This window comes from Priestia sp. 3CA3 (assembly GCF_056836725.1).
In genome coordinates, this window is the sequence record NZ_JBXENJ010000007.1 from 228,406 (window position 1) to 343,748 (window position 115,343).

102 protein-coding genes, 4 tRNA genes and 1 pseudogene (2 of these 107 only partly in view) are annotated in these 115,343 nt (G+C 38.5%); 33 read left to right on the top strand and 74 right to left on the bottom strand.

The features are described 5' to 3' along the window. The 18 genes from upp to AC1VNJ_RS19740 form a co-directional block, all read right to left on the bottom strand. Positions 1–85 carry the 5' end (the start) of a uracil phosphoribosyltransferase gene (upp, locus tag AC1VNJ_RS19655; RefSeq protein ID WP_013059810.1) on the bottom strand. It extends 545 nt beyond the left edge of the window, so the window shows 85 of its 630 coding nt (coding positions 1–85); its start codon is at positions 83–85; its stop codon lies off the left edge, out of view. A gap of 213 nt (positions 86–298) precedes the next feature. Next, positions 299–1,543: a serine hydroxymethyltransferase gene (locus AC1VNJ_RS19660; protein ID WP_013059811.1), complete on the bottom strand. Its 1,245-nt coding sequence runs from the start codon at positions 1,541–1,543 to the stop codon at positions 299–301. 117 nt (positions 1,544–1,660) lie between these two features. Beyond that, positions 1,661–2,212 (bottom strand): TIGR01440 family protein, encoded by a 552-nt coding sequence (locus AC1VNJ_RS19665; RefSeq protein WP_028411982.1) that lies wholly within the window; start codon positions 2,210–2,212, stop codon positions 1,661–1,663. 35 nt (positions 2,213–2,247) lie between these two features. Further along, entirely contained in the window at positions 2,248–2,709 is a 462-nt protein-coding gene (rpiB, locus tag AC1VNJ_RS19670) for a ribose 5-phosphate isomerase B (protein ID WP_028411981.1), read from the bottom strand. Between the two features lie 79 nt (positions 2,710–2,788). After that, a complete protein-coding gene (locus AC1VNJ_RS19675) occupies positions 2,789–3,217 on the bottom strand; it encodes a low molecular weight protein arginine phosphatase (RefSeq protein WP_482641196.1) in 429 nt (142 codons plus the stop codon). Between the two features lie 231 nt (positions 3,218–3,448). Continuing rightward, positions 3,449–4,009, bottom strand: a complete 561-nt coding sequence (locus AC1VNJ_RS19680) for a manganese efflux pump MntP (protein ID WP_028411979.1) — start codon at positions 4,007–4,009, stop codon at positions 3,449–3,451. Between the two features lie 67 nt (positions 4,010–4,076). Then, positions 4,077–5,117: an L-threonylcarbamoyladenylate synthase gene (locus tag AC1VNJ_RS19685; RefSeq protein ID WP_028411978.1), complete on the bottom strand. Its 1,041-nt coding sequence runs from the start codon at positions 5,115–5,117 to the stop codon at positions 4,077–4,079. 192 nt (positions 5,118–5,309) lie between these two features. Next, positions 5,310–5,756: a GNAT family N-acetyltransferase gene (locus tag AC1VNJ_RS19690; protein ID WP_047749577.1), complete on the bottom strand. Its 447-nt coding sequence runs from the start codon at positions 5,754–5,756 to the stop codon at positions 5,310–5,312. 85 nt (positions 5,757–5,841) lie between these two features. Further along, the gene (spoIIR, locus tag AC1VNJ_RS19695; protein WP_482641197.1) at positions 5,842–6,735 is read right to left on the bottom strand and encodes a stage II sporulation protein R; all 894 of its coding nucleotides are present in this window, start codon (positions 6,733–6,735) and stop codon (positions 5,842–5,844) included. A 121-nt stretch (positions 6,736–6,856) separates the two neighbouring features. Then, positions 6,857–7,708, bottom strand: coding sequence for a peptide chain release factor N(5)-glutamine methyltransferase (gene prmC / locus AC1VNJ_RS19700; protein ID WP_028411975.1), 852 nt, complete (start codon positions 7,706–7,708; stop codon positions 6,857–6,859). After that, entirely contained in the window at positions 7,708–8,775 is a 1,068-nt protein-coding gene (prfA, locus tag AC1VNJ_RS19705; protein WP_013059820.1) for a peptide chain release factor 1, read from the bottom strand. Before prfA ends, prmC begins: the two co-directional genes overlap by 1 nt. Positions 8,776–8,913: 138 nt before the next feature. Next, entirely contained in the window at positions 8,914–9,528 is a 615-nt protein-coding gene (locus tag AC1VNJ_RS19710) for a thymidine kinase (protein WP_153252841.1), read from the bottom strand. A 204-nt stretch (positions 9,529–9,732) separates the two neighbouring features. Continuing rightward, positions 9,733–9,933: a 50S ribosomal protein L31 gene (gene rpmE, locus AC1VNJ_RS19715; RefSeq protein WP_013085477.1), complete on the bottom strand. Its 201-nt coding sequence runs from the start codon at positions 9,931–9,933 to the stop codon at positions 9,733–9,735. Between the two features lie 154 nt (positions 9,934–10,087). Continuing rightward, positions 10,088–11,362 carry a transcription termination factor Rho gene (gene rho, locus AC1VNJ_RS19720; protein WP_014457752.1) on the bottom strand — a complete coding sequence of 425 codons (1,275 nt, stop codon included), beginning with the start codon at positions 11,360–11,362 and terminating at the stop codon, positions 10,088–10,090. Between the two features lie 525 nt (positions 11,363–11,887). Further along, the gene (locus AC1VNJ_RS19725; RefSeq protein ID WP_028411974.1) at positions 11,888–13,174 is read right to left on the bottom strand and encodes a UDP-N-acetylglucosamine 1-carboxyvinyltransferase; all 1,287 of its coding nucleotides are present in this window, start codon (positions 13,172–13,174) and stop codon (positions 11,888–11,890) included. Positions 13,175–13,381: 207 nt separating this feature from the next. Continuing rightward, a complete protein-coding gene (gene fsa, locus AC1VNJ_RS19730) occupies positions 13,382–14,026 on the bottom strand; it encodes a fructose-6-phosphate aldolase (RefSeq protein ID WP_013059825.1) in 645 nt (214 codons plus the stop codon). Positions 14,027–14,163: 137 nt separating this feature from the next. Next, a complete protein-coding gene (locus AC1VNJ_RS19735; protein WP_013059826.1) occupies positions 14,164–15,021 on the bottom strand; it encodes a class II fructose-bisphosphate aldolase in 858 nt (285 codons plus the stop codon). A 224-nt stretch (positions 15,022–15,245) separates the two neighbouring features. Continuing rightward, a complete protein-coding gene (locus AC1VNJ_RS19740) occupies positions 15,246–15,620 on the bottom strand; it encodes a response regulator (protein WP_087944205.1) in 375 nt (124 codons plus the stop codon). A gap of 237 nt (positions 15,621–15,857) precedes the next feature. On the opposite strand from AC1VNJ_RS19740, the gene AC1VNJ_RS19745 reads away from it, so the two are divergent. Beyond that, complete coding sequence (locus tag AC1VNJ_RS19745; RefSeq protein ID WP_033580394.1) at positions 15,858–16,388, top strand: DUF2529 family protein; 531 nt, start codon at positions 15,858–15,860, stop codon at positions 16,386–16,388. A gap of 38 nt (positions 16,389–16,426) precedes the next feature. On the opposite strand, the gene AC1VNJ_RS19750 is transcribed toward AC1VNJ_RS19745, so the two are convergent. The 9 genes from AC1VNJ_RS19750 to AC1VNJ_RS19790 all read right to left on the bottom strand — a co-directional run bounded on the left by AC1VNJ_RS19750 (position 16,427) and on the right by AC1VNJ_RS19790 (position 29,687). Then, complete coding sequence (locus AC1VNJ_RS19750) at positions 16,427–18,034, bottom strand: CTP synthase (protein WP_033580393.1); 1,608 nt, start codon at positions 18,032–18,034, stop codon at positions 16,427–16,429. A 320-nt stretch (positions 18,035–18,354) separates the two neighbouring features. After that, positions 18,355–18,891, bottom strand: coding sequence for a DNA-directed RNA polymerase subunit delta (gene rpoE, locus AC1VNJ_RS19755; protein WP_033580392.1), 537 nt, complete (start codon positions 18,889–18,891; stop codon positions 18,355–18,357). Positions 18,892–19,241: 350 nt separating this feature from the next. Then, positions 19,242–22,484 (bottom strand): fused isobutyryl-CoA mutase/GTPase IcmF, encoded by a 3,243-nt coding sequence (gene icmF, locus AC1VNJ_RS19760; protein WP_033580391.1) that lies wholly within the window; start codon positions 22,482–22,484, stop codon positions 19,242–19,244. Then, entirely contained in the window at positions 22,481–23,125 is a 645-nt protein-coding gene (locus AC1VNJ_RS19765) for a TetR/AcrR family transcriptional regulator (RefSeq protein WP_014457745.1), read from the bottom strand. Before AC1VNJ_RS19765 ends, icmF begins: the two co-directional genes overlap by 4 nt. Positions 23,126–23,152: 27 nt before the next feature. Continuing rightward, positions 23,153–24,286 (bottom strand): acyl-CoA dehydrogenase, encoded by a 1,134-nt coding sequence (locus tag AC1VNJ_RS19770; RefSeq protein WP_013059833.1) that lies wholly within the window; start codon positions 24,284–24,286, stop codon positions 23,153–23,155. A gap of 11 nt (positions 24,287–24,297) precedes the next feature. Then, positions 24,298–25,425 (bottom strand): acyl-CoA dehydrogenase, encoded by a 1,128-nt coding sequence (locus AC1VNJ_RS19775; RefSeq protein ID WP_482641198.1) that lies wholly within the window; start codon positions 25,423–25,425, stop codon positions 24,298–24,300. A 12-nt stretch (positions 25,426–25,437) separates the two neighbouring features. Further along, a complete protein-coding gene (locus tag AC1VNJ_RS19780; protein WP_028411969.1) occupies positions 25,438–26,292 on the bottom strand; it encodes a 3-hydroxybutyryl-CoA dehydrogenase in 855 nt (284 codons plus the stop codon). 15 nt (positions 26,293–26,307) lie between these two features. Beyond that, positions 26,308–27,471: an acetyl-CoA C-acetyltransferase gene (locus tag AC1VNJ_RS19785; protein WP_028411968.1), complete on the bottom strand. Its 1,164-nt coding sequence runs from the start codon at positions 27,469–27,471 to the stop codon at positions 26,308–26,310. 104 nt (positions 27,472–27,575) lie between these two features. Then, a complete protein-coding gene (locus AC1VNJ_RS19790) occupies positions 27,576–29,687 on the bottom strand; it encodes a (Fe-S)-binding protein (protein WP_482641199.1) in 2,112 nt (703 codons plus the stop codon). Positions 29,688–29,885: 198 nt separating this feature from the next. Between AC1VNJ_RS19790 and cls the strand changes: the two genes are divergently transcribed. Beyond that, positions 29,886–31,079: a cardiolipin synthase gene (gene cls, locus AC1VNJ_RS19795; protein WP_051137078.1), complete on the top strand. Its 1,194-nt coding sequence runs from the start codon at positions 29,886–29,888 to the stop codon at positions 31,077–31,079. 24 nt (positions 31,080–31,103) lie between these two features. Next, positions 31,104–32,057: a UV DNA damage repair endonuclease UvsE gene (gene uvsE / locus AC1VNJ_RS19800; protein WP_034263994.1), complete on the top strand. Its 954-nt coding sequence runs from the start codon at positions 31,104–31,106 to the stop codon at positions 32,055–32,057. A gap of 32 nt (positions 32,058–32,089) precedes the next feature. Here the strand turns inward: uvsE and argS are convergent, their stop codons facing one another. From argS to speE, 4 genes are all read right to left on the bottom strand, one after another. Beyond that, positions 32,090–33,760: an arginine--tRNA ligase gene (gene argS, locus AC1VNJ_RS19805; protein WP_328172642.1), complete on the bottom strand. Its 1,671-nt coding sequence runs from the start codon at positions 33,758–33,760 to the stop codon at positions 32,090–32,092. After that, positions 33,757–34,197 carry a YwiB family protein gene (locus tag AC1VNJ_RS19810; RefSeq protein WP_014457736.1) on the bottom strand — a complete coding sequence of 147 codons (441 nt, stop codon included), beginning with the start codon at positions 34,195–34,197 and terminating at the stop codon, positions 33,757–33,759. Before AC1VNJ_RS19810 ends, argS begins: the two co-directional genes overlap by 4 nt. A gap of 189 nt (positions 34,198–34,386) precedes the next feature. After that, the gene (speB, locus tag AC1VNJ_RS19815) at positions 34,387–35,265 is read right to left on the bottom strand and encodes an agmatinase (protein WP_028411962.1); all 879 of its coding nucleotides are present in this window, start codon (positions 35,263–35,265) and stop codon (positions 34,387–34,389) included. A gap of 75 nt (positions 35,266–35,340) precedes the next feature. Next, positions 35,341–36,168 (bottom strand): spermidine synthase, encoded by an 828-nt coding sequence (speE, locus tag AC1VNJ_RS19820; RefSeq protein WP_013059843.1) that lies wholly within the window; start codon positions 36,166–36,168, stop codon positions 35,341–35,343. Positions 36,169–36,434: 266 nt separating this feature from the next. Between speE and AC1VNJ_RS19825 the strand changes: the two genes are divergently transcribed. Then, complete coding sequence (locus tag AC1VNJ_RS19825) at positions 36,435–38,501, top strand: transglycosylase domain-containing protein (protein ID WP_028411961.1); 2,067 nt, start codon at positions 36,435–36,437, stop codon at positions 38,499–38,501. A gap of 38 nt (positions 38,502–38,539) precedes the next feature. On the opposite strand, the gene AC1VNJ_RS19830 is transcribed toward AC1VNJ_RS19825, so the two are convergent. After that, positions 38,540–39,052, bottom strand: coding sequence for a YwhD family protein (locus AC1VNJ_RS19830; RefSeq protein ID WP_013085495.1), 513 nt, complete (start codon positions 39,050–39,052; stop codon positions 38,540–38,542). 16 nt (positions 39,053–39,068) lie between these two features. Further along, on the bottom strand, positions 39,069–39,716 hold the full coding sequence (locus AC1VNJ_RS19835) for a site-2 protease family protein (protein ID WP_028411960.1): 648 nt from the start codon (positions 39,714–39,716) through the stop codon (positions 39,069–39,071). 273 nt (positions 39,717–39,989) lie between these two features. On the opposite strand from AC1VNJ_RS19835, the gene AC1VNJ_RS19840 reads away from it, so the two are divergent. After that, positions 39,990–40,175: a 2-hydroxymuconate tautomerase gene (locus tag AC1VNJ_RS19840; RefSeq protein ID WP_328172967.1), complete on the top strand. Its 186-nt coding sequence runs from the start codon at positions 39,990–39,992 to the stop codon at positions 40,173–40,175. A gap of 45 nt (positions 40,176–40,220) precedes the next feature. Here the strand turns inward: AC1VNJ_RS19840 and AC1VNJ_RS19845 are convergent, their stop codons facing one another. The 3 genes from AC1VNJ_RS19845 to AC1VNJ_RS19855 form a co-directional block, all read right to left on the bottom strand. After that, positions 40,221–40,730 carry a YwgA family protein gene (locus AC1VNJ_RS19845; protein WP_033580386.1) on the bottom strand — a complete coding sequence of 170 codons (510 nt, stop codon included), beginning with the start codon at positions 40,728–40,730 and terminating at the stop codon, positions 40,221–40,223. A 23-nt stretch (positions 40,731–40,753) separates the two neighbouring features. Continuing rightward, entirely contained in the window at positions 40,754–42,061 is a 1,308-nt protein-coding gene (locus tag AC1VNJ_RS19850; RefSeq protein WP_482641200.1) for an HD domain-containing protein, read from the bottom strand. Between the two features lie 193 nt (positions 42,062–42,254). After that, a complete protein-coding gene (locus AC1VNJ_RS19855; protein WP_013059850.1) occupies positions 42,255–42,479 on the bottom strand; it encodes a YuzB family protein in 225 nt (74 codons plus the stop codon). Positions 42,480–42,680: 201 nt separating this feature from the next. Here AC1VNJ_RS19855 and AC1VNJ_RS19860 point away from each other — a divergent pair, with 201 nt between their 5' ends. Both AC1VNJ_RS19860 and lipL read left to right on the top strand, forming a co-directional pair. Further along, positions 42,681–43,355, top strand: a complete 675-nt coding sequence (locus AC1VNJ_RS19860) for an RsfA family transcriptional regulator (protein WP_033580385.1) — start codon at positions 42,681–42,683, stop codon at positions 43,353–43,355. A 128-nt stretch (positions 43,356–43,483) separates the two neighbouring features. After that, the gene (gene lipL, locus AC1VNJ_RS19865; RefSeq protein WP_028411958.1) at positions 43,484–44,335 is read left to right on the top strand and encodes an octanoyl-[GcvH]:protein N-octanoyltransferase; all 852 of its coding nucleotides are present in this window, start codon (positions 43,484–43,486) and stop codon (positions 44,333–44,335) included. Between the two features lie 31 nt (positions 44,336–44,366). Here lipL and pta read toward each other — a convergent pair whose 3' ends face one another. After that, positions 44,367–45,338, bottom strand: a complete 972-nt coding sequence (gene pta / locus AC1VNJ_RS19870; RefSeq protein WP_013059853.1) for a phosphate acetyltransferase — start codon at positions 45,336–45,338, stop codon at positions 44,367–44,369. Between the two features lie 276 nt (positions 45,339–45,614). Here pta and hemQ point away from each other — a divergent pair, with 276 nt between their 5' ends. The 3 genes from hemQ (at position 45,615) to gerQ (ending at position 47,446) form a co-directional block, all read left to right on the top strand. After that, on the top strand, positions 45,615–46,358 hold the full coding sequence (gene hemQ / locus AC1VNJ_RS19875) for a hydrogen peroxide-dependent heme synthase (RefSeq protein WP_013059854.1): 744 nt from the start codon (positions 45,615–45,617) through the stop codon (positions 46,356–46,358). 156 nt (positions 46,359–46,514) lie between these two features. Next, positions 46,515–46,937, top strand: coding sequence for a cell wall hydrolase (locus AC1VNJ_RS19880; RefSeq protein WP_016765947.1), 423 nt, complete (start codon positions 46,515–46,517; stop codon positions 46,935–46,937). A 26-nt stretch (positions 46,938–46,963) separates the two neighbouring features. Further along, on the top strand, positions 46,964–47,446 hold the full coding sequence (gene gerQ / locus AC1VNJ_RS19885) for a spore coat protein GerQ (protein ID WP_028411957.1): 483 nt from the start codon (positions 46,964–46,966) through the stop codon (positions 47,444–47,446). A gap of 24 nt (positions 47,447–47,470) precedes the next feature. Here gerQ and AC1VNJ_RS19890 read toward each other — a convergent pair whose 3' ends face one another. The 3 genes from AC1VNJ_RS19890 to AC1VNJ_RS19900 all read right to left on the bottom strand — a co-directional run bounded on the left by AC1VNJ_RS19890 (position 47,471) and on the right by AC1VNJ_RS19900 (position 48,953). Next, positions 47,471–47,842, bottom strand: coding sequence for a DUF423 domain-containing protein (locus AC1VNJ_RS19890; RefSeq protein WP_013059856.1), 372 nt, complete (start codon positions 47,840–47,842; stop codon positions 47,471–47,473). 15 nt (positions 47,843–47,857) lie between these two features. Beyond that, positions 47,858–48,163 carry a YwdI family protein gene (locus tag AC1VNJ_RS19895; protein WP_482641201.1) on the bottom strand — a complete coding sequence of 102 codons (306 nt, stop codon included), beginning with the start codon at positions 48,161–48,163 and terminating at the stop codon, positions 47,858–47,860. 115 nt (positions 48,164–48,278) lie between these two features. Then, on the bottom strand, positions 48,279–48,953 hold the full coding sequence (locus AC1VNJ_RS19900; RefSeq protein WP_028411955.1) for a uracil-DNA glycosylase: 675 nt from the start codon (positions 48,951–48,953) through the stop codon (positions 48,279–48,281). 177 nt (positions 48,954–49,130) lie between these two features. Here AC1VNJ_RS19900 and AC1VNJ_RS19905 point away from each other — a divergent pair, with 177 nt between their 5' ends. Beyond that, positions 49,131–49,577, top strand: coding sequence for a staygreen family protein (locus AC1VNJ_RS19905; protein ID WP_013085507.1), 447 nt, complete (start codon positions 49,131–49,133; stop codon positions 49,575–49,577). A gap of 305 nt (positions 49,578–49,882) precedes the next feature. After that, positions 49,883–51,385, top strand: a complete 1,503-nt coding sequence (zwf, locus tag AC1VNJ_RS19910; RefSeq protein ID WP_013085508.1) for a glucose-6-phosphate dehydrogenase — start codon at positions 49,883–49,885, stop codon at positions 51,383–51,385. A 42-nt stretch (positions 51,386–51,427) separates the two neighbouring features. Here zwf and gndA read toward each other — a convergent pair whose 3' ends face one another. Then, a complete protein-coding gene (gndA, locus tag AC1VNJ_RS19915; protein WP_013059861.1) occupies positions 51,428–52,840 on the bottom strand; it encodes an NADP-dependent phosphogluconate dehydrogenase in 1,413 nt (470 codons plus the stop codon). A gap of 396 nt (positions 52,841–53,236) precedes the next feature. Between gndA and AC1VNJ_RS19920 the strand changes: the two genes are divergently transcribed. Both AC1VNJ_RS19920 and ald read left to right on the top strand, forming a co-directional pair. Continuing rightward, positions 53,237–54,472: a PucR family transcriptional regulator gene (locus AC1VNJ_RS19920; RefSeq protein WP_028411954.1), complete on the top strand. Its 1,236-nt coding sequence runs from the start codon at positions 53,237–53,239 to the stop codon at positions 54,470–54,472. A 251-nt stretch (positions 54,473–54,723) separates the two neighbouring features. After that, positions 54,724–55,857 (top strand): alanine dehydrogenase, encoded by a 1,134-nt coding sequence (gene ald, locus AC1VNJ_RS19925; RefSeq protein ID WP_013059863.1) that lies wholly within the window; start codon positions 54,724–54,726, stop codon positions 55,855–55,857. 62 nt (positions 55,858–55,919) lie between these two features. On the opposite strand, the gene AC1VNJ_RS19930 is transcribed toward ald, so the two are convergent. After that, entirely contained in the window at positions 55,920–56,306 is a 387-nt protein-coding gene (locus AC1VNJ_RS19930; protein ID WP_224980621.1) for a hypothetical protein, read from the bottom strand. A 793-nt stretch (positions 56,307–57,099) separates the two neighbouring features. Here AC1VNJ_RS19930 and pdxK point away from each other — a divergent pair. Further along, complete coding sequence (pdxK, locus tag AC1VNJ_RS19935) at positions 57,100–57,924, top strand: pyridoxine/pyridoxal/pyridoxamine kinase (protein WP_033580382.1); 825 nt, start codon at positions 57,100–57,102, stop codon at positions 57,922–57,924. 33 nt (positions 57,925–57,957) lie between these two features. Here pdxK and AC1VNJ_RS19940 read toward each other — a convergent pair whose 3' ends face one another. Both AC1VNJ_RS19940 and pgmB read right to left on the bottom strand, forming a co-directional pair. Further along, positions 57,958–58,827: a Cof-type HAD-IIB family hydrolase gene (locus AC1VNJ_RS19940; RefSeq protein WP_328172965.1), complete on the bottom strand. Its 870-nt coding sequence runs from the start codon at positions 58,825–58,827 to the stop codon at positions 57,958–57,960. Positions 58,828–58,915: 88 nt separating this feature from the next. Continuing rightward, positions 58,916–59,623 carry a beta-phosphoglucomutase gene (gene pgmB, locus AC1VNJ_RS19945; protein ID WP_328172964.1) on the bottom strand — a complete coding sequence of 236 codons (708 nt, stop codon included), beginning with the start codon at positions 59,621–59,623 and terminating at the stop codon, positions 58,916–58,918. A 275-nt stretch (positions 59,624–59,898) separates the two neighbouring features. Between pgmB and AC1VNJ_RS19950 the strand changes: the two genes are divergently transcribed. The 9 genes from AC1VNJ_RS19950 to AC1VNJ_RS19990 all read left to right on the top strand — a co-directional run bounded on the left by AC1VNJ_RS19950 (position 59,899) and on the right by AC1VNJ_RS19990 (position 69,968). After that, positions 59,899–61,536: a PTS transporter subunit IIBC gene (locus tag AC1VNJ_RS19950; protein ID WP_482641202.1), complete on the top strand. Its 1,638-nt coding sequence runs from the start codon at positions 59,899–59,901 to the stop codon at positions 61,534–61,536. Between the two features lie 4 nt (positions 61,537–61,540). Beyond that, on the top strand, positions 61,541–62,326 hold the full coding sequence (locus tag AC1VNJ_RS19955) for an endonuclease/exonuclease/phosphatase family protein (protein WP_014457716.1): 786 nt from the start codon (positions 61,541–61,543) through the stop codon (positions 62,324–62,326). Between the two features lie 290 nt (positions 62,327–62,616). Then, positions 62,617–63,717 carry a glycosyltransferase family 4 protein gene (locus AC1VNJ_RS19960; RefSeq protein WP_482641203.1) on the top strand — a complete coding sequence of 367 codons (1,101 nt, stop codon included), beginning with the start codon at positions 62,617–62,619 and terminating at the stop codon, positions 63,715–63,717. Beyond that, complete coding sequence (locus tag AC1VNJ_RS19965; RefSeq protein ID WP_013059871.1) at positions 63,714–64,652, top strand: glycosyltransferase family 2 protein; 939 nt, start codon at positions 63,714–63,716, stop codon at positions 64,650–64,652. Before AC1VNJ_RS19960 ends, AC1VNJ_RS19965 begins: the two co-directional genes overlap by 4 nt. 2 nt (positions 64,653–64,654) lie before the next feature. Then, the gene (locus tag AC1VNJ_RS19970) at positions 64,655–66,373 is read left to right on the top strand and encodes a DUF6020 family protein (RefSeq protein ID WP_033580378.1); all 1,719 of its coding nucleotides are present in this window, start codon (positions 64,655–64,657) and stop codon (positions 66,371–66,373) included. Further along, positions 66,373–66,708 carry an EamA family transporter gene (locus AC1VNJ_RS19975; RefSeq protein WP_013059873.1) on the top strand — a complete coding sequence of 112 codons (336 nt, stop codon included), beginning with the start codon at positions 66,373–66,375 and terminating at the stop codon, positions 66,706–66,708. The genes AC1VNJ_RS19970 and AC1VNJ_RS19975 overlap by 1 nt, the downstream gene beginning before the upstream one ends. Next, positions 66,701–67,033, top strand: a complete 333-nt coding sequence (locus tag AC1VNJ_RS19980; RefSeq protein WP_014457712.1) for an EamA family transporter — start codon at positions 66,701–66,703, stop codon at positions 67,031–67,033. Before AC1VNJ_RS19975 ends, AC1VNJ_RS19980 begins: the two co-directional genes overlap by 8 nt. A 30-nt stretch (positions 67,034–67,063) precedes the next feature. Then, on the top strand, positions 67,064–68,566 hold the full coding sequence (gene murJ, locus AC1VNJ_RS19985; protein WP_028411946.1) for a murein biosynthesis integral membrane protein MurJ: 1,503 nt from the start codon (positions 67,064–67,066) through the stop codon (positions 68,564–68,566). 25 nt (positions 68,567–68,591) lie between these two features. Further along, on the top strand, positions 68,592–69,968 hold the full coding sequence (locus AC1VNJ_RS19990; RefSeq protein ID WP_482641204.1) for an O-antigen ligase family protein: 1,377 nt from the start codon (positions 68,592–68,594) through the stop codon (positions 69,966–69,968). A gap of 29 nt (positions 69,969–69,997) precedes the next feature. Here the strand turns inward: AC1VNJ_RS19990 and AC1VNJ_RS19995 are convergent, their stop codons facing one another. From AC1VNJ_RS19995 to AC1VNJ_RS20035, 9 genes are all read right to left on the bottom strand, one after another. Beyond that, entirely contained in the window at positions 69,998–71,797 is a 1,800-nt protein-coding gene (locus AC1VNJ_RS19995; RefSeq protein ID WP_028411944.1) for a cation:proton antiporter, read from the bottom strand. 225 nt (positions 71,798–72,022) lie between these two features. Further along, a complete protein-coding gene (gene cydC, locus AC1VNJ_RS20000; protein WP_482641205.1) occupies positions 72,023–73,768 on the bottom strand; it encodes a thiol reductant ABC exporter subunit CydC in 1,746 nt (581 codons plus the stop codon). Further along, on the bottom strand, positions 73,768–75,480 hold the full coding sequence (gene cydD / locus AC1VNJ_RS20005) for a thiol reductant ABC exporter subunit CydD (protein ID WP_482641206.1): 1,713 nt from the start codon (positions 75,478–75,480) through the stop codon (positions 73,768–73,770). The genes cydC and cydD overlap by 1 nt, the downstream gene beginning before the upstream one ends. Further along, on the bottom strand, positions 75,480–76,496 hold the full coding sequence (gene cydB / locus AC1VNJ_RS20010; protein ID WP_028411941.1) for a cytochrome d ubiquinol oxidase subunit II: 1,017 nt from the start codon (positions 76,494–76,496) through the stop codon (positions 75,480–75,482). The genes cydD and cydB overlap by 1 nt, the downstream gene beginning before the upstream one ends. Continuing rightward, the gene (locus AC1VNJ_RS20015; protein WP_028411940.1) at positions 76,483–77,889 is read right to left on the bottom strand and encodes a cytochrome ubiquinol oxidase subunit I; all 1,407 of its coding nucleotides are present in this window, start codon (positions 77,887–77,889) and stop codon (positions 76,483–76,485) included. Before AC1VNJ_RS20015 ends, cydB begins: the two co-directional genes overlap by 14 nt. A gap of 300 nt (positions 77,890–78,189) precedes the next feature. After that, the gene (locus tag AC1VNJ_RS20020) at positions 78,190–78,645 is read right to left on the bottom strand and encodes a threonine/serine exporter family protein (RefSeq protein ID WP_013059882.1); all 456 of its coding nucleotides are present in this window, start codon (positions 78,643–78,645) and stop codon (positions 78,190–78,192) included. Between the two features lie 14 nt (positions 78,646–78,659). Then, entirely contained in the window at positions 78,660–79,421 is a 762-nt protein-coding gene (locus AC1VNJ_RS20025) for a threonine/serine exporter family protein (RefSeq protein ID WP_013085528.1), read from the bottom strand. Between the two features lie 144 nt (positions 79,422–79,565). Further along, positions 79,566–80,576, bottom strand: coding sequence for a LacI family DNA-binding transcriptional regulator (locus tag AC1VNJ_RS20030; protein WP_182028521.1), 1,011 nt, complete (start codon positions 80,574–80,576; stop codon positions 79,566–79,568). A 95-nt stretch (positions 80,577–80,671) separates the two neighbouring features. Continuing rightward, on the bottom strand, positions 80,672–81,448 hold the full coding sequence (locus AC1VNJ_RS20035; protein ID WP_099000259.1) for an alpha/beta hydrolase: 777 nt from the start codon (positions 81,446–81,448) through the stop codon (positions 80,672–80,674). Between the two features lie 190 nt (positions 81,449–81,638). Here AC1VNJ_RS20035 and AC1VNJ_RS20040 point away from each other — a divergent pair, with 190 nt between their 5' ends. After that, a complete protein-coding gene (locus AC1VNJ_RS20040) occupies positions 81,639–83,024 on the top strand; it encodes a sugar porter family MFS transporter (RefSeq protein WP_482641207.1) in 1,386 nt (461 codons plus the stop codon). A 273-nt stretch (positions 83,025–83,297) separates the two neighbouring features. Here AC1VNJ_RS20040 and AC1VNJ_RS20045 read toward each other — a convergent pair whose 3' ends face one another. Together AC1VNJ_RS20045 and proB are read right to left on the bottom strand one after the other, a co-directional pair. Next, entirely contained in the window at positions 83,298–84,542 is a 1,245-nt protein-coding gene (locus AC1VNJ_RS20045) for a glutamate-5-semialdehyde dehydrogenase (RefSeq protein ID WP_155017560.1), read from the bottom strand. Continuing rightward, positions 84,539–85,363, bottom strand: coding sequence for a glutamate 5-kinase (gene proB, locus AC1VNJ_RS20050; RefSeq protein ID WP_013085533.1), 825 nt, complete (start codon positions 85,361–85,363; stop codon positions 84,539–84,541). Before proB ends, AC1VNJ_RS20045 begins: the two co-directional genes overlap by 4 nt. Positions 85,364–85,616: 253 nt before the next feature. On the opposite strand from proB, the gene cstA reads away from it, so the two are divergent. Together cstA and katA are read left to right on the top strand one after the other, a co-directional pair. After that, positions 85,617–87,425, top strand: coding sequence for a carbon starvation protein CstA (cstA, locus tag AC1VNJ_RS20055; RefSeq protein ID WP_154992168.1), 1,809 nt, complete (start codon positions 85,617–85,619; stop codon positions 87,423–87,425). A gap of 276 nt (positions 87,426–87,701) precedes the next feature. Continuing rightward, positions 87,702–89,162 carry a catalase KatA gene (gene katA / locus AC1VNJ_RS20060; RefSeq protein WP_154974078.1) on the top strand — a complete coding sequence of 487 codons (1,461 nt, stop codon included), beginning with the start codon at positions 87,702–87,704 and terminating at the stop codon, positions 89,160–89,162. Between the two features lie 323 nt (positions 89,163–89,485). Here the strand turns inward: katA and AC1VNJ_RS20065 are convergent. After that, positions 89,486–89,686: pseudogene (locus AC1VNJ_RS20065) on the bottom strand (ATP-binding protein); the annotation flags it as partial. A gap of 238 nt (positions 89,687–89,924) precedes the next feature. Between AC1VNJ_RS20065 and AC1VNJ_RS20070 the strand changes: the two are divergent. Continuing rightward, positions 89,925–91,376, top strand: a complete 1,452-nt coding sequence (locus tag AC1VNJ_RS20070) for an alpha-amylase (protein ID WP_482641208.1) — start codon at positions 89,925–89,927, stop codon at positions 91,374–91,376. Between the two features lie 29 nt (positions 91,377–91,405). Here AC1VNJ_RS20070 and AC1VNJ_RS20075 read toward each other — a convergent pair whose 3' ends face one another. The 3 genes from AC1VNJ_RS20075 to AC1VNJ_RS20085 form a co-directional block, all read right to left on the bottom strand. Further along, positions 91,406–92,839: an anion permease gene (locus AC1VNJ_RS20075; protein ID WP_028411930.1), complete on the bottom strand. Its 1,434-nt coding sequence runs from the start codon at positions 92,837–92,839 to the stop codon at positions 91,406–91,408. 281 nt (positions 92,840–93,120) lie between these two features. Continuing rightward, positions 93,121–94,320, bottom strand: coding sequence for a class I SAM-dependent rRNA methyltransferase (locus tag AC1VNJ_RS20080; RefSeq protein WP_034263810.1), 1,200 nt, complete (start codon positions 94,318–94,320; stop codon positions 93,121–93,123). A 193-nt stretch (positions 94,321–94,513) separates the two neighbouring features. Next, positions 94,514–95,551, bottom strand: coding sequence for a PepSY domain-containing protein (locus AC1VNJ_RS20085; protein WP_328173965.1), 1,038 nt, complete (start codon positions 95,549–95,551; stop codon positions 94,514–94,516). Positions 95,552–95,779: 228 nt separating this feature from the next. Here AC1VNJ_RS20085 and AC1VNJ_RS20090 point away from each other — a divergent pair, with 228 nt between their 5' ends. After that, a complete protein-coding gene (locus tag AC1VNJ_RS20090; RefSeq protein WP_028409748.1) occupies positions 95,780–96,463 on the top strand; it encodes a response regulator transcription factor in 684 nt (227 codons plus the stop codon). Further along, positions 96,460–97,908 carry a sensor histidine kinase gene (locus AC1VNJ_RS20095; RefSeq protein WP_328173964.1) on the top strand — a complete coding sequence of 483 codons (1,449 nt, stop codon included), beginning with the start codon at positions 96,460–96,462 and terminating at the stop codon, positions 97,906–97,908. The genes AC1VNJ_RS20090 and AC1VNJ_RS20095 overlap by 4 nt, the downstream gene beginning before the upstream one ends. Before the next feature lie 40 nt (positions 97,909–97,948). Here the strand turns inward: AC1VNJ_RS20095 and AC1VNJ_RS20100 are convergent, their stop codons facing one another. Continuing rightward, the gene (locus AC1VNJ_RS20100) at positions 97,949–98,791 is read right to left on the bottom strand and encodes a PepSY domain-containing protein (RefSeq protein ID WP_176344941.1); all 843 of its coding nucleotides are present in this window, start codon (positions 98,789–98,791) and stop codon (positions 97,949–97,951) included. Positions 98,792–99,172: 381 nt separating this feature from the next. Between AC1VNJ_RS20100 and AC1VNJ_RS20105 the strand changes: the two genes are divergently transcribed. Next, positions 99,173–101,071 (top strand): PhoX family protein, encoded by a 1,899-nt coding sequence (locus AC1VNJ_RS20105; RefSeq protein ID WP_033580363.1) that lies wholly within the window; start codon positions 99,173–99,175, stop codon positions 101,069–101,071. Between the two features lie 167 nt (positions 101,072–101,238). Next, positions 101,239–101,634, top strand: a complete 396-nt coding sequence (locus tag AC1VNJ_RS20110) for a (deoxy)nucleoside triphosphate pyrophosphohydrolase (protein WP_033580362.1) — start codon at positions 101,239–101,241, stop codon at positions 101,632–101,634. Positions 101,635–101,873: 239 nt separating this feature from the next. On the opposite strand, the gene AC1VNJ_RS20115 is transcribed toward AC1VNJ_RS20110, so the two are convergent. Further along, positions 101,874–104,678: a DEAD/DEAH box helicase gene (locus AC1VNJ_RS20115; protein ID WP_482641209.1), complete on the bottom strand. Its 2,805-nt coding sequence runs from the start codon at positions 104,676–104,678 to the stop codon at positions 101,874–101,876. A 298-nt stretch (positions 104,679–104,976) separates the two neighbouring features. Between AC1VNJ_RS20115 and AC1VNJ_RS20120 the strand changes: the two genes are divergently transcribed. Then, a complete protein-coding gene (locus tag AC1VNJ_RS20120; RefSeq protein WP_014457691.1) occupies positions 104,977–105,975 on the top strand; it encodes a tRNA dihydrouridine synthase in 999 nt (332 codons plus the stop codon). A 135-nt stretch (positions 105,976–106,110) separates the two neighbouring features. On the opposite strand, the gene rlmH is transcribed toward AC1VNJ_RS20120, so the two are convergent. The 13 genes from rlmH to AC1VNJ_RS20185 form a co-directional block, all read right to left on the bottom strand. After that, positions 106,111–106,590, bottom strand: coding sequence for a 23S rRNA (pseudouridine(1915)-N(3))-methyltransferase RlmH (rlmH, locus tag AC1VNJ_RS20125; RefSeq protein WP_028411923.1), 480 nt, complete (start codon positions 106,588–106,590; stop codon positions 106,111–106,113). Between the two features lie 83 nt (positions 106,591–106,673). Then, positions 106,674–106,832 carry a CxxH/CxxC protein gene (locus AC1VNJ_RS20130; RefSeq protein ID WP_013059901.1) on the bottom strand — a complete coding sequence of 53 codons (159 nt, stop codon included), beginning with the start codon at positions 106,830–106,832 and terminating at the stop codon, positions 106,674–106,676. Positions 106,833–106,905: 73 nt separating this feature from the next. Continuing rightward, entirely contained in the window at positions 106,906–108,138 is a 1,233-nt protein-coding gene (locus tag AC1VNJ_RS20135) for a S1C family serine protease (protein ID WP_033580481.1), read from the bottom strand. A 57-nt stretch (positions 108,139–108,195) separates the two neighbouring features. Further along, positions 108,196–108,990: an MBL fold metallo-hydrolase gene (locus AC1VNJ_RS20140; RefSeq protein WP_014457688.1), complete on the bottom strand. Its 795-nt coding sequence runs from the start codon at positions 108,988–108,990 to the stop codon at positions 108,196–108,198. Between the two features lie 18 nt (positions 108,991–109,008). Further along, positions 109,009–109,788 (bottom strand): two-component system regulatory protein YycI, encoded by a 780-nt coding sequence (locus tag AC1VNJ_RS20145; protein ID WP_034263964.1) that lies wholly within the window; start codon positions 109,786–109,788, stop codon positions 109,009–109,011. Then, entirely contained in the window at positions 109,775–111,142 is a 1,368-nt protein-coding gene (locus AC1VNJ_RS20150) for a YycH family regulatory protein (RefSeq protein WP_028411920.1), read from the bottom strand. Before AC1VNJ_RS20150 ends, AC1VNJ_RS20145 begins: the two co-directional genes overlap by 14 nt. Further along, complete coding sequence (gene walK, locus AC1VNJ_RS20155) at positions 111,133–113,040, bottom strand: cell wall metabolism sensor histidine kinase WalK (RefSeq protein WP_033580358.1); 1,908 nt, start codon at positions 113,038–113,040, stop codon at positions 111,133–111,135. The genes AC1VNJ_RS20150 and walK overlap by 10 nt, the downstream gene beginning before the upstream one ends. Positions 113,041–113,046: 6 nt before the next feature. Beyond that, positions 113,047–113,754 carry a response regulator YycF gene (gene yycF / locus AC1VNJ_RS20160; protein WP_013085552.1) on the bottom strand — a complete coding sequence of 236 codons (708 nt, stop codon included), beginning with the start codon at positions 113,752–113,754 and terminating at the stop codon, positions 113,047–113,049. A 262-nt stretch (positions 113,755–114,016) separates the two neighbouring features. Further along, positions 114,017–114,089, bottom strand: a tRNA-Phe gene (locus tag AC1VNJ_RS20165). A 4-nt stretch (positions 114,090–114,093) separates the two neighbouring features. Beyond that, positions 114,094–114,169: transfer RNA gene (locus tag AC1VNJ_RS20170), tRNA-Asp, on the bottom strand. Positions 114,170–114,204: 35 nt separating this feature from the next. After that, positions 114,205–114,276, bottom strand: a tRNA-Glu gene (locus AC1VNJ_RS20175). 15 nt (positions 114,277–114,291) lie between these two features. Then, a tRNA-Lys gene (locus AC1VNJ_RS20180) sits at positions 114,292–114,364 on the bottom strand. Positions 114,365–114,532: 168 nt separating this feature from the next. Then, positions 114,533–115,343, bottom strand: the 3' portion of a protein-coding gene (locus AC1VNJ_RS20185; protein WP_013085553.1) for an adenylosuccinate synthase. 476 nt of this gene lie beyond the right edge of the window; only the last 811 of its 1,287 coding nucleotides appear in the window; its start codon lies off the right edge, out of view; its stop codon occupies positions 114,533–114,535.

Below are 115,343 nucleotides of genomic sequence, written 5' to 3' on the forward strand. Positions count from 1 at the left end.
ACTCTTTCGTTCCCGTTTTTACATCGCGTATGTAAGTTAATTTGTGTTGAATAAGCGGGTGATCAAATACGTATACTTTGCCCATTGATATCTCTCCTTATATATAAAGATGTACACATTAAAATACCATTCAACGAATTGAATGGTACGTACTAGTAAAAACATATCTCTTGCTAATTAAATTTATACATTGCATTCATTTTACAGAAAAAAGTTTTTGAGTTCAAGCATTATTCAAAAAATGATTGGATTGCTACCACTTTCTCCATAAAAAAACAGGCACAAAGGCCTGTCTCTCTTAAAGTGATTTATACATTTCAAACTTGCTTGTTAAAGCTTCAACGCGTGTTTTAGCTTCAGCTAACTTTTCTTCATCTTCAATATTTTTAAGCGTTAATCCGATGATAGAAGCAATTTCATCCATCTCTTCTAAGCCAAATCCGCGAGTTGTAACCGCAGCTGTACCAATACGGATACCGCTTGTTACAAATGGGCTTTGCTCATCATAAGGAATTGTATTTTTGTTTGTTGTAATACCTACATCATCAAGCGCTTTTTCAGCTACTTTACCTGTCAAATTCATTGAGCTTACGTCGATTAACACAAGGTGATTGTCTGTTCCTTCAGATACAAGAGCAAATCCTTCTTTCTTTAATCCTTCTGCTAAACGATTAGCATTGTCGATGATATTTTGAGCATAGTGCTTAAACTCATCTTGTAATGCTTCACCAAATGCTACTGCTTTTGCAGCGATAACGTGCATCAATGGACCACCTTGAATACCAGGGAAGATCGACTTATCAATCTTTTTCGCAAATTCTTCTTTACATAAAATCATACCGCCGCGTGGTCCGCGTAGTGTTTTATGTGTTGTAGTTGTAACGAAATGAGCATGTGGCACAGGATTTTGATGAAGTCCTGCAGCTACTAGACCAGCAATATGAGCCATGTCTACCATTAAATAAGCGCCTACTTCATCAGCGATTTCACGGAAACGCTTGAAGTCGATTGCGCGTGGATATGCGCTTGCACCAGCCACAATTAATTTTGGTTTATGTGTACGAGCTTTTTCTAATACGTCATCGTAGTTAATGCGATGTGTTTCGCGATCTACACCATATTCGATGAAATTGTACTGAACACCACTAAAGTTAACAGGACTTCCGTGCGTTAAGTGACCGCCGTGCGATAAATTCATACCAAGTACTGTGTCTCCAGCCTCTAAAACAGTGAAGTATACAGCCATGTTTGCTTGTGCACCTGAGTGAGGTTGAACGTTCACGTGCTCTGCTCCGAAAATTTCTTTTGCACGATCACGAGCTAAGTCTTCTACTACATCCACGTGTTCACAACCACCGTAGTAACGTTTAGCTGGATAGCCTTCAGCATATTTATTTGTTAAAACTGAACCTTGTGCTTCCATTACCGCTGTTGTTACAAAGTTTTCTGAAGCAATTAGCTCAATCTTAGTACGTTGTCTTTGTAATTCATCCTTGATCGCATTATAAACTGCTGGATCTTGTTGCATTAGTTGTTTCTCCATCAAAATCCTCTCCTCGTTTCGTATTCGCAATGTTCGTTATTTGTTAATTCAACTACATTGTAACATGATTTATTTAGAATAAAAAAGAAAAAATGTGTATTATTTTAATATATTTAATTACGAAAGTTCGTAAAACGCTCTCATTCCACCGATTAGTTTTGGACGCGTCTTTGCTAAAGTAACATGAGCGTGTCCAACTGCGTTCAACGTACAACGAACGGGTACTGCGACATGCTTTAAATGCATACCAATGAATGTATCTCCAATATCAATCCCAGCATCAGCTTTAATAAACTCTACTAAAACAGGATCTTTAAGCTGGCCATAGGCCTGTGTAGCCATTGCTCCACCTGCTTTATGAATAGGAACAACACTAACGATTTCTAAGCGTTCTTTACGAGCTAATTCTCTTTCTACTACCAGTGCTCGATTAAGATGTTCACAGCATTGAAATGCTAAGTGGACACCCGTTTTTTTTCGAAAATCTGCTAGTGTATCAAAGATCATTTCTGCAACTTCCATTGCGCCTGCGGTTCCTATTTTTTCACCAATTACCTCGCTTGTACTGCATCCAATGACAAGTGTATGTTCTGAAGATAACTGCACTTGTGCTGAAAAATCAGATAAAACTGTTTCCAACTGCTCTTTCCATTTCGTAAGTTCAGACACGTTTTTCTTCCTTTCTTCCATTGAATACGTTCACATTATGCCGTTACTGTTGCATCACTTTGCTGCTCATACTGTTTAATTTTATTCACGCGATTTTCATGTCGCCCGCCTTCAAATTCTGTCGTTAACCAAATTTTCGCAATTTCACGTGCAAGTCCCGGCCCAATGACGCGTTCACCCATTGCTAAAATGTTGCTATCATTATGTTCTCTTGTGGCTTTTGCACTAAACGTATCATGCACTAGAGCGCAGCGAATTCCCTTTACTTTATTAGCTGCTATGCTCATACCGATGCCTGTTCCGCAAATAAGAATGCCTCGACTTACTTCTTGGCTCGCCACTTTTTGAGCAACGGGAAGTGCATAATCCGGATAATCGACAGATGCTGAGCATTCACACCCTAAATCCACATATTCAATATTTAATTCTTCCATTAAAGAGATAATTTCCTGTCGTAAATTTATACCGCCGTGGTCAGATGCAATAGCTACTTTCATCTTTGTTTCCTCCTCATACATACCTTCATCTTCTATTAATTTTTGTTCAGTTTAAGTCTGCAAAAATTTATGGGACCTTTTATAATTTGTCGACTATTTTGTTAATCATACGCTCTAACTCTTCTAAAGTCTGTTCGTACGTCTGTAATGATCCGCCAAACGGATCAGATACTTCACCTTGCTCGCCGGCAAATTCTTTTAGCGTAAATAATTTATCACTTACGTATGGAGCTTGGTTCAAAATTAGCATTTTATGCTGCTCCGTCATCGTAAAAATATAAGTAGCCCACATCAATTGTTCTTCCGTTAATGCTGCCGAAGCATGAGAACAAGCTATGCCTTTCTGTTGAAGGGCAACTTGTGCATGAACAGAAGCTTCACTTCCATTTGAAGCGAATACGCCTGCAGACTTCACGTTTATTCCATCTATTTCTTTAGCTTTCAGCAACGCTTCTGCCATAGGGCTGCGGCACGTGTTTCCTGTACATACAAATAAGATGTTTTTCAAGATACATCCTCCCTTGCTTTCACTATGTGCGACTATGTTGATATTCCACCCTATTGTATCTCTATTGCTTGCATAAATCCAGTTAGCTTTTTTGGGTGTTTTTTATCCATAATCTCTTTATTTATCTTGAAAAAAACACCTTCGCTTTCCTTTTTTTATTGCTGTAATCTAAAAGAAGCAAAAAAAGACCATAACCTGCATGGTCATGGTCCTTTACCTATTTATATATAGTTAAAAAGGTAATAGCAATTTGATGCCAAAAGCTAATAAAATGCTCCCGCCCAGTGCCTCACTATATGAACCAAGCCAGCCTTGTACTCTTCTGCCGAGCAACAGTCCTAACCAAGTTAATAGCATACTCACTACGCCAAAAACAATAATGGTCAAAAACGTTCTTGCCCCAAAAATACCTAAGCTAAGTCCAACAGAAAAACTATCTAGACTCACGCTGAGCGCAAAAAATAACAGTCCAAAGCCAACTGGTTTGATAAACGGCGTATCGTCATGCTTAAAGGAGGAATAAATCATCTGCGCCCCAAGAATCAGCAATAAAATTCCACCGCCATAGGTAGCAAACATTCCAAGTTTATCAGACAAAAGTCGTCCAATAAACATGCCCAGTAGCGGCATCCAAATATGAAATATACCGATAACAACACCAATGTAGAAAATTTGGCGAAAGCGTAAACGAATTAACCCCATTCCCAAACCAACTGAGAAAGCATCCATTCCTAAGGCAAACGCCATAATGACTAACGTGATCATTTCACTAATTAACTGAGATACATTCATCTTTACCCTCCTCGGACGTGCTCCTATTTCAAAATATGCACATTCGAAAAGGTTTAGAAGATGAATTTTATTGCTTAATCACGTGATGTCCTGCAGCTTTCATTAATCGATTCATAACGGCATGACCGACTCCTTCTTCAGAAAAACTTTCACTAACGATAATATCTACATCGCACTCATTAAATGAACGAAGAGACTCATATAAGTGGCTAGCAACCGTCTCTAAATTTGAGCGAGATCCACATGTAATGACGGCATCGGCTTTATACACATTTTCATGTTCAGATGTCGTTAATACCCCTACTCGCTTACCCTGATCTTGATAGTGATCAATAATAGATTGGAAAAAATCTGAACTGCCGTCAACAATGACAAGCGGTGCATCAGGTGCGTAATGCGTATATTTCATACCTGGAGATTTTGGCGCTTCTTTATCACTTATTAACGCTCGATCTACTTTTACGGGACCAATTACACTTTCTAACTCTTTCTGAGTAATGCCGCCTGGACGTAAAATAATAGGAATCTCTTCAGTACAATCAAGGACAGTCGACTCTACTCCTACCCCTGTCGCTCCTCCGTCTACAACTCCGCTAATACGCCCTTCTAAATCATTCATCACGTGGTGAGCTAAAGTGGGGCTTGGCTTGCCGGAGAGGTTTGCACTAGGAGCCGCGATAGGCAAAGCCACTTTTTTCAATAATGCAAGAGCTACCGGATGTGATGGCATTCTCACTGCAATGCTGTTTAAACCAGCCGTAACCTTATCTGAAACTTGATCTTTTTTAGGTAATATCACGGTAAGAGGACCTGGCCAAAAAGCATCAATCACTTTCTCTGCTTTTGAAGGAATTGACTCTACAAATGTATGCAGCTGCTCTTTATCTCCAATATGAACAATAAGAGGGTTATCACTAGGACGTCCTTTCGCTGCAAAAATTTTATCCACAGCTTTATCCGATGTTGCATCTCCTCCTAATCCATACACCGTCTCTGTAGGAAAAGCAACCACTTCGTGGTTGCGCAACAAATCTGCTGCTTCTTCTATCTGTGGATAAATATCTTTTTCGTTCATAAAATTATCCACAACCCATAACTTAGTTTCCATCTTCTTCAACTCCTTTTTCTTTCTATATCTAGGTTTTTTTTACTTTAAAAGTACAATATGTATCAAAAACAGTAAAATACATGCATTCATTATATCAGCAAACAAGCTTTATCCACAAAATGTGGATAAAGCTTAGATTTTTGTGAATAACATTGTGGATACCCCATTAAAATGATTTATCCACATTTCCTTTTAACTAGCTGCATAAAACATCACGTAGACATCCTTAGGATTTGGTAACTGTTTTAAATACGAATGTTCTTTTAACAAATCAGGTAGAGCACTATAAGATGTTTGCTGAAAATTCATCATTTGAAAAAAATGCAGAGAGGATGCCTTATTTGTTAGTAAATATAGTTGCTTCACACCATGCTTTTGAGCCAGCTGAACGATACTTTTAAATAGCAGCAGAATATCAGATTGCATCAAAGAAGGTGACACGACAAGGGAGCGAAGAATTCCGTCCATGCCTTCTTTTTCAAACCCAACTGTTGCTAGCAGCTCGCCTTCATCACTTTCCATGATGACAAATTGATGAATATGTTCTTCTACACCCGCTGTGCTAATACCCGCTTTTTGTAAAAACTTCTGAATTCGAATATAATCATTTTTACTGGCAATTTTTAATTGTTCTCTCATTTTAATCACCTCAACTTGTTTTCTAGTAACAAATCTATGAGATGGTTAAAAAAAGTAGAACTGAATTTTATTTTTAATGATTCTATTAATTAAATACGGACGATACCCATTCTACTACAAAAAACTTAACTTCTACAGAATCTTCTTTCGATTTAGCATCAGCTTTTTTCTTAGATGAAACAGACTTTTCAGTTTCCTTACTTTCCTTTTTCTCAGCCTTAGCGCTTGTTTCTTCTTTCGCTGTGTTGCTTGTATCCTTTGCAGCTGCTTCTTTAGAAGATGCCGTTGGTTGAGAAGGTTCCTCAGCTTTCTGCTTAATAGAATCCGATGTAATAGTTGCAGATTGAATTTCTGTCTTCACTGCGGGTTCTTTACTTTCAGCCGACGTATCATCTGTTTTGTCTGCAGATTTTAATTCAGAAGCTGCTGGTTTTTCTTTTTCTGCCTTTGGTTCTTCTTCAGATGGCTCTGGCGCTTTTACCGCTTCACCGTTTGAAAAATCTAAGAAGCATAAAGGAGGAAATAGTACACACCACCAGTTTGCTCCTTCTCCTTTACCAAGAGTAATAAGCACGGCTTCATACTCACCTGCTGGATATAAAAACTGACCGTACAACTTAGTAGGAAACTCTACTTTTCCGAATTTAACGTGAACAGATTCATTTACGCCTTCTTCTTTTAGCACTTCTTTCGCAATTGTCTCAAGCGCTGGCAAATTTTCTTTAATTGTTTTTCGAGCTACAGTTACAGATGTTAAATCTTTTACCCATTCTGTAATTTGTTCGTTCACACGGTCACGAATCAGACGTTTTACGTACTGATCTTTTTCACCGTCGCTGTTTGCTAAAATACGCAGTCGAATTGCCTCGTCTGGAATGACTGCAGGCTGATCTGCCTGCACTTGGTTATGTGTATATATAAGTTGAGCATTTGCTCCAATAATTAATAAAATAAAATAAATGATAGCATACTTCTTCATTTCGGCCACCGCCCTTTCATAGGAACAGTATGGCCGAAAGCAAGATATCTTAAACTAGTAATTTAGTAAAAAAATGCATGATTTTCAAAAACCAAAGGGAAAATCATTCCCTCTGATTTTTTTAGTTATCACGAAGTTGTGCAAAAACCATTCGATCTTTTCCATTAATATCATATACACATTCTACAAAAGCTGTCGGAAACGTTTTTTGCAGCATCTCAGCTACATCTTTTGTCTGTCCGGCCCCGACCTCAAATCCAATAATACTGTTTGACTTCGTCACATATGGCAACTCTTCCATAAAACGTCGATAAAAATCCAGACCATCTTTTCCACCAAAAAGAGCTCGATTTGGCTCATGATCTTTTACCACTGTGGACAATTCATCATCTGCTGGAATATAAGGCGGATTAGACACAATTACATCAAATTTCTGATTTGATGATAGGAATGGTTGTAATAAATCTCCCTGTATAAACGTGACAGCAGCGTCCAGATTTTGAGCATTCTCCTTGGCTACATTTAAAGATTCTATAGCTATATCTGTTGCTGTAACATTGACGCTGTCAAGCTCCAACGCTAAAGTGATAGCAATCGCCCCACTTCCCGTTCCAATATCGACAAGCTCAATAGACTGGTGTTGAAATTCTTTTTTCATTCGAGAAATCATTCCATATACGAGCTCTTCTGTTTCCGGTCTTGGAATTAATACATGTTCGTTTACAATAAATGAACGTCCGTAAAATTCTTCTGTCCCGATGAGATATTGTACAGGCATCCCTGCTTTATGAGCATGGACATCTTGTTCAAACCTTTTTAGCGTTTCTTCTTCTAGTTCTTCCTGCAGAGCACCTAGCAAATGAGTTCTCGTCATCTGTAAGTGATGGCGAAGCAAGAGTTCTCCCGCGTTTTCATCTCGCTTTGCCTCTTTCAAAAAAGAAGAAGCCCACTTAAGGGCTTCAAATACTTTCATTAGTTCGAATCTTCCATTCGGCGCGCTTGGTCTTCCATTACTAATGCATCGATAATTTCATCAAGCTTGCCTTCTAAGATTTGATCTAGCTTTTGAATCGTCAGACCAATACGGTGGTCCGTTACGCGATTTTGCGGGAAATTATACGTACGGATACGCTCAGAGCGATCTCCTGATCCAACTGCTTGTTTGCGCGTTGCATCGTACTCTGCTTGTGCTTCTCGCTGGAATTTGTCGTACACGCGAGCACGCAATACTTTCATTGCTTTTTCTTTATTTTTAATTTGAGACTTTTCATCTTGACATGATACCACTGTATTTGTTGGTAAATGTGTTAAACGAACTGCCGACATCGTCGTATTAACACTTTGGCCACCAGGTCCACTTGAAGCAAATGTATCTACACGGATGTCTTTTTCATGAATGTCCACTTCAACTTCTTCCGCTTCAGGAAGACATGCTACCGTTGCTGTAGATGTATGAATACGACCGCCTGATTCTGTTTCAGGAACTCGCTGAACACGGTGTGCACCGTTTTCAAATTTCATCTTTGAGTACGCACCTTTACCGTTAATCATAAAGATAATTTCTTTATAACCGCCTACTCCAGTAGTCGTTGCTTCCATTACTTCTGTTTTCCAGCCTTGTGATTCAGCAAAACGAGAATACATGCGGTACAAATTAGCTGCAAATAACGCTGCTTCATCTCCACCAGCCGCTCCACGAACCTCCATGATTACGTTTTTATCATCGTTTGGATCTTTTGGAATTAATAAAATACGTAGCTTTTCAACTAGCTCTTCTTGCTGCGTTTCTAACTCGGCAATTTCTTCTTTGACCATGTCGCGCATATCTGCATCAAGCTTATCTTCAAGCATCGTTTTCGCTTCTGATAACTGCTCTTTTACATCTTTGTATTCCTGATAAGCGGCTACCGTTTGTTGTATATCTGATTGTTCCTTCGAATATTCTCTCAACTTAGAGGGGTTGTTTACGATCTCAGGGTCACTCAGAAGTTCGTTTAACTTCTCATAGCGCGCCTCTACCGCTTCTAAACGATCAAACACGTCATTCACCTCATTCTTTATCCATAACATTGTAATTATAGTATAGCTTTAAAATAGAGTCAAAACCTTGTTAATACACGTATATGAACAAAAAAACAGAACTGCGCGTTCTGTTTTTATCATCATAAAATTCTTGCTTTATTTTTCGACCATTTCGCTTGAGTCCACAGACACAGCCTGTCCTTTGGACTTTTGCACAACGTGGCAATGACGACATCTTGGTTCGTACGATTCAGACGCACCGACTAAAATAATAGGGTCGTCATAAGAAGCAGGCTCACCGTTAATCAAACGCTGCGTACGGCTCGCAGGAGAGCCACATGAAGCGCATACGGCCTGTAGCTTTGTTACCGATTCTGCAATAGCCATTAACTGGGGCATTTGTCCAAAAGGTTCACCTTTGAAGTCTTGGTCTAACCCTGCTACAATCACACGAAAGCCTTGATCTGCTAAAGATTGAACAATTTCTAAAATATCTGTGTCAAAAAACTGTACTTCATCTATCGCTACTACGTCTGTCTCTTCATTTACTCGCTTTAAAATATCGCGCGATGCTGAGATTGAATAAGCCATAACAGATGTACCATTATGTGAAACGACAGCTTCTTCACTATATCGATTATCAATTGCAGGCTTGAACACTTGTGCTTTTTGTTTAGCAAACTGCGTACGGCGCACACGTCGAATCAACTCTTCTGATTTCCCTGAAAACATACTGCCACAAATTACTTCTATCCAACCGCTTTGTTTCATTACGTACACCACTGCGGGACTCTCCCTTCTTCTCGTTCCGTTTCTGAGCGAACCGCTACTAACTTAATCTACGTCTTCTATGTAGATCTTATTCCTATGATAAAGTACCCACTTTTTTATCAAGCAGACACTGTTTTTCTACTTTTTTAAGCAAAAAAACAGGCAAGAAGTTAAGCTACTTGCCTGTTTGTTTCGACAATGTGATTATTTAAGACCGTATTTTTTGTTGAAGCGATCAACACGGCCACCAGCTTCAGCGAATTTTTGACGACCAGTGTAGAATGGGTGACATTCAGAACAAGTCTCAACGCGGATCTCTTCTTTTACAGAACCACTTTCAAATTCGTTTCCGCAAGTACATTTAACCATAACTGTTTTATAGTTTGGATGAATTCCTGTTTTCATTCGTTTCATCTCCTTCCGCCCTGAATCATTCTGAAACAGAGTTTATTGATAAAGATAGTGATGAAATAATAACTATTTCACTGTGTACTTTATCAACACACATGATGAAATTATAACAAGGGTTGTATGCTTTTGCAACCACATGTTTTATAACTTATCGTTTATTTGCTAAAAGCGTTTTTTTCTCTTCCGTTAACATCGAAAAGAACTCTTCATTTGTCTTTGTTTGACGTAAACGTTTTAAGAATTTTTCTGCAAAATCAGGAGCATCTGCCATTGATTTGCGAATTGCCCATAAGTGGTCTAAATGCTCTTTTGGAATTAACAGCTCTTCTTTACGTGTGCCTGAACGACGAATGTCAATCGCAGGGAAGATACGTTTTTCAGCTAGTGAACGATCTAGATGCAGTTCCATGTTACCTGTACCTTTAAATTCTTCATAAATAACATCATCCATACGAGAGCCTGTATCAATTAAGGCTGTTGCTAGAATGGTTAAGCTGCCTCCATCTTCAATGTTACGCGCAGCTCCAAAGAAGCGTTTTGGACGATGAAAAGCAGCTGGATCAATACCCCCTGATAGTGTACGACCGCTCGGTGGAATAACTAAGTTATAAGCACGAGCAAGTCTTGTAATGCTATCCATCAAAATGACAACATCTTTTTTGTGTTCGACAAGTCTCATCGCACGTTCAAGGACAAGTTCCGCTACTTTAATGTGATTTTCTGGCACTTCGTCAAATGTAGAACTGACAACATCACCGTCAACCGAACGCTCAATGTCCGTTACTTCTTCAGGACGCTCATCAATAAGAAGAACAATCAATTCCGCATCAGGATGATTGGTTGTAATGCTATTGGCAATTTCTTTTAACAGCATCGTTTTACCTGCCTTTGGCGGCGCAACAATTAGTCCCCTTTGCCCAAATCCAATTGGTGAAATCAAGTCAATAATACGCGTAGAGAAACTTCTTGGCTGAGTTTCCAGCAGCATTTGCTCATTTGGATAAATCGGGGTTAGTGCTGGAAAATGTACGCGTTCTTTTGACGTTTCTGGGTCTTCTCCGTTTACTGCTTCTACATGCAGTAACCCGTAGTAGCGCTCATTTTCTTTCGGAGGACGAACTTTCCCCGATACCTTGTCTCCATTACGCAGATCGAAGCGACGAATTTGTGAAGCTGAGATATAAATATCTTCTGAACTCGGTGAATAGTTAATTGGTCGTAAGAAACCGAATCCTTCTGACTGAATAATTTCAAGAACGCCTTCCATAAATAAAAGCCCATCTTGTTCAGCTTGAGCCTTTAAAATAGCAAAGACAAGTTCTTTTTTCGTTAATTTACTATAGTACGAAACTTTATACTCACGAGCATGTTCATATAGCTCTTTTAATTTCATATTTTCTAAACTGGATAATGTTAAGTTCATTAGGACACCACGCTTTATAATGAATAATTTTTAACCGTTCCTCCCATATTAAATTCAAATATAAAATTGAGAGATGATATGGATGGAATAAATCTGTGAAAATGGAGAATATAACCTTTGAAGTATAATAAGTAGAATCAATTGATTAACCATACACTTTTAGAAGAATAATTCCGACATAAAACCATTTATATTATCTTGATAAATTTAACGTAGCAATTTATATTCTAACCTTTTTCTATCTTTTTAATCAATCTTTTTTTACTTTAGAAGATGAATAAAAAAAAGGAAATTTAATAGCTTAAGAGAAGCAAGGAAAACCTTTTCATAATTTCACATTAAAGGAAATAAACTGGACGTTAAAATAAGAAGTGAAATTTATCTTTTAGCTTCCCCTTTTTATCTATTTACCCTATTCATAAATATATAAGCTACACAGACATAGAAGAACGTTCCTACACCTGTGTAGCTTATTTAACGGCTCATTTCTAGAATTTGCTTTCCTCACTGTTGTGCAATTTGCCTCTATGAATTTTGAAATTGTTCAATTTCTTCTTGAGTCATCTCTTCACGCCAAATCATTGCCCCTAAATCCGATAGCTTGTCTACTAAATGGCTGTAACCTCGGTCAATGTGCTCTAAACCCGTTACTTCTGTAATCCCTTTGGCCATTAAGCCTGCGGTTACAAGGGCTGCTCCTGCTCGTAAGTCCGACGCTTTCACACGTGCACCTTGTAAGTGAATGGGACCATTAATAATAGCTGAACGTCCTTCTACCTTAACAGATGCATTCATTCGTCTCAGCTCGTCAATATGCTTAAACCTTGCACCGTAAATTGTATCTGTCACAACGCTTGTACCTGATGCTCTTGTTAGAAGCGTCGTGAATGGCTGCTGTAAATCAGTTGGAAAACCTGGATATACTAACGTTTTAATATCTACGGGCTTCAACAGCTGACGAGTCGCTACGAGAATCTGATCTGAGCTTGTTTCGATATGAATACCCATTTCCCGCATTTTAGCCGTTAATGACTCTAGGTGCTGAGGGATAACGTTGTCAACAACAACTTCTTTTCCCATACTCGCTCCCATAATCATATACGTGCCTGCTTCAATTCGGTCTGGAATGATGGAATGACGGCATCCTTTTAATTGATCTACGCCATCAATTCGAATAACGTCCGTCCCTGCACCTTTAATACGGGCACCCATACTTGTCAGTAACGTAGCTACATCGATAATTTCAGGCTCTTTAGCAGCATTCTCGATAACGGTACGCCCTTTTGCTCTCACAGCAGCTAGCATGATATTGATTGTTGCTCCTACGCTCACAACGTCTAAATAAATTCGAGCACCAATCAGTTCATCAGCTCGAATGTAAATAGCTCCTTGCTCATTTGTTACTTTCGCACCAAGAGCTTCAAAGCCTTTAATGTGCTGATCGATTGGTCTTGGACCAAGGTAACAGCCTCCTGGAAGACCAACTACCGCTTTTTTAAAGCGTCCCAACATCGCCCCCATTAAATAATAAGAAGCGCGTAATTTTTTTACTTTTCCGTTCGGTAAAGGCATTGCAACCATTCCGGATGGATCTACTGTTAATTCGTCGTTATCAATGGTTACTTTCCCACCAATTTCTTCAACTAAATCCCCTAATAACTGCACGTCTGAAATATCAGGCAGACCTTCAATTGTAACAGGTGACTCGGCTAAAATTGTTGCTGGAATAAGCGCAACGGCACTATTTTTAGCACCACTGACGCGGACGGATCCACTTAAGGTAAAGCCACCTTGTATTTTTAACTTTTCCATTTATAGCTCCCTTCTAGTGAAAGAAAGTTTCTCACCTAGTAATTGAGGAAAATTTTGGTACAAAGAATACCTAAAAGAATGGTTATTTTTCCTATTACCTACTAGTGTACACGAAAATGAAAAAATCATGTATAGTTTCGACAAGATAAAAGAAAAATATGGCATTCACCTGTCAGGATGGTAAAGGCCACACAAATTTATACATGTTTAGACATTTCGTTTTTCCCAATCTGCTAAAAATTGGTCAATTCCTGCATTTGTTAACGGATGTTTGAACAATTGCATTAAAACTTTGTAAGGAATTGTCGCAATATGTGCTCCATTTTTTGCAGCTTCTGTTACGTGCATCGGATGACGAATAGATGCTGCAATAATTTCGGATGGAATGTCATGAATTGCAAAAATATCTGCAATATCTGAGATTAAATCGAGGCCATTAAAACCAATATCGTCTAACCTTCCCAAGAAAGGCGATACGTAAGTAGCACCTGCTCTTGCTGCCATTAACGCTTGGTTAGCTGAGAAAATAAGCGTAACGTTTGTCTTAATACCTAAACTAGTAAATTCTTTTACTGCTTTTAAGCCATCTGGAGTCATCGGTACCTTGATTGTAATATTCGGCGCAATCGCAGCAAGCTCTTTTCCTTCGCGAATCATGCCTTCTGCATCAAGCGCAATCACTTCTGCACTTACAGATCCTTCAACGAACTCTGTAATTTCACGAAGACGATCTTCAAACGTGATGTTCTCTTTAGCTACTAAACTAGGATTTGTTGTAACCCCCGCTAACAAACCTAATGAATGCGCTTCCTTAATCTCGTCTAAATTAGCCGTATCAATAAAAAACTTCATGAATGCCATCCCCCTGTGTTATGTATTCAGAATGATAAGAAAATTATAGTAAAAATAAAACCGCCTTACAATAAAAATAAGACGGTTTTATTTTTCAGACTCAACTAACTGCAAACAGGCCATCCGAAGATTTCAAATTATGCTTTGTTAGAAGAACCGAATTCACGCATTTTACCTTGAACCGTTTCTTTGATTGCTTCGCGAGCAGGTCCTAAGTATTTACGTGGATCATATTGTTCAGGTTGCGCAGCTAATACTTCACGAACAGCTTTAGCTGAAGCAATTTGGTTTTCAGTGTTTACGTTGATTTTAGCAGTACCTAAAGAAACTGATTTTTGGATATCTTTTGTTGGAATACCAGTTCCACCGTGTAGAACTAATGGTAAGCCTGTACGATCTCCGATTTCTTTCATTTCAGCAAAACCTAGGTTTGGTTCACCTTTGTATGGTCCGTGAACTGATCCTAATGCTGGAGCTAAGCAATCGATACCTGTACGGTTAACAAGTTCTTCACACTCGTTAGCATCTGCATAGATAACACCCTCAGCAATAACGTCGTCTTCTTGTCCACCAACAGTTCCTAGTTCTGCTTCTACAGATACTCCGTGGAAGTGAGCTAGTTCAACTACTTTAGAAGTAATTGCAATGTTTTCTTCAAATGGGTGGTGAGAAGCATCGATCATTACAGAAGTGAATCCAGCATGGATTGCTTTTGCACATGATTCAAAGCTTGAACCGTGGTCTAAGTGAATTGCAACTGGTACTTGAACGTCGTAATCTTCGATTAGAGCTTCAACCATTGCTACAACAGTTTTGAAACCGCCCATGTAGCGTGCTGCACCTTCAGATACACCAAGAATAACTGGAGAGTTTTCTTCTTTTGCTGCTTGAAGAATAGCTTGAGTAAACTCTAAGTTATTTAAGTTAAATTGACCTACTGCATAGCCTTGTTCTTTTGCTGTAATAAGCATTTCTTTCATTGATACTAAAGGCATATTGAAATCCTCCTTAAAATCAACCTTAGATTAGATGCTAACCAAAAGGCACACTCAAATAGTATGCTCTTGAATTGAGTGTTTCATGTAGAAACAACGCGCATCTTTACATAATAGATTGTCGAATTATGAATACAGTAATTAGGATACCAACTAACAATGAAAACAGCAACATTTTTAGGCTGATATTCAAAATTTGTTAGGATGAAAACCCTACCAAAACCTTAATTCGACTTTACTGGTATATATTCCCTAACAACTTTGCGGATTTCATCAATATCAAAAGGTTTTGCAAAGTGAGTTAACGCTCCTAGATCTTTTGCTTCTTGAATCATATCCAATTCACCATAAGCGGTCATAATGATGACTTTAATCGTTTCATCGTGCTGCTTTAACCTTTTTAAAATTTCGATTCCATCCATTCCTGGAATTTTCATATCTAATAAGACAAGATCCGGTGCTTGCTCTTTTGTAATATCAATCGCCTGGAAGCCGTTCGCCGCTTGAAATGTCGTATAGCCTTCTTTTTGCAGCACTTCCGTTAATAAAATACGTATACCATACTGATCATCAACAATTAAAATTTTCTCTGCCAATATAATCCCACCTTTTATATTCCTCTTCTACAGACAAAACTAACATATGTATTTCGCCTTTAAAACAAAAATCCCTGCTAATTAGAGAAATTGTTACAAAACATAGCTTTTTTTGTCATCCATCTAACTTCATTGCACTTTACTTTCATTGTAGCTCATTTCAAGATAGAATACAGATAGCTTTTTTCGTTATAATGTGTAGATAGACGGCTTTAGCCGCTTAAATCGAAGGGAGATTCTATGCTTAAAATTTTCACAACTCAACTTTCAGGTTTTTTTAAACGAATTGAAGAACAAGAAGAATTCCAATTTGAAGATGCCGCGCGTATTTTAGCACAGGCCTCTGTCGGAGAAGGATTTATCTATATTTATGGTGTAGAAGAAATGCATGCCGTTACACTAGAAGCACTAAGCAGTGCAGAACCTTTAAGTCAGGCAAAACCTTTGCCTTTACATGAATTGGATCAGCTGACTAGCGTCGATCGCGTACTGCTTGTCTCTCGATTTTCAACAGATCACAAAGCTGTGGAAATAGCTGAACGTTTAAAGAAACGCGATATTCCATTTGTCAGCATTGCTGCTGTCCCTAAAGAAATAACCGAACCTTCTTTAACAGCACTCGCAGATGCTCATATTGATACAAAATTGTTAAAGCCCCTTATTCCTGGAGAAGACGGCTCAAGATTTGGTTTTCCAGCAATGATGGTCGCTTTATACGCGTACTACGGTTTAATTTTTACATTAAAAGAAATCGTAGAAGAATATGAATAAAAAACACGCTGTCTAAAGACAGCGTGTTTTTATTTCACTTATTTGTTTTGGCCTGACTCCATTGATGCGCGAATAAATTCTTTGAACAATGGTTGCGGTCTTGTTGGACGAGACGTGAATTCTGGGTGGAATTGTGAAGCCAAGAACCATGGGTGGTCTTTAAGCTCTACAATTTCAACTAAACGGCCATCCGGGCTTGTACCAGAGAAGATAAAGCCTTTCTCTTCCATTTGCTGGCGATATTCGTTGTTAAATTCATAGCGGTGACGATGACGCTCATACACCACTTCATCTTGATATGCTTCATATGCAAGCGTATCTTCAGACAATTTACAAGGATATAATCCTAAGCGTAATGTACCACCTAAGTCTTCTACGTCTTTTTGTTCCGGTAATAAGTCGATAATTGGATAATTTGTTTCAGGTGCAATTTCTGCTGAATGTGCGCCTTCTAATCCTAATACATTGCGTGCAAACTCAACTGATGCTAGCTGCATACCTAAACAAATACCTAAGAATGGAACTTTTTGCTCACGTGCATATTGTGTTGCCACAATTTTACCTTCGATTCCACGATCCCCAAATCCACCTGGAACTAAGATACCGTCTACATCACCAAGTAAATCTTGAACATTTTCTTTTGTTACAAATTCAGAATTTACCCACTTGATATTTACATCTGCATCGAATGCATATCCAGCATGTTTCATTGCTTCTACAACAGAAATATAAGCATCTTGAAGCTCTACATACTTACCAACTAATGCAATTTTTGTTGTGTTTGAAAGTCCTTTTACTTTCTCAACAAGTGCTTTCCACTCAGTCATTTCTGCCTCTTTGCAATCTAATTTCAAGTGATCGCATGTGATTTGATCTAAGTGCTGCTCTTGTAGAGATAGTGGAATTTCATATAATGTTTCAGCGTCTGCACACTCAATAACTGCTTTTGGATCAATGTCGCAGAATAAAGCTAGCTTATCTTTCATATCTTCAGAAATTGGCATTTCTGTACGAACAACAATCACGTTTGGCTGAATACCTAAGCTACGTAATTCTTTTACACTATGCTGTGTTGGTTTTGTTTTCATTTCACCAGCCGCTTTTAAATATGGCACAAGTGTACAGTGAATATACATAACGTTGTCACGGCCAATATCGCTTTTGATTTGACGAATAGCCTCTAGGAAAGGAAGTGATTCAATATCTCCTACCGTTCCGCCGATTTCAGTAATAACAACATCTGCGTTTGTTTCTTTGCCTGCACGGAAAACGCGTTCTTTAATTTCATTTGTGATGTGCGGAATAACCTGAACTGTTCCGCCTAAATAATCACCGCGACGCTCTTTTTTCAATACTGTTGAATATACTTTACCTGTTGTTACATTGCTGTAGCGATTTAAGTTGATATCGATAAAACGCTCATAGTGACCTAAGTCTAAGTCTGTTTCCGCGCCGTCATCTGTTACGAATACCTCACCGTGTTGGTATGGACTCATTGTTCCTGGGTCTACGTTAATGTATGGATCAAACTTTTGAATCGTTACGTTCAACCCACGGTTTTTTAATAAACGGCCTAAAGAAGCTGCTGTAATCCCTTTTCCTAGAGATGATACAACACCGCCTGTTACGAAAATATACTTTGTCATCTATACTTCCCCCTCTAAATAATTTGAACTGTACAATATTAAAAGTTTTCACATAAACAATCACAATTCATTCATTGTGCATGCGAAATTATAAGAAACCTTATGAATGTGAAACGTTCAAGAACCAAAAGAAAGTTTCTATCAAGGATTTATAAGAACATATCGGGGTGTAAAACATTGATAAATAAAATAAAAAAATTGCTCCCAATACCAAAACTGGATTGGGAGCAATAGTCTATTTTAAATAAAAACTTTTTAAATGCTTGTTTAAAGAGCCCAAAAAAGATTCTACCTACTTCGCTTGAAAAAGTCAAGAAGGATTATTTTTCTTTTTCGTCCTCATAATCGTCTTCTTCATCTTCCTCATCATCGTCTAGATCATCTTCTAAATCGTCAAAATCGTCTTCTGCAAGATCATCTTCATCTTCTTCTAGCTCGTCGATGTCTTCAAAATCTTCTTCTTCGTCTAGATCGTCAACATCTTCATAATCTAAATCTTCTTCTAGATCATCAAAGTCTTCAACTTCTTCAACAACAGCTTTTTTCGCTTTTTTCTTTTTAGGTTTTGCAACCGGAATAACTTCTTCTTCAGCCTGGTCAAAAGGATACCATCCACGAAGACCCCAATGGTTGTCCCCTACTGTTAAAAAGCGACCATCAATATTAATATCTGTATAAAACTGAGCTAATCTCGTTTTTAATTCTTGATCTGACATTTCCGCTGCTGCTTTAATTTCAGCAATAATTTCTTGGAATGACATTGCTTGACGATCTGTTTTTTCTTCTAGAAGCGCGTAAGCAATCTCAATCATCGACATTTCTTTTAAATCCGTTTTTGAGTACTGTGCTAAACTCAAATCTGGCACATCCTTTCTATGGCTATGTATATCGAAAATCTATTAAATCAATTCATCATATGTGTAAATGATGGAAACGAATAAATACATACCATTCATTATAAACAAATTCAATACATTTATGCTAGCCTCGTTTCTAAAATTCTCGAGAATTTCGCATAAAACAACGAAAAAAATAGACATTTTATTACTATAATACATTCTACTTGATACACCAACAGTATCCTTTGACCAAAAGGAATTCACCATCAGTTATTCTGAGTCCGTTAGGGTTAAGTCTATAAAAGCCGCGATGACCAAAAATAGTCACCGCGGCTTTTAATATATCACTATATACTAACGATACATTATTACATATTTCGACGATATTGCCCACCGCATTCATATAAAGCTCGCGTAATTTCTCCTAAGCTGGCTACTTTAACAGTCTCCATTAACTCTTTGAAAATGTTCTCTCCTTCTGTTGCAGCTTTCTTTAACCTTTTCAGCGCGTCTTCTCTTTTTTCTTCATGCTGCTGTTGAAACTTCTGAAGCTGATTAATTTGATGATTTTTTTCTTCTTTTGATGCGCGGGCTAACTGCATGTCATCAACTGAGGAACTTTCCTCTTCATTTGGATTAATATACGTATTTACTCCTATAATAGGTAAAGCTCCCGTATGTTTTTGCATCTCGTATTCCATCGATTCATCTTGAATCTTACCTCGCTGATACTGCATTTCCATCGCACCTAAAACGCCGCCTCGATCATTTAAGCGTTGAAATTCAGCCAATACCGCTTCTTCTACCAAGTCTGTTAGTTCATCAATAATAAAAGAGCCCTGTAATGGATTTTCATTCTTAGTGAGTCCATGCTCTTTTGTAATGATTAGTTGAATGGCCATCGCTCTACGTACAGATTCCTCTGTCGGTGTTGTAATTGCTTCATCATACGCATTGGTATGAAGAGAGTTGCAGTTGTCATGAAGAGCCATTAAGGCTTGCAGCGTCGTACGTATATCATTAAAATTAATTTCCTGTGCATGAAGCGATCGGCCGGATGTTTGAATATGATACTTAAGCTTTTGACTGCGTTCATTTGCGCCGTATTTATCACGCATCACAATTGCCCATATTCTTCTCGCCACACGTCCAATAACCGTGTATTCAGGGTCAAGTCCATTACTAAAGAAAAACGATAAATTAGGAGCAAAATCATCAATATGCATCCCTCGGCTTAAGTAATATTCCACGTACGTAAAACCGTTGGCTAATGTAAACGCGAGCTGAGAAATTGGATTCGCCCCTGCTTCAGCAATATGATAGCCTGAAATAGACACAGAATAATAGTTGCGCACTTTCTCGTCAATAAAGTACTGCTGAATATCTCCCATCATTTTTAACGCAAATTCTGTGGAAAAAATACACGTATTTTGGCCTTGATCTTCTTTTAAAATATCCGCTTGAACGGTTCCTCTCACTTGTTTCAACGTACCCGATTTTACTTCCTCGTATTCCTGTTCCGTTAAAGGACGCTTTAATTCTTCTTCTTTCTTTTCTACCTGCTGGCTGATAGCTGTATTCATAAACATAGCTAATAATATCGGAGCCGGCCCATTAATCGTCATCGAAACGGAAGTCGAAGGATGGCAAAGATCAAATCCCTTATACAAAAGTTTCATATCATCAAGCGTACAGACATTTACGCCGCTTTCGCCAATTTTCCCGAAGATATCCGGCCTTGGATCCGGATTTTCTCCATAAAGCGTTACAGAATCAAACGCTGTACTTAAACGCTTGGCCTCATCATCTTTTGACAAATAGTGAAAGCGGCGATTGGTTCGTTCTGGTGTTCCTTCACCTGCGAATTGACGCTTAGGATCTTCACCTTTTCGTTTGAACGGAAAAACACCTGCTGTGTATGGAAATGCACCTGGCACGTTTTCTTTATAAAGAAAACGAAGAACTTCCCCGTATTCATCAACCTTTGGAAGGGCCACGCGCGGAATACGCAGTCCTGATAGCGTATCAACTTGCAAAGACGTTTTAATTTCTTTATTTCTTACCTTTGTAATAAGTTCTTCTTGCCGATACTGACTTTTTAATTTAGGCCAGTTTTCCAGCTTTTCAATCGATTCGGCCGTTAGCTGTTTTTGATATTTCTCCTTTAGCTGAGTGAGCTCTTGCTTGGCTGTTTCTGTTTCCACTTCTTCGAGAGCACCCTCTAGCTGATAAAATTTACGCGCTGTTTGCGCTTGAACGTCCGTATTGCGGTGATAAGAGCGAACGCTGTTTACAATCTCCTGTAAATATTGCTGTTGATCATTAGGAATGATGGTATATTTCTTTTCACTTACGCGCTCTGATGATTTTTCTACGTGCCAAGACGTACGGCATGTTTGATGCAGATGATTTACAAGATCTTCAAATAAAATATTTGTTCCCCCGTCGTTGAACTGACTCGCGATTGTTCCGTAAACTGGCATCGTAGAGAGACTATTTTCAAACAGCTGATGATTGCGCTGATATTGACGCTGCACTTGTTTTTTTGCGTCTTCGGAACCTTTTTTTTCAAATTTATTGATGACAATAAAGTCTGCGTAATCAATCATTTCAATCTTTTCTAACTGCGACGGCGCGCCAAATTCGCTTGTCATGACATAAAGAGAGACGTTTGCAATATCTTTAACTTGAGCATCAGCTTGCCCGATGCCGCTTGTTTCGACAATGATAATGTCGAAGCCCGCTTTTTTCACGACGGCAATTCCATCTCGAATGGCCGCCGATAGCTCATGTCCAGATGAACGCGTGGCCAAACTTCTCATATACACACGAGGAGACGCTGCGATGTTCATGCGAATTCGATCCCCAAGAAGCGCTCCTCCGGTCTTTTGTTTAGTTGGATCAACGGATAAAACAGCTACATGAATATCTGGAATATGTTCAATAAACCTTCTTACTAATTCATCCGTAAGCGAACTTTTCCCCGCTCCTCCTGTTCCTGTGATTCCAATAACCGGTATTTTTTGATCCGTCTCGCTGTCGATTACACTTTCTCGTATTTCTTCAAGAGCGGCTGCATGCTCTTTTGTGTATTCATAGGCTTCATTTTCAGCACATGTAATAAGCTGGGCAATTAAACGGTCATTAGCCGGCGTTAAGGTTCGATCATTCGGCAGTGCAGGGGGATTTGTGTAATAACAATCATCGATCATGAATTGAATCATGCCTTCTAACCCCATTTTTCGTCCATCTTCCGGAGAAAAGATTTTAGAGATGCCGTAATCATGAAGCTCTTGAATCTCACTCGGAATAATTACCCCGCCGCCGCCTCCATAAATTTTAATATGAGAAGCCTGTTGTTCTTGGAGTAAATCGTACATATACTTAAAATATTCTACATGGCCGCCTTGGTAAGAAGAAATGGCGATCCCCTGAACATCCTCTTGTATGGAAGCGTTAACAATTTCTTCAACAGATCGGTTATGCCCCAGATGAATGACTTCTACCCCCTTGGCTTGAAGAATCCGTCTCATAATATTAATAGACGCATCGTGGCCGTCAAACAGGCTAGAAGCGGTTAAAAAACGAAGCGGTCTTTTGCTTGTATTCAAACTGTCTCCCCCTCACACAGTTGTTGAAATGAAAAATTTTTAAGTAAAAAATCCAACTGCATATTTGTATATTCTTCTAGTGAATAATGCTTTTGCAGCCACCATCTGCGAAATGCCCACATCTGACCTTGAACAAATAAATGATGAGCAAACAGCGAAATTTCTTTATCCGTAAGTGCAAATTGATTGTTTTCTACGCAGCCTTCGATAATAACCTTAAACATTTCAACCATATCCAGCTCTTTTTTTAATACATATGGAAGCGCATCTTTAGACAGCGATTTCGCTTCTTGGTACATGACTAATACTTCATCTTGAAGCTCATCTACAACTTTAAAATAGTGTTGAATCGCTTGTTGAAGCTCAGCGATTGTATAACGATCCACTACCATCTCTTCTAATCGCTCTCTCACTTCGTCGTAAATGTTGTCACATACAAGATATAAAACATCTTCTTTAGATTGAATATATTCGTAAAGTGTACCGATACTGAACCCAGCGGCTTTGGCAATTTCCCTTGTTGTTGTTCGGTGAAAACCTTTTTCCTTAAATAGCGTGACGGCCCCTTTAATCATTTGATTACGACGCTCTACAATCAGCTTTTCATCTTTAATGGATGTGAGAACTTCTCTCTTTTTCATTTTTTCACCTCTCCTACAACAAGTGTTTTATTTAGCAAGATACCTAGAAATGACGAGACGCTGAATTTCTTGTGTACCCTCATAAATTTGCGTGATTTTTGCATCTCTCATAAAACGTTCTACTGGATAATCTTTTGTATAACCGTACCCTCCAAATACTTGAACAGCTTCTGTCGTTACTTTCATTGCTGTATCCCCAGCATATAATTTTGACATGGCTGATTCTTTGCCGTATGGCAGCCCTTGAGACTCGAGCCAAGCAGCTTGATAGGTTAACAGTCTGGCAGCTTCTATACTCGTGGCCATGTCGGCTAACTTAAAAGCAATTCCTTGCTGAGAAATAATGGGCTTTCCAAATTGCTGACGTTCCTTTGCATAAGCCACCGCCGCATCTAACGCTCCTTGAGCAATTCCTACCGCCTGCGCTGCAATACCATTTCGGCCGCCATCTAGCGTCATCATGGCAACTTTAAATCCTTCTCCTTCATTTCCTAGCAAATTTTCTTTTGGAACACGGCAATCCTCGAAAATAATTTCTGTGGTAGGTGAAGAGCGAATGCCCAGTTTCTTTTCTTTTTTACCAACTGAAAATCCCGGCATATCTTTTTCAATAATAAAAGCGCTCGTGCGTTTTTCATTAGGATCGATGCGAGCAAATACGACGTAAATATCCGCTTCGCCGCCGTTTGTAATAAAGATTTTAGAACCATTTAAAATATAATCTTCTCCGTCCTTTACAGCGAGCGTTCTCATTCCTCCTGCGTCTGATCCAGCACTCGGTTCCGTTAACCCATAAGCACCTATTTTCTCACCCGTTGCCATAGGTTTCAGGTATTTTTGTTTTTGTTCTTCTGTTCCGAATGTATAGATTGGCCAGCCGGCAAGAGAAGTATGAGCCGACAACGTAACGCCTGTTGATGCACATACTCTAGATAGTTCTTCAACGGCAATGCAATAAGCTAGATAGTCACTGCCGATTCCTCCGTATTGCTCTGGCCATGGAATACCTGTTAATCCTAGATCAGCCATTTGTGTAAAGATTCCTCTGTCAAAACGCTCTTCTTCATCTCGTTGTGCAGCTGTCGGAGCCACTTCGTTTTTGGCAAAGTCTCGCACCATTTTTCGAATCATTTCGTGCTCTTCTGAAAGTTTAAAAAACATGATTATTCCCCCTATAGTTGACTGCTAATGACAATGCGCTGAATTTCGCTTGTACCTTCGTAGATTTCGCACACTTTGGCGTCACGAAAATACCTCTCTACTGGATAATCTTTCATATAACCATAGCCTCCCAAAACTTGAATCGCATCGATTGCTACATTCATAGCCGTCTGGGAAGCAAACAATTTCGCCATTGAGGCTTCTTTTTTGCAAGGAAGTTTTTGATCATATAAAAAAGCGGCTCTGTACATTAAAAGCTTCGCTGATTCAACAGCCGTTTCCATATCAGCCAGCTTAAAGGCAATTCCCTGCTGAGATAAAATCGGCTTTCCAAATTGATATCGTTCATTTGCATAGTTTTTGGCTGCTGTTAACGCACCTTCAGCAATTCCTACCGCCTGAGCAGCAATACCAATTCTTCCAGCATTTAAATTAGCCATAGCAATTCGAAATCCTTCACCTTCTTCTCCGAGACGATTTTCTACAGGCACCTGCATATTTTCAAAGTGCAGTTGAACCGTTCGAGAACCGTGAAGACCCATCTTATGTTCATCTTTTCCTACTGAAAATCCCTCCATCGTCTTTTCAACGATAAAGGCGCTCATCCCTCTCGACCCGCGTTCGGGATTCGTTTTAGCAAATACAATATATGTATCCGCTTCTCCCCCGTTTGTAATGAAAAGCTTTAACCCATTTAAAAGATAGTGGTCTCCTTTTCGTTCTGCTTTTGTTTTTAGGCTTGCGGCATCAGACCCTGCACTAGGTTCTGTTAGGCAAAAAGCACCTAAATATTCACCTGTCGCAAGTTTTTTTACATACTTTTGTTTTTGATCTTCCGTCCCAAATACGACAATAGGATTCGTACCTACAGAAGTATGAACAGACAAAATGACGCCGAGGGCTGGACTTACTTTTGATATTTCGTGGATGGCAATCATGTATGACACAAAGTCCAGTCCACCTCCTCCGTATGTTTGAGGAACGGGAATGCCCATCAGACCAAGATCAGCCATCTGCTTTAATAAACCTCGAGGAAATTCACCCTTTTCCATGTTTGGCACAGCCGCAGCGACTTCTTTTTCACTAAAATCAGCTACCATCTTTTTAATCATGTGTTGTTCAGACGTAAAAAAGATCATTTTGCCACTCCTTTATGTTTCGTACGTAAAAAATCCTTTTCCTGTTTTTCGACCAAGCCATCCTGCCTTTACATATTTCCTAAGCAATGGACAAGGACGATATTTGTCATCACCAAACCCTTTATGGAGCGTTTCCATAATAAACAAACATGTATCGAGGCCGATGAAATCTGCTAATGTCAAAGGTCCCATTGGATGGTTCATTCCTAGTTTCATCACTTGATCAATATCCTCTTCGTTTGCTACACCTTCATAGAGCGTAAACACAGCTTCGTTAATCATTGGCATTAAAATTCGATTTGAAACAAACCCTGGAAAATCATGAACTTCCACCGGGGTTTTATTTAATTTTTTTGTTGTTTCATAGACTGCTTGATACACTTCATCAGCAGTAGCCAGCCCTCTAATAATTTCAACGAGCTTCATCACGGGAACAGGATTCATAAAGTGCATGCCAATTACTTTTTCAGGTCGAGTGGTCACAGCTGCAATTTCAGTAATAGGAAGCGAAGACGTGTTGGTTGCTAAAATAGTATGACTCGGGGCTAACGAATCCAACTCCGCAAAAATGGCTTGCTTGACTTCCATCTTTTCCACAACCGCTTCGACGATTAAATCTGCTTTTTGTGCTGCTGTTATTTCATTTGCCAAGTGAAGGCGCTCCATAATCCCTTCATATTCCTTAGCTGAGAGAGAACCTTTTTCCACCTGTTTTTTCAGACGTTTATCAATACCTTCTATTCCTTTTTGTGTATTTTTTTGATCAACGTCATACAAAGAAACTTGATATCCGTTCGCAGCAAATACTTGCGCAATGCCTGCTCCCATCTGACCTGCTCCAATAACCATAACTGTTTCAATATTCAAGTTGATCTCCCCCTTTTACACTTCTACCATGATGGCATCACCTTGGCCGCCGCCGCTGCAAATAGACGCAATGCCTAGTCCGCCGCCTCGTCGTCTTAATTCATGAATGAGCGTTACAACAATACGGGCGCCGCTTGCTCCAATCGGATGTCCAAGTGCCACTGCCCCGCCGTTCACATTTACTCTTTCAGCCGGAAGCCCTGCAATCTCCATACTCATTAATGCTACTGCTGAAAAAGCTTCATTGATTTCAAACAGCGCAATATCATCTACTGTCTTCTTTGTTTTTTGCAGTAGCTTGTTAATAGCAAACCCAGGCGTTTTCGGAAATTCCCTTGGCTCCATCGCAAGAGAAGTATGGTTTATTATCGTAGCCAACGGCTCATAGCCATTTGCTTTCGCCACATCTTCATCCATTAGCATGAGCGCAGCTGCTCCGTCATTCACGCTAGGTGCATTTCCTGCTGTAATGGTTCCACTGTGGCCAAATACAGGCCGAAGAGACGAGAGTTTTTCTAACGACGTATCTTTTCTTGGTCCTTCATCTTTTTGAACCGTTATCGTTCCTTTTTTAGACGGAATATCAACTGAAATTCTTTCTGCATCCCATCTCCCTTTTTCTTCTGACTCTACCGCTAATTGATGACTGCGAAGCGCCCATTCATCCTGCTTTTCTCGGGAAATATTCATTTCAGAAGCTATTTGATTTCCATACGTACCCATTTGCACCCCTGTAAAGCTGCATGTCAAACCGTCATGAACCATCAAATCCGTCACCACGCTATCTCCCATCCGGAATCCCCATCTTGCTTTTGGAAGAAGATACGGCGCGTTACTCATCGATTCCATTCCACCTGCAATGATTGTTTTTGCTTCTCCTAATCGAATCAGCTGATCAGCAGTTGTAATACTGCGCATACCCGATGCACAAACTTTATTAATGGTTTCCGTCTCTACTTGCCACGGTAAACCTGCATAATGCATGGCTTGCCTAGAAGGTAGCTGTCCTTGGCCCCCTTGCAGCACGCACCCCATAATAACGGAATCAATTTCTGTACGTCCCTTTGATGCTGCTTGAATCGCTCTCCCCCCTAGTTCTGCCGCTTTTAGTCCGCTTACGCTGCCACCTAATTTTCCAAAAGGTGTTCGAACTGCACTCACAATAACTGTTTTCCCCACTATTGTTTCCTCCCCTTTTTCCTACTCTTTGTCCTTGCCGATTGAACGCTTGCTCAATTTCCTTTCTTTAAAAAGTAGAGATGAATACCATCTCTACTTTTCCTTTATGAAACCTGTTCTTGCACGTCACCATAAATTGACTTTTCAAGCAGTTCTGCTACGTCATACGTATGAACCTTTTCTTCTACTTCTTTTGCTTTTGTTCCGTCACTTAGCATCGTTAAGCAGTACGGACAACCTGAACTGATAATGCTTGGATTAACGGCTAAGGCTTGTTCCGTGCGCGTTACGTTAATTCGCTGGCCGGTCGTTTCTTCCGTCCACATTAACCCTCCTCCTGCTCCACAGCACATACCATTTTCACGGTTGCGATCCATTTCAATCAAACTAACACCTGGAATCGCTTTCAAAATTTCTCTTGGTGGACTGTATACTTCGTTATATCTTCCTAAATAACAGGAATCATGGAAGGTAATTTTTTCATTAACCGCATGTTTTGGTGTCAGCTTACCTTCTTTCACCAACATAGCTAATAATTCTGTGTGATGATACACTTCTCCTTCAAAACCGAAATCTGGATATTCATTTTTGAAGATATTGTAAGCATGTGGATCAATCGTAACAATTTTTTTGATTTCATTTTTTTCAAATTCAGCGATATTTTTAGAAGCTAACTCTTGGAATAAAAATTCATTGCCCAACCTGCGGGGCGTATCACCAGAATTTTTTTCTTTATTTCCTAAAATCGCAAATGAAACACCAGCTTCATTGAGAAGCTTAGCAAACGATAGAGCGATTTTTTGACTGCGGTTATCATAAGATCCCATCGAACCTACCCAGAACAAATACTCAAACGTTTCACCCGCTTTACTTACTTCTTTAACAGTCGGAATGTGAACATCTTCTCTTACATGTCGCCATTCTTCACGCTCTTTTCGGTTTAATCCCCAAGGGTTTCCTTGACGCTCAATATTCGTCATGGCACGCTGAGCATCCGCGTCCATCTTTCCTTCGGTTAATACTAAAAAACGTCGTAAATCTATGATCTTATCTACATGCTCGTTCATTACGGGACATTGATCTTCACAGTTTCGGCACGTTGTACATGCCCAAATTTCTTCTTCCGTAATGACATCTCCAATTAGGGCGGGATTATATTCCGCTGTTGCTGCGGCTTCTGCTCCGCCTTGGCTGGCCGCCATCATCGCCAGCTGATTTCCTTTTGTTTTAGAGAATGCATACGTAGGAACCCAAGGAGCCTTAGATGTCACAACCGCTCCTTTTTCTGTTAAGTGATCGCGCATCTTCAAAATTAAATCCATTGGAGACAAAATTTTCCCCGTACCCGTTGCCGGACACATATTCGTACATCGACCGCATTCTACACAGGCATATAAATCAATGAGCTGATGCTGCGTGAATTCTTCAATCTTACCAACCCCAAACGTCTCCTGCGTCTCATCTTCAAAATCAATCTTTTCAAGCTTACCTGGCTTAGAAACACGGTTAAAAAATACGTTAGCCGGTCCAGCCAGTAAATGAGCATGTTTTGATTGAGGAACATATACTAAAAACGTCAATAACACGGCTAAGTGAATCCACCATGAAACATAAAAAATGGAGATAGCGGCAGTATCATTGATTCCCTTAAACAAGATGGCAATAGATGACGCAATCGGTTCTGTCCATGCTGGTTCATGATTATGCCAGATGATTGACATGCCGTTTCCAACAAGCACTGACAGCATAAGTGCTCCAATAAAAATCAGTACTAAACCAGATTTAAATCCTCTTTTTAAACGCACAAGCTTTTCTACATAGCGACGGTGAAAAGCCCAGACAACTGCTACTAAAATCAAAAACGTCACAATTTCTTGGAAAAATGTAAAGCCGGGATATAAAGGTCCAAGCGGCAAATGTTTACCTGGAAGCAAACCTTTTATAATGAAGTCTAACGCGCCGAACTGAACTAAAATAAACCCATAAAAAAACATGACGTGCATAATTCCACTTTTTTTATCTTTTAACAGTTTCTTTTGTCCAAACACATTCACCCAAATTTTTTGCAGCCTTTCTTTTAACCGCTGATCAAATTCAACTTTTTTTCCTAATTGAATGTACTCAATGCGTGTGCGAATTAAATATACAAACAAAGAGATAGCGTAAGCGGTTACAATAATAAAAAAGAGAAAATTCACCCACAGCAACCCTGTCATCTCGTCCCCTCCTTGAATAATTTGTTACCTTTCTTTCCTCCTGACGACTAAATTTTCTGATAATATATCTGTTTTCATTGTATATAATGAATGAGCATTCAGTCAATATCTTTTCGTTCTTTTGTTCATATTCTATTTAAACAAGGTGACACTAAGAACAACATAAAATGTATTTACATCGGGAAAAGAGGTGACATGATGAGCGGCATGATTGTGATTTTACTTTTTATTATTTTTATTGCTTGGCTTGCAATTGACCTTGGTGTTGGAAAGAAAGTATTTTCCCAGGCTGAAAATACTTTTCCAAAACGCCGTGCTTCTCTCTTTTTGTTCGCAGACGGGAATGTCTTGTATAAAGATTTATTTCACGAAATAGAAAATGCCTCTTCATTTATCCATTTATCGTTTTACATTGTACAAAATGATGAAATTAGCCAAGAATTTTTAGATTTACTAGTCCAAAAAGCACAGCAAAATGTTGAAGTCAGATTATTGGTAGACCGTGTAGGAAGCTATAAAATCAAGAAAAACAAAATTGCATTCTTAAAGAAACAAGGTGTTCATTTTGCTTACAGTCGAACGCTACGGTGGCCTTATTTGTTTTATACACTCAACGCACGCAATCACCGTAAAATGGCCGTTATTGATGGGAAAGTTGGCTACATTGGCGGTTTTAATATTGGAAGAGAATATTTAGGACTCGACGCCAAGCTTGGGGTGTGGAAAGATTACCACCTGCGTATGGAAGGGGAAGGTATACAAGACCTTCAAATGCAACTATTGAGCGACTGGTATGCTGCTACCGGCTTAGACCTGCGTAAAGTGGAAAGATACTTTCCACCAACCTCTGAAGGAGACTATGTTATTCAGCTAAAGTCGACTGAAGGTTTTTCACTTGAAGAAAGCTTTTTATCGATTATCAACCAAGCCAATAGGGAATTGTACATAGGTACTCCTTATTTTATTCCAAGTGAACCTTTGATGAATGCTTTACTCCAAGCTCGTGCACGGGGAGTAAAAGTTCATATTTTAATTCCAATGCGTGCAGATCAACCGCTTGTTCATCATGCTGCGTTTGCTTATCTTCCCACATTACTTCAAGCAGGTTGTATGATTTATCAATATTATTACGGTTTTTACCATGCCAAAGTATTAATTGCAGACAATGTTATCTGCGATGTAGGAACGGCTAATTTTGATAAAAGAAGCTTGTTCTTAAATGCTGAAATCAACTGTTTAATCTATGATGCAACGTATATTGAAGAAGTAAAGAACAGCTTTAAAGCTTGTATGGGGGAATGCCCAATTTTGTCTTTAGAAGATGTCAAAAACCGAAAATGGAGTGAAAAACTAAAGCAAGGATTTGCAACCTTTATTTCTCCGTTACTTTAATGAACGAAAAGAGGAAGATTTATCATGAAAATTAGATTTGGCTATGTATCACATGCCCTGTCGCTTTGGGACTGCTCACCTGCTAAAACCCTCACGTTTACTAGATGGGGAAAAATGAAAAAAGATGAGAGGCTGGATAAGCTTCATCACGTCACAAAACAAAATTTGAATCATACTAAGCGCGCTTTGCATTTTAATATTGCCCACGAAATTATGCTGTATCGATTGTCATCTTCTCTTGTCCCTTTAGCTACTCATCCTGAAGTAGCTTGGAATTACATTGATGCGTTCCAAGAAGACTGGTCAGAGATAGGAGAATTGATTCGGAATCATCAGCTGCGCGTGAGTTTTCACCCCAATCAGTTCACATTATTTACAAGCGACAAAAAACACATTACAGAAAATGCGGTAAAAGATATGGATTATCACTATAGAATGCTTGAAGCGATGGGAGTAGCTGATCAAGCTCTTATTAATATTCATGTAGGAGGAGCTTATGGCAATAAAGAAAAAGCGATTGGTCGATTTCATGAAAACATTCAAACGCTGCCGCCTGCCATTAAAAAGCGCATGACTCTTGAAAACGATGATAAAACATACACAACTGAAGAAACATTAGCCGTATGCGAAAAAGAGAAAGTCCCTCTCCTCTTTGATTATCACCACCATAAAGCAAATGAAGGAGAAGAACCTCTTGACCTATTGCTCCCTCGTATCTTTGACACGTGGAAACATATCGGATTAAAACCAAAAGTACATATCTCTTCTCCTAAATCTGAAAAAGAATTTAGAAGTCACTCTGATTATGTCTCAACTGATTTCATCGCACCTTTTTTGCAAATAGCTAAAGATATGGGACAAGATTTTGACGTAATGATTGAAGCAAAGTTAAAAGATAAAGCGCTGCTAAAATTAGTGGAAGATTTAGCATCAATGAGAGGAGTAAAGCGTACGGGAGGCGCCACGCTTGTTTTTTAAATAAAAAAAGAGCCAAGAGGCTCTTTTTTTATTTACATTTTTTCAGGTGCTGAAACACCAATTAGTTTTAAGGAGTTTTGAAGCGTTACTTGAACAGCTTTCACTAGTTCAATACGCGCTTTACTTGTTTCTATATTATCGCTGTCTAATACTTTTTCTGCATTATAGAAGCTATGGAACGTAGAAGCAAGATCAAATACATAGTTCGTAATGCGGTGCGGAATACGTTTTGTTGCTGCTTCCGCTACGGCCTGAGGGAACTCTCCGATTTTCTTCAGCAGTTCCATTTCTTTTTCTGCACTAATTAATGAAAGGTCGGTGCCAGATGTTGATTGAATCCCCATCTCTTCACCTTGACGAAGAATACTGCAAATACGGGCATGAGCATATTGCGCGTAGTATACAGGATTTTCATTAGATTGAGAAACAGCTAAATCTAAATCAAAGTCTAAATGTGTATCCGCACTTCTCATCGCAAAGAAGTAGCGAGTTGCATCAAGGCCTACCTCTTCTACTAGGTCACGCATTGTTACTGCTTTACCTGTACGTTTGCTCATCTTCATTTTTTCGCCATTTTGATACAGTTGAACCATTTGAATAATTTCTACTTCCAGCGTATCTTTTTCATAACCAAGCGCTTGAATCGCCGCTTTCATACGAGGAATATATCCATGGTGGTCGGCTCCCCAAATATTAATTAGCTTATCAAATCCGCGTTGAATTTTGTCTTGGTGATACGCAATATCTGGCGTTAAGTACGTAAATGAACCGTCATTTTTAATTAACACACGGTCTTTATCATCACCAAATGTTGTAGAGCGGAACCACGTAGCACCTTCTTCTTCATATACGTGGCCTTGTTTTTTCAACGTTTCAAGTGCAACTGAAATTTTATCATTTTTATAAAGAGACGTTTCAGAATACCATACGTCAAATTTCACACGGAACTGTTCAAGATCACGCTTTAATTTAGCTAACTCATAATCTAATCCGTATTGACGGAAGAATTCAAAACGCTCTTCTGCAGAGGCGTTTACATACTTGTCTCCGTGCTCTTTTGCTAACTCTTTTCCGATGTTTATAATATCAGCACCATGATAGCCGTCTGCAGGCATTTCTTTCTCTAAACCAAGAGCCTGCATGTAGCGTGCTTCTACTGAATAAGCCAGGTTATTAATTTGGTTACCAGCATCATTGATATAGTATTCACGTGACACATCGTAACCTGCTTTTTCAAGAACATTACATAATGAGTCTCCAACTGCAGCACCGCGGGCATGTCCTAAATGTAAATCTCCTGTCGGATTAGCTGAAACAAACTCAACCTGTACTTTTTGTCCGTTCCCTACGTTTGTCTCACCGTATGCTTCACCAGCTTTTATAATCGTTGGAATAAGCTCTGTTAAATAAGAGTTATTCATATAAAAGTTGATGAATCCAGGGCCTGCAATGTCAATTTTTTCGATAGATGCTTTTGATTTATCGAAGTTTGCTACAAGCTCTTCAGCGATAACACGCGGTGCTTTTTTGGCAATACGAGCTAGCTGCATAGCCATATTGGTAGAATAATCACCATGTGTTTTATCTTTTGGTGTTTCTAATAGAACTTCTGGAAGTTCTGCTTTTTCAGCAAGTCCTGCTTTGACCACAGCATCTTGAATTTCAGCTTTTAATTTTTGCTGCACTTGTTCGACGATGTTCATTTTTTCTCCTCCTTGAATGTAATGGTTAACGCATATTTCCCGGTAGGCTGACCCTGTACTTCTAGATCATACGTTAAAAATAACCGACCCTTTTGAGTCATTTGTTTATATTCAATGTTATGAGCGAATGTTAGTAAATCCATACGTCCATAAGGGCTTATATAAGTTCCTTCGATCTGTACCTTTTTACGAAACGATTGCTTCATTTGAACAGCACCAGTTCGGTTAATTGATACTTCGTCTTCGCTAATTTTTACCATTGTTCTAATATCTCCGATTTCCTCTTGGCGCTCTGTGTATGTAAGATAAATTTTCGATCCTTTTTCATAATACATACCTTTTGCATTTACCGATGTTGTCTCTTTTCGGTGACCATCACGGATATCCGTCACAATTTTAACTTCAATGGGTTTTTTGACTTCTGAAGCGTTACTCACAAAAGACACTTCCTTATTAAAATGAATACGTTATAACTTAAATAGTATAAACATTCTAAAGAAAGAATTCAATAATACTTCAAAGGAAATATGATAGATAAGCCGAGAATTCCTTTTTTCACTGTGTTTGACGTACTCACATATTTCAAACAAAAAAGGCGGCCGTAGGCGGCCGCCTTTTTACTTTATTTATTTCTTTTGAACCCAGCCTAAGATCATTTCGCGAATAAGCTTGCTTGCTGTATTAGCTGTTTGTTCAGACGGATCATAAATTGGAGCTACTTCGACTAAATCTCCTCCGACAATACGAAGATCTGATTTAGCAATTGCGTGAATAGAAGCTAAAAGCTCTTTTGATGTGATACCGCCTGCATCTACTGTTCCTGTACCAGGAGCGTGCGCTGGATCTAATACATCGATATCAATTGTTACATAAACAGGACGACCTGCAAGTGTTGGTAGAATCTCTTTTAACGGCTCTAGAACTTCAAATTTTGAAATATGCATACCGTTTTCTTTTGCCCATTGAAATTCTTCTTTCATTCCTGAACGAATACCAAATGAATAAACATTCTCCGGTCCGATTAGTTCAGCAACTTTACGAATTGGAGTGGAATGAGAAAGTGGTTCTCCTTCATACTCTTCACGAAGGTCTGTGTGAGCATCCATATGGATAATGGCTAAATCCGGGTATTTTTTATACATAGCTTTCATAACAGGCCAAGAAACCAAATGCTCTCCGCCCATGCCTAATGGGAACTTGTCCGCTGCTAAAAGCTGGTCGATATACTCTTCAATTATGTTCAAGCTGCGCTGAGGATTCCCAAATGGAAGTGGAATATCTCCTGCATCAAAATATTTCACTTCTTCTAGCTCCCGATCTAAATACGGGCTGTATTCTTCTAATCCAATTGATACTTCACGAATACGAGTTGGGCCAAATCGTGAACCTGGACGATAGCTAACTGTCCAGTCCATTGGCATTCCGTAAAGAACCGCTTCACTTTCTTCAAAAACAGGGTGACTGCCAATAAATACATTACCTGAATAAGCTTCATCAAAACGCATATTTTGTTCCTCCTTCATTACTCATAGAAAAGATGCCAGCCTTAAACCTCTGGCATCTCACTTGTATGTGATAACTTATTTAATAAGATCTTGCACAAATTTAGGTAAGGCAAATGCCGCTTTGTGCAATTCTTTTGTGTAATATTTTGTATCAATATCAAAGAAACGATCTTCGCTTACTTCCAATGGATCATGTTTCTTTGAGCCCATTGTAAATGTCCATAAACCGCTTGGGTACGTTGGAATATTTGCTACGTATAGACGTGTAATCGGGAAGATTTCTCTTACATCACGCTGAACATTTGAGATAAGTTCTGGCGTGAACCAAGGGTTGTCCGATTGAGCAACAAAGATACCATCTTCTTTAAGTGCTTTTGAGATACCTGCATAGAATCCTTTTGTAAATAAATTCACAGCTGGACCTACTGGCTCTGTTGAATCCACTAAAATGACATCGTATTCGTTCTCGCTTTTAGCGATGTGCATAAATCCGTCATCTACTTGTACATCAACACGAGGATCTTCTAGTTTACCCGCAATTGAAGGTAAGAATTTTTTTGAGTACTCAATAACTTTTCCATCGATATCAACTAACGTCGCTTTTTTTACGCTTGGGTGTTTTAAGATTTCACGGATTACGCCTCCGTCTCCTCCACCTACAACTAGTACGTTTTCTGGATTTGGATGCGTAAATAACGGTACATGTGCAACCATTTCATGATAAACGAACTCATCTTTTTCTGTTGTCATAACCATACCGTCAAGTAGGAGCATGTTACCAAACTCTTCTGTTTCAACCATGTCTAATTTTTGAAACTCCGTTTGCTCTGTATGTAAAGTGCGATTAATTTTAGCTGTAATACCAAAGTTCTTTGTTTGCTTTTCTGTGAACCATAATTCCATTTCAAAATCTTCCCTTCTATTTTGAGAATTAACCTATGCATAGATTACCCTAACATAATTTATACAAACATGAAAAAAGTATAGATGAATTCAGCAAAAAAGCAAGTAAAATTTTTAGCAATGGAGGTTTAAAACCTCCTTTTCTATTTCATACTGATGATAGATACAAGCTTTAGAATCTACTTGCACCGCTCTTTTAATAGAATTTTGTTGTGTTGAAAGCAACATGTATGGTGCATAGTGACACATATTGGTGGTGAATAGAAATGGAAACGGTATTAACCGAACATTTAAAAAAGGCAAGACGCATCTTCCGAATTCTTCTCGTCCTTGGTATATTAGCGGGGGCTTTATTGTTGTTTGCCTACATAAGCATCTTTCTCTACGCCAAAATCGCTGGCCCCCCTCCGCTAAACGTTTCTCAAACAGCTGTTTTCTACTCAGCAAACGGTAAAGTTCTTGATGAAGTTCACAATGGACAAAAGCGCTACTGGGTTTCACTTAATCAAATTTCACCTTACGTAAAAGATGCGACTTTAGCCGTTGAAGATAAGCGCTTCTATGAGCATCACGGCTTTGATATGCATCGAATCGCCGGAGCAATTGTAGCTGATATAAAAGCTATGGGAAAAGTACAGGGTGCGAGTACTATTACTCAGCAGTATGCACGAAACTTGTTTTTAGAGCACGACAAAACGTGGACTCGAAAGCTTCAAGAAGCTCTGTATACGATTCGGTTAGAAATGAATTATAGCAAAGACCAAATTCTAGAAGGCTACATGAATACGATTTACTACGGCCATGGAGCTTATGGAATTGAAGCGGCAGCTAGGCTGTACTTTGATAAGCACGCCAAAAATTTGACGTTAAGTGAAGCGAGTATGTTAGCCGGTATTCCAAAAGGCCCTAGCTACTACTCTCCTCTTATTCATCAGGAAAATGCAAAAAAACGACAAAATATCATTTTATCTCTCATGAAAGAGGATGGAATTATTACGTCGAAGCAAGCAACAAAAGCGCTGGTAACTCCCCTAGCATTTTCAAAGCCTGCTGAAAAAGATCCTAACAAAGAAGACGCTTCTTACTTTATGGATGCAGCGCTAGCAGAATTAAAGCAAGATTTAGGCATTGATGAAACCATGATTTATACAAATGGACTTCGCGTTTATACAACGCTGGATGAAAAGATGCAGCGAACGGCAGAAGAAAAAATGAAAGATGTTATCAGCAGCTCTTCAGACGTACAAAGTGCATTTGTTGCGATGAATCCTAAAAATGGACAAGTGAAAGCTCTTATTGGTGGAAGAGATTATGAAAAGAGCCCGTTTAACCGCGCTACTCAAGCAGTAAGACAGCCTGGCTCAACGATGAAGCCATTTTTATACTATGCGGCATTAAAAGATGGTTTTACTGAATCCACTCCAATGAAAAGTGAAGAAACGACGTTCAAATTAGAAGATGGTGTTTCGACATACACGCCTAGTAACTATCACAATTATTATGCAGATGCGCCTATTACAATGGCTCAAGCCATCGCACTTTCAGACAATATTTATGCGGTCAAAACGCATTTGTTCATTGGGGAAAATCGCTTGATCGAAACCGCTAAAACACTTGGTATATCATCACCTTTAAAGAAAGTTCCATCTTTAGCTCTTGGAACTTCACCTGTCAAAGTCATTGATATGGTTAATGCGTACGGCATCTTTGCTAATGGCGGAAAAGAAATTCGTCCAACATTTATTAAACGAATTGAAACCCATGACGGAGAAGTTGTTTATCAAGCTCCTTCTGAACGGAAACAAGTCATTGATAGACGCTATGCTTTTCTTACTACCCATTTAATGACAGGCATGTTTAATCAAAAGCTAAATGGCTATACAACCGTCACAGGAAAGCCTATTTCTAAATATGTATCTCGTCCTTACGCGGGAAAATCCGGCACAACCTCTACGGATAGCTGGATGATTGGCTACTCTCCTCAGCTCGTTTCAGGCGTTTGGGTTGGATATGATCAAGGAAGGACAATGGATGATGTAGCTGAAAAAGGATACGCAAAAAAAATGTGGGCGCTATTTATGGAAGATGCTTTAAAAGGGAAGAAAAAAGAAAAGTTTAAAGCACCAAACGGATTAATGAGCGTCAACATTAATCCTCAAAATGGAAAGTTAGCATCCAAATCATGTCCTGTTCAATATAAAGCTTATTATTTAACTGGAACACAGCCTAAAACATATTGTACTGATCACATCGATCATGCAGCAAAAACGAAGAAAAAAGAGCGTGAAACAGAAGGTAAAAAATTTCACTGGTTCCCAAAATGGTTTGATTAAAAAAAGCTTAAGGCCTTGGCCTTAAGCTTTTTTTAGCATTACGATGTTTGAAGCGCTTCTTTTAAGTCATCATTAGATAACGTCCAGATTTCTTCATTATGAGACTTCAAAAACTCACGAAGCAAAGCCTTAGACTTGTTATCCATTTCTTCTACCATAATGCGTCGTTTTAAGGATTTATCCATTTTGTTTACATGTTCAGGAAGCGACTTATAGCCGCGGCGAATTTCACGATCAACGGTCATTTCACATGCTGTCATACCTGCGTAGTAAGGTCCTTCTTGCTTGCGATCAATCGTTACCCATACGAGCCAATATAACTTGCCGTTTGGCACCTCGTCTTTATTCGGTAAGAACTTAATTCCTTTTTCTACTACACTTCTGGCATGCATCGCACCAATATCGACAAATACTTCTTCATCGCTTGGGCAAACAAAAACCGGTGAAATGTTTTCTAAACTTAACGCTCCAACCCCGTAGCCGCCGTGGCCGTCGGTTGAATCGTCTTTTATGATATTAAATCCTATACTTTTCTTTTTTGGCTGAGTCATAGTAAGCCTCCTCTATTTAGTAAATCAGTGGTGCTAATATCTGCTGAAAGATATTCATCACAAACGTTGCTGCTCCGTTTAGAAGCGGCCAGATTACAATTCGATCCAGAGGTGTAATCACAAGAATCAAAAATACAAAAATACCCCAAGACTCATACTGCGTCATTTTGGCTCGTGTAGACGGCGGAACGAGATCTTCAATCACGCGGTAGCCGTCTAAAGGCGGAAAAGGCAACAAGTTAAATACGCCTAGTGTTAGGTTTATTTGAATAAATAATGTAAAAAAACGATAAAGCGCATCGTTGTCCACTGCGGCATTGTTCATCAAATAGTAAATAAGCAAGCCGATAAATGCCAACAACAAGTTGCTAAACGGTCCCGCTATCGATACTAGAATACCAGCTAAACGAGGCTTTTTAAAGAAATAGCGATTAACAGGAACCGGCTTCGCCCACCCAAAACCTGCGATAATTAACAAAAGCGTTCCAAATGGATCTAAATGTGCCAGCGGAGAAAGCGTTAGCCTTCCTTGCTTTTTAGCCGTGTGGTCTCCAAATAAATAAGCTACATACGCATGTGCAAACTCATGCAGTGTGAATGCAACAATAAGGGTCATCACCACGTAAGGAAGGTCTTGCAATGAAAAAGCTAAAAAATGTTCCACTCTTTATCTCCTTTATTTTAAAATAATTTCTACACATCATATCTACTAAATAAACCGTTTGCTTACGAAGAAGGATACAAGACTTCTTGAATATGGCCTCAAAGGTCTCAAAAACCAGACATGGGCTCCCTATGGCCCCACCTGGTTTTTAGCATCGATGTTATGATAAAAAGTATACTACAGATTATGACCTGCATCACTACCTCATACTGTCATTTTATTCAGAAAACGGGTACACTAATCATATACTGACCAAAAAGGAGTGTACACATTATGCCAGTTGTAACTGTTAAGATGCTTGAGGGCCGTACAGATGATCAAAAAAGAGCTCTTGTTGAAAAAGTAACGGATGCTGTTGTAGAAACAACAGGTGCATCACCTGAAAAAATATCCATTATCATCGAAGAAATGTCTAAAAACCATTACGCTGTAGCGGGCAAGCGCATGAGCGATCAATAACGCCTACATAAAAAAATGCCATAGGAGTTGACCTATGGCATCTTTTTAATGTACAGACAGAGTTGCCTGAAGTTTTTCAATATATTCGTATGCTTCTGCAATGTCTTCTTCTGTATAGTTTTGCTTACGCTTTAACGTAAACACTTTTTCTTTTACTTCTTCTTTAGATAAGTTATCAAAATATAAAATCGTAGAGACGAGCTCCAAAAATTTAGAGCTTTGCTCGTTCATATCCTTCATACATTCCTGCAAGTGAGGAAGCTCTAAATCATAGTGACTTAAAAATCCTTCTCCCGCTTCTGTTAATACGTAACGATACTGCATATACCCGCCTTTTTTCTCTTTAATTTCACTTAAAAAGCCCAAGTTACACAGCTCCTCAATTCGAAGCGTTAATTCCTCAGAATAAGGTCCAAAAAAGTGAAAATTATACTTTTCATAAAAAGGAAACTTCAGTTTTTTTCCGATAAATATCATCTTTTGTAACTTTTTTCTGCCAACAACTTCTCCCGCCGCGGAAAATACTTTCACAATCTTTGCGTGATCGTTTAACACAGCCCCTTCAACTCCTATACTATTTAACTCTGAACTCCTTTTAGTAAGTTTATAATCTGATCTTTAACTTTTCGCTTAGACGACAATTGATCAATGAGATCTTGTGGAAAATATAATTTATGATCGGTTCTCTTTTTCCCTGAAATTGCTTCAACAATCTCCGACTGACGTGATAATTCACGCACTTCATTATTTGGCATCAACAGATGAATCGGCAAACGTTCTTCCTCTTCACCCGGTCGATAAAAATCGTATGGTAGGTCGCTTGAAGAATCGACGACTAAATAATAATCTGGGTTAATGCCCGCTTTTTTAAAAAGTGTTGTAAGCTCCATCCACATTTTCATTTGTGAATTTGGATTAAACTCAATGTATTTAAAAAGCTGACGATTCATAAATCTTCGGCATAGATCAGATAAAATTTCATCCTCTTCTTCTTCCCATGCTTGAAAATAAAATAAAATAACAGATTCATCTAATTTCAAATACTCTTTTAGCGATATTTCTTCTTCAAAAATCGAATAAAAATGAGTGGGCTCCTGCTTGAACTCATAGTAATGATGATGGAGCTCTTTCGCGCGATGTAAAATTTTTGTCAAAATAACTTCAGCACTTCTCGTAACAGGATGAAAATACACTTGCCAGTACATTTGGTAGCGGCTCATAATATAATCTTCAACCGCATGCATACCGCTGTGTTTAATCACGGCTTGGTCTTCCCGAGGACGCATAACACGAAGAATTCGTTCCATATCAAAGTGACCGTAGCTTACTCCTGTGTAATACGCATCACGCTGCAAATAATCCATGCGATCTGCATCAATTTGACTGGAAATTAAACTAACGACAAGCTTATTTTCATATGTTTTCGCGATTACTTCGGCCACTTTTTTAGGAAAATCCTTTCCCACTTTCGTCAACACTTGATTTACCTCCGTGTCACCTACGATAATGGCTTGTGTAAATTCTTCATGATCTAAGTGGAAAACCTTCTCAAATGAATGTGAAAACGGACCGTGACCTAAATCGTGCAGTAAAGCAGCACAAAGACAAAGAAGACGCTCATCTTCATTCCATTCAGGGCGTCCTTGAAAACCGTCGTCAATAATACGGCGCACAATTTCATAAACACCTAAGGAATGACTAAAACGGCTGTGTTCAGCCCCATGAAACGTTAAGTATGTCGTTCCTAGCTGTCTAATACGACGCAGCCTTTGAAATTCGGCTGTCCCAATTAGCTCCCAAATAACACGATCTCTTACATGGATATAGCGGTGAACAGGATCTTTAAATACTTTTTCTTCACTGAGTTTTTCATTAGGATATGTCATTTACATACCTCTCTATCTTCACTTTGTTGTTGCTATAATTTTTCGACACTCACTTCCTATTTTCCTATTCAGAATAAAAAATCACCTTGTCAAGCAACCAAGGTGATTTACCTAACAAACAAGGCGATTCTGTTTGTAAGAAGCTCGTTCGACAAATAAGTAGCAGAAAAGCAGCTATTTATTGTTTCACTATCTATTTTTTTACTTTTTTTTCAATCTTCTCGATTAATTCGTCCTCTGTTGGCGCTGCTACAGGACGGTTATTTACAAATGCAAATGACTTTTTACGTCCGGGTCCACAGTAAGACTGGCAACCGATTTGTACTTCAGCTTGTTCATCTATTTTTTTAAGTCGAGGTAACAACGTTTTGACGTTTGTTGCCTGACAATCATCACAAATTCTAAATTCATTTGCCATGTTGACACAATCCTTTCAAAATTGGTTCATCATTTTGTCTAAGGGGTATTTTACCCCTATTTGAAGTCCGATGCAAGTTAAAGAAGGAAGCAAAATCTATCATACTCCTAGAAGAAATGGTATAAAGTATGGATTTTTTGTACATGATGATACTACAAAACATGATTACTATGAGTCATGGAAAATAGAGGAGTGAACAAAGTGAAAGATAGACAAGATGCTTGGACAGAAGAAAACGACTTATTATTAGCTGAAACAGTATTGCGCCATGTCCGCGAAGGAAGTACGCAGTTGAATGCGTTTGAAGAAGTTGGAGATGAATTAAATCGAACTTCAGCAGCATGTGGATTCAGATGGAATGCTGTTGTACGCCATCAGTATGAAAAAGCACTGCAGCTAGCTAAAAAACAGCGAAAACAGCGTATGCGTGCACTTGGACAAGAGCAAGGCAAAAAGAAATTATTATATACGCCACCAGCATCTGTAGAGCATGTGGAACAAATGATGTCTGCGCCTACAGCAACATATAGCTTACCTGAAACACACGTAGAAAGAAGCAGCAGTGAGGAGCTTTCAATGGCTGATGTTATTCGCTTCTTGCAAACAATGCCAAATCAAGCGAGCAATTTACAAGCATTGCAAAGCGAAAACAAACGCTTGATGCAAGAAAATGCAGAGTTAGCTAAGAAAAACACAGAGTTGGAAAAACAAATTAAACATCTCGAAGCTAATGCTACTACTATTCAAGAAGACTATGAAACATTAATGCAAATCATGAACCGTGCGCGAAAGTTAGCTCTATTTGATGAAGAAGAGCGTTCTTCTACTACGTTTAAAATGGATCGTAACGGAAATCTTGAGAAAATGGCTGAATAAGCGACACGAACGAAGAAAGAGGGATGTCAAACTTGGCTCTGCTTTCTTCTTTTTCTATTTTACAGACAATGACCTGACGCCTTTATGCTATAATATGTTCGTTTACTGTTTATAAAGGGGTTTGAGATATGCAGCAGAATAGTTTGAAACTTTTAGCACAGCCCGCTTGGCGTATTATTGATCAATCCAGTCTAGGTCCTCATTTTGATGCCCGTCATTCTTTTGCCATCGATGACACGCTTTGTACAACCGTTGGAAGAGGTGAATCTCCAGCTGTCATGCGCTCATGGGTGCATCACGATACGATTGTATTAGGCATTCAAGATACAAAGCTCCCTCACCTGGCTGAAGGTGCAGCTTATTTACATGAACAAGGGTATAAAACAATCGTCCGCAATTCAGGCGGCCTCGCTGTCGTACTTGATCAAGATGTTCTAAACATTTCTTTAATTTTTCCAGATGCAGAAAAAGGAATTGATATTGATCGTGGCTATGAAGCCATGTTTGATTTGATTAAGGCCATGTTTGCATCTTACGGTACCGCAATTGAAGCGAAGGAAATCGTAGGATCCTATTGTCCCGGCAGCTTTGATTTGAGCATTCGCAATCAAAAATTTGCAGGCATTTCACAGCGACGCGTTCGCGGCGGTGTGGCCGTACAAATTTACTTATGCGTTAACGGAAGCGGCTCTAAACGCGCTTCTCTCATTCAAGAGTTTTACAAAAAAGGGCTCCAAAACACAGAAACTAAATTTTCATACCCAGATATCGAGCCTCATACAATGGCTTCTCTATCTGAACTATTACAGATTGATTTAACCGTTTCTGATGTCATGCTGCTTTTATTGCAAACACTGAATAGCATGAGCTCTTCTCTTGTAAATATGCCTTTAAATGCTACCGAACAAATGCTGTTTGAGACGCAGCTGCAGCGCATGTATGACCGCAATGAAAAAGCGTTGGGTTCATTAGCCGAATAAAAAAACTCCGCCCTAGGACGGAGTTTTTTTATTAAAGTGCTTGAGCAGCTGTGATTAAAGCAAGCTTGTACACATCTTCTTCGTTACAACCGCGAGATAGATCGTTTACCGGTTTGTTTAGACCTTGTAAGATTGGACCTACTGCTTCGAAGTTTCCTAAGCGCTGTGCAATTTTGTAACCAATGTTACCTGCTTCAAGGCTTGGGAATACAAATACGTTTGCATCTCCTTTGATCACTGAACCTGGTGCTTTCTTTTCAGCTACAGAAGGAACAAATGCTGCGTCGAATTGGAATTCGCCGTCTAATGTTACGCTTGGTGCTAATTCTTTTGCAATTTCTACTGCGTTTGCTACCTTTTCTGTTTCCGGAGATTTTGCTGATCCTTTTGTTGAGAAGCTTAGCATAGCAACACGAGGATCGATATCGAACATTTCAGCTGTACGAGCACTTTCGATAGCAATTTCAGCTAAATCTTGGCTGTCAGGTGAAATATTAATTGCACAGTCAGCAAATACGTATTTTTGATCGCCGCGAACCATGATAAATACGCCAGATGTTTTCTTAACACCTTGTCTTGTTTTGATAATTTGTAGAGCAGGTCGCACCGTGTCTGCTGTAGAATGAGCAGCTCCGCTTACAAGACCGTCAGCTTTGTTCATATGAACAAGCATTGTGCCAAAATAATTTTCATCTAATAAAATTTTGCGAGCATCTTCTTCTGTTGCTTTGCCTTTACGACGCTCAACAAATGCTGCCACCATTTCATCAAATTCAGAGTAGCTTTGAGGATCTAAAACCTCAACACCGTCTAATTTTACGTTTAATTCTGCTGCTTTTGATGCTACCGCGTCTTTATTTCCAACAACGATAGGCTTTAAGATATTGTCGGCAGCTAAACGAGAAACAGCACCTAATACGCGCTCATCTAATCCCTCTGGGAATACGATTGATACATCGCTAGCTGATACTTTTTGTTTTAAACCTGTAAATAAATCACTCAAAGTAAATCCTCCTCGATATGTAAAAAACTTTTCTCATAATAGGATACTCCACTTTTTTTAAAAATCAAAGGCATGTCCTTCAAGAATCCATGATTACGAAAAAGTCTTTTAATTCTTAATTTTCCGCTAACACTCAAAATAAAACCTGTTTTTACTTTGCAACAATTGTTTAAAGTTTAGTCACAAAATCACAGGTTTTTCATTCCAGTTCTTCGGACAAACTATGATATAGTAGAATTGGAATTTATCATAATCGGACAATAGGAGTGAAACGAAATGGCAGAAGCAGCACAAACATTAGACGGTTGGTATGCACTTCATGATTTCCGTTCAATCGATTGGGGCGCTTGGAAGCAGTTATCAAGCGACGATCGCCAAGCGGCCATCCATGAATTTTTAGGTTTGATTGAGAAATGGAAAGGAACTGAAGCTGAAAAGCAAGGCAGTCATGCTTTATATACCATTGTCGGCCAAAAAGCAGATTTTATGCTAATGCTTGTTCGTCCTACTATGGAAGAACTAAATGAAATTGAAACAGAATTTAACAAAACAAAGCTTGCTGAGTTTACCATTCCTACTTATTCATATGTATCAGTAGTTGAATTAAGCAACTACTTACCTGCTGGGGAGGATCCTTATGAAAATCCTCAAATCCAAGCTAGACTATATCCAACTTTACCAAAAGCTAGTCACGTTTGCTTTTATCCAATGGATAAACGTCGTCAAGGAAATGACAATTGGTACATGCTTCCTATGGAAGAACGACGCAGCTTAATGCGCAGCCACGGAATGATTGGACGTCAATACGCTGGAAAAGTAAAGCAAATCATTACGGGTTCTGTTGGGTTTGATGATTATGAGTGGGGCGTTACTCTTTTTGCAGATGACGTTCTTCAATTTAAAAAATTAGTATACGAAATGCGTTTTGACGAAGTAAGTGCTCGCTACGGGGAATTTGGCAGCTTCTTTGTCGGAAATTTATTAAAAGAAGAAGCTATTGCACGCTTTTTACACGTTTAAACTAAGCTGCAAAAGCGTTCATCTCTTTTATAAAATTTAGTATATAAAAAACCTGTTTCCACTTGGAAACAGGTTTTTTTATTTTCTACCCATGGCATATTCGCATCTACAGGACCATATATATACAACAGTGTCACAAGTAAGCGAGGTGGGATAATGGCAGTCGTTGCACACAACGAAGAAGATGTTAAGCTCCTAGCCAGACTCATTCGAGCTGAAGCTGAAAGTGAAGGAAAACAAGGGATGTTACTGGTAGGAAATGTAGGCGTGAACCGCGCTAAAGCTCCCTGTTTGGATTTTAGAAATATAAGAACCATTCGTCAGATGGTATTTCAAAACCCAGGCGGATTTGAAGCAACTCAAAAAGGCTACTTTTATCAGCGTGCCCGCCAGTCTGAAATTACACTTGCACGACGTGTATTAAGAGGGGAACGTTTTAACCCCGCGGAAAACTCACTGTGGTTTTTCAAGCCCAGCGGCGACTGTCCTGCTCAATGGTATAACCAAAATAACACAGGACGATTTAAATCTCACTGTTTCTTTGCACCAACTCAAGCTGATTGTCCAGGAGTTTACTAATTTCTTTTTGTTTGAAGGAGGTTCCTATGAAAAAACCAAAGTCTAATCAACCGCAACAGCAATATATGCAAAATCCGTATATGAGTCCAAACTACCCTTATTATATGCCTCAGCCGCAGCAGCCCCAGCCAGGCGGCCAGCCGCAGGTTCAAGGGCAAAGCCAAGGAGGGCCACCCCCTACCTCTTCTGGAGGCAGTGGTGCCCCGCAAGACCCAAATCAACTGCCTATTGAAGAATCATATATTGAAAATATTTTACGTTTAAATCGAGGAAAAATAGCGACTGTATATATGACGTTTGAAAATAATACGCAGTGGAACGCGAAGGTCTTTAGAGGTATTATTGAAGCGGCCGGACGCGATCATATCATTTTAAGCGATCCACAGACTGGAACGCGCTATGTACTGCTTATGGTTTATCTTGATTACATTACCTTCGATGAAGAAATTAAATACAATTATCCATTTGGCGGTGGAGGCCAACAGTTGAGCAATTATTCTCCGCGTTAAAAAAACCCCTTTTCAGGGGTTTTTTTATAGCCATTTTACAGCTGCAACAACAATTAAAATCCAGGCTACAATAAAAGCAACTCCACCTAGGGGAGTAATCGCGCCAAGAACTTTAATACCGGACGTACTTAATACATAGAGACTGCCTGAAAACAGCACAATCCCTGCAAACATAATCCAGCCCGAAGCTGTTAACAAAGAAGACTGAGGAAATTTGCTTAATAAAAACGCAATAACGAACAGCCCCATTGCATGGAACATTTGGTACTGCACTCCTGTTTTCCATACCTCTAAATACTTCTCTGAGATTTTCCCTTCTAACCCGTGTGCTCCAAAGGCACCAAGAGCAACCGCTAACATCGCATTGATTGCACCGATTATTAAAAATAGTTTCATGTTTTTCCCCTCACTTTAGAAATCAAACAAACTATCGCCGTTTGCATCATCTGATTTCAATTTCGTTCCTTCAAAATTAGGTTTGGATGACTGAATAATCTGTTGCTGCATAATCTCAGGCGATTGCATAATTTCCGATGAAGACATGACAACAGGTTTTGAAACCGAGACAGGTTTCGATGCTGAAACCTCTTCATTTTGATCTAATGCAAGCTCACACAGTGCTTTGATAGCAACCAATTGATCTCGAACGTTCCCACTATTCGAATGGTGCTTCGCTTTTTGTACTTCTGCACTAATTTTATCAAGGAGCTGCGCCATTTTTATATCCATGTAGACACCTCATCTTACATTCAATATGACTTTATACAGCTATTTTATCAAAAGATGAAATAGGAGGCTATGTCTGAAGCTAATCTTCATGAAATGCTCACTTTTACACATCATCAATTTGCCAATCGATGGATTGACGTCCGTGTTGGAGCAAAAACTCATTTGCTCGTTGAAAATGATTATTGCCAAAAAAGCCTCGATTAGCTGAAAATGGGCTAGGATGCGGGCTTTCCAAAATTAAATGGTGTGAATGATGAATGAGCTCTTTTTTAGCTTGTGCATGTTTGCCCCACAGCAAAAACACGACCGGCTCCTCTTTTTGTGCCACTAATTCAATAATGCGGTCCGTCAGCTGTTCCCATCCTTTTCCTTTGTGAGAATTCGCTTCCCCTCTTCTAACCGTCAAAACAGTGTTAAGCAAAAGAACACCTTGTTCTGCCCATTTGACTAAATAACCGTTATTCGGAATGTGATAGTCCATTTCATTTTTCAGCTCTTTGTAAATATTCACTAAAGAAGGCGGTGTTTTGACTCCTGGTTGAACAGAGAAGCTCAGTCCATGCGCTTGATTTGGTCCATGATAAGGATCTTGTCCCAATATGACAACTTTTACATTTTTATAATCCGTATAGTGTAAAGCGTTAAAAATATCATATTTATCAGGATAAATGGTGTGGTGATTATATTCATCCACTAAAAATTCTCGAAGCTGTATGTAATAGTCTTTTTGAAATTCTTCTTCTAATAAAGGAGCCCAGTCATTTTTTAAAATACTCATTGCTTATCACCTCATAATAATCTTTTTTGTTATTTTATCGTAAACTCTGCCGCCTGCTCAAACGTTGCCTGCTTTAAATACGCTGAGAGCCTGGGCATATTTTAATATTGTCATGTTCAATGAAACTTTGTATACACTTATAAAGAGTGTATTTTTATATTAAAGGAGGGATTCCATATGATCATCAGCAATCCCCACCAAATAGACGTAACCTACAGCCTGGGTGTTACACCCGTTGAACCAATGATACCAAGAAAATACACCGTTTTCCCAGGTCAACACACTTCTGTTCCTTCCATTCAAATCGGCATTGAATTTGCCTACGATCATATGCAAAAAGAGCGGAACGAATATTTAGCATCCTTCGTCTTCGATAAAGGTTTTTATTCCCTTACTGTGTATTATTACATCGGTGCGCATACATCAACAGATGAAACCATTACACGCTACCTTCACTTTTTAGAACAGCTCCCTGTTATTCTATCGTCTATCTATCACGCTGATGCTTCCTTTTTCGAAAAACATCCACTTTTAATGCACTGTCCTATTTTTATCATTGCCGATAGCCCTGAGCTGCCATTTTCAACAAAAAAATCTATCGGTTCCCTGTATCAATATAAATAAATGAGAAAAGCTACTGTTAAAATAACGGTAGCTTTTTCTCCGTATTCGAAACAAAATACTTTTAAACTTGTTAAAAACATGGAATAATAACTACAAATTGTTTTAATCTATTTGCGTTAACCCTTTAAAATCGTTACAATTTATTAGTAGTTCTATACATAAAGGAAAAGGTAAACAAGCAATCATTCGTTTGTTTATAAAGGCCGAGTTTAACGGGCAATGAATCCCCAGATTTCATTTAAGTGTTGTCTGTTAAAGCGGAAAAAAATTGAACGTAACTACGACAAAGTGAGGTCCTAGAAGTAATGACAAATGTACAACCAAAATCCATTATCGTAATTTTTGGCGCTACAGGTGATTTAGCAAAACGTAAGTTATTCCCCTCTATTTTCCGCTTATATAAAGCGAACAAACTATCGGAAGATTTCGCTGTTGTTGGTGTCGCAAGAAGACCTTGGACTAATGACGAATTACGCGAAAATGTAAAAAAATCAGTGAGCAGTTTCAAAAACAGTGACGCTGACATTGAAAAGTTTGCTTCACATTTTTATTACCAACCGTTTGACGTAACAGATGTCGCTTCTTATCAAGAATTAAAAAGCCTAACAGAAAGCCTTGATGAGCAATACAACGTGCCTGGAAATCGTATTTTCTATCTAGCAATGGCACCTGAATTTTTCGGAACGATTGCTTCGAATTTAAAAAATGAAGGTTTAACACAAACAGAAGGCTGGAGCCGCCTAGTCATTGAAAAGCCGTTTGGCCATGATTATCCTTCTGCTAAAGAATTAAATGAACAAATTCGCCATGCATTTAAGGAAGATCAAATTTATCGTATCGACCACTATCTCGGTAAAGAAATGGTGCAAAATATCGAAGTTATCCGTTTTGCAAATGCTCTATTTGAACCGATGTGGAACAACCAATACATTTCAAACATCCAAATTACGTCTAGTGAGACGCTTGGTGTAGAAGACCGTGGCCGTTACTATGAATCTTCAGGTGCCCTTCGAGATATGGTACAAAACCATATGCTTCAAATGGTGGCCCTACTTGCAATGGAACCGCCGATTAAATTAACACCGGAAGAAATTCGCAGTGAAAAAGTAAAAGTATTGCGTGCTCTTCGCTCTTTATCAGTGGATGAAGTAGATGATTATTTTGTACGAGGTCAATACGGCAAAGGTGTACTTGAAGGAGAAGAAGTTATCGGCTATCGCGAAGGAAACTCGGTTGATCCTGAGTCTAATACCGCTACATTTGTATCTGGTAAGCTTATGATTGATAACTTCAGATGGGCTGGCGTACCGATTTATATCCGTACAGGTAAACGCATGAAAGAAAAAGCAACAACAATTGTTGTACAGTTCAAAGACTTACCAATGAACCTGTACTTCAATAAAGATAAAGAAATTCATCCAAACTTGCTTGTCATTCATATCCAACCGGAAGAAGGCATTACGCTTCACTTGAACGCGCGTAAAACGCCAGGTGCCACATCATCCACACCGATTAACTTGAACTATTGCAATAACTGTGGAGATAAAATGAATACACCGGAAGCTTATGAACGCCTTATTTATGATTGCATGCTTGGAGATGCAACGAACTTTACTCACTGGGATGAAGTAGCCCTTTCTTGGAAATTTGTTGATACTATCTCAGAAGCATGGGAAAGCACAAAAGCACAAAACTTCCCGAACTACGAATCAGGTTCAATGGGACCAAAAGAATCAGACGCATTGCTTGCTGAAGACGGTTTCCACTGGTGGCCAGTCGGAGAAGACAACTTCTCACCTAAAGAGTAAATAAAAAAAGCAGCTGTAGTATACAGCTGCTTTTCTTGTTTTTTATTTTAACCACTCAGTATGGAATACGCCCTCTTTATCAACACGTTGATATGTGTGAGCTCCGAAGTAGTCACGTTGCGCTTGTAAAAGGTTCGCTGGTAGCGTTTCTGTACGGTAGCTGTCATAGTAAGCTAATGCACTTGAGAAACTTGGTACAGGAATACCTTGTTTAACCGCAATTGAAATAACTTCACGAAGAGCCGACTGATAGCCTTCTACGATATCCTTGAAGTATGGGTCTAACAATAAGTTTGTTAGATCTGCATCGCGATCGTAAGCTTCTTTAATTTTTTGTAAGAATTGTGCACGGATGATACAACCACCGCGGAAGATCATTGCAATATCACCGTACTGTAAATTCCAGTCATATTCTTCAGAAGCTGCTTTCATTTGAGCAAACCCTTGCGCATATGAACAAATTTTACTCATGTACAATGCTTTACGAATTGCTTCTACTAATTCGGTTTTATCGCCTTCAAATGCAGCTGCATTTGGACCGCTCAATACTTTGCTTGCTTTTACACGTTCTTCTTTCATAGCTGAAATAAAGCGTGCAAATACAGATTCCGTAATGATTGGTAGTGGTACACCTAAATCAAGCGCACTTTGGCTTGTCCATTTACCTGTACCTTTTTGACCTGCAGTATCTAAAATAACGTCTACAAGTGCTTTCCCTGTTTCTTCATCTTTTTTCGTAAAGATATCAGCTGTGATTTCAATTAAGTAGCTATCTAGCTCGCCTTTATTCCATTCAGCAAATACTTCATGTAATTCATCTGTTTCTAAGCCTAATACGTTTTTCATGATGAAGTATGCTTCACAAATTAACTGCATATCGCCATACTCGATGCCGTTATGAACCATTTTTACGTAGTGACCTGCACCATTTGGTCCAATGTATGTGCAGCAATCATCGCCTTCAACTTTCGCTGAAATAGCTGTTAAGATTGGTTTTACAAGTTCATATGCTTCTTTTTGTCCGCCAGGCATGATTGAAGGTCCTTTTAATGCGCCTTCTTCTCCGCCGGATACGCCTGTACCGATGAAATGGATACCTAATTCTTCTAGCTCTTTGTTACGACGAATTGTATCCTGGAAGAATGTATTTCCGCCATCGATTAAAATGTCGCCTTTTTCTAAGTATGGTTTTAACGAATCAATTGTTGCATCTGTAGCAGCACCAGCTTTAACCATTAATAAAATTTTACGCGGTTTTTCAAGAGAATTAATAAACTCTTCCACACTGTATGTACCTGCAAAATTTTTACCTTCTGCTTCTGTTTTTAGGAACTCTTCTGTCTTTTCAGGAGAGCGGTTATAAACTGAAACAGAATAGCCTCTGCTCTCAATGTTTAGCGCCAAGTTTTTCCCCATAACCGCTAAACCGATAACACCGATTTGTTGTTTTGCCATGTTAAATTCTTCCCTTCATGTGTAATATGAATTGGTCAACCTAATCGTAACTGAACATATCATAAAGAAAGTTACAGATTCAAGTTTGATATAACCATAATCATACGTTTTATTATACACATTTGAAAAGAATCATGCTCACCGAACATTGATTATTTTGAAGAAAATTTCGATAAAATAAGTGAAATGAACGCAGTTACTAATCATCCGTACATTCTTAACTACCTTTAGACGCATTTTAACATTTTCTTAAACAATTACTTTTGTTAAAATATTAAGCAGTTAATCATTTCAATGAATTGATGATCAACACGGTTGTTACCGTTTTACTATATTTACTGCAGCTAAAAAAGCTGCACTAGTACTTATTTTGTTTTATGAAGAGGGATTTTATATATGACAAAACCAATCAAAGATCCGTTCAAAGAAAATTTTGATACGCTTGAAGAATTTGCTGATCGCATTAGCGAGGTATTGAACTGCCCTATTACGATTGAAGATGCTAATCATCGCTTACTAGCTTACAGCACCCATGATGAAAGAACGGACCAAGCGCGTATTGCTACGATTATTGGAAGAAGAGTTCCGGAAAAAGTCATTAACAACTTATGGAAAGAAGGCATTATTCCGAAACTGCTTGAGACAAATGAACCTGTGCGTGTGAAAAATATAAATGAAATCGGGCTTGGAGATCGTATAGCCATTTCTATCTGGAAAAATGAAGAAGTTCTAGGATTCATTTGGGCTGTGGAAATTGAGAAAGCCTTAGGCGATGAAGAAGTGGAGCTATTAAAAAAAGCTGCGAATGTATTAAAAAACAAATTGCTGCAGCTTCAAATTCGAAAATACAAACGAGAGGAGCGCTCACAGGAATTTTTCTGGAAATTATTAACTGGCCACATTAAGTCTCGCCAAGAAATTTCAGAAGCGTTTTATGAAGCTCAAATTACGGCTCCATCAGCGTTTTCCATTGCTATCTTCCGCTTCCAAGAAGATATTACGCCTGAAGCTGAACGCCAAATTTCGTATATGTTGAAAACAATGCACCGCTTAAAAATCGTTCTTTATACGATTGATTGCAATGATTTAATCTTACTGCTTTCTTTGGATGCGGTTGAAAATCCTCTTGATGAACAGCGAGATTTTGTAGACTATTTTAGAGGAAACATGCATGAACGCTTTGATGTTACTCAAATTAAAGCCAGCTGCAGCAGTATTTATTCATCGCACGATCATATCGAAAAAAGCTATAAAGAAGCTTTGAACGTATTAGATATGAAAAGTAAGTTTCCAGAAGAAACAAAAGAGATTATTAACTATCAAGAATTAGGTATTTATCAATTTCTAGATGTTATTTTAGACAAGCGCGTTCAAGATCAATTTGAAAACCATTCTTTAAAGAAGCTAACTGATTATGACCTTCGTCATAACAGTAACTTGGTGGAGACTCTTGAAGTATTTTTAAATAATGATAACAATATTAATGAAGCAGCCAAAGAATTAAATGTGCATATGAATACACTTAGCTATCGATTAAAGCGAATTTCAGAGATTGGTGATATCAACTTAAAGGATGTTAATCAAAAAATGACTCTTTATATTGATATTAAGTTAATGAAATATAAAAAATAACAGATAATGTTATATTTTTTAACAGAAAGCTATTTATTTATTTTCCGATAAATAAATAGCTCTTTTTTTATGTTTTCTTCCCTTAGCAATGTTAGATAACCTGACACAAAATTAAAAATTCTGATAAGTAAGCGGTTACATTTGTGTGTTTAAACAAAAACCGCTTCTTCAATTCTTCTTTCTAGACAAAGAAATTTCACAAAACTTTCTTTATACTAAAGATACACAAACGACCAAGGGGGAAATTAATCATGATTATTGGCGTACCAAAAGAAATCAAAAACAACGAAAACCGAGTAGCGATTACACCAGCAGGCGTAGCATCATTTGTTGGTACAGGTCATCGTGTATTAATTGAAAATGAAGCGGGTATTGGAAGTAACTTCACAAACGAAGATTATGTAAAAGCCGGAGCTGAAATTGTTGAGACAGCAGCTGACGTGTGGGCACAAGCTGAAATGGTCATGAAAGTAAAAGAACCATTAGCAAGTGAATACGGCTATTTTAGACCAGGTCTTATCTTATTCACTTACCTTCACTTAGCAGCTGAACCAGCACTGGCAAAAGCATTAAAAGATAGCGGTGTAACGGCTATTGCTTATGAAACAGTGGCAGTCAATCGTACATTGCCTCTATTAACACCTATGAGCGAAGTAGCAGGACGTATGGCTGCTCAAATTGGTGCACAATTCCTTCAAAAATCAAACGGCGGAAAAGGAATTTTATTAGCGGGTGTTCCTGGAGTTAGCCGCGGAAAAGTAACGATTATTGGAGGCGGCGGTGTTGGTACAAATGCTGCAAAAATCGCAATCGGCCTCGGTGCTGATGTAACAATTATTGATTTAAGTCCTGAACGCCTACGTCAATTAGACGATATCTTTGGCAACCAAATCAATACGCTAGTGTCAAATCCCTATAACATTGCGGATGCAGTAGCAGAGTCAGATTTAGTGATTGGTGCAGTATTAATCCCAGGTGCAAAAGCTCCAAAACTCGTAACAGAAGAAATGGTGAAAACCATGAAGCCAGGTTCTGTTATTGTTGACGTAGCAATCGACCAAGGTGGTATCGTTGAAACAATTGACCACATTACAACACACGATCAGCCTACTTATGAAAAGCACGGTGTTGTACACTATGCAGTTGCGAACATGCCAGGAGCAGTTCCACGCACATCAACGATTGCTTTAACAAATGTAACGGTACCTTATGCACTTCAAATTGCTTCTAAAGGTGTTCACAAAGCAATCGCTCAAAACGAAGCGTTAAAATTAGGAGTGAACGTTGCAAACGGAGCTATTACGTACGAAGCAGTTGCACATGATTTAGGTTATGATTATGTATCAGTAGACGTAGCTCTTGAAAAAGAATTAGCTTCTATTTAATAGATAGTAAAAAACGTCCTTAACCCTCTGTTAAGGGCGTTTTTATTTTAAATAAACAGCAATTAGCTGTAAAAAACACGACTATTTAAAGCTTTGTGTATCTGTTCACCGGTAATCTCCGGTACCATTGGCCAGAACTCAGGAGTAGGAAACATAAGGTTGCTAGGCGTTCTATTATGATTACCATCTAATTCATGAAATGGTTCAGGATCATCTGTCTCGTTAAACCGATTCGTAATAAACATAAAGTGACCTAATTCATGTGCAAGAAGATACTCATCTGTACTTGCATTTGTCATAATCACAAGTGGAAAAGAGTTATAAGTTACAGCAAGAGTCGATGAATAGTCAAAATTAACAGGCCCAAATCTATTTCCATTCATATAAAATACGTATACATCAGCGTCTTGACAAACTTTTCGGCCAGTTTCAAGCATTGCTTGTACCATTGTAAGATGACTAGCTCCTCTAATTGGAAAATTTTCCGCATTACTTACAATGCCACTGATGTTTTCCAAAAAAACAAATGAACGTGTAATAGTAAATGTAACCCCCTGGATTAATTGGTTTTTCTCATATTGTTTCCATATCCTATTAGCAGCCGCTATGTCTCTTTTTACACGGTTGGGAACTGTAGACGGATTATCTTTAGAGTTTCGATCAACTTTAGCTCCTGGTAATACGATTATACAAACATTTAAAGTACCTGTCTTAACAGTTTTGAAGTTATCGCTCATTAAATTCGATTTCATATAACAGTCTTTGTGATTTCTCTTTTGAAGTTGTGATTGATTAGAAGAATCCGGGGCATCTTTATAACTGTCATGATTATAATGTTTTTTTATGTGAATCACCCTTTCTTAAGTTTCTATTCATTTTATTCATTAAGAAAAAGAGTGCTTGTACAATAAGGTAAAAAGCCTTTTAATAAGAGGTTTTTTAGCATGCGATTACTTGTGAAGGTGGTTACTCTTAAGTTTATGTAAAGTAAATGTTCAAACCACCTTATATCTCATTCGCTAACGTTCATTTAACTCATGCTTCACAGTCAGTCATGATAATTCTAAATTACACGTAGGATTCATACAGTTTTTAGAAATTGAATATCTACATTAAAAGCGATAAAATAGAAGAAAAAGTGAATGGAAGAAATTTATCTAAAACACATTGGGCAACTAAAAGCCGCCCGGTAGAAATTTTACTCTATTTTCTCTATGAACTTAAAATACGGGAGGATTTTTTATGACAATGAATAAAGCATTAACCATTGCTGGTTCTGATAGCAGCGGCGGAGCTGGCATTCAAGCGGATTTAAAAACATTCCAAGAACTTGGTGTTTACGGAATGACAGCTTTAACAACAATTGTAACAATGGATCCCGATAACAGCTGGTCTCATAACGTATTTCCACAACAACCTTCCACTGTTGAACAGCAGCTGAAAACAATTGTAAAAGGCGTAGGCGTACAAGCTCTAAAAACGGGTATGCTTGGCTCAGTGGAAATTATTGAACTAGCGGCAAAAACAATTGAAGAATACGATTTAAAAAATGTTGTAGTAGATCCTGTGATGGTATGTAAAGGAGAAGACGAAGCGCTTCATCCGGAAACAACTGTCAGCTTGCGTGATGTACTAGTTCCAAAAGCAACAGTCGTAACGCCTAACTTATTTGAAGCTAGTCAATTAAGCGGACTTGGCCCTATCAAAACGGTTGATCAAATGAAAGAAGCAGCCGTGAAAATTTCTGAACTTGGTGCCAAATATGTATTGATTAAAGGTGGAAGTAAATTAGCACACGAAAAAGCAATCGATTTGCTTTATGATGGAAAGACATTTGAGATCTTAGAGTCTGAACGTATTGAAACGACATTTACACATGGTGCTGGATGCACATACTCAGCTGCGATTGCTGCTGAATTGGCAAAAGGCAGTGACGTCAAACAAGCTATTTATACAGCAAAAGAGTTTATTACAGAAGCAATTCGCCATTCATTTGCTTTAAATCAATATGTCGGACCAACAAATCACGGTGCATACCGTCGTAACAAAGAAAAAGTAACAAACTAAAAGCATGCCTAAAGGCATGCTTTTCTATTTTGCTTATTGTTTGACTGTTTCAAGCGCATTTAAGATAGCTTGAGCTACGCCGTGCTCGTCATTTGTTCCTGTTACGATATGGGCAAACTCTTTAATTTCTTGAGGGGCATTTCCCATCGCTACGGCACGTCCAACTCGCTGAAACATCGATACGTCGTTATAATTGTCTCCAATAGCCATCGTTTCTTCTAAAGAAATATGGCGTTCTTGAACAAATGATGTAACCGCAATTCCTTTTTGAGCATTTTCATCATTTATTTCAATATTTTCTTTACCAGATGCACTGACTGCAATAGAATCTAACTTCACAAGTTCTACTTTTGCCTGCTCTAACTTTTCTTCATCAAAAGAGAAAGCAAGCAGCTTATAAATGTCCTTGTTTGGATCTTGAAACAGCGCTTCATACTCTTCAATAAGCTTTACTCTGCCGCTATTGAAACGCTCTTTTGCCGCTTCTAACGATTTTTCATAATTATCTTTTAAGCTAGCACTTAAATAAATATCCATTAATACGGACAAAGCTTTTTCATAGTCATTTGAATACGTACCTTCACTTGTATAGACTTCAAAGTACAGCTGAAACTCCTTAAAAATATCTTCTACTTCACGAATAGCTTCCATCTTCATGCCTACTGAATATTGTTTTTCCCCTTGTGGATTGCGAAGCTCTGCTCCGTTTGCACAAATTAAATATGTATGAAGTCCTGCTTCTTCTAAAACATAACGCGCTTCTTCATAAGAACGTCCCGTAGCAACAACAACTTCCACCCCTGCCTTTTGAGCTGTCTTAATCGCTTGGGCATTTTCCTTACTTACAACTTGTTCACTATTTACTAGCGTTCCATCCATATCGATCGCAATACATTTAATCATGATGTACCCCTTCCTATGTATCTTTGCTCTCTTATTTTATTCTAGCATATGTTTTTTAGCGCTTTGCTACTTGCATGTAAAAGATTTACTAATTTTTTGTATACGCGCTGTTATAATCTGTTCCTTTTCTTGCTTTTTCGAAAACCTCTTTGATCGTCTTTACATGCAAATCAGCTGTTGAATATACGCGAAAATTCACATCCTCTTCCCTCAGATGCTTACCAACGCCGATTGAAACCATATCTGTTTGATTAATAGCTTTTATACCTGCCTCTCCATCTTCTATTGCCACACATGCATCGGGTTTTACTTTTAATTGATCGGCAGCTGTCAAAAATATTTCTGGATCTGGTTTTCCCTTCTTGATTTTCCTCACATCCACAATACAATCAAAAAAAGAGCGTATTCCTAGCGCATCTATTACAGTATTTGCATTCGAACTAGAAGAAGCAATTCCCATTTTAATGCCTTGTTTTTTACAATCTTCTAACAACATTTTAATGCCTGGAAGTAAATGATCTTCTGTCATTTCTCTTATTAAAGCCTGATAATGCTTATTCTTTTCATAAGCAAGCTCTTCTTTTTGTTCCACTGTCAGGTGTACATTGCCTTGCGCAGCAATGACCTCTACAGTTCTCATCCGGCTGATTCCCTGCAGCCGTTGATTTAGTTCTTCAGAAAACGAAACGTTAAGTTGATCTGCTACTTTTTTATTTGCTCTATAATATAAATGTATTGTATCTGCAATAACACCGTCTAAATCAAAAATAATCGCTTGTAGCTCTTCTTTTTTCATATTATCCTCCTCTGTACCTATCTTTATGCCATTACTTAAATGCTTTTATTACATCCCACCATGTTAAAATACCGTTGATATTGTTCACTTTATCATAAAAATTTTTTCATCATTTATAATTTATGAATAAATTTTTCAAAAAAAGAGAAATTACAGTATTGCATTATGAAAGCCCTTTTATTACAATAGGTTTATGCAAACGGTTGCACTGTCTTAAAAATATAGTTTATCAAAAAATAAAATGAAAACCCATACATAGGGGAAGGGGAAAAACTATGAAGAAGTTCTTTTCATTTGATTTTTGGCAGAAGTTTGGTAAGGCTTTATTAGTAGTAGTAGCGGTTATGCCCGCAGCTGGTATTATGATTTCACTTGGAAAACTAGTTGCAATGACTGGGGGAGACATCACTGCTGTACAAACAATTGCACGAGTGATGGAAGATATAGGATGGGGTATCATTACAAATCTTCACATCTTGTTCGCTGTTGCCATCGGGGGATCTTGGGCAAAGGAACGTGCTGGCGGTGCATTTGCTGCACTCATTGCATTCATTCTTATTAATCGAATTACAGGAGCCATTTTTGGAGTTAAAGCAGAAATGCTCTCAGATTCAAAAGCAACGGTTCAATCACTGTTTGGACAAGAATTAGTTGTAAAAGACTACTTCACATCTATTTTAGGATCTCCCGCTCTTAACATGGGAGTATTCGTAGGAATTATCGCTGGTTTCTTAGGCGCAAATTTATTCAACAAATATTACAATTATGATAAATTGCCTGAAGCCCTTTCGTTTTTTAACGGCAAGCGCTTCGTACCGTTTGTAGTCATCGGTGGTTCAGTTGTAACGGCACTGCTTTTATCCATTGTGTGGCCGTTCATCCAAGGTTCCCTAAACAGCTTCGGACAGTGGATTGCAACATCTAGAGACACAGCTCCTATTCTGGCACCATTTATTTTCGGAGCATTAGAGCGTCTCCTTCTTCCGTTTGGTCTTCATCATATGCTGACAGTTCCTATGAACTATACGGAGCTAGGCGGTACGTACAAAATTTTAACGGGTTCTGGAGCAGGTTCCACTGTTGCCGGTCAAGATCCTTTGTGGCTTGCTTGGATTGCAGACTTAAATAACTTCCGTGCTGCAGGAGATATGGACAGCTACAAGCAGCTCTTACATGACGTTACACCTGCACGATTTAAAGTAGGACAGATGATTTTATCTTGTGCGTCATTAATTGGAATCGCTTTAGCAATGTATCGCAACGTAGATCCTGACAAACGTTCGAAATATCGTTCAATGTTCTTTTCAGCTGGACTAGCTGTTTTCTTAACAGGCGTAACAGAACCGATTGAATTTATGTTCATGTTCGCGGCACCTCTTCTATACGTCGTATACGCCATTATGACGGGACTGGCTTTTGCCATTGTTGATATTGTTCATGTTCGCGTACACTCATTTGGCGTAATTGAACTATTAACACGTACACCAATGATTATCAAAGCCGGACTATGGGTTGACTTAATGAACTTTGTCATCGCCTGCCTTGTATTCTTTGGCTTAAATTTTGGAGTGGCAAACTTCTTAATCAAACGTTTTAACTTCCCAACGCCGGGACGTAACGGAAACTATATCGATGAAGAAACAACTGCAACAAGCAGCAAGCAGGTGAAAAATGATTCGCTTGCCCCAGTCATTATTGGACTGCTTGGTGGAGAAAACAATATTGAAGACGTTGATGCTTGTATGACTCGCTTACGTGTAACGGTAAAAGATATACATGCCGTTGCAGGAGAAAGTGAATGGAAACAAAACGGAGCCCTTGGTTTAATCTTGAAAGATAAAGGGGTACAAGCTATTTATGGACCTAAAGCGGATGTTTTGAAATCCGACATTCAAGATTTGTTAGGAGCTTAACATAATGAAGCTATTAACGTTAAATTGCCACTCTTGGCAAGAGGAAAATCAGCTAGACAAGTTATCTTGTCTAGCTGAAGTAATTAAAAAAGAAAAATATGATGTCATTGCTTTACAGGAAGTAAGCCAAAAAATAGACGCACCTTATGTATATGACTACATTCGCAGCGATAATTACGCTTGGCTTTTAGCAAAAGAACTGGGTAAGCAAGGTGAAGACTATCAATTGGTATGGGATTTATCTCATATAGGCTATGAAGTGTATGAAGAAGGAATTGCCATTTTAACGAAACACCCGATTATTGAAGAGCATTCATTTTTTGTTTCGCAAACGTCAAATATTGACTATTGGAAAACGAGAAGAATTGTTGGAGCAACAATCGAATATGAAAAAGAACTCCTTACTTTTTATTCTTGTCATCTTGGCTGGTGGGATGACGAGGAAGAGCCATTCAAGCAGCAAGTTGATACGCTGCTAGCTCATGTACACAAAGATAACCCATTTTTCTTACTTGGAGACTTTAATAATGACGCTCATAGACAAAATGAAGGTTACGACTACCTGATGAGCCAAGGCCTCTATGATACGTATACTCTATCAAATAAAAAAGACAGCGGTATTACAGTTCAAGGTAATATTGCTGGATGGGATGATAATGAACGTGCGCTGCGCCTTGATCTAATTCTGTCGAGTCATGCGCAGGATATTCAGTCGTCAACTGTGGTTTTTAACGGCATACATTATCCCGTTGTTTCCGACCATTTTGGGGTAAGCGTTGAAGTGAAATAAGTGACATAAAGCGAACGAATAGCGTTCGCTTTTTTCGTGTGATTATGATGATGTGAAAATCATCTTCTTTACTGCTTTATCTATCGTTTTAGAAGTGTCCGATAAACTTTCGCATTTTAAAAAGTAGGTGTGCTATAATATTGTGATGTTGACGATATGCAACCCATTTTTGCATGTTTATCAATGAAATCGCTCAACTTAATAGTAAGATGATACATGTAAGCTCTATTTAAATGAACACCCGTTGTCATTATCATAAACTAATAAAGAAAAATAGGTGTGAAACAATCATGAAAATTTTGTTGATTTCAAATATGTATCCTTCTGAACAATTCCCGAGCTATGGTGTATTTGTTCAAAACACTGAAAAAATTTTAGTTCAACATGGTATTCAAGTTGATAAAATTGTCATGCAAAAAAAGACAAGCAAATTGAGCAAGCTTTTTAGCTATGCTTCTCATTATGCTAATGTCATTGTGACGGGCTTAACAAAAAACTACGACTATCTTTACGTACATTATGCATCTCATAATGCTCTTCCGCTGCTGATTCTCAAAAAGCTAAAGAAGAATGTGAAGATTGTGACAAACGTGCATGGTTCAGATGTTGTACCTGAAGTAGCTTCACAGGAAAAATATCAGCCTAGAGTAAATGACTTATTGCACCATTCCACTAAAATTATTACTCCTTCTCCCTACTATAAAGGGCTCGTTGAAGAGAAATATAAGGTGCATAACCCAATCTATATTTTTCCAAGCGGAGGAGTGAATAAAGATCTGTTCCATCCTTATGCAGAGAAAAGCAAAGCTTATCAAGAACTAAATTTGGACCCTACTATCCGTTATATTGGATGTGTAAGCCGCATTGATGTGGGTAAAGGATGGGAATACTACCTTCAAGCAATTGCAAAAGCTGAACAACAAACGCCCACTTCTTACAAATACCTATACGTTGGAAGCGGAAAAGACGAAGCTGCATTTAAGGAAATGATCCAGACTCTAGGTCTAGAGGAAAAAGTCATCCATTTCCCTCTGCTTCCTCAGTCCTCTCTTGCTTACGTATATAATGCGATTGAAGCATTCGTGTTTCCGACCGTAAGAAAAGGAGAAAGTTTGGGCTTAGTCGGCCTCGAAGCTATGGCTTGCGGAGCACCCGTAATTGGGAGTCAGATTGGTGGTCTAAAAGATTACATTATAGACGGAAAGAATGGTCTATTCTTTGAGCCTAAAAATGTAGACGAACTAGCTTCACAGCTACAGGCTTTTATTAATCTTCCTGAAGATGTGAAACAGCAAATGTCTCAACAGGCGTTACAAACAGCAAACCGCTACACAGTAGATGTAATTGCTGAACAGCTCCCAACAATTTTTTTTGATGAGGTGGAAAAATGAAAGTCGCAGTTTTAATTCCTTGTTATAACGAGGAAGTAACAATTGGAAAAGTAATTGACGATTTCAAACGCGAACTGCCTAGTGCAGATATTTATGTATACGACAACAATTCAAAAGATCGTACAAGTGAAATTGCACTTGAACACGGCGCAATCGTCAAAAAAGAATTCAAGCAAGGAAAAGGAAACGTTGTACGCTCAATGTTCCAAGAAATTGATGCAGATTGCTATGTCATGGTAGATGGGGATGATACGTATCCTGCAGAATTTGTTCATCAGTTAATTGAGCCTATCAGAAATCGAGAAGCTAACATGGTCATTGGAGATCGTTTATCAAACGGAACGTATCTCGAAGAAAACAAACGTGCTTTCCATAATTTTGGTAACAACTTAGTACGTTCTTTAATTAACGGCCTGTACAAAAGTAACATTAAAGATATCATGACAGGTTATCGTGCGTACGATAAATTATTTGTAAAATCAATTCCTGTGATGAGCCCAGGATTTGAGATTGAAACAGAAATGAGTCTTCACGCGTTAGATAAACGATTCCGCCTAAAAGAAATTGCGATCGATTATCGCGATCGACCTGAAGGCAGCGAATCGAAACTTAATACGTTCTCTGATGGATTTAAAGTGTTACGAATGATTTTTACGTTATTTAAAGAGTACAAGCCGCTTCAGTTCTTCTCCATTTGGACAGTGTTGTTTATTGTCGCAGGATTAGCTGTTGGTGCTCCGGTACTTTATGAATTTTTTGATACAGGCTTTATTACCAAAGTACCTTCATCTATCTTAGCAACTGGATTGATGGTGTTAGGTGTTTTATCTTTCGTCTGTGGATTAATTCTAGATACAATCGCTTCATTAAATCGCAAGCAATATGAATTAGAACTAAATAAAAAAATTGAACAGATTGAACAAGTAGGAGAATAACAATGATGAAGAATAAAAAAAGTATTTTACTGCTTACAGTAACAGCTTTAATTATTCTTATCGGTTTAAGTATTGGTAATCCAGACGGTGTTCACTATCTTTCCCTTTTTGCTGCACTTGTATTTACCATCATAAGCTCTATTTTTATTTATAAAAATAGAGCTTATGCTTCATTTAAACCGCTAGAATGGCTATTGCTGATTGTTTTTTCGTTTATCGTACAGTTTTCACTTTTAGATAACTTACATATGACGAGCTCAACTATTTTTTCACTCGTTTTGTATGCCATCAGCCGTACTTTATTGGCAATGCTGCTGACGGCCGCTGTACTCAGCGCTATCAAACAGATAAACGATTTTCACTATACATTTGCACACCCAAAGCGTTATCTAGGAATTGTTACGATTCTTATTTTAACTGTTAGTCTATATTACTGGTTCGCCTTTTTCCCAGCGGCCATGACTCCTGATTCATTAGCACAGTGGAGACAGGCACATAACGGAGAATTTAACGATTGGCACCCTATTATGATTACGTGGCTCATTATGCTGCTGACAAAAATATGGGATAACCCAGGAATTGTAGCGTTCACGCAAATTGTTGTTGTAGTGAGCATATACGCCTATACATTTGACTTTTTCATTAAACGCAAAGCACATCCTGTTATGATTGGACTTTTAACAGCCATTATTGTCATTATTCCAAGCTTTTTAATCTTTTCAATTATTATTTGGAAAGACATTTTATACAGTGCTTTTCTGCTGTTTTTTACGGTTAACATTGCAAAAATTTATCTGTCAAAAGGCGCTTGGGTTAAAAGTAAAGCGAGCTTTTTCTTACTTTTACTTTCCGCATTTGGAGTAGCTTTCTTTAGACATAATGGTTTTCCTGTATTTGTTTTGACTTTCCTTTTAATGATTGTCTTATTCAGAAAAAATTGGAAACCTCTTGTCACGATTTTCTTAGTCGTCTTTATTTTACAAAAGATTGTTACAGGCCCTGTGTTCACGTGGCTTGATGTAAAACCTTCAGATCCAAATGAAGCTTTGTCTATTCCAACTCAACAAATTGCAAATATCATTTCAAATGATGGGGAGATGTCAAAAGAAGAGCGCGAATATTTTAATAAAGTGCTCCCTATTGAATTGTGGAAAGAAAAGTATAATCCATACAAAAGCGATCCAATTAAATTCACGTGGAAATACTACGACCGCGAGTTTATTTTTAATGATTTAGGCCTTTACTTTAAGAACTATGCTAGCATTGTCATCAAAAATCCTTATCTAGCAACGGAAGGCTTTCTCAAACAAACAGCTTTAGTATGGCAAATCAATCCTTTTAAAGATGGCTACACGGATACGTACGTAACCAACATTTATTACGGCAATGATTTAGGTCTTAAAAATAAAGTAATCGAGCCGTTTATTACACATACTGCCAATGCTTACTTAGCTATTTTTAAGCACCCTGTTTTTACATTCTTATGGAAACCAGCTTTTTATCACTGTGTCATTTTATTATTTTCATTAATGCTAGTGATTCGAAGAGGAATTACGTCCCTTATTATTGTCATTCCTTGGGCACTTAACACGCTTTCTGTTCTTGCGGCACTGCCGGCTCAAGATTTTCGATATTTATTAGCAAGCGTATTTGTGTCTTTCTTCTTTATTGGTCTTCCTTTTATCCGATTTGATCAGAAAGAAAAGGATGTGACCTCCTGATGGAGAGCAATTATAACAAAAAGCTAGGAATCACACTCATTATCGTGGCTTCCCTGTTTACAGCTGTTGGACAACTTTTTTGGAAGTTGTCCGAAGCTTCATTTAACTTAAATTTAATTATTGGTTTTTTCCTTTATGGATTAGGAGCGGTGTTTATGATTGCCGCTTTTAAATTTGAAAGAGTTTCCTTGCTTCATCCATTTTTAAGCCTAGGATATGTCATCAGCATTGCTCTTGGTTTCTTTCTATTAAATGAAACCATTAGCCCTATGAAGCTGGTCGGTACTCTTATTATTATCGTAGGTGTAATTTTAGTAGGTGGCCAAGATGAATAGTATCCCACTTTTAATTATTATGACCCTTTTAGGTTCAGTTGGAGCTGTCTTTTTCAAGTATATTTCTACGTATTTAAACGAAAAAAAGATAAAACTAGCGCTTATTTGCTTTGTAGGCGGCGGCCTTTTTTACGGGGCGGCAGCTCTGCTTAATGTGTATGTTTTAACGCTGTTACCTTATTCTATTGTATTTCCGCTTACGTCTATTACGTATATTTGGACATTAACATTCGGTTACTTTTTAATTAAAGAAAAAGTTACAACAAAACAAGTTATCGGCTGTATTCTTCTAATTGTCGGATGCTTCTTTATTGCTAATAGTTGATGAGATAACTTGAAAAGGTAGGAGTTTCGCATGAAAAACTTAAAATTCGCGAGCATTTTACTGCTCATATCAACATTATTTTTGAAATTTTCTAGTATGATTCGTGATTTAGTTATTGCTAATTATTTCGGTACAAGTTATATCGTCGATTCATACAACGCAGCAATGATTATTCCAAACGCTTTTATCTTATTTATGTTAACGGGGATGAAGGATGCGTTTATTCCTAGTTATTTACGTTATGAAAAAGAAAATAAAGGAAAGGTTCATTTAACTAATATTGTTAAATCAACCTTTCTTATTTGTTTCATTATTTCGGTTCTCGGATCAATTGCCGCTTTCTTTTACTTTCCCGCTTCGTATTCTAATTTTTCCAAAGCAGCAATTGAACTAGGCATTTATACGGGCGTTATGTACTTCTTATCTCTTTCATTAGTTGGAGTGAATGCCGTATACGAAGGTGTATTTGATGCACGAAGTCAATATTCTTTCTCCGTGTTTTCTCAAACCGTTGTTGTATTATTTACGATTTTAAGTACAATCCTATTACATTCAATTATGGGCGGCTATGCAATTGCTCTTGGCTACTTTGTAGGAACGATTGCTTCTTTCTTAATTAAAGTTGTCTATTTTAAACCGCAGCATCTGCTGTTATGGAAGCAAAAAATTGACCGTGATGAAGTGGTGGCTTTTTATAAAGTATTCATCCCTGTTGGTGTAACCATTATGGTCGGTCAAATTAATTTAACTGTCAACTTCTTCTTTGCTGGCTCCTTTGGTGAAGGTGTTATTTCATACTTAAATTATGCTTTCAGACTTGTAAGTATTCCCCAGGCAATATTCGGGGTTACGGTCGCAACCATTATTTACCCGCTGATTGCAAGAGCCATTTCTGAAAAAGATGAAGAGCGCTTTAAATCAGGAATTGAAAAAGGGATTACGTTTATGCTGATGCTGCTGATTCCGACGATTGTTATTATGATCTTTTATATGAAAGACATTGTAATGATTGCTTATCAGCGCGGTGCATTTGACGCACAATCAACGCTAAAAACAACGGATGTATCTTATTATTACCTAGGTTCGGTATTTTTCTATTCCCTGCAAGCTGTTCTTGCAAAAGGATTTTATTCTCTTCAAAAAGGTTATCTTATTATGAGAGCAGGCTTATTATCCATTGTGTTAAATATCATCTTTAACATGATTTTCACTAAATTTATGGGATACCAAGGATTAGCACTTTCCATGTCAGTAGTTGCCTTTTTCTATACGGCTATCGTATTCGTTATGCTGGCAAAACAAATCAATCACTTCCATTACGGATATCTAGTGAAAGAAACAGGAAAAATTCTTTTAGCTTCCGTACCTGTTGCGATCGTCATGTTCTTCTTAAAGGACATCGCATTTTTGAATTCATTACATGTTATCTTACGATTTGGTATTGTCTGTATTGCAGGTGGTTTAGTATACTTAATGTCGACGCTATTATGCAGAGTAGAAGGTGTTATGCTTTTAGTTAAAAGAAAACGTTAATTCACGTAAAACAGGAGAGTACTATATGAAGAACACATACTGGTTATTTTTTCTGTTCGTTGGTTTTATTTCAATTCAGCCGATTATTGATATGCTAACGACGTACATGGTTTTGAACATGGATAGTGGTCTCTCAATTGGGGTTGTTATTCGCTTTCTATATATGATTTTTGCAGGTGTCCTACTTTTAGTGTTTGCCAAACAATCAAAATGGGCTAGATATTCGATTATCTACCTTATTGTTTTTGCACTCTTTCTTGGACTCAACATCTACTTAAATCATCAATGGAAAGATCCTTATTATATTGGGCAAGAAATTAAATTTTTCAATAAAGTTGTTTATATGAACGTTACGCTGCTTGGAATGATTGTGATGTTTTCACATTATCGATCATCTGTGGATGTAAAAAGAATACTGAGCAAAAACTTATTAACTGCTTCACTCATCATCAGTATTGTTTTTATCGGTACAATGCTAACGGGTACAGCACTAGAGAGTTATCAGTATAATAAAATTGGGTTTAAAGGCTGGTTTTATGCAGCGAATGAGCTAGGCGCAACCATTGCTATTTTGCTTCCTCTCACACTGCTTTTAGCTTTAGATAAAGTACGTTCGTTTTCAAAAGCTTATTACTGGATTCCTTTTATCTTGTTAGCCGTTTCGTCCATCATGCTTGGAACGAAAGTAGGCTTAGGTGCCGTTATTATTTCTTTAGTTGTAGCAACAGTTGTCTTATTTGCTAAATTATTTACGAATAAACGCAGCTTAATTAAAGCCAACTTAGTAATCTCAATTCTGCTTTTAATTGTAACCGGAGCAACTACTCCGATTTCTCCAGCTTATAAAAACACATATACGCACATCGATATGTTAGAGGCTAAAAAAGAGAAAACAAAGCAAGAAAAGCCGGAAAAGAAAGAAAAAGAAAAGCCGGCTAAAAAGAAAAAACAAAAGGAATCAAATTTAGATGATAAAGATATTCAAAATCTGATTCTAAGCAGCCGTGAGCAATTCTTAGCTCATCATAAGGAAGAGTATGCAAAAGCACCTATTGCACGAAAAATGATAGGTATGGGCTTTTCTGGTGACTATACAAAACAGCTTCCGCCAAAGATGATTGAAATGGATTTTTATGATTTGTTTTTCTCTTTAGGTATCATCGGATTTTTACTATGGGTTCTTCCACTTCTAGTAGTTGGTTTAACCGTATTGGTTCGATTATTTAAAGAGCCATCACAGCTTCTTGATGAAAGCTTTATGATGTATAGTACAGCAATTGTATTAGCTCTTGGAATTGCTTTTGTAGCTGGGCATGTCTTTACAGCACCAGCCGTTACCATCTATTTTGCAGCAGCTGCTGCTTATCTGTTCGTCATTCATTTTAAACAAAGACAAGCATAAAAAAAACAGGTCATTAAAGGCCTGTTTTTTTATCTTTTTAATGGCTGAAGGCTTAACACCGTGTCACCCGCATTAACGTTTATTTCTTGATCATGAGCAAAAAAACTCAATGCCTTTCCTTGCTTGCTCACTGCTAGTAAAAGAGAATCATCGCTTTTCTCCTCAACATATGTTTCATACGTATATTCATCCGTAATTTTTGTATTGTAAATCGTATATCCGTGCTCCATTTTATGATGCAGAAACTCCCACGTAATTCCTTTCTTAAAGAGCATACGTCCTCTTACTGTATGCATAATTTCATCGACATCTTCTCTTGAATCTTCTTGGTCACGAATGCTCAATTGAAAAACATTGTTCCGCCCCATATCTTGAAGAAAAGCAGTACAAACAAGCGCATTATATGCATCTAACTCAGTTGCAGCAATCACATATTCATAAGGAGTTAAGTCTAGATGATATTCCGTTTGCTCAGCTAGTACTTCTCCGTGATAAACATTTACCTCCGCTCTGCGCGCAACTCTTAACCGCTCCCACGAAGAATCAGCAACTAATACTGGATAGCCTAGCTGTTTTAACTTCGTTGCAAAGGCAACCGTAAAATCATTGCTTCCTACAAGCAAAATACCAGGTTCTTCTCCAATTGATAAATCAAGCTTCTTAGCTAGCCATGAAAGAGAAAAACCGTGTGCACAAACCGTAGCAAACACTAAAGCAAATGTCAGCGTTGTTAAGATCGAAGCATCTTTAAATCCTTCATCAATTAGTACTTTCGCAAAGTAGCTTGAGACCGTTAACGCCACAATTCCGCGCGGGGCAATCCAGCCAATCAGTATTTTTTCTTTTATAGATAAATCTGTGCCTACCGTTGATAAAAAGATGGAGACAGGTCTGACAATAAACAGCATAAGTAAAACAAACAAAATAATATTCCAATGAAAAATTTCAGTAATGGTCTTCATCGTCAGTCCAGCCGTTAACATGATAAAAATAGTAGAAGTTAATAGAACCGAAATATTCTCTTTAAAGTGTCGCATATCACTAATAGACGAAATATGCATATTAGCAAGGGTAATCCCCATCGCTGTTACTGCTAGAAGACCTGTTTCATGCTTAATTTCATCAGCTACTGTAAAGCAGGCAATAACGACAATAAATACGACCGGAGATTTTAAATACTCTGGAATATGCCCCTTTTGAAACATCCATCCTATTCCGCGGCCAAGAATCCATCCTATTAAAACGGCAATAATAGAGGCTACGAAGAAAAAGAGAATTGTTTTTCCACTCACTTCTCTCAGCACTAAAAATTGAACAATTTCAAACGAAAAAACGGCCAACAGTGCACCAAATGGATCGACAATAATACCTTCCCATTTTAAAATCGCTGCTGGTTTTGGTTTTAATTTAGCTTGTCGTAAAAGAGGTAAAATTACGGTTGGACCCGTCACAATAAAAAGCCCTCCGATAACAATTGCCACCGCCCAGGATAAATCCGCTATATAATGAGCAGCTAAAGAGCCTAACATCCAAGCTAGCATGGCTCCCAGTGTCACAATGCGAAACACGGGCTTTTCGATTCCTCTTACCTCTCTCATGTCTAAGTTCAAGCTGCCTTCAAATAAAATAACAGCTACAGCAATCGATACAAAAGGATCAAAAAGCTGAGCAAACTGTGCTTTAGGATCAATTAAACCTAAAATAGGGCCTGTTAGCAGTCCGATAATCGACATCACGACAATTGCTGGTAGCTTAAATCTCCAAGCCAGCCACTGAGATAGAACTCCTAGTCCCACTACAAGTGTGATATGTACAAGCATAGGTTCCATTGTATCTTCCTTCTCTCGTTCGCATAATGTGTATATATTTTCCCTAAAATAAACCGATGTTATACAGGAAGAAACAAACACTACCTTGTTTTACCACTTTTTCAAAAATGCTAAACGCCTCTCCCCTCTTTGAATCCAAGCTATTTTCCTTCGTTCGACACATATCTTACTCATGTTTGTCGAATTTCACTTTAGTATAAAATAGTAAAAAGCCTTTAGCTGCTGCTAAAGGCTTTTTACCGGATGATCCAATTCATATAGCTTTTGATAGTGACTGTTCGTAGCAAGTAATTCCTCATGCGTTCCGCGAATGGCTATCTTTCCATCTTGTAGGAATAAGATTTCATCCATCTTTTCCATCCCAACTAAATTATGTGTAACCCAAATTAAAGTTTTGTCGTGAAGAGTTTCAAAGATAGTGGATAACAAACTCTTTTCAGTCACGGTATCCAACCCTGCAGTTGGCTCATCCAGCATAACAATTGGCGTACGCTGAAGTAGAACACGTGCTAACGCAATCCGCTGACGTTCTCCTCCTGAAAAGCGCTGACCTGTTTCGAGCATGGACGTTTGATATCCTTGATGCAAACCTTCCACAAGGGAGTGCATATTGACTTGCTTCATTGCCTCAATTACCTCTTCTTTTGTAGCCTCTTCATTAGCTAGTAATAAATTGTTTGCTACGCTTGTATTAAATAAATAAGGATTTTGATTTAATACAGAGATGAGTTTTGGTACATCTTCACGAACTTCAGCAACAGACTGACCGTTTAGTTGAACTGTACCTTCTGTAGGCAATAAGGAGCCTTGCAGCAGCTTTAACAGAGTCGACTTTCCAGCTCCGCTCTTGCCAAGAATCGCAATTTTTTTCCCTTGCTCGACTTGAAATGAAAGATCATGAATGACTGACTCTTCCTCATTGCTATAGCGAAAGCTTACATGCTCGACTTTTAAGCTAACCGAGTCCCATGAACCTTTGTAAGGTAGGGAAAGAGTATGTTTTTTCTTTCCATTCACAGATTCCCAGTTATTTTCCATTTCCTGCACTCTATTTAATGACTCTTCAAATTGAGGAATTTTTTCTACTGCATTAGATACCGGCAGCAGTGCTTCAGATAAAGGAAATACTACTAAAATAAAAGCAGCAATAAAAACACCTGCAAGCTCTTTGTCTGCAAAAAGAGAAGCCCCAAACCAAATCATTGTGACAATTAAACCTGCTACAATAACTTGGCCAATCAATTCTCGGTAATACGTCCATAGTTTAAGCTTACGATCCATGCGGTCTAGCTCATCTTCTGTTTTGTTATACGAATGAAAAAATGACTGCTGCTGACCGCTTAACACCCAATCAGCAACTCCTAAAAACCCGTCTGTGACCTTAGCATATAACTGTGCTTTGCTTGATTTATATCGCTGATTGGCCGCTTTCATATGCCAAAGGGAAAAAAGCGGCATCACTACTACTAATAAAAATAAATAGATGGCAATCAAACATGCAAACTTTAGGCTAAAGAATCCTAAAGCTACAATCGAAATAACGTATAAAATAACAGCTGAGATTATTGGAAGAATGGTACGCAAGAACAAGTCTTGTAAACTTTCAATATCTTCAGCGAGAACCGCTAAAACATCTCCCGTTCGATAGCGGGATGTAGCAACTAACGGTTCAATCAAATGATAAAGACGTGTACGCATCTTAGCTAAAATGCGAAGAATAAAATCGTGACTAACAAGACGCTCCGCATAACGAAAGGCGGCTCGACTTAAACCAAATGTACGCACAAGCACAATGGGAACGTACACCAGTAAGATTGTTTCTGGCCGTAAGGAAGAAGCTGAAATCAAGTAACCTGATGTGAACATTAGCGCACAAGCAGAACCAATCGTTAACAAGCTTAGTAATAAGATAGAAAAGATACGATATTTATACGTTTTAAAGTAGGGCCATATCCAACTTTTATATTTCATCATATCTCCTCCTCTTCATGTAAAAATTGATAGTAAGCTCCTTTTTTTCGAATCAGTTCTTGATGATTGCCGACTTCTGCAACCTTTCCGTTCTCTATTACAACAATGAGGTCCATATCTTTCATCCAATGCAGACGGTGCGTAGCTAAAATAAATAACTTGTCTTGAAACATCGTTAAGATATCTTGCTTTAATTCATATTCCGTTTCAATATCTACTTGCGCCGTTGGTTCATCAAGCATAATAATAGGGCGATCGCTCAGAAACGCCCTAGCTAGGGCAATCCTTTGAGCTTGGCCGCCGCTAAGCTGCCGTCCTCCATCTCCTATCACTTCATTTTCCTTCTTAGGCATCTGTTGAATCGTAGATAAAAGTCCTGCTTTCGTTAAAGCATCTTCATAATCATAAGAACCGCCTCTATCCTGATAAAATTCAATATTTTCTTTCACTGTTCCATTAAAAATAAATGGGTGCTGAGGGATATACGTAATCTGCTTTTGCCAAGCATCTGAGCGTAAATCAACCGGCACGCCGTTTACTTCAGCAGACCCTTCTGTAAATTGTACAAAGCCGCTCAGTATATCAATAAGCGTCGATTTTCCAGCTCCGCTTTTTCCTATAATCCCAATTTTTTTACTTCCTTTAACATGAAGTGACACATCTTCAAGAGAAGGCGGCTGCTCTTCGTCATATTTTACGGTGATATGACGCAATTGAATTTCACTGTTTTCCGTCCAATCAGGAACATCTTCTTCTTTAGCCGACGGTTTTTCAGCCTGCTTTACAATCTTAATTAATGCATCTCCGGATTCTTTTCCGTCTAATGTTGCATGATAATCGTTTCCGACTTCCCGTATCGGCAGGAAGTATTCAGGCGCCAGCAATAAAATCATAAGTGCAGGCTCTAACGTCATCGAACCGTTCACTAGCCGCAAACCGAGCATAACAGCCACGATGGCTACAGATAACATCGTAAAGAAATCTAAAGCAAACGTAGATAAAAAAGCAATTCGGAGCGTTCCCATTGTCGCTTTTCGATAGCGGTCACTGACTCTTCCAATCGTTTCAGCATGCTCCTTACTTTTCCCGAGAAATATTAACGTTTCTAATCCTCGAAGCGAATCTACAAAGTGATTGGACAGCACATGATACGTCTCCCATTGGCTATCTATTTTTTTCTGGGCAGCCAGTCCAAGTAAAATCATAAATAAAATTAAAATTGGCATAGTTACAAGCAAAATAATGCCTGAAAGCCGATCTTGATACCAAACGAAAGCGAGCACTAGCCAAGGTGTAACGCTGATGGCGGCCAGTTTAGGCAAAAACAGCTCAAGATAAGCGCGAAGCTTCTGTAGGCCTGTGGTGATGAGCGTCACCAAGTTTCCTGTCCCTTCATTTTTGGTAAAGCGCGGTCCGAGTGCAAAAATGCTTTTCATGACCGTCAAACGAAGTTCCTGAGTCGTTTTGACTCCAAATTGATATGCTGTTTTTTTCACTATAAAACTTACGATCTGACGAACCATAAAGGCAGACAAAAACAATCCGATTGCTTTTGTCTGCGAAGTTAAACTTTCACCATGAAAAAGAGCAGTAATTACTTCGGCAAGCCACTTAGCTTGAAAAATAATGGCTACACTTTGAATAGTAATAAGCCCTATTAACACGGCAAGAACCATTTTTATTCCGTTGTAAACCATTAAATTTCTACCCATTAGTACTCCATATGCTCCTTATGATCTACACGTTTTCTAAAAACGTAGTAGCTCCAAATTTGATAACCTAACACAAAAGGCAGTAACGCAATAGCAGCGTAAGACATAATTTTCAAGGAATAATTCCCTGATGCTGCATTATGAATCGTTAAACTATAGCTTTCATTGACTGAACTAACCAAAACGGTTGGAAACAATCCTGCAAATATAGAGGAAATTGATAAAATTAAAATTAAGCCAGACATAGCAAAGGCCCATCCGTCTTTTTTCCGTGTAAGGAAAAATCCTGCTAGTAAATACACGAAAATACCGATAAAAAATGTGTATAGCATCAAGCGGCTATGATTGCTGAATAAATTTGTTTCAAAAAACGTCATGCCTGAAAAAATAAGAAGCAGCAAGGCATTAACAGGCAAAAGCTTCATGGCAACTTTTCGTGAACGATCTCTAATGTCATCCATCGTACGGATCGTCGCAAAAATAAGTCCGTGCCATAAGCAAAGCATCGTTAGCGTCACGCCGCCCGTTATGGTATATAGATTCACAATATCCGAAAAGCCGGCATTCATTTGCATGTTGCGCTCAACAGGTAATCCTTTCATTAGTGCTGAAAATAAGATGCCGAAAATGAGCGGTGGAAAAAGACTTCCAAAGAAGATAACCCAATCCCACGCATTTTTCCACGCTTGTTTTTCAACTTTTCCTCGAAATTCAAATGCTACACCGCGTCCGATAAGCGAAAGCAACAGAAGAACAAAAAGAACATATGACCCGCTTAATAGCGTTGCATACCAGTTTGGAAAAGCGGCAAACATAGCACCGATTGCTGAAATTAACCAAACTTCATTTGCATCCCAAAAAGGACCGATTGTATTAATAAAAGCTCGTCGCTCTAAGTCGTTTCTTCCTAAAAAGCGAGACACCATTCCAATCCCAAAATCAAAGCCTTCTAAAAAGATAAAACCAACAAACAGAATGGATACTAGCAAATACCAGAATTCATTAAGAGAAAACATTGTATCCCTCCTTTGTAAACGGATCAGTTGATGTTACTTTTGTATGTGCTTCGTGATCGTGATCTGGACCTTTTTTAATTTCTTTAACGAACAAGAACACCATAATCACAGCTAAAATTAAGTAAAAGAACGAAAACGAGATAATAGAAAATAGCAACTCACCTGCTGTTACACCAGGAGACACGGCATCTTCGGTTTTCATATAGCCAAATACAACCCAAGGCTGACGGCCAATCTCTGTCATAATCCAACCTGCTGAGCTTCCAAGGAACGGAAAGGCGATGGCAATCGTCATAATACGTAAAAATAGTTTGCTTTCTTGAAGTTTTTTACGAGAAAGCAAGTACGTACCCCAAATGCCTAATGCACATAATACGCCACCTAGACCAGCCATAATGCGGAAACTCCAAAACGTTGTTCGAACGGGTGGAATATAATTTCCTTCTCCATATTTCGCCGTATACTGCTGCTGCAGCTCATTCATTCCAGGAACGGAGCCTGAAAACTTACCGTATGATAAGAAGCTTAATAAGTAAGGTATTTTGATTTCACTCGTATTTTTCTTTTCATCAGGGTGAATATTTGCTGTTACTGTCCAAGCACCTGGACTTCCGCTGTTTTCCCATAATCCTTCACTTGCGGCCATTTTCATCGGCTGTGTTTTAACTAAATATCCGGCCTGTTCATGCCCAGATAGTGCAATTCCTACACCTGAAACTAGCCCTACAAGGATAGCAACTTGAAATGATTTTTTAGCAAAAGCCACATGTTTTTTCTTCAAGAGCATAACAGCGCTGACACCCGTGATAAAAAAGGCGCCTGTTGCAAACGAACCTAAAATTGTATGAGGGAATTCCACCCACAGCTGACCGTTCGTTAACAATTTAAAGAAGTCATTCATTTCCAAACGGCCATTATTTAGCTCCATTCCGACCGGATGCTGCATAAAAGAATTAGCCGTTAAAATAAAGAACGCTGAAAAGATAGTACCTAGACTAACAAGCCAAATACATAGACAGTGCAGCCATTTAGGCAAACGATCCCACCCGAAAATCCACAGCCCGAGGAACGTGGACTCCATAAAAAACGCGAGCAGTGCTTCAATAGCAAGCGGCGCACCAAATACATCTCCTACAAATCTTGAGTACTCTGACCAGTTCATGCCAAACTGAAATTCTTGTAAAATACCTGTTACGACTCCGACAGCAAAGTTAATCAGGAATAAGTGCCCCCAAAACTTTGCCATCTTTTTATACTGTTCATCTTTTTTTACTACGTACATCGTTTCCATGATCGCTACTAAAAAGACAAGGCCGATAGACAGCGGTACAAAGATAAAATGAAACAGCGTCGTTGATGCAAATTGAATACGTGATAGTATGACTGTATCCATCTTCTTTCTCCTTTCATATATAAGAACATTCATCATTTCCATAGATACTTTGCTCATTTCTGAGCATCTTTTACTTATATTGTGAAACATTGAGCATAACAATTCGAGAAATATGCTCAACATTTCACAAATATATGTAATGTCTCTCTTTCTATTTACATAGTATAGTCTATTTTTTTAGCTGTGCACGTACATTTTTTGAACGTTTTTAGACTAAAACGTGACTTTCTTGTGACAAAAAAGGGCAGGATCTCTTTATTTTTTCATAAAAAAAGCACGCTCTGATTTGAGCTTGCTTCTCTACGGTCGATATTTTGCTTTCGCATTTAATTTAGATTGACGAATGATTTGGTTAATGACTTCAGAAAATACAATACCAATGGCAATTGAACCTGAAATCATAAAGGCTTTTGCTGCAAGACTAATCGCTTCATTATAATTATTTTCTACAAAGTTACGCATGGCATCGTATGCTGTTCCCCCTGGAACGAGCGGAATAATACCTGCTACGGTGAAAATAATGATCGGCGTACGATAAATTTTTGCGTAAATTTGACTAATAATAGCAATAAAAAAGGCCGATGCTACAGTGCTTGGAATTTCATCTACACCATAGAACGTTAGCAAATAGTAAATGAGCCAGCCAATCATTCCGACAAAGCCACTTTTTAATAATGATTCACGTGGAACATTAAAAATAATCCCAAACGCTGCTGAAGCAATAAAACTTGTAATTATCTGCTCTACGATATGCATATGATGCCTCCCTTCTATAGAAGCGTAAATACAATGGCAATACCTGCACCAATAGCAAATGCCGTCAGAAACGCTTCTGCTCCTTTTGATAATCCAGACAGTAAATGTCCCGCCATTAAATCTCGCACTGCATTGGTAATCGATAACCCAGGAACGAGAGGCATAACGGATCCAATAATAATTTTATCAATTTGCGTTCCTAGTCCTGAAGCGACTAAAAGAGCTGATAAAAGTCCAATAACTAACGAAGCGGTAAACTCAGCAAAAAAGCGAATCGGAATAAGACGGTGGAAATACACCACGGTTAAAAATCCGAGACCTCCTGAAAACATCGCTGGAATAAAGTCCGTCCATAAACCTTGAAACATGATTAAAAAGCATCCGCTAGAAATGGATGCAGCTGCAAGTTGAACCCATAGTGGAAAAGCTACGTTCGTTGCTTCAATTTCTTGTAGCATTTCATACGCTTCCTCCAAGGAGATGTTTCCTTGACTGATGGTTCTTGAGACGCTATTTACCATAGTTACTTTTTTTAAATCCGTCGTTCGTTCGGAAATACGAATTAACTTCGTTTTCGTCGGTTCTTTCGTTTCAAGTGAAAACATAATCCCTGTTGGCGTCACATAGCTGTGGGATTTTTTTATACCATAAGACGCTGCAATCCGCATCATTGTGTCTTCTACTCGATACGTTTCTGCTCCGCTTTCTAACATAATTTTACCTGCTAGTAAGCTAACGTCCATAATTTCATATTTATCTAATTTTTGTTGTGTCATCAAATCGCTCCAAACATATTAAAGCTTGGTTTTTTCCCCTACAGCATACAGTGTATAAGAAAGAGGGAAGTGGACGCAATGGTTAATGCAAAAAAGTGTGGACTTTTTGTCTCACACTTTCAGGAATAGTATATACATTCCTTATCAATTCATACGTTTTGTGGTCTCACGCTCTACTAATACAGGTGCCATTTTATACTGTACCTGATCTATTTCTTGCTGATCCTGAATTTGCTGAAGTAAGAGGTTTACTGCTTTTTCAGCCATTTTTTCCATCGGTTGACGGATGGTTGTTAGCGGAGGTTGCGCTTCACTAGCTTCTGTAATATCATCAAACCCTATAACAGACAAATCCGCTGGAACGTGAAGTCCGTTTTGCCACGCACAGTGTATCACTTTCAGAGCAATGTAATCCGTAGCACAAATAAGCGCAGTTGGGGGCTCTGGATGATGAGCTAGCTCATTTATAAACTGATATAGTTCATCTGAGTTATTCATATCTTCTTTCACAAACTTTGCGTTTGCTGACGGTACATACTGATAAAAAAGAGACAGACGGTGCTCGACTCCGCTTACAGCTTTTCCAACGAACCCGATATTCTTATGGCCAAGGTCCGTTAAGTGAGCAACAGCTAATTGCATTCCCACCGCATCATCTACATGTACAATTGGCCAAAGTGCAGAAGAGCCGTCTCCTGTAAGAGAAACGTAAGGCGTTTGATATTGTTTTAATACGTCTACAAACGGATGCGGAGCGGCTACATAATCTAATAAAATGACTCCATCAAACCAATGATTCATCATCACATTTAATTGACGCTCAGCCGTTGTTTCTTGGTAATCCGTATGTCCAATAAGAACGTCCATCCCTCGACTTTGAACTTGCTGCTGTACCTTTTTTAACAGCTCGATTAAAAATGGGTCTTTTAAATCTCTAATTAATATCCCGATAATCCCTGTTTTTTGGGCCCGCAGAGCTGCCGCAAATGGATTTGTCTGATACCCTAAATGAGCTGCTGCTTTTAGTACTTTTTGTTTTGTTTTTTCACTGATTTTAATTTTACCGTCTTTATTATTGAAGATTCTTGATACCGTAGCTAATGAAACACCCGCTTCTTTTGCTACTTCTGTAATCGTGACTTTTTTTCTCCCCATTCGTACCGACTCCTATTTCCTTTTAGTCTATCGACCAAGTAAACATTTTTCTTTATTATACTACTAGAAGTCGGAACCACCCAAAACTACCTTCCCTACTTTTCACTAAACAGCCACTTTAACACATCTTGAATTTTTTGATCCCAATATGCCCAGTCGTGACTTCCTTTTCCTTCTTCATATGTAAAACAAATAGGCTCTTGCTTACATCGCTCGGAAAAACGTTTATTTTCCTGATATAAAAAATCTTCCGTTCCACAGCATTGATAAATACGCGGAGTCACTTCTCCATAGCGCCGGCGATTTTCAAGCAGCCAGAAAAGATCATCCTCAGGTCTAATAACAGGCGGGATGCCAAAAATCAAAGGATAATCTAGGAACTGAACTTCCCCTCGCTCTCCAAGCCCTTCAATGTCCATCACTCCTGATAAACTGGCAGCTGCAGAAAATTGATGTGGTTTGCGAAACGCCCATTTTAAAGCGCCGTACCCTCCCATAGAAAGACCAGCCACAAAATTATCTTCTCTTTTTTCCGATAACGGAAAGAATGACCTAGCCAATTGAGGAAGTTCTTCTGTTACAAACGTCCAATACTTCTTTCCATAAGCCATATCTCTATAAAAGCTGCGATCTACATTTGGCATTACAACTGCAAGTCCTAATTCTGATGCGTAGCGTTCAATCGAAGTTCTTCTCATCCATATCGTATGATCATCAGAAAGACCGTGTAATAAATAGAGCGTAGGGTGTTTCTCACTTCTTGTATTGGTTTGTAAACCAATCTGAGATTTTGTTTGCTGCGGTATCAAAACGTTCATTGAAGTACTTATTTGCAATACTTCTGAAAAAAAATCACATTGAATAAACGCCATATTTCTCTTCCCCCTTACTTTTTCTTCCCTATTGATTGATAACAAAACGTACATAATTCATATAAAAGCTAAAAAATAGTTTGATTATTTACAATTTTTAGTTTAACATAAAAACATCTTTTATGAAAACGTTTTACGTATAACGTTTTTTAAATTAAAATAGTGAACGCGATTCAAAGGAGGAATTTATATGGGGATAGTAAAAGTAACTTCTGACGAGTATAAGGAGCAAAAAGGAAATCTATTTTTTGTTATTTTCATTTCATGTGCAGCTGCTTTTGGAGGGTTACTTTACGGCTATGACACAGCCGTCATTTCAGGGGCTATTGGATTGATGGAAGTGCATTTTAATCTCAGTCCAACGATGGTAGGTTTTGTTGTATCTAGTTTGCTGCTCGGGGGTGCCGTTGGGGTACTTTCTTCAGGAAAACTGAGTGATCGATTCGGTAGAAAAGGTATCTTGCTTTTAGCAGCTTCTTTATTTATCGTATCCGCAATTATGCAAGCGCTATCTTCAGCCATCTCTTTTGTGATTATTTCTCGAATTATTGGAGGGCTAGGCATTGGTATGGCCTCCGTTCTTTCTATTACCTATATTTCTGAAATAGCCCCTCCGCACATGCGCGGCCGCTTAGGCTCTCTTTATCAATTTGCTGTTGCCGTTGGGATTGTTTCTGTCTATTTTGTAAATGACTACATTTTATCTATTGGGAAAGACGCATGGCAGAATTCCACAGGATGGCGCTACATTATCGGTGCTTCTGGGATTCCAGCTCTTTTATTTCTTCTTATCCTTTCTCCTGTTCCTGAAAGTCCGAGGTGGCTAGTAAAAGCAAACCGCACTGTAGAAGCTATGGACATTTTAATTAAAATCAATGGTACACACATTGCACGCCAAGAGCTGTATCATATTGAGCAATCGTTAAAAGAAAATCAACCGGCTTCTCTTTCGCTTTTTAAAGAGGCAGGCCTTCGAAAAGCGTTGCTTATTGGTATTCTACTTGCAGCCTTTCAACAGCTTGTCGGAATCAATGCCATTATTTATTACGCCCCGCAAGTTTTTGAAGCAGCTGGAGCTAGAGGAGATTTATCGCTCCTTGTTACGTCTATGATTGGTGTAGCTGCCTTTTTAGGCGTTCTTTGTTCCATGTGGCTTATCGACCGGATTGGCCGCAAAGCTTTATTACTTATTGGCACAGCCGGTATGGCCGTTACGCAGCTTCTCGTTTCTTTTGGATTTCATTCACAGGGTACTGAAGGCTTGACTACTAGTTTACTTATTGTTTTTTATTTATTTCTTTTTAATATTTCTATGGGACCTGTTGTATGGGTTGTGATTTCTGAAATTTTTCCTAATCATGCGAGAGGCTATGCAATGTCTATTTCTACCTTTTTCTTGTGGATAGCTAATTGGTTTGTGTCTCAGTTTTTTCCTATTCTTTGGAACAAAGCTGGAGGATCTTTTACCTTTTTATCTTTTATGATTATGTGTATCGCTTCATTTTTGTTTATATGGAAGTGGGTGCCAGAAACAAAAGGAAAGTCACTTGAAGAAATTGAACATATATGGAAGTAAGGGAAGAGGTTGGGGTATAACTAAATGAATCCAATCTAAAGAAAAACAAACGGGATACATGAGCTAAATGGCTTATGACACCGTAGTTGATTTCCGTGCAAGACTTCGCTTTCCGCGGGAGTCTTCATCTCGCCCTCCAATCAACTACTAGAAGAATTTAAACAGATGAAAACTATGTTCACCCTAACAAAAAAAACGAACCACTAATCAAAAATTTTGATCAATGGTTCGGTTTTACTTTGTCTAAAATACTTTCGTCCCAGCCTCTTCTTTTTATCGAATTTGTCCATCTCCGTAAATAATATATTTTAATGTTGTTAATTCCTTTAATCCCATTGGTCCACGCGCATGAAGCTTTTGTGTACTAATTCCGATTTCTGCCCCGAAACCAAACTCTTCTCCGTCCGTAAACCTCGTCGAAGCATTCACATAAACAGCAGCTGAATTAACGCGCTGTAAAAAACGCTGAGCATGAGCATAATTTGTTGTTACAATCGCTTCAGAATGATGTGAACTATGAACATTAATATGGGAAATCGCTTCATCGATATCATCTACGATTTTAACTGCCATGATGAAATCCAAATATTCTTTCTTCCAATCCTCATCCCCTGCTGGAACAAGATCTGGAACGATTGTGAGCGCACGTTCATCACCGCGTACTTCTACATCTTTCTCTCGTAGCGCTTGAACAATAATCGGCAAAAATTCATGAGCCGCTCCCTGATGAATAATCAGCTTTTCGGCTGAGTTGCACACCGCTGGACGAGATGTTTTTGCATTAATGACAATACTGGCTGCCATGTCACGGTCATATTCTTCATCAACATAAATGTGGCAGTTCCCGGTTCCTGTCTCAATAACAGGAACCGTTGCATTTTTTACCACCGCTTCAATTAAGCCAGCACCGCCTCGAGGAATTAATACATCGATATATTCATTTAGCTTCATTAAGTCCAGTGCTGTTTCTCTCGACGTATCTTCAATAAGCTGTACGCTATGCTCAGGCAACCCTGCACTTGCCGCAGCTTGAGATAACACAGAAACAATCGCTTGATTCGAATAAAATGCCTCACTGCCTCCGCGCAAAATAACCGCATTTCCTGCTTTTAAGCATAGGCCTGCTGCATCACATGTAACGTTTGGACGCGCTTCATAAATAATTCCTATGACACCAATAGGTACACGCTGCTGCCCAATTTGTAAGCCATTTGGTCGTTTAGCCATAGACAGCACTTCTCCTACCGGATCTGCAAGCGCAGCTACTTGGCGCAGGCCGTCTGCCATTCCATGAATCCGCTCTTCATTTAAAGATAGGCGATCCAACATCGCTTTTGACGTGCTTTTTTGAACGGCTTTTTCTACGTCTAATTTATTTGCTTTTAAAATCGTTTCTTGTTGATCCAATAGAGCAGCCGCCATTTTATAAAGTGCCTGCTGTTTTTGTTCGCTCGTTACATTTCCTAAGAAATAAGAGGCTTCTTTTGCCTGCTTTCCTTTAAGCTGCAATTCACTCATTTCATTACTCCTTCAGCTTGTTTTAAGAATAACGTTCCAATTTCTTGGCCTTCAATAATATCTCGCAAAATACTTGGTTCTTTCCCATTTGCTAGGATTAAGCTCACGCCTGCACTTGTAGCTGTTTTAGCAGCGGTCAGCTTTGTGACCATTCCGCCTGTTCCAACGTCAGTTCCACTATCTCCAGCAAAATTCTCAAGCTCCGGCGTGATGCCATCTATTACTTTCATTAATTTAGAGTTAGGGTTTTTTGTGGGATCTGAATCAAAGAAACCGTCAATATCAGATAAAATAACAAGTAAATCTGCGTGAATCAAAACTGAAACAATGGCGGATAAATTATCGTTATCTCCAAAACGCACGATGTTTTCAATCTCATCGATGGCAACTGTATCGTTTTCATTCACAATAGGAATCACTTTGTCTTCAATTAATTTTTCAAACGTGTTCACAACGTTATTGCGCACATGTTCATCTTCGATTACATCTTTTGTTAACAGTACTTGACCAACAATGTGACTATACTCACCAAAGAATTTACTATAGATATGCATAAGCTCACACTGCCCGACAGAGGCTGCTGCTTGTTTTTCTCGAATAGAAGTTGGCTTTTCTTTTAACTTTAGTTTTTTTACTCCCACTTGAACGGCACCTGATGTAACAAGCACAACTTCTTTTCCTGCATTCATTAAATCAGATAACACACGCGCTAGTTTTTCAATGCGTGCTAGGTTAATATCTCCGTTATCATAGGTCAACGTAGATGTCCCTACTTTGACTACGATACGCTTGCTATTTTGTAACTCTTGACGATGGTTCACTCATTTCATCTCCCTAACTAAAAACACCTAAATGCGTACTAATTTTTTTAAAAATTATAGCAGAGATTATGTGAAAAGTCTTATAGTTTTTCAAAGGGAATTTGAACTTTCTAATTTTTTAAATAATTAAGGGGAAAACTGGTGATAAAAGCGCTTTCTTCTTTTATAATGAAAGTTGTAAGGGGAACACACAATTACATAACGTTGTGTAGTAGTACAAACATCAGACAACTAAGGGATAGGGGGATTTGTAATGAATGCGGTTACGATTGTTATTGGATCTATCTGTATTTTAATGATTGCGTATCGGCTTTATGGAACATTCATGGCTGTTAAGGTCTTGAAACTAAACGATGCGCAAAAAACGCCGGCACATGAGCTTGAAGATGGAAAAGATTACGTGCCAACCAATCGATGGGTAACATTTGGTCATCACTTTGCAGCTATTGCAGCTGCGGGTCCGCTTGTTGGACCTATTTTAGCAGCTCAGTTTGGCTATTTGCCCGGACTGCTCTGGCTTTTAATCGGAGCTGTAATCGGAGGAGCCGTTCACGATGCAGTTGTGTTATTTGCATCTATGCGCCAAAAAGGCCAGTCGCTTTCAGAAGTGGCTAAAAAAGAGCTAGGACCCGTCGCTGGTTTTTGTACAGGTTTAGCTATGCTTTTTATCATTACCATTACAATGGCCGGTTTATCTATGGTCGTGTTACACGCCCTTGAGAAAAATCCTTGGGGTACATTCGCTGTTGGAATTACCATTCCGATCGCAATGGGGGTAGGTATTTACCACAAAAAAACAGGTAATTTAAAAGCGGCTTCTACCGTCGGCTTCATTTTAATTTTACTCGCCGTATTTAGCGGTCCTTATATTCAAGGAACAGCTTTAGGAGATTTTTTAACGCTAGATATTAAAACACTTTCAATTATTCTTCCCGTTTATGCATTTTTTGCAGCGGCCTTGCCCGTTTGGCTGCTTTTAGCACCTCGAGATTACTTAAGCAGCTTTATGAAAATTGGTGTCTTTATCGCGCTGATTGTAGGCGTGTTTTTCGTAAATCCAGCAATTCCATTTCCTGCAGTTACTGAATTTATTCACGGAGGCGGCCCTATTTTAGCAGGACCTGTGTGGCCGTTTATTTCCATTACGATCGCCTGCGGTGCTATTTCTGGCTTCCATGCATTTGTTGGTTCAGGAACAACCCCTAAGATGCTCGATCGTTGGAGTGACATTAAAGTTGTAGGCTTCGGCGCGATGTTAGTCGAATGCTTAGTAGGAATTATGGCATTAATTGCCGCAACTGCTTTACATCCTGGAGACTATTTTGCAATCAACTCTACACCTGAAGTATTCAAAACGCTTGGCATGAACGTAACGGCTCTTCCTCAGCTTAGCCAAGAAATTGGCCTAAACTTAGAAGGCCGTACAGGCGGCGCTGTTACACTGGCTGTAGGAATGACGTATATTTTCACGGAAATTCCTTGGTTCAGCCACCTGTCTTCTTACTTTTTTCAATTCGTTATTATGTTTGAAGCAGTGTTTATTTTGACTGCTATCGACGCGGGTACACGCGTTTCCCGCTATTTAATTCAAGACTTTTTCGGTGAATTTTATAAGCCATTGAAGCGAGTAGACTGGCTTCCTGGGTCCATTTTTGCAAGTGCCCTAGCCTGTTTTATGTGGGGATACTTATTGTTCTCAGGAGATATTGGCTCAGTTTGGGCGCTGTTCGGCGTATCGAATCAGTTAATGGCATCCATTGGTTTAATTATTGGTGCAACCGTTATTCTTAGAATTGCAGATAAGCGCTCCTATATGCTTACTTGTCTTATTCCACTAGCCTACCTTTACGTAACGGTTAACTACGCGGGTTATTGGATGGTTAAGAATGTGTATTTAAATGAAGCTGCGGCAGGTTACAGCATATTAAATGCGACTCTTTCAATCATCATGCTTATACTCGGTCTCATTATTATGATTGCCGCGATTCAAAAATGGACGCAGCTTTGGCGCACGCCTCAGGCTGAACTAGCGGCGAAAGCAAACTTATCACAAAATATATAAACCGAACACGCTTGCTTATATAAGCAAGCGTGTTTTTGATATGGTAATAGCCGGTCAAAATAATTGCACACCAGGCATTTTTATTATTAAACTAAATATACTATACAGAAAATTTTTAAAATAGTTCGTACACTTCACATGCTTATAACCCCCACTGACTACATCTCAAAATTAACACTTTAAATTATAATAATTATAATTTAGTATTGATTTTTTATTTAAAAATGTTATTATTATTTCTAACATAATAAAATTCAAATAAGAGGTGGTTCTAAGATGACAACAAACAAGAATAACTTAACGACTAGTTGGGGATCTCCGGTTGGAGATAATCAAAATTCGATGACCGCTGGTTCACGCGGACCTACTTTAATTCAAGATGTTCACCTTTTAGAGAAATTAGCCCATTTTAACCGAGAGCGTGTTCCTGAACGCGTCGTACACGCAAAAGGCGCCGGTGCCCACGGTTATTTTGAAGTGACAAACAATGTTTCAGCCTATACAAAAGCAGCTTTCCTTTCTGAAGTAGGAAAACGAACACCTCTATTTGTTCGCTTTTCAACAGTAGCTGGTGAAAACGGCTCAGCAGATACCGTTCGCGACCCTCGCGGATTTGCTGTTAAATTTTATACAGAAGAAGGCAACTACGACTTAGTCGGAAATAATACACCTGTATTTTTCATCCGAGATGCGATTAAATTTCCCGATTTTATTCATACACAAAAACGCGATCCACGCACGCATTTGAAAAACCCGACGGCCGTGTGGGATTTCTGGTCTTTATCTCCTGAATCTTTGCATCAAGTTTCTATTTTAATGTCTGATCGCGGTATCCCGGCAACGTTACGCCATATGCATGGATTTGGCAGCCATACATTTAAATGGGTTAATGCCGAAGGAGATGGCGTTTGGGTAAAATATCACTTTAAAACAGAGCAAGGCGTGAAAAATCTGTCTCCAGACGTAGCCGCAAAGCTAGCTGGTGAAAATCCAGATTATCATACTGAAGATCTATTTAATGCCATTGAAAAAGGCGATTTCCCTTCATGGAAGCTGTACGTTCAAATTATGCCATTAGAAGACGCTGATACGTACCGCTTTGATCCGTTTGACGTAACAAAGGTTTGGTCACAAAAAGACTATCCGTTAATTGAAGTAGGTCGCATGGTCTTGGACCGAAATCCAGAAAATTATTTTGCCGAAGTGGAGCAAGCTACATTCTCACCTGGAACGCTTGTACCGGGAATTGACGTATCACCTGATAAAATGTTGCAAGGTCGACTATTCGCATACAGCGATGCACATCGCTACCGCGTGGGTGCTAACCATCAAGCGCTACCTATTAACCGTCCGCGCAATGAAGTAAATAACTATCAGCGTGATGGTCAAATGCGCTTTGACGATAACGGCGGCCGTTCTGTTTACTATGAGCCAAACAGCTTTGGCGGTCCGACAGAATCTCATGAAAATAAACAAGCGGCATACCCTGTTTCAGGCGTTGCCGATAGTGTTGCATATGATCATAACGACCATTACACGCAAGCAGGTGACTTATACCGCCTTCTAAGCGAAGACGAGCGTACACGACTAGTTGCAAACATCGTTGAAGCTATGAAGCCTGTAGAAAAAGAAGAGATTAAACTGCGTCAAATTCAGCACTTCTACAAAGCGGATCCAGAGTATGGAACACGCGTTGCAGACGGTTTAGGATTGTCTGTTCCGCAGCAAGTAAAATAAAGATATCAGTTTTCCTAATGAGAAAATAAAGGTGTTTTTCTCATTGTAGATTTTCGTTTATTCTCAATTAGTTTAACATTTTATCACTAAATAAGTATCCATATTTTATGGATACTTATTTAAATTCTTGTAAAAAGAGGAAGGGATGAAGAAATGATTGGACAAGAAATAAGATGTAATCAGTGTCATAGAGAAATAAAAGTACTAAAGCAGTACACTTTGCGGTTGCGGAATAAAATTACGAACGCTAAAAAAAGAGAAGCAACCAGCATAATGAGGTTGCTTCTCTTTTTTACTAGATATGCTGTTTATATTCACTCACATTAAAGAGTAATCGTTACTTTAAATAAATCTCCGTCAATTTCAATATTCAATTCTCCTCCGTGCAAATCAATAATTGACTTAGCAATAGCTAAACCAAGTCCAGAGCCATCGGTTTGTCTTGAGGCGTCCCCTCTTTTAAATCGTTCAAACAGCTCATTGTTTACAACTAAAACTACATATTCGTCCATTGCTTTCTCAGTCTCCTTTCAAAAGTATGTCATGGGTCATTTCGTCTATGGGTTTTATTGTAAACTGCATTTTTTAAGAAAAAAGAAGAGAAAATTTTAAGATTTTCTTAAGCGACATATATTGAAAAAGGTTTAAGGAATAGGGATAACAGGAACGTTAAAAGAAAAAATATAATCAATTCCTCATTTGATTCTAAAGAACTATCCGTGAGCGATTATATCTTTTTATTTAAAAGGAGGATGATTTAACTTGGAACGGAATCATACAATTATGCAATTTTTCGAATGGCATGTGCCAGCTGATGGCGAGCATTGGAAACGCCTCAAAGAGCTCGCTCCTCAACTAAAAGAACAAGGAATTGATTCCGTGTGGATTCCCCCGGTTACAAAAGGTGTTTCATCAGAGGATAATGGCTACGGCGTTTACGACTTATATGATCTTGGCGAGTTTGATCAAAAAGGAACCGTTCGTACAAAGTATGGAACCAAGCAAGAGCTGCATGAAGCAATTGATGCCTGTCATAATCACGGAATTAATGTCTATGTTGATATTGTGATGAATCATAAAGCTGCAGCGGATGAAAAAGAAACCTTCCACGTCATTGAAGTAGACCCCATGAACCGAACAGAAGAGATTTCTGAACCCTTTGAAATTGAAGGGTGGACAAAGTTTACATTTGAAGGGCGCGGCGATCAATATTCTTCTTTCAAATGGAACTTTAATCATTTTAATGGCACTGATTACGATGATAAAAACGGAAAAGAAGGTGTGTTTCGTATTGCCGGGGAAAACAAAAGCTGGAACGAAAATGTTGATCAAGAGTTTGGCAACTACGATTATTTAATGTTTGCGAATATTGATTACGACCACCCTGAAGTTCGAGAAGAAATGATCAAATGGGGAAAATGGTTAGCAGACACCCTGCAGTGCGACGGTTACCGATTAGACGCCATTAAACATATTAACCATGATTTTATTAAAGAGTTTGCTCACGAATTGTCCTCTTCTCAAGAAAAGCCATTTTATTTTGTGGGAGAGTTTTGGAATCCAGAATTAACAGCCTGTCAGGAATTTTTAGACGTTATTGATTATCAAATTGATTTGTTTGACGTATCGCTGCATTACAAACTGCATGAAGCCTCTCAGCAAGGAAGAGATTTTGATTTAACCACAATTTTTGATGATACATTGGTTAAGACTCATCCGTTGAATGTTGTCACATTTGTAGATAACCATGACTCTCAGCCAAATGAATCTTTAGAATCTTGGGTAGAAGATTGGTTCAAACAAAGTGCTTACGCTCTAATTTTACTTCGTGAAGACGGCTATCCTTGTGTATTTTACGGAGACTATTTTGGGATAGGCGGAGAGCATCCAATTGAGGGAAAAGAAAAAGATATTTCTGCTCTCTTGCACGTACGCTATGACAAAGCATACGGACAGCAAGACGATTATTTTGATCACCCGAATACCATTGGATGGGTAAGGCATGGTGTAGAGGAATTTGAGAAGTCTGGATGCGCTGTGGTGATGTCAAACGGCGAAGACGGCGAAAAGAGAATGTTCGTCGGCGAACACCGAAGGGGACAAACGTGGATCGACTTCACAAATAACCGAGAAGACCAAGTTGTGATTGAAGAAGACGGCTACGGACACTTCCCTGTAAATGGCGGCTCTGTATCCGTTTGGGCTGAAGCATAAAAAAAACAGTGGCCTGCGCCACTGTTTTTTTACCATAGACCTAGCAGTTTCCACCACAAGCCGCCAATTCCAATCCAAATGATAATATGAATAATTGAAATTAAAAAGCCGAGCGACCACCATTTTTGCTGCGTTACATATCCACTACCGAAGAACACCGGTGCCGGTCCACTGCCGTAGTGAGTTAAACAGCCAAATAAATTGCTAAAGAACGCTAAAATTAATGCTGACAGTAACGGAGGCGCACCAGCGGCCACGATGACAGATAAAAATGCTGCGTACATAGCGCTGACGTGAGCCGTGTTACTCGCAAAAAAGTAGTGAGAATAAAAATATGCAATAGCTAGTACAATCAACGCCGTCATCCAAGACATATGACTAACAGTGCCTTTCATCAGATCACTGAACCAAGGAATCATGCCTAGATCATTTAAGAAAGTTGCCATCATAACCAAAACAGCAAACCAGACTAATGTATCCCATGCTCCCTGTTCTTTTTTGATGTCCGACCAGCTTAACACTTGCGTTAAAAGCAGCGCACATAGACCAATAAAAGCAGTTGTTGTTGCATTAATATTTAAATTAGCGCCAAAAATCCACAGCACAAGAAGAAGTAAAAATACGCCAATCATGTACCATTCTTCTTTCTTTAGCGGACCCATTTCATTTAGTTTTTTTGCTGCAATTTCAGATGCTTCCGGCGTTTCTTTTAATTCTGGCGGATACAGCTTATAAATAACGAGCGGAATAACAATTAAACTAATAATTCCAGGTACGATTGCAGCCGCTGCCCATCCAACCCATGAAATAGTCTTTCCTGTAATTTGTTCCGTCATTTTAACAGCAAGAGGATTGGCCGCCATTGCCGTTACGAACATAGCCGATGTAATCATATCTCCTTGAAACGATACTTTTGTTAAGAAAGCACCAACTCTGCGCTCCGTACCGTCTCCAGTTCTCGATCCGTATGTTTCAGATAAAGAACGAATGATTGGAAGAATAATTCCTCCAGCTCGTGCTGTATTAGACGGCATTGCAGGTGATAAAAGTAAATCACTTACGATAAGAGAATACGATAGTCCCAACGTCTTTTTACCGAACAAACGAACAAAGATATAGGCAACCCTTGTTCCTAGACCAGTCTTAATAAAACCTCTAGAAATAAAGAATGCAATAACGATCAACCAAATCGTCGTATTTTGAAAACCGCTGAGCGATTGTTCAAGTGTTAATGTATTAGTTAATACAATAATGGTTAAAGATAAAATAGCTACACTGCCTAATGGCAATGGTTTAATGATAAGACCTACGATAGTAGCCACAAAAATAGCGAATAAGTGCCAAGCCTTCACATCAAGTCCGGACGGAGGTGTAATAAACCATAAAACAAGTCCGATTGCCAGACAAATTAATAAAGGAATAAACTTCACTTCGCCGGCAGGCTTTTTAGTTGTTTCAGCCATAATCTTTCTCCTTTCATGTTTTTAAATATTAATAGTAGTAGTATGCTCTTTCCCCTTCGTACCCAATACTTGTCCCATTTAAAATAAAATAATTGTAAAAATACGTTTTATAAGGATGATATTGTAAATTTGTGAAGTGTTGAGCATAATTCCTTTATTATTTTATCATACATATTGACAATTTTTATCTTTCACCTTCATTTTATTCCCTTCAAAATAGCTTGTAAGCGTTATTTCATCAAAATAAATAAGCTGCATGAGTTCATCATGCAGCCTTGCATTTAACGATTTACCTTTTGAATAAACACGACTTTGAGATAATCACCTGACTTAAATTCTTTTATTGTTTTAAAATCAGCTGGAAGAGAGAACTGCTCCATCATTTTGTAACGTTCCCCTTTTTCGTTAAAAGCTTTTTCAATAAACGAATGAAATTTTTTCATATCAAAATTACTTGCATTCGTCGAAGCTACAATGACACCATTTGGCTTTGTAAGAGCAATGGCTTCTTTTAATAAATCTTTGTAGTCTTTTGCCGCGCTGAACGTATGCTTTTTCGATTTAGCAAAGCTCGGCGGATCTAGCACCACAAGATCGAACGTCATATTCTTCTTAACCGCATATTTAAAATACTTAAAAACATCTTCCACAATAATGTCCTGTGCTTCGTGATCAATTCCATTTACACTAAATTGCTCAATTGTTTTTGCCAGGCTGCGATTGGCCAAGTCGACACTTGTTGTTTTCGCAGCTCCTCCAAGAGCGGCCGCCACTGAAAATGCGCCTGTATACGAAAACATGTTTAGAACGGTCTTTCCTTTTGCATATTTATCTCGAATCGTTTTACGGACGTCTCGCTGATCTAAAAAGACCCCAACCATCGCTCCGTCATTTAAATAAACGGCAAAACGAATACCATTTTCTCTTACAATTAAAGGGAATTCACCTTTATTTCCTGTGACAAAATCATCTTCTTCAATATACTGCCCTTTTACGTTGAAACGTTTTTTCTGGTACAGCCCTTTAAAGTTAGGCGCAGATTTTAAAGCTTCAATAACGTATTCTTTAAATTGATAAATTCCTTCACTATACCAACTCGTGACGTAATATCCGTCATAATAATCAATGATTAAGCCGCCAATTCCGTCACCTTCACTATTAAATACACGAAAAGCAGTTGTATCTTCAGACGCATAAAAATCGTGACGAGAGGCAATAGCTCGCTGAATTTTTCGTACAAAAAACGCCGCGTCAATTTGTTCACTTTTCTTCTTCGTCAGAATCCATCCGTAGCCTTTGTTTTGTTTTCCATAATAGCCTTTGGCTAAGAATTGATTCTTTGGAGTGACTAAGTTAATAATAACGCCTTCTTCTTGCAGTTTATGACCATCAACAAGCGCATCTTTTTCAATGAGTGGATAACCTTTATTCACTTTTTTAATAAAAGCTTCTTTGGCTATAACTTGTACTTCTTTTCTCATGTGTACACCCTATCTATTTAATTTAGTTCATTCTAGTTTTATCCATTTTACGAGAATAATCTACATTTATCTTAACATAGATAACCGGTAATGTTTCCAGTTACAAAATAGAAAAGCAGAGGATGCCTTGAAGCACCCTCTGCTTGATATGAATGAAAAATGAAATGTATGTTTTATGTTTTAAGATAAAAAATTATGAGCACTCTTGTCCAGTATATGCATCGAACTTAAGCGTCTGCTGCTTGCTTCCGCTCACTAAAGTCACCACGTATACAGTTATTGAGTTTTCTGTTATAAGCTCAATATGCTCTACTTTTCCTTCTTGATGTTTTAAAGCAAGAACTTTTACAGCGGTCTCCGTTAACGGCTGAAGCTTATCATGTTTTACATGTGTGATTTCACCCGAAACCGCATCAATTGTAACGGTGTATTCCGTATTATCTTTGATTATTTTTACTGTGAAAATCGCTGCGTTTTGATCATATTCTACCATTTTCACCTTACCTGCATATGTAGCCAGTGCAAGATCTTTTGCATCTTGTCTCGTTAATAGCTTCACTGCTTGCTGAGAAGTATTAACTACTTTTCCTGTGAAAGCATCTAACGTTACCGTATATTGAGTGCTATCTTTAAGAATCACTGCTACATACTGACTAGCGGATTCTTTAAACTCTAGACTATATACGTAACCACTATATTGTTTAACAATTGCTTCTTTTATTTTTTGCTCTGATATTAGCTGCAGCTCTTTTTTATTCTCATGAATGACTTTCCCCGTTAGACCATCCACGGTTAGCGTATATTCTACTTTGCCATCTACTACAGTTAACGTATATTCATGCGTTTCTTTGTTAAATGTAATAGATTGAATCGCTCCTGTATACTGCTTAGAAATGGATTCTTTCACTTGATTTTGTGTCCATAACTTCACTTCTTGCTTCTTCACTACTTTTCCAGTGCTTGCGCTTACTTCTAAGATTCTTTGCTCAAGGTTATTCGTTACAATTGTAATCACATACACACTTGATTCTTGCTTAAATTCCGTAGATGTGACCGTCCCTTTACAATCTTGCAGAGCAATACCATTTGCCTGAGCTTGCGAGATACTGACATGTTCAGTTGTCTCTGCTTTCGCTGTCTTCATCTCTGCAGCGTGACTCGTTGTAATAGAGCTAAATGCAACTGCAGCTCCTAAAGCAGATGTAGACAATACTTTTACCCATTTAATCATCTTTACATTTCCTCCTCTTTCACCATTAGACTTTCCGTCTATGGCGTTCTATCTAGTACGCCGTTCATTATGCAAAAGATTTCTGAGAATAAGACGAATAGAAGCTTAAAGTTAGCTGAAGATATAAGAATAGCTACTATTTTTCAGCTTGCTTTCAGCTATTATTCAGGGCTGTTTCAGATAAAAAAGCATAATAGAAAGTAGAGGAGCAAAGGAGTTTTCACCATGATGGATCAACTAAAAGGAATTAAAGTCTTGCTTATAGATGACGAACCAACTATTTTACAGTTTTTATCTTTAGGGTTAACGAATGAAGGATTTGATATCAAAGCTGCCCAAGACGGAATGGAAGGCATTAATATAGCCAAAGAATTCAAGCCTCATATCGCTATTGTAGATGTTATGCTTCCGGGAATGGATGGATTTGAAGTATGCCGCTTGTTAAAGAAAATGGGGAATATAGCTGTCATCATGCTAACAGCAAAAGATCAAGTGGACGATCGAGTAAAGGGGCTGACTATTGGAGCAGATGATTATATGGTCAAACCCTTCAGTTTTGAAGAACTTCTTGCGCGCATTCAAGCTAGAATCCGCAATCAATTTCCCAACTTATTAGACGAAGTATCCATCGGTCCATTTAAAATTGATGACCGCCGCAAAGAAATTAAATACCTTAATCACATACTTGATTTATCCCCTACTGAATATGCACTCTTAAAATTCTTAGTTATTAATCACGGTCTCGTACTAAGTAAATCCACCATTTTAGATCGAGTGTGGGGATATGATTTTGGAGGAGAAGAAAACATTGTTGAAGTATACATTCGATCACTGAGAGAAAAACTACAGGACCATAGCCGAACCGTTATTCGAACGCTTCGCGGTGTAGGGTACCGGATTGATATTTCATGAAGCACAAACGTTTCTTTCATTTGAACTCTCTTCGCCTTCAGCTTTTATCTAGAAGTTTACTCGTTATTTTGAGTTTACTGATGCTGATAGGCGTTTTTCAATACGTATTTATGAAGCAATTTATTTACACAAATAAAATTAGAAGCATCGAAGACCAAATTCACTTGATTCCCGATGATGTCTGGAAGCACGATATTGAAACAAGCCAGAATGTAAAACAATCATCAAGACCAATGGTTTATTTCCCGGGCGTTAATATTACCTTTATCAATCAAAAAAGCACCTTTTTACGGCTGGCTAAGGATCCACATCATTCTTACTTCCCTAAGCTTTCTGCATCTGCATACAAACAAGTAATGAAAAACAGCAAACAGCCGGACAACACGACGAGCCTCATAAAAAAAATGGATGGTCATCAAGAGCAAGTCATTGTTTTAAAACCCATTATCTTTGATGGAGAAATACAGGGAGTTATTCAAATTAATACTCCCACAGAATCATTAAGAGACCTCTTAATCAGACAAATGCTCATCTTTTTAATGCTTTCACTTACCGCAATGACCATTGCTTTTTTTGTTTTTTCTTCTGTTTTAAAACAGACGTTAGTCCCTTTGTTTACTACTACTAAAAAAGTAGAGCATATTAATGCCGGAAGCTTACATGACCGCTTGCCTGTTAATCAAGGACAAATCGAAATGGATCGCCTTTCTCTTTCTATTAATGAAATGCTTGAACGTCTTGAAAAAGCATTTAAAGCAGAAACAGAAGCCAAAGAACAAATGCGGCGTTTTGTTGCGGATGCTTCGCATGAACTGCGAACGCCGCTTACATCTATTCACGGCTTTTTAGAAGTTTTATTAAGAGGGGCTAGCAGTAATCCAGAACAATTAAACGACGCATTAAAAAGCATGTATGGAGAGTCCAAAAGGCTGCACAAACTTATTCAGGATCTTCTGCTTCTTGCTCAGCTTGATCAACTTCCACCGTTTCAAAAAGAATACTGTTTTGTAGATGAGTTGATTTTAGATATGAAACCTCAACTCATACTATTGGCGGGGAACAGAAAGGTTTTATTCGACTTTCCAAGCCGTTTACCATCAGACATTAACAAAGATCAATTTAAACAAGTTGTTTTAAACTTATTTTCCAACGCCGTACAGCATACAAATCCAACTACAGGAGTTATTCAAGTGATAGGAAAAATAAATGAGAAAGAACTTTCGTTAATAATACAAGATAACGGTCATGGTATTCCTCAAGAACATCTTCCTCATTTATTTGAGCGATTTTACAAAGCTGATGCTTCACGCTCTCGGGCATATGGAGGAGCGGGCTTAGGCTTGGCCATTAGCGCATCTATTATAGAGCTGCACGGGGGGAAAATACGTGTAGAAAGCAAATTGAATGCAGGAACTGCTTTTGAAATCGTATTGCCCTTGACATAAAAAAGACGATTGCCTTGAAGCAATCGTCTTTTTTATCAAATCAGCATACTTTTCCTGTTTGAGGGCTGATTTTTACAGTATGTTTTATATTGTCTGTTCCTTTGATCACAAACGTGTACGCTTGTTCACTGAATGAAACAGATTGAACCGTTCCTTTGTGCTGTTGAAGAGCAGCTTGTTTAGCTTGTTCTTGCGTAAACTTTACCGCTTCGACTTTGATTACTTTTCCCGTTTCAGCGTTTATTTTCACATGGTGATCTTTGTTATCTTTCCCGTGAATTAAAAATGTGTATACATCATTTGCATATGAACTCGATTGAATCGTTCCACTGCAATTTTTTAATGCAATTGATTGAACCTGTGCTTTTGTAAATGCAGCGCTTTGAATTTGAATCACTTTTCCACTTTGTGCATTGACTTTTACGTGGTGATCACGGCTATCGTTTCCATGAATTAAGAACGTATACACTCCATCGTTGAAGCCTACCGACTTAACCGTTCCTCCACAGTTTTTCACCGCTACTGCTTGTGCCTCACTTTGAGAAAAAGATAGTTTTTCAACCTTTACCACTTTTCCGCTGTGTGCATTTACTTTCACATGATGGTCTTGATTATCTTTTCCGTGAATTAAAAACGTGTAGGCGTTATTTTCAAAAGAAACCGATTGAACCGTTCCTCCGCAGTTCTTTAAGGCAATTGTTTTTGCTTGAGCTTGTGTATATGTGGCCGCTTCAGTATGAGCCGACGCTTTTGTTGAAGTAATGTGCTGACCGTCTGAAGCAAATGCACTTGTCATTGAACCAAGAGCAATAGCTGTTCCAATTGTGGCACCTCCCACGGCTTTTGCTACTACTGCTTTTCCTGCTAATACTTTTCCAATCATGATTATACCTCCGCGTAATTTCCAATGTATTTACAGCACAAGCTAAAGGTTTTAACAGCGGTCATTTATCAAAATAGCGCCATTGGAGTAACGTTTTTTTCTGCTAAAATACCTTTCACTTTTGCTGTACGAGCCAAAGCGCTTCTTGTCCTCTTTAGCTATGTGTTTATTGTAAGAGTGGAACATGAATTCACTATGAAGCCCAGCTGAATGCTATCTGAACAAATTCTGAAAGATAGCTGAATAACTTCTAGTTAAACTTGTCATCTAAATGTTCAACGTTCTTAACAACAGCTCAACAAATCCAATGCTTCTCTTCATATTTCCTCAACAATCAAATGATTTAATAAATGTATGAATACGATTTGGAGGTTATCAACCATGAAAAAACGAGTATCTCTTGGACTATCTCTCACTCTCTTAGCTTCTAGCGCCGCTTCTGCTTTTGCAGCAGAGCATCATCCAGTTCAACATCCAAAACAAATCAAAAGCGTCGAGTTTCAGCCAATGAAAGCACCTACTACGATTGAAAATATGATTAAAACGTATACAGAGGCCTCTGTAAAAGTAACGTATAAAGATGGAAGTGTGGAAGAAACGCCGCTTAACTATAACCAACTCTTTCTTTCAAAAGATAAAATTGTCGATAATAAAGGAGAATTAATCGCCGCAGGTACACCAATCGATGCAAACGGGGATCCAATTATTGACCGAAGCGTTCCTGATCAGCCATCACCGTACGTATCAGACGCGCCGGATTCAAACAGCTTTATTACCATTAACGGTAAGTCTTATATTATTTCACATTATGAATACGAATCTGTTAATAATGCTGGAAAAGAGATTTCCGGTCTTCCTGCTTCCATGACGCTTACACAAGTTGATCGAGATGATAAAACAGGAAAACTAACCGTCAACCATGCCAAAAAAATTGATTTTTCTAATGTAAATGGTTTGTGGACGCCGTGTAATGGCTCTACAACGGATTGGGGTACTCACCTCGGTTCAGAAGAATACGAGCCTGATGCACGCGCTTTTGAAGACCCTGCATCTAGCTCTTATAAAGACGTTACGAACTTCGCTAAGCTTTATTTCGGTGACACGTCAAAAGCAAACCCTTACTACTACGGCTGGATTCCAGAAATTTCAGTGGATGAAAGCGGCGATGCGTCTGTCGTAAAACATTACAGCACAGGCCGTTTTTCACATGAAATGATGCAGGTACTTCCAGATAATAAAACCGCTCTTTTTGGAGACGATGGGTCTAATACCATGATGTTTATGTATGTAGCAGATAAGGAAAAAGACTTCTCAGCAGGAACTCTTTATGCCGCAAAGTTTAAACAAACGAGCACAAAAAATGGAGGGAAAGGCGACCTTCAGTGGATTAAGCTTGGCCATGCAACAGACAATGAAGTGAAAACAATAATCGACAAAGGCACAAAATTCAGTGATATTTTTGAAACAGCCGACCAGCCTACAAAAGGATTTAAAGCAGTCAAAACCGCCGCAAGTAAAAAAGTTGAATATTTAAAAGTAAAGCCTGGCATGGAAAAAGCAGCTGCCTTTTTAGAATCACGCAGATACGGTGCGATTCTAGGTGCCACGTCTGAATTCAACAAGATGGAAGGACTAACGGTTAATAAAAAAGACAAAAAAGCGTATATGGCTATTTCTTACCAAAATAGTGCCATGCTAAAAGAGCCTGGTGCTGTACAAGATGATATTCAGCTTCCAAAATTAGAGTCTGGTGTGACCTACCAGCTGAACTTAGGCTCGCATCAAAAAGACCAAGCAAAAGGCAAGATTAACAGCCGCTACGTTCCTGCAAGTATGGAAGGGCTATTGATTGGACAAGACCTAGAAAAAGCAGATGCATACGGCAATACAGCGGATCCAAATAAAATTGCCAACCCTGATAACCTTACGTATTCAAATGACTTAAATACACTGTTTATCGGAGAAGACAGCTCACTGCACACAAACAACTTTGTATGGGCCTATAATGTAAAAACCAAAAAACTATCACGCATCCTTTCGGTTCCAGTGGGAGCAGAAGCAACGGGACTTCGTGCAGTAGAAAACATTAAAAACTCTCGCTACGTACTAAGCAACTATCAGCACCCGGGCGAGGACATCAGCGACAAAAATATTACCGCTGTTGATAAAGAAGAGTTAGCTAATGCAATGAAAGAAAGCATTGGCATTCAAGAAACAGGTGGTGTCGGATACATTTCTGGACTGCCTTCTAAGGACGGCGCTCCTTACAAAAAGCATTAATACGTAATGAAACCACGTCTGTTGTGAGTGACAGACGTGGTTTTAGTATGTTTATTTTATATATTATAGAATAATTCCACTATGATCTATGAACAAATCACCTAGGATATAACCCGCTACTCTCCTATGTTATGATAAAGTAAAAAGCTACTTAAGGAGGATGACTAATGAAGAAAAAAGTAAAAGTCGTTGCCGCAGTAATCGAAAATGAAAAAGAAGAAGTACTTTGTGCCTTGCGCTCCAATAATATGTCACTAGCGAACTTATGGGAATTTCCTGGTGGTAAAGTAGAAGAAGGCGAAGATATTTACTCTGCTTTAGTTAGAGAAATTGAAGAAGAGCTACATTGTAAAGTAAAAACGATTGATTTACATAATGAACACGTACACGAATACGAAACATTTATTATTGAACTTATTGCAATTAAAGCAGAAATCATAGAAGGCACCCCTCAACCAACCGAGCATGCAAAGCTACTTTGGCTAAACAAAGAAAATCTCCTTTCACTTGTTTGGGCTCCTGCAGATATTCCGGCAGTTGAATTATTGGTGAAAGAAAAATGAGGATGGGACATAACGAAATGAATTCCATCTAACGACGAACAAATGGGATACACGAGGTGAATCGCTTGTGACACCGCAGTTGATTGGAGTGCAAGGCTTCGCCTTGCACTCCAATCAACTTCTAGAAGGAACGAAACAGATAAGATCTACGTTCACCGTAACAAAAAAACGAACTACTAATCAAACAGTTTGATTAATGGTTCGTTTTTCACTTCAACTACACTACTTTTGTCCCGCCTTCATACTTTTTCAGTAAACTCCGTATACAAAAGCTTTGGCACTTCGTGTTCAAGCTCTAAAATAACTGTGATTGGCTTTTCACCATGATACTCGACCGTGTTTCCTTTTCCAATATAGATAAACGGCTCGGTCTTACCGTCAATTTCACGGTATTTTCGTATAAATAAGTGTAGATGAATGCCTCTGTCTTTATTAAAAATAATATTCTTTCCTCGCTCAGACGTCTGTGCCGTACTGTTTGGTGTTTGCCAGTGGAACGTACGCTTATCAATGAACTTGTCCTGATAGTTAATACTTTCTTTAATATCTTCTTCCTTATGAAGATCAATAAATAAAAAGAACTCTTTTTCATTTACTAACAAGCCAGAACCACGGAATGAGCTATGCGTTTTACGATAGTTTGATAACAATGCGGGGTCCATCATGGTATATTGTTCATACAGTTTTAAATGTGGAATTCCATAATCTTCTTTTCCAAACTCTTTTTCATAGCGGAAAATTCCATAATCAATCGCGTCCTTAATGAACTGCTTAAACTGTGTATTATCCAGCACATTGGTAAAGCGCTCTGTTTTTACCGCTTCTTCTCCAGTAAACTCAATTAGCTTGAGCTTTGAACGAAGTTGACCGCTGTCGTAGTAGTCTTGATTTAACACTTCGAATGCGTGTTGTACTGAATCTTCTTCAACGTTATCTACATATTTTAAAACTTCTTGCTTCGCCTGGGACAATGAAATGTGATTGTGATTTAATAAATATTTTAAAATAACAAACTCGTAAACTCTCTTGATTGGCAGCTTGCTAGATAGCTCTTTTAGCGCACTTTCAAAGTCTTTATGCAATAAAAGTGATTTGAGCTGGTCGTCTTTTTCAGTCTTCGCTACAAACTGGAGATACGATTTTTCTTTATTAATAAACTTGATTGGATCTGGTGCTCCGTCAAATGTTAAATAATCCAACAAATAATAAGGAATTCTTCCTTGGTTTAGCTTTTTAAATTCATTGTATTCTTCTTTCAAATATTTCATGGAATTAAAGTTTTCATGATCAATTTGAGCTAAAATGCGAGCGCGAGAAATCTCATCCATTTGAATATGCGTTGCCCCTGGAATACTTGGAAACCCTGTTGCGATGGCAACTTTTAAGCTTTCTTTATCGTAATAGCGGCTGCCGTTTAACGCGAGCGCAACTAAAAAGAGTTTGCTATGGTTTCCTATAAAGTCGAGCACTGTTAAAAATGACTTACTCTCATGCTTACGCAAGCCGCGCCCTAGCTGCTGTATAAATACAATAGGAGAGTTCGTTGGGCGAAGCATTAACACCGAATTCACTGATGGAATGTCGACACCTTCATTAAAAATATCAACAGAAAAAATAACTTCTAGTTCATCATCCTCGTTTTCTAAACGCTCAATATATGCTTGACGATAAGGAATCGAGTGACTCCCATGTAAAACCTCACTTTTATAGCCTCGCTTATTGAACTCTTCTGCCATATACTCTGCATGCTCAACGCTTGCGCAGAATCCGAGCGCTTTACGCTTTGGACCATCATGACCATAAAACTCCATTTTTTCAATAATAAAATCAACGCGCTCATTTACTTTTAAACGCTTGGTAACCTCTGTAATATCATCAATATCTATATCGCTTAAATCTACACCTTCAATATCTGTGATACCAAAGTAATGAAACGGCACCACCAATTGATCTTCCAACGCTTCATGAAGTCTCACTTCAATTCCAACATTATTATCAAACAGATCAAATACGTTCATGCTGTCACTTCGCTCCGGTGTAGCTGTCATTCCTAGCATAAAGACTGGGGTGAAATACTCCATTATCCTTTGATAAGATGGGCTCGTTGCGTGATGGGCTTCATCATAAATAATATAATCAAATTGGTCTCGATCGAATTCACTGTAATATTTCGTTAGTGTTTGAATCGTCGCAAATATGTAATCTGCCTCTTTATCCTTTGAATTCCCTGTCAAAAGACCAAAAGTCATCGATTCATTAACAAACAGTATTTCAAATGTTTCTTTTGCTTTTTTTAAAATCTCTTCTCTGTGTACAATAAAAAGCAGCCTTTTGGGTTTAACTTTCTGAACGTCAAAAGCTGACATATACGTTTTCCCTGTACCCGTAGCCGCAATTACAAGCGCTTTTGTTTCGCCAAAGCTACGCAAGCGTCTCAAGTTTTCCATCGCTCGCTGCTGCATTTTATTCGGGACAATATAGTTACTTCGTTCGAATACCTGCTGAGGCTTGTACGACGCTTCTTTTAAAGTACCTAAAAATTTCTCGTACTCCGTCAAAAACTCGCTCGTCGCATCATCACTGATCTCCCACAAATACTCATATTCCTTTAGTACATCTTGAACAAAAGGAGACTCACCCTTTGACACAACTTCCACATTCCACTCAATATTGCTTTTTAAAGCGCTTTGCGTTATATTCGCGGAACCTATAATCACTTTATAATCGTTTTCATACTCAAAAATATAAACCTTCGTATGAAACCCCTTCTCTTCGACTTCACTAAACACTTTAAGGTCAATATGATCAAAGTTCTTAATTTTCTCTAATGCCTTCACTTCTGTAAAATTCAGATAAGTTGATGTAATAATACGCCCTTCCACGCCTCGACTAGCCGCTTCCTTCAAAGGATCTAAAAGAAGCTGAAGTCCGCTAAAATTAATAAAAGCCACACTAAAATAAAAGCTTTTACACTGTTTTAAAGACGTTACAAGCTCATGCAAGAGACTGGTGTTTTTTGAATTGACTAGTAACCGATTATTCATTGACTCCACCTTTTTCCATTAAACTGTTAGTTTTAGTTTAGAGGTTCGGAAAGAAGGGATCAATAGGGTTGGTTAATTAAAAAAATGTCAAAGTTAGACTTAGAGATCTTTTTAATACTTTTTATTTATGGTATGGTTTTCCGTCAAAACAAAATGTCTTGTTCCCTTGCACTTTTCGTTCCATACCATTAAAGTATATATTGGTTGAAGTTTATACTAGCATTCAACCCGATAAGAGAAATTACACTTTTTAATTTTGGGAAGATGTTTTCCCTAAAAGAAAGGGTTTAGATATAAGATGAAAGATAATTTTTGGCATGAGTTGCCGCGTCCGTTTTTTATTTTAGCACCGATGGAAGCTGTGACGGATGTCGTTTTTCGCCATGTTGTGACTGAAGCAGCGCGACCTGACGTATTTTTTACAGAGTTTACGAATACGGAAAGCTACTGCCATCCGAAAGGAAAAGATAGCGTAAAAGGACGTTTGACGTTTACAGATGATGAACAGCCAATCGTTGCGCATATTTGGGGAGATAAGCCTGAATACTTCCGTCAAATGAGTATTGGCATGGCAGAAATGGGCTTTCGCGGCATTGATATTAATATGGGCTGCCCTGTACAGAACGTTGCAGGAAACGGAAAAGGTTCTGGTTTGATTCGCCGTCCAGATACTGCGGCTGAGATTATCCAGGCAGCCAAAGCTGGAGGGCTTCCAGTAAGCGTAAAGACTCGTCTTGGCTATACGCAAGTTGATGAGTGGTACGACTGGCTGAAGCACATTTTAGAACAGGATATCGTGAACCTTTCTATTCACCTTCGTACGAAAAAAGAAATGAGCGATGTTGACGCGCACTGGGAGTTAATTCCGGAGATTAAGAAGCTTCGTGACGAAATCGCGCCTCATACGCTACTAACAATTAACGGTGATATTCCTGACCGCCAGAAAGGTCTTGAACTTGCGGAGAAGTACGGCGTTGATGGAATTATGATTGGACGCGGAATTTTCCATAATCCGTTTGCGTTTGAAAAAGAAAAGAAAGAGCACACAAGCGAAGAGCTATTAGAACTTCTTCGCCTGCAGCTAGACCTTCATGACAAATATTCTGAAGAGCTAGAGCCGCGCCCTTTCAAACCGCTTCGACGCTTTTTCAAAATTTACGTTCGTGGGTTCCGCGGTGCAAGTGAATTAAGAAATCTCCTGATGAGCACGGAAACGACTGATGAAGTGCGTGCGTTACTTGATGAGTTTAAAGACAGAGCTGGAGTGAAAGAAGACGAAGGTTTTTCTGTTTCTTAAATAAGAGCTCGTTTGCTCAAACTCAATTGTTCTTTTTATAGACGTGTGCTATTTATCCACATATGATAAAAGCAGAGGCAGAAGGTTTCACATTTCCTTCTGCCTCTGCTTTTAATGAAAAAATATCCACACGTTCTATTTATGATACGGTTCATTTCGAATAATACGAAAAGCTCGGTAAATCTGTTCTACTAATACTAGGCGCATAAGCTGATGAGGAAAGGTCATTTTTGAAAAAGAAAGAGCTGCGTTTGAACGTTTCATTACTTCGCTGCTTAAGCCAAGCGATCCGCCAATGACAAACGCTACTTTACTTTTTCCGTAAGTAGCTAATGAATCGATTTCTTTTGCCAGTTCCTCAGAAGATTTTTGTTTTCCGTTGATAGCTAATGCGATCACGTGAGTATCATCTGAGATTTTCGCTAAGATGCGTTCTCCTTCTTTTTGTTTCACCTGTTCCATTTCAGATTCACTTAAGTTTTCGGGCGCTTTTTCATCTGCAAGCTCAATAATTTCTACTTTTGCATAGCTTGATAAACGCTTTAAATATTCTTCAATGCCTTGTTTTAAGTATTTTTCTTTTAACTTCCCAATGGTTATAATAGAGATATTCACAGGCTATTCTCCTCTCCTTTATCCCTTATCCACAGATATTATCCACATATCCACATGCTATATCCACATTTTGTATAAGAATATTAGTTCCCTACTACATATACAGCTTCATTGTCACAATATTCGCAGCTTTTTTTGTCAGTTGAATTTTCTATTTTTTCAAAAACAGGTGCTAGCTCAATCTCATCTACCATTACATCCAACGCTAGTTCCGTGTGTTCTAAACAGCAATATATCTTCATGTATTTATCTTCCTTTCTCTATTCTTTTCATTAAAAAACCACAGGAGTTTATCCCCTGTGGATAACTTTTCTTTTACTTCATTTGACGCGTTAATTTTACTTCTGTGGATTTCTTTTTGCCATCACGATAGAACGTTACATTCATTTTATCGCCAATTTCTTTTTCAATGTAGAGGTGTTTGCGAAGTGTCGCAATATCCCTTACTTTGCTGTGATCTAGCTCAACAATCACATCATATTCCTTCAACCCAGCTTTAGCGGCTGGCGAACCTGGCTCGACTTTTAGAACAGCGACTCCGTTTACTACATCATGCGGTAACTTAAGGGTTTCTTTTAAATGATACCCTGATACCTCACTTAATGATAGTGTACTAACTCCAAGATACGGACGTCTAACTTCACCATATCGTTCTAAGTCATTAATAATGGGCCTAGCCATGTTAATTGGTATTGCAAGACCAATGCCTTCAACTGCTTCTTGGGCAATTTTCATGGAATTAATGCCTATTAATTCACCATCAATATTAACAAGAGCACCCCCGCTATTGCCAGGGTTAATTGCGGCATCTGTTTGAATGACTTCTGATTGCCAATCAGGATTTCCATCGCCATTCAAATCTTGAGGAATGACACGGTTAACTCCTGAGACAACTCCTTGTGTAACGGATCCAGAAAATTGAAGGCCTAGCGGGTTTCCGATAGCAATCACTGGTTCACCAGCTTTAAGCTTATCAGAATTTCCGAAGGTAGCCACTTTTGTCACGTGACCTGCATCAATTTCAAGAACTGCTAAGTCCATTAAATCATCGCTGCCAAGAATTTTAGCTGATACCCTTGTACCGTTACTGAAGCTCACTTCAATTTCGTTAGCGCCTTTAATGACATGATAGTTTGTCACAATATAAGCTTTATTGCCTTGCTTTTTGTAAATAACACCTGAGCCCGTCCCGGCATCAGTTCGTTCATCATTCCAAAAGCTTTCAGAGTTCTGAATGTTTACAACTCCTACAACTGCTGCATTGGCTTCGGAAACAGCTTTTGTGACGGCCGTAGTGACGTCAAGAGATACTGACTTTTGTATCGTAGACCCTGTTTGTTCATCTCCGTTTTCATCATTCATCCATCCGTATGGCAAAATCCCGTTCCTCACCAAGGCTGGCATAAGAAGCAGTACAATAAGTGCACCTATAATAGCTCCAATCAGAGCAGAAGCGAAATATCCTCTGCGGCGTTTAGGCGGCCGACTATTCGGCTCTTGGCCTTCATCATAATGTTCCACACTATCACCGAACCCTTCATTTATCATCGTGAATGTCTGCATTCACGTACTAAATGAAGTTATTTTTCGCTTCCTTTCTAGAGACTATACATAAACAATATCAGTTGGTCTTTTTGGATCAGTATCACATAGAAGAATATTGTCCTCTACATTGATGTCTTTTTGTTGTAACACTTGTGCAACCGACATGCGGGCAATTTCCTTCATGTTATTGTCTTGACTCAAATGCGCCAAGTAAATGCGTTTGGTTTGATCTCCGATCACATCTGCCATTGCAAGCGCCGCGTCTTCATTTGATACATGTCCTACGTCGCTTAAAATTCGTCTTTTAATGCTCCAAGGGTAGCGCCCCATTCTCAGCATTTCAACATCATGATTGCTTTCAAATACGTACATATCACTATTTTTAATTGTACCTTTCATGCGGTCACTTACATAGCCGGTATCCGTAATAAGGGTCAATTTTTTAGACCCTTGATGAAAGACATAAAACATAGGCTCTGCAGCATCATGCGAAACGCCAAAAGACTCCACTTCCAATTGACCAAACGATTTCGTTTGGCCAATTTCAAAGTGAAACTTCTGTTCCGTATCAATGTTGCCGATCAAGCCATCCATTGCGTTCCACGTTTTTTCATTTGCGAAAATAGGGAGCTTATATTTACGTGCCAGAACACCTAGTCCTTTAATATGGTCACTATGTTCGTGAGTCACTAAAATTCCTGATAAATCCGGGATATTGCGATTTACTTGTTGAAAGAGAGCTTCCATTTGTTTTCCGCTCAGCCCTGCATCAACTAGTAAGGAATGTTCTCCATCACTTACTAAAATCGCATTTCCTGTGCTCCCACTCGCTAGCACGCTGAAATGCAGGCTCATTTATCTCACTCCAAATACTTATTTATTTCCTTTTTTAATGATCTGTCCTTCAAAGGCATTTACAAAATAACTTGTATCTCCATTTACAACAATGTGCCAAGTTGGTGCTAAAACTTGAGAATTTAATAACGGCAGATCAAACGTATAGTATCCAAACTCTACGTTTGTTACAGAATCTTTCTTTTTCAATTCATCCTTCAAAAACAAATTTTCCAATGCTTTTAAAGGAGACAAAACATCCTGCTCATCATCCAACGTTTTCACGGAACCTAGCATCGTTTGTTCATATGAAACAATTTCACCTTTATCATTTAAATGAGCAATGATCATGCCATTTTCATTGTCATAGATTTTGTGCTTCTTATATTGTTGAAAGAATGTAACTGTTTTTTTCTCTTTATTAACGTTCCATAGCTCATAATCTTCACCGGAGAGCACATATCGTTTCAAAAATTGACTTAGCTTTGCTTTTGTATTTTTTTCAGGCACTGAAAAAGGTTTGTCCAATACGCTTCGAATTGTTTTTTCCTCAAGCAGCGCTGCTTTTTGCTCTTTCAGCTTTTTTAAGTCTTCTTCTTTAAACAGCTTACTTTTAGCATTTAACGAAGAAGCTTCTTTCACATCTACAGGTAAATGTTTATATTCAATGCCTTCACTCGTTAATTGTTCTTCCACGCTCGACTCCACAAATAGAGAGTACTGATCTTCTTGATGAGTTTTAAAAATCTGATAGCCTAAGTAAATATTAAGAATCAAGAAAGTGAAAATAAAGATGGTTTTTGTTCTATTCCAATCCATCGTTATCGCCTCCTTCGGTCGGCGGTGCGATTCGATACCATTTGCTATTATAATAATAGAACCAAGAAGGAACGAGTTTGACAGAATTAGAATTAAACTCAACCGTCTTTTCGCCGGTTTTCGGCTGCTGTGACACTTCTTCTAGCTGATAGCCTATTGAAATATCTTTTAACAGATTCGGGTCAAAGTTTTGATGTTTTTCAATTAATTGAATCACCTTTTGAGATGACTGCAGCTTTTCTACACTCGAGTCCTGTACTCTTACAAAACGATAAAGAGGACGACGGTAATTTAAAATCTCCGCATTTCCCCATCTTTGATATATTTCAGTCATTCCCTGATTGCTGTACACTGGATAGTTATCTTTATAATAACGATAGCTAATTTCTTTTGTAATGCGATTCCAGCTGTTGAACCTGTAATTAGATTCTGTCCAGCCGCCGTGGTCATTAACGAAGCTAAAGCTGCGATTTATTAAATTATAATCTTCCATTACCTCGGTCGTGGAATTTACAAGATTCACATATTCCATCACATCTGTCTTCGTATTGACATTGATCACTTTTGTACCTTCAGTGTAGACATCTCGGTTTGTAGACGTTTCTTTCCGTGCATAGTCTGGGTTGTTAAAAAGCGCTTCTTTATATTTTTCAATATCTAAATGCCTCATGCTCGTATAGTAGACTTCACTATTCATCGTAATATTATTTTCCGGAAGGAAGATATACCGATTTTTGTTTTCTTTATATACAAGGCTCGGGGCATACGTACGCTTCATTTTATCTTCTAATTCTTTGATATCATCTTTGGCCAAATTCTTGACTGTAACCGAATAAATCTTTTTTTGCTCATAATTCACAAGATACACGCTCACGAAAAAGGAAGGTGTACGCTTAATTTTAATGAGTACACGGTCAAATGTTTGATTAGGCAAAGACGTTTGAGAAAATGAAAAAAGCTGTTGAAATGTTTTCAAAGGTAGCGCGTCTGGATACAGCACTTCAATAGAATTACTTCCATGGACATAATTTAAAAATCCATCAGGAGAAATAGCATCCGAAACGTCCGTCACATTCGAAAATTTCCACTTTTTCATTTCATTTACCCATTTGTTTACATCATCTTCATCGTGAGACATGTAGTGATTATCGTTTCGATGATAGAGAACTTCTGTTGGAAGAATATGATCTTCTATTTTACTTTTTGAACTAACTTCAACTTCTTGCAAATGTTGATTTTTTGAAATGACCTTATAAGAAGGCTGATACGTCCATATATGATACGTCATAATTAAACTGGAAGCGACGAGAACAACTAAGATGGCCGTTTTGATATGTTCATATCTCATTCCCATTCGTCATCATTCTCACTTTCAATCGGAAGAGTAAAGTAAATCGTTGTTCCTTTTCCTTCCTGACTATCTGCCCAAATGCGTCCATCATGTGCTTCAATAATTTCCTTGGCAATAGCAAGCCCTAATCCTGTTCCGCCTAATTTACGCGTTCGTGCTTTATCTACACGATAGAAGCGTTCGAAAATTTTAGCTAAATTTGATTTTGGAATTCCCATACCTTGGTCTTTAATGCTCACAACAATTTCATGCGTATGCTGAGCAATTGAAAATGTAATGGTTCCGCCTTCAGGTGAATATTTTATTGCATTGGAAATAATGTTATCTAATACTTGTGTAATTTTATCTTGATCAATAGCGACATAGATTGCTTCATTTGGCAAGTCGCGCACGAACGAAATACCTTGTTCAATTGTCATTTCAAAGCGATCAATGATGTAATGATAAAACTTCACAAAATTGATTGGGTCACGACTAAATCGGTAGTCTTGGCTATCTAGCTTAGATAATTGAAGCAAGTCGTTAACGAGACGAATCATTCGCTCTGTCTCCGTTTGCGTTACATTTAAAAATGTTGGAGCTAAGTCCTTATCTTGCCAAGCACCGTCTGCAAGCGCATCTAAATAACTGCGCATCGTTGTTAACGGCGTACGCAATTCATGTGAAACATTCGCTACAAATTCTCGGCGATCTTGATCAATTTTCTCCTGCTCTGTAATGTCATGCAAGACAATGATAATCCCGTTGATAAAACCCGTCTCTTTTTGAATAGCGGAAATGGTAGCTCGTAAAATAAAGGGATCCGATTTTGTACTAAAGTCCAAAATTAATGACTCTTGATTGGCAAGCAAGCTTTCAAACGTATGCGTTTCTTCAAGATCTAATAGGGAAACAACTGGATCAGACAAAACCGTTTCACGTGAAACATTTAGCATAGCTGCGGCTGGATCATTAATTAAAATTACTCTTCCCTTTCGATCCGTCGCAATAACGCCGTCCGTCATATGAGCTAATACCGAACTAAGCTTACGGCGCTCCCCTTCTGTCGTTGCCTGTGCTTCTTGAAGCTTTCTTGTTAAGTTGTTGAATGTGAGAGCTAGCTGACCAATTTCATCATACCCGTACACCTTAGCTTTTCTCGTAAAATTCCCTTTGGCCATCTCAAGTGCTTGTTTTCTCATTTCAGACATTGGACGAGTAATGGTCTGAGCTAAAAACACGCCTAAAATAGCTGTGATAAAAAGAGCAATCACCGTACCTGCCTTAAAGATCTGATTGATATTACTCATTTGATCGTAAACAGGCTCCATGGAAGCTGTTAAGTAAATAGCGCCTAAGATTTCTTCGCTAGACTGAACTTTTCCATTTTTATTAGTTGAACTTGATTGACTGGCACCTACTTTATCCTGTAAACGAATAGGCTGTATCATAACTCTGATTCGCTGCCCGCTTTGATCAACAAATACATTATCAGAGTTCGTTCCTGCTAACAACGCATTTGTAATCGCTAAATCATTAGTCTTTTTACCTATGATCTGTTGAGGATTTGAGTTCGATGTAGCAATGATTCTTCTATTTTGGTCAATGACTCTTACTTCAGAAATGTCATTCATATCATTTGAAGCTAAATTGGGTCTTGAAGCAAAATCTCTTAAAATAGTCTTTAAGTCTTCCTCAAGAGTCGGTGAATCATCATCACGATTTTTCACCATTTCTTGTCCAATGTTATACGTCAGCAAGTCTGTCCGCTCTTGAAGAGACGTTCGAAAGTTGTTAACTAATTCTTTTTCTAATTGTCGTGCAAAATAGACCCCAATAATTTGCATCGCAATTAAAATGAGCAGCACATAAATCAATACAAACTTTAAATGAATAGATTGCAGGAGCCTTACTTTCTTCATCTAAAATTACTCCTGCTCTGGGCTGCGTAAATAATAGCCTACTCCACGTCTTGTTACAATCCACATTGGATGGCTTGGATTATCTTCAATTTTTTCACGTAATCTTCGAACTGTTACATCTACCGTACGCACATCACCAAAATAGTCATAACCCCATACAGTTTGAAGCAAGTGTTCACGCGTCATGACTTGTCCAATGTGCTTCGCTAAATAATGCAGCAGCTCAAATTCACGATGAGTCAGTTCAATCGTTTCTCCGCGCTTAGACACAATATAAGCATCTGGATGAATAACAAGTGCTCCAATCGTAATTTCATTCGTTTCACTTTCTTCTGTTGGAACAGCTACCTGCTGATGTCTACGTAAATTAGCTTTTACACGTGCTAATAATTCACGCGTACTGAACGGCTTAGTTACATAATCATCTGCACCTAATTCTAGACCTAAAACCTTGTCAATTTCAGAGTCTTTTGCTGTTAACATGATAATGGGCATATCATATTTTTTGCGCACTTCTCGGCAAACTTCCATTCCATCTTTCTGAGGAAGCATAATATCTAATAAAATCATTTCAGGCTGTACTTCTTCCACTTTTTCAAGTGCTTCTACGCCATCATAAGCACAAAATACTTCGTAACCTTCTTTTTGCAAATTAAACTTTAAAATATCTGCAATCGGCTTTTCGTCATCTACGACTAAAATACGTTTATCCATGATCATCGTTCTCCTTTATTAGTTGAAGCAAAATATAAAAGATAGTATTCATACTGTTTGAATACCGTAGTTTTATTATACTTGATAACCCTTGAAACGTCACAAGTTCATCCTCTACTATACATGAAGATATATGATTTTCAACCATCTCCAAATACAAAAGTAATATATTACCATAAAAGAGATGCAAAGCAAATAACGTTTTCTTTTAAATGTAAATAAAAGAAAAAAGCATGACTTTAAATAAAGTCATGCTTTTTGATGGCTCGGGACGGAATCGAACCGCCGACACAAGGATTTTCAGTCCTTTGCTCTACCAACTGAGCTACCGAGCCAAAATGGCGGTCCCGACGGGAATCGAACCCGCGATCTCCTGCGTGACAGGCAGGCATGTTAACCGCTACACCACGGGACCTCAGTCTATATGCTATGTATTAAAAATATTAAAAATGACCCGTACGGGATTCGAACCCGTGTTACCGCCGTGAAAGGGCGGTGTCTTAACCGCTTGACCAACGGGCCACGTTGTAACAAAAGTGAGCCATGAAGGACTCGAACCTTCGACCCTCTGATTAAAAGTCAGATGCTCTACCAACTGAGCTAATGGCTCATGTTATATCTCTTAGCGACGCTTATTATAATAACATGATATTTCATATAAATGCAATAGTTTTTTTAAAACTTTCTTTTTATTATTGAGCTTTTTTTAAAAGTCTTGTTAAAAAAGCACCAATTATAAATAAAAAAGGTTAGCTCACGAAGAGCTAACTCTTTTTATTTAGCTATATACACCACGTAATACATTTGTTTGTGTACGATCTGGACCTACAGAGAAAATAGATAAAGGAATACCTGTTAATTGAGACACGCGCTCTAAGTAGTGGCGAGCGTTATCAGGTAACTCATCTAATGTTTTCACACCCGTGATATCTTCTGTCCAACCTGGAAGCTCTTCATATACAGGTTCGCATTCTGCAAGTGTTTTTAAGCTAGCAGGGAATTCTTCCATAACTTCCCCTTTATAACGGTAAGCTACACAAATCTTTAATGTCTCAATTCCCGTTAATACATCAATTGAGTTTAAAGATAAGTCTGTGATTCCGCTAACGCGGCGAGCATGACGTACAACTACACTGTCAAACCAACCTACACGGCGAGGACGACCAGTTGTTGTACCATATTCACGTCCTACTTCACGGATTTGATCACCGATTTCGTTTGTTAATTCAGTTGGGAAAGGACCGTCACCAACACGAGTTGTATAGGCTTTTGATACACCTACAACGTGTTTGATCTTAGATGGACCTACACCAGAACCAATTGTTACTCCACCCGCTACTGGGTTTGAAGATGTAACAAATGGATATGTTCCTTGGTCGATATCTAACATAACACCTTGTGCGCCTTCAAATAGTACACGACGTCCTTCGTCTAACGCATCATTTAATACTACTGATGTATCAACAACATATTTTGCAACTTGTTGACCATACTCATAGTACTCATCTAAAATTTCTTCTAATGTAAAGCCTTCTACTTCATACATTTTTTCAAGAAGGCGATTCTTTTCAGCTAAGTTTTGTGTTAAT

Bases quoted from the DNA above. Each gene is read 5' to 3' on its own strand.
- AC1VNJ_RS19690 (WP_047749577.1), bottom strand. From the start codon at position 5,756: ATGAGAGAACAATTAAAAATTGCCAGTAAAAATGATTATATTCGAATT.
- rpmE (WP_013085477.1), bottom strand. From the start codon at position 9,933: ATGAAAACAGGAATTCATCCAAACTATAAAACAGTTATGGTTAAATGT.
- AC1VNJ_RS20105 (WP_033580363.1), top strand. From the start codon at position 99,173: ATGAAAAAACGAGTATCTCTTGGACTATCTCTCACTCTCTTAGCTTCT.
- hemQ (WP_013059854.1), top strand. From the start codon at position 45,615: ATGGCAGAAGCAGCACAAACATTAGACGGTTGGTATGCACTTCATGAT.
- katA (WP_154974078.1), top strand. From the start codon at position 87,702: ATGACAACAAACAAGAATAACTTAACGACTAGTTGGGGATCTCCGGTT.
- yycF (WP_013085552.1), bottom strand. From the start codon at position 113,754: ATGGATAAACGTATTTTAGTCGTAGATGACGAAAAGCCGATTGCAGAT.
- AC1VNJ_RS19680 (WP_028411979.1), bottom strand. From the start codon at position 4,009: ATGAATGTATCTCAGTTAATTAGTGAAATGATCACGTTAGTCATTATG.
- AC1VNJ_RS19765 (WP_014457745.1), bottom strand. From the start codon at position 23,125: ATGAAAAAGAGAGAAGTTCTCACATCCATTAAAGATGAAAAGCTGATT.
- pgmB (WP_328172964.1), bottom strand. From the start codon at position 59,623: ATGAAAAAAGAAGAGCTACAAGCGATTATTTTTGATTTAGACGGTGTT.
- spoIIR (WP_482641197.1), bottom strand. From the start codon at position 6,735: ATGAAGAAGTATGCTATCATTTATTTTATTTTATTAATTATTGGAGCA.
- AC1VNJ_RS19900 (WP_028411955.1), bottom strand. From the start codon at position 48,953: ATGAGTATTTTAAAAAATGACTGGGCTCCTTTATTAGAAGAAGAATTT.
- gndA (WP_013059861.1), bottom strand. From the start codon at position 52,840: ATGGCAAAACAACAAATCGGTGTTATCGGTTTAGCGGTTATGGGGAAA.
- AC1VNJ_RS20145 (WP_034263964.1), bottom strand. From the start codon at position 109,788: ATGGATTGGAATAGAACAAAAACCATCTTTATTTTCACTTTCTTGATT.
- AC1VNJ_RS19890 (WP_013059856.1), bottom strand. From the start codon at position 47,842: ATGAAACTATTTTTAATAATCGGTGCAATCAATGCGATGTTAGCGGTT.
- AC1VNJ_RS19685 (WP_028411978.1), bottom strand. From the start codon at position 5,117: ATGGAAACTAAGTTATGGGTTGTGGATAATTTTATGAACGAAAAAGAT.
- AC1VNJ_RS20045 (WP_155017560.1), bottom strand. From the start codon at position 84,542: ATGAGTGAATTGCAGCTTAAAGGAAAGCAGGCAAAAGAAGCCTCTTAT.
- lipL (WP_028411958.1), top strand. From the start codon at position 43,484: ATGCAGCAGAATAGTTTGAAACTTTTAGCACAGCCCGCTTGGCGTATT.
- AC1VNJ_RS19775 (WP_482641198.1), bottom strand. From the start codon at position 25,425: ATGATCTTTTTTACGTCTGAACAACACATGATTAAAAAGATGGTAGCT.
- AC1VNJ_RS19905 (WP_013085507.1), top strand. From the start codon at position 49,131: ATGATCATCAGCAATCCCCACCAAATAGACGTAACCTACAGCCTGGGT.
- AC1VNJ_RS19745 (WP_033580394.1), top strand. From the start codon at position 15,858: ATGCTTAAAATTTTCACAACTCAACTTTCAGGTTTTTTTAAACGAATT.
- AC1VNJ_RS19855 (WP_013059850.1), bottom strand. From the start codon at position 42,479: ATGGCAAATGAATTTAGAATTTGTGATGATTGTCAGGCAACAAACGTC.
- AC1VNJ_RS19970 (WP_033580378.1), top strand. From the start codon at position 64,655: ATGATGAAGAATAAAAAAAGTATTTTACTGCTTACAGTAACAGCTTTA.
- AC1VNJ_RS20090 (WP_028409748.1), top strand. From the start codon at position 95,780: ATGGATCAACTAAAAGGAATTAAAGTCTTGCTTATAGATGACGAACCA.
- AC1VNJ_RS20075 (WP_028411930.1), bottom strand. From the start codon at position 92,839: ATGGCTGAAACAACTAAAAAGCCTGCCGGCGAAGTGAAGTTTATTCCT.
- AC1VNJ_RS19940 (WP_328172965.1), bottom strand. From the start codon at position 58,827: ATGATTAAATGTATTGCGATCGATATGGATGGAACGCTAGTAAATAGT.
- rpiB (WP_028411981.1), bottom strand. From the start codon at position 2,709: ATGAAAGTAGCTATTGCATCTGACCACGGCGGTATAAATTTACGACAG.
- AC1VNJ_RS19930 (WP_224980621.1), bottom strand. From the start codon at position 56,306: ATGGTACAAGCAATGCTTGAAACTGGCCGAAAAGTTTGTCAAGACGCT.
- AC1VNJ_RS20110 (WP_033580362.1), top strand. From the start codon at position 101,239: ATGAAGAAAAAAGTAAAAGTCGTTGCCGCAGTAATCGAAAATGAAAAA.
- pdxK (WP_033580382.1), top strand. From the start codon at position 57,100: ATGACAATGAATAAAGCATTAACCATTGCTGGTTCTGATAGCAGCGGC.
- cstA (WP_154992168.1), top strand. From the start codon at position 85,617: ATGAATGCGGTTACGATTGTTATTGGATCTATCTGTATTTTAATGATT.
- AC1VNJ_RS19975 (WP_013059873.1), top strand. From the start codon at position 66,373: ATGGAGAGCAATTATAACAAAAAGCTAGGAATCACACTCATTATCGTG.
- AC1VNJ_RS20040 (WP_482641207.1), top strand. From the start codon at position 81,639: ATGGGGATAGTAAAAGTAACTTCTGACGAGTATAAGGAGCAAAAAGGA.
- AC1VNJ_RS19920 (WP_028411954.1), top strand. From the start codon at position 53,237: ATGACAAAACCAATCAAAGATCCGTTCAAAGAAAATTTTGATACGCTT.
- cls (WP_051137078.1), top strand. From the start codon at position 29,886: ATGAGCGGCATGATTGTGATTTTACTTTTTATTATTTTTATTGCTTGG.
- AC1VNJ_RS19710 (WP_153252841.1), bottom strand. From the start codon at position 9,528: ATGAAACAAAGCGGTTGGATAGAAGTAATTTGTGGCAGTATGTTTTCA.
- murJ (WP_028411946.1), top strand. From the start codon at position 67,064: ATGAAAAACTTAAAATTCGCGAGCATTTTACTGCTCATATCAACATTA.
- speE (WP_013059843.1), bottom strand. From the start codon at position 36,168: ATGGAATTATGGTTCACAGAAAAGCAAACAAAGAACTTTGGTATTACA.
- AC1VNJ_RS19980 (WP_014457712.1), top strand. From the start codon at position 66,701: ATGAATAGTATCCCACTTTTAATTATTATGACCCTTTTAGGTTCAGTT.
- AC1VNJ_RS19960 (WP_482641203.1), top strand. From the start codon at position 62,617: ATGAAAATTTTGTTGATTTCAAATATGTATCCTTCTGAACAATTCCCG.
- AC1VNJ_RS19660 (WP_013059811.1), bottom strand. From the start codon at position 1,543: ATGGAGAAACAACTAATGCAACAAGATCCAGCAGTTTATAATGCGATC.
- AC1VNJ_RS19850 (WP_482641200.1), bottom strand. From the start codon at position 42,061: ATGACATATCCTAATGAAAAACTCAGTGAAGAAAAAGTATTTAAAGAT.
- AC1VNJ_RS19830 (WP_013085495.1), bottom strand. From the start codon at position 39,052: ATGACTCAGCCAAAAAAGAAAAGTATAGGATTTAATATCATAAAAGAC.
- AC1VNJ_RS20025 (WP_013085528.1), bottom strand. From the start codon at position 79,421: ATGACACAACAAAAATTAGATAAATATGAAATTATGGACGTTAGCTTA.
- AC1VNJ_RS20095 (WP_328173964.1), top strand. From the start codon at position 96,460: ATGAAGCACAAACGTTTCTTTCATTTGAACTCTCTTCGCCTTCAGCTT.
- cydC (WP_482641205.1), bottom strand. From the start codon at position 73,768: ATGAAATATAAAAGTTGGATATGGCCCTACTTTAAAACGTATAAATAT.
- uvsE (WP_034263994.1), top strand. From the start codon at position 31,104: ATGAAAATTAGATTTGGCTATGTATCACATGCCCTGTCGCTTTGGGAC.
- AC1VNJ_RS20150 (WP_028411920.1), bottom strand. From the start codon at position 111,142: ATGGGAATGAGATATGAACATATCAAAACGGCCATCTTAGTTGTTCTC.
- AC1VNJ_RS19750 (WP_033580393.1), bottom strand. From the start codon at position 18,034: ATGACAAAGTATATTTTCGTAACAGGCGGTGTTGTATCATCTCTAGGA.
- prmC (WP_028411975.1), bottom strand. From the start codon at position 7,708: ATGAAAGTATTTGAAGCCCTTAAGTGGGCTTCTTCTTTTTTGAAAGAG.
- AC1VNJ_RS19770 (WP_013059833.1), bottom strand. From the start codon at position 24,286: ATGTTTTTTAAACTTTCAGAAGAGCACGAAATGATTCGAAAAATGGTG.
- AC1VNJ_RS20135 (WP_033580481.1), bottom strand. From the start codon at position 108,138: ATGATAAATGAAGGGTTCGGTGATAGTGTGGAACATTATGATGAAGGC.
- AC1VNJ_RS20140 (WP_014457688.1), bottom strand. From the start codon at position 108,990: ATGAGCCTGCATTTCAGCGTGCTAGCGAGTGGGAGCACAGGAAATGCG.
- cydB (WP_028411941.1), bottom strand. From the start codon at position 76,496: ATGTTTTCTCTTAATGAATTCTGGTATTTGCTAGTATCCATTCTGTTT.
- AC1VNJ_RS19995 (WP_028411944.1), bottom strand. From the start codon at position 71,797: ATGGAACCTATGCTTGTACATATCACACTTGTAGTGGGACTAGGAGTT.
- AC1VNJ_RS19990 (WP_482641204.1), top strand. From the start codon at position 68,592: ATGAAGAACACATACTGGTTATTTTTTCTGTTCGTTGGTTTTATTTCA.
- AC1VNJ_RS20080 (WP_034263810.1), bottom strand. From the start codon at position 94,320: ATGAGAAAAGAAGTACAAGTTATAGCCAAAGAAGCTTTTATTAAAAAA.
- AC1VNJ_RS20030 (WP_182028521.1), bottom strand. From the start codon at position 80,576: ATGGGGAGAAAAAAAGTCACGATTACAGAAGTAGCAAAAGAAGCGGGT.
- AC1VNJ_RS19735 (WP_013059826.1), bottom strand. From the start codon at position 15,021: ATGCCTTTAGTATCAATGAAAGAAATGCTTATTACAGCAAAAGAACAA.
- ald (WP_013059863.1), top strand. From the start codon at position 54,724: ATGATTATTGGCGTACCAAAAGAAATCAAAAACAACGAAAACCGAGTA.
- rho (WP_014457752.1), bottom strand. From the start codon at position 11,362: ATGAACTTAACATTATCCAGTTTAGAAAATATGAAATTAAAAGAGCTA.
- AC1VNJ_RS19840 (WP_328172967.1), top strand. From the start codon at position 39,990: ATGCCAGTTGTAACTGTTAAGATGCTTGAGGGCCGTACAGATGATCAA.
- AC1VNJ_RS19895 (WP_482641201.1), bottom strand. From the start codon at position 48,163: ATGGCGCAGCTCCTTGATAAAATTAGTGCAGAAGTACAAAAAGCGAAG.
- AC1VNJ_RS20120 (WP_014457691.1), top strand. From the start codon at position 104,977: ATGAAAGATAATTTTTGGCATGAGTTGCCGCGTCCGTTTTTTATTTTA.
- AC1VNJ_RS20085 (WP_328173965.1), bottom strand. From the start codon at position 95,551: ATGATTAAATGGGTAAAAGTATTGTCTACATCTGCTTTAGGAGCTGCA.
- AC1VNJ_RS19950 (WP_482641202.1), top strand. From the start codon at position 59,899: ATGAAGAAGTTCTTTTCATTTGATTTTTGGCAGAAGTTTGGTAAGGCT.
- AC1VNJ_RS19725 (WP_028411974.1), bottom strand. From the start codon at position 13,174: ATGGAAAAGTTAAAAATACAAGGTGGCTTTACCTTAAGTGGATCCGTC.
- speB (WP_028411962.1), bottom strand. From the start codon at position 35,265: ATGCGTTTTGATGAAGCTTATTCAGGTAATGTATTTATTGGCAGTCAC.
- AC1VNJ_RS19825 (WP_028411961.1), top strand. From the start codon at position 36,435: ATGGAAACGGTATTAACCGAACATTTAAAAAAGGCAAGACGCATCTTC.
- AC1VNJ_RS20115 (WP_482641209.1), bottom strand. From the start codon at position 104,678: ATGAATAATCGGTTACTAGTCAATTCAAAAAACACCAGTCTCTTGCAT.
- cydD (WP_482641206.1), bottom strand. From the start codon at position 75,480: ATGGGTAGAAATTTAATGGTTTACAACGGAATAAAAATGGTTCTTGCC.
- gerQ (WP_028411957.1), top strand. From the start codon at position 46,964: ATGAAAAAACCAAAGTCTAATCAACCGCAACAGCAATATATGCAAAAT.
- AC1VNJ_RS20035 (WP_099000259.1), bottom strand. From the start codon at position 81,448: ATGGCGTTTATTCAATGTGATTTTTTTTCAGAAGTATTGCAAATAAGT.
- AC1VNJ_RS20020 (WP_013059882.1), bottom strand. From the start codon at position 78,645: ATGCATATCGTAGAGCAGATAATTACAAGTTTTATTGCTTCAGCAGCG.
- AC1VNJ_RS19790 (WP_482641199.1), bottom strand. From the start codon at position 29,687: ATGACAGGGTTGCTGTGGGTGAATTTTCTCTTTTTTATTATTGTAACC.
- AC1VNJ_RS19955 (WP_014457716.1), top strand. From the start codon at position 61,541: ATGAAGCTATTAACGTTAAATTGCCACTCTTGGCAAGAGGAAAATCAG.
- AC1VNJ_RS19965 (WP_013059871.1), top strand. From the start codon at position 63,714: ATGAAAGTCGCAGTTTTAATTCCTTGTTATAACGAGGAAGTAACAATT.
- argS (WP_328172642.1), bottom strand. From the start codon at position 33,760: ATGAACATCGTCGAACAAGTGCAGCAAAAATTAAAAGCTGAAATTCAA.
- fsa (WP_013059825.1), bottom strand. From the start codon at position 14,026: ATGAAGTTTTTTATTGATACGGCTAATTTAGACGAGATTAAGGAAGCG.
- AC1VNJ_RS20130 (WP_013059901.1), bottom strand. From the start codon at position 106,832: ATGAAGATATATTGCTGTTTAGAACACACGGAACTAGCGTTGGATGTA.
- AC1VNJ_RS19880 (WP_016765947.1), top strand. From the start codon at position 46,515: ATGGCAGTCGTTGCACACAACGAAGAAGATGTTAAGCTCCTAGCCAGA.
- AC1VNJ_RS20015 (WP_028411940.1), bottom strand. From the start codon at position 77,889: ATGGATACAGTCATACTATCACGTATTCAATTTGCATCAACGACGCTG.
- walK (WP_033580358.1), bottom strand. From the start codon at position 113,040: ATGAAGAAAGTAAGGCTCCTGCAATCTATTCATTTAAAGTTTGTATTG.
- AC1VNJ_RS20100 (WP_176344941.1), bottom strand. From the start codon at position 98,791: ATGATTGGAAAAGTATTAGCAGGAAAAGCAGTAGTAGCAAAAGCCGTG.
- zwf (WP_013085508.1), top strand. From the start codon at position 49,883: ATGACAAATGTACAACCAAAATCCATTATCGTAATTTTTGGCGCTACA.